At 67.7% G+C, this 115,343-nt stretch carries 105 protein-coding genes (2 of these 105 cut by a window edge); 39 read left to right on the top strand and 66 right to left on the bottom strand.

What is annotated here, in order from left to right; translation table 11 throughout:
• Nucleotides 1-280, bottom strand: partial view of a PPK2 family polyphosphate kinase gene (locus YM304_RS12675; protein ID WP_015442092.1) — the beginning only. Its footprint begins 533 nt before the window's first position; the window shows 280 of its 813 coding nt (coding positions 1-280); its start codon is at nucleotides 278-280; its stop codon lies off the left edge, out of view.
• Nucleotides 281-344: 64 nt separating this feature from the next.
• A complete protein-coding gene (locus YM304_RS25420) occupies nucleotides 345-578 on the bottom strand; it encodes a DUF5522 domain-containing protein (RefSeq protein WP_015442091.1) in 234 nt (77 codons plus the stop codon).
• 61 nt (nucleotides 579-639) lie between these two features.
• Here YM304_RS25420 and YM304_RS12665 point away from each other — a divergent pair, with 61 nt between their 5' ends.
• The 9 genes from YM304_RS12665 (at nucleotide 640) to YM304_RS12625 (ending at nucleotide 13,032) form a co-directional block, all read left to right on the top strand.
• Nucleotides 640-1,590, top strand: coding sequence for a DNA-3-methyladenine glycosylase family protein (locus YM304_RS12665; RefSeq protein ID WP_015442090.1), 951 nt, complete (start codon nucleotides 640-642; stop codon nucleotides 1,588-1,590).
• Between the two features lie 37 nt (nucleotides 1,591-1,627).
• Nucleotides 1,628-2,944, top strand: coding sequence for a glycosyltransferase family 39 protein (locus tag YM304_RS12660; protein ID WP_015442089.1), 1,317 nt, complete (start codon nucleotides 1,628-1,630; stop codon nucleotides 2,942-2,944).
• A complete protein-coding gene (locus YM304_RS12655) occupies nucleotides 2,944-3,684 on the top strand; it encodes a polyprenol monophosphomannose synthase (protein ID WP_015442088.1) in 741 nt (246 codons plus the stop codon). Before YM304_RS12660 ends, YM304_RS12655 begins: the two co-directional genes overlap by 1 nt.
• Nucleotides 3,685-3,732: 48 nt before the next feature.
• On the top strand, nucleotides 3,733-4,083 hold the full coding sequence (locus YM304_RS12650; protein WP_015442087.1) for a hypothetical protein: 351 nt from the start codon (nucleotides 3,733-3,735) through the stop codon (nucleotides 4,081-4,083).
• On the top strand, nucleotides 4,080-5,519 hold the full coding sequence (locus YM304_RS12645; protein ID WP_015442086.1) for a GMC family oxidoreductase: 1,440 nt from the start codon (nucleotides 4,080-4,082) through the stop codon (nucleotides 5,517-5,519). The genes YM304_RS12650 and YM304_RS12645 overlap by 4 nt, the downstream gene beginning before the upstream one ends.
• A complete protein-coding gene (locus YM304_RS12640; RefSeq protein ID WP_015442085.1) occupies nucleotides 5,516-6,550 on the top strand; it encodes an NAD-dependent epimerase/dehydratase family protein in 1,035 nt (344 codons plus the stop codon). The genes YM304_RS12645 and YM304_RS12640 overlap by 4 nt, the downstream gene beginning before the upstream one ends.
• Before the next feature lie 61 nt (nucleotides 6,551-6,611).
• Nucleotides 6,612-7,661, top strand: coding sequence for an NAD-dependent epimerase/dehydratase family protein (locus YM304_RS12635; RefSeq protein WP_015442084.1), 1,050 nt, complete (start codon nucleotides 6,612-6,614; stop codon nucleotides 7,659-7,661).
• Nucleotides 7,658-11,908 (top strand): alpha-(1->3)-arabinofuranosyltransferase domain-containing protein, encoded by a 4,251-nt coding sequence (locus tag YM304_RS12630; protein WP_015442083.1) that lies wholly within the window; start codon nucleotides 7,658-7,660, stop codon nucleotides 11,906-11,908. The genes YM304_RS12635 and YM304_RS12630 overlap by 4 nt, the downstream gene beginning before the upstream one ends.
• The gene (locus tag YM304_RS12625; protein ID WP_015442082.1) at nucleotides 11,905-13,032 is read left to right on the top strand and encodes an acyltransferase family protein; all 1,128 of its coding nucleotides are present in this window, start codon (nucleotides 11,905-11,907) and stop codon (nucleotides 13,030-13,032) included. Before YM304_RS12630 ends, YM304_RS12625 begins: the two co-directional genes overlap by 4 nt.
• 20 nt (nucleotides 13,033-13,052) lie before the next feature.
• On the opposite strand, the gene YM304_RS12620 is transcribed toward YM304_RS12625, so the two are convergent.
• The 9 genes from YM304_RS12620 to YM304_RS12580 all read right to left on the bottom strand — a co-directional run bounded on the left by YM304_RS12620 (nucleotide 13,053) and on the right by YM304_RS12580 (nucleotide 25,240).
• A complete protein-coding gene (locus YM304_RS12620) occupies nucleotides 13,053-13,604 on the bottom strand; it encodes a hypothetical protein (RefSeq protein WP_015442081.1) in 552 nt (183 codons plus the stop codon).
• A gap of 132 nt (nucleotides 13,605-13,736) precedes the next feature.
• A complete protein-coding gene (locus tag YM304_RS12615; protein WP_015442080.1) occupies nucleotides 13,737-15,188 on the bottom strand; it encodes a protein adenylyltransferase SelO in 1,452 nt (483 codons plus the stop codon).
• A gap of 20 nt (nucleotides 15,189-15,208) precedes the next feature.
• Nucleotides 15,209-17,179 (bottom strand): hypothetical protein, encoded by a 1,971-nt coding sequence (locus YM304_RS25415; RefSeq protein WP_015442079.1) that lies wholly within the window; start codon nucleotides 17,177-17,179, stop codon nucleotides 15,209-15,211.
• 10 nt (nucleotides 17,180-17,189) lie between these two features.
• On the bottom strand, nucleotides 17,190-18,641 hold the full coding sequence (locus YM304_RS12605) for a bifunctional glycosyltransferase/class I SAM-dependent methyltransferase (protein ID WP_015442078.1): 1,452 nt from the start codon (nucleotides 18,639-18,641) through the stop codon (nucleotides 17,190-17,192).
• Nucleotides 18,642-18,666: 25 nt separating this feature from the next.
• Nucleotides 18,667-19,803, bottom strand: a complete 1,137-nt coding sequence (locus YM304_RS25410; RefSeq protein ID WP_015442077.1) for a bifunctional glycosyltransferase family 2/GtrA family protein — start codon at nucleotides 19,801-19,803, stop codon at nucleotides 18,667-18,669.
• Nucleotides 19,803-21,551: a hypothetical protein gene (locus tag YM304_RS25405; protein ID WP_015442076.1), complete on the bottom strand. Its 1,749-nt coding sequence runs from the start codon at nucleotides 21,549-21,551 to the stop codon at nucleotides 19,803-19,805. Before YM304_RS25405 ends, YM304_RS25410 begins: the two co-directional genes overlap by 1 nt.
• Nucleotides 21,548-23,428, bottom strand: a complete 1,881-nt coding sequence (locus YM304_RS12590; RefSeq protein WP_015442075.1) for a hypothetical protein — start codon at nucleotides 23,426-23,428, stop codon at nucleotides 21,548-21,550. The genes YM304_RS25405 and YM304_RS12590 overlap by 4 nt, the downstream gene beginning before the upstream one ends.
• Nucleotides 23,425-24,162, bottom strand: coding sequence for a polyprenol monophosphomannose synthase (locus YM304_RS12585; protein ID WP_015442074.1), 738 nt, complete (start codon nucleotides 24,160-24,162; stop codon nucleotides 23,425-23,427). Before YM304_RS12585 ends, YM304_RS12590 begins: the two co-directional genes overlap by 4 nt.
• 103 nt (nucleotides 24,163-24,265) lie before the next feature.
• Entirely contained in the window at nucleotides 24,266-25,240 is a 975-nt protein-coding gene (locus YM304_RS12580; RefSeq protein WP_154723442.1) for a class I SAM-dependent methyltransferase, read from the bottom strand.
• Here YM304_RS12580 and YM304_RS12575 point away from each other — a divergent pair.
• Entirely contained in the window at nucleotides 25,239-25,589 is a 351-nt protein-coding gene (locus YM304_RS12575) for a hypothetical protein (protein WP_041299786.1), read from the top strand. The two genes, YM304_RS12580 and YM304_RS12575, sit on opposite strands and share 2 nt — an antisense overlap.
• Nucleotides 25,590-25,861: 272 nt before the next feature.
• Complete coding sequence (locus tag YM304_RS12570; RefSeq protein ID WP_041298274.1) at nucleotides 25,862-27,325, top strand: HNH endonuclease signature motif containing protein; 1,464 nt, start codon at nucleotides 25,862-25,864, stop codon at nucleotides 27,323-27,325.
• Between the two features lie 27 nt (nucleotides 27,326-27,352).
• On the opposite strand, the gene YM304_RS12565 is transcribed toward YM304_RS12570, so the two are convergent.
• Complete coding sequence (locus YM304_RS12565) at nucleotides 27,353-28,516, bottom strand: glycosyltransferase family 4 protein (RefSeq protein WP_154723441.1); 1,164 nt, start codon at nucleotides 28,514-28,516, stop codon at nucleotides 27,353-27,355.
• Nucleotides 28,517-28,569: 53 nt separating this feature from the next.
• Here YM304_RS12565 and YM304_RS12560 point away from each other — a divergent pair, with 53 nt between their 5' ends.
• Nucleotides 28,570-30,399 (top strand): glycosyltransferase family 39 protein, encoded by a 1,830-nt coding sequence (locus YM304_RS12560; protein ID WP_154723440.1) that lies wholly within the window; start codon nucleotides 28,570-28,572, stop codon nucleotides 30,397-30,399.
• A 30-nt stretch (nucleotides 30,400-30,429) separates the two neighbouring features.
• Here the strand turns inward: YM304_RS12560 and YM304_RS22575 are convergent, their stop codons facing one another.
• Genes YM304_RS22575 through YM304_RS12545 form a run of 3 tightly spaced genes read right to left on the bottom strand, consistent with a single transcriptional unit; the run spans nucleotide 30,430 to nucleotide 34,558 of the window.
• Entirely contained in the window at nucleotides 30,430-32,382 is a 1,953-nt protein-coding gene (locus tag YM304_RS22575) for an acyltransferase family protein (RefSeq protein ID WP_015442068.1), read from the bottom strand.
• A gap of 11 nt (nucleotides 32,383-32,393) precedes the next feature.
• Entirely contained in the window at nucleotides 32,394-33,137 is a 744-nt protein-coding gene (locus YM304_RS12550; RefSeq protein WP_015442067.1) for an SDR family NAD(P)-dependent oxidoreductase, read from the bottom strand.
• Nucleotides 33,138-33,187: 50 nt separating this feature from the next.
• The gene (locus tag YM304_RS12545; protein WP_015442066.1) at nucleotides 33,188-34,558 is read right to left on the bottom strand and encodes an FAD-binding protein; all 1,371 of its coding nucleotides are present in this window, start codon (nucleotides 34,556-34,558) and stop codon (nucleotides 33,188-33,190) included.
• 100 nt (nucleotides 34,559-34,658) lie between these two features.
• Between YM304_RS12545 and YM304_RS12540 the strand changes: the two genes are divergently transcribed.
• A complete protein-coding gene (locus YM304_RS12540) occupies nucleotides 34,659-35,510 on the top strand; it encodes an SGNH/GDSL hydrolase family protein (RefSeq protein ID WP_015442065.1) in 852 nt (283 codons plus the stop codon).
• A 31-nt stretch (nucleotides 35,511-35,541) separates the two neighbouring features.
• Here the strand turns inward: YM304_RS12540 and YM304_RS12535 are convergent, their stop codons facing one another.
• The 8 genes from YM304_RS12535 to YM304_RS12500 are packed head-to-tail and all read right to left on the bottom strand — an operon-like array spanning nucleotide 35,542 to nucleotide 42,527.
• Entirely contained in the window at nucleotides 35,542-36,306 is a 765-nt protein-coding gene (locus tag YM304_RS12535) for a class I SAM-dependent methyltransferase (RefSeq protein ID WP_154723439.1), read from the bottom strand.
• A complete protein-coding gene (locus YM304_RS12530) occupies nucleotides 36,303-37,175 on the bottom strand; it encodes a decaprenyl-phosphate phosphoribosyltransferase (protein ID WP_162142071.1) in 873 nt (290 codons plus the stop codon). The genes YM304_RS12535 and YM304_RS12530 overlap by 4 nt, the downstream gene beginning before the upstream one ends.
• Before the next feature lie 8 nt (nucleotides 37,176-37,183).
• On the bottom strand, nucleotides 37,184-37,819 hold the full coding sequence (locus YM304_RS12525; protein ID WP_015442062.1) for an HAD-IB family hydrolase: 636 nt from the start codon (nucleotides 37,817-37,819) through the stop codon (nucleotides 37,184-37,186).
• A complete protein-coding gene (aroA, locus tag YM304_RS12520; RefSeq protein ID WP_015442061.1) occupies nucleotides 37,816-39,114 on the bottom strand; it encodes a 3-phosphoshikimate 1-carboxyvinyltransferase in 1,299 nt (432 codons plus the stop codon). Before aroA ends, YM304_RS12525 begins: the two co-directional genes overlap by 4 nt.
• The gene (locus YM304_RS12515; protein ID WP_015442060.1) at nucleotides 39,111-40,190 is read right to left on the bottom strand and encodes a prephenate dehydrogenase; all 1,080 of its coding nucleotides are present in this window, start codon (nucleotides 40,188-40,190) and stop codon (nucleotides 39,111-39,113) included. Before YM304_RS12515 ends, aroA begins: the two co-directional genes overlap by 4 nt.
• The gene (locus tag YM304_RS12510) at nucleotides 40,187-40,981 is read right to left on the bottom strand and encodes a pseudouridine synthase (protein ID WP_231897590.1); all 795 of its coding nucleotides are present in this window, start codon (nucleotides 40,979-40,981) and stop codon (nucleotides 40,187-40,189) included. Before YM304_RS12510 ends, YM304_RS12515 begins: the two co-directional genes overlap by 4 nt.
• Nucleotides 40,965-41,747 (bottom strand): SMC-Scp complex subunit ScpB, encoded by a 783-nt coding sequence (gene scpB, locus YM304_RS12505; protein ID WP_015442058.1) that lies wholly within the window; start codon nucleotides 41,745-41,747, stop codon nucleotides 40,965-40,967. The genes YM304_RS12510 and scpB overlap by 17 nt, the downstream gene beginning before the upstream one ends.
• Before the next feature lie 3 nt (nucleotides 41,748-41,750).
• Complete coding sequence (locus tag YM304_RS12500; protein ID WP_015442057.1) at nucleotides 41,751-42,527, bottom strand: segregation and condensation protein A; 777 nt, start codon at nucleotides 42,525-42,527, stop codon at nucleotides 41,751-41,753.
• 46 nt (nucleotides 42,528-42,573) lie between these two features.
• On the opposite strand from YM304_RS12500, the gene trpS reads away from it, so the two are divergent.
• Complete coding sequence (gene trpS / locus YM304_RS12495; RefSeq protein ID WP_015442056.1) at nucleotides 42,574-43,590, top strand: tryptophan--tRNA ligase; 1,017 nt, start codon at nucleotides 42,574-42,576, stop codon at nucleotides 43,588-43,590.
• A 31-nt stretch (nucleotides 43,591-43,621) separates the two neighbouring features.
• The gene (locus YM304_RS12490) at nucleotides 43,622-44,932 is read left to right on the top strand and encodes an MATE family efflux transporter (RefSeq protein WP_015442055.1); all 1,311 of its coding nucleotides are present in this window, start codon (nucleotides 43,622-43,624) and stop codon (nucleotides 44,930-44,932) included.
• A 7-nt stretch (nucleotides 44,933-44,939) separates the two neighbouring features.
• Here the strand turns inward: YM304_RS12490 and YM304_RS22570 are convergent, their stop codons facing one another.
• The 9 genes from YM304_RS22570 to YM304_RS12445 all read right to left on the bottom strand — a co-directional run bounded on the left by YM304_RS22570 (nucleotide 44,940) and on the right by YM304_RS12445 (nucleotide 53,307).
• A complete protein-coding gene (locus tag YM304_RS22570) occupies nucleotides 44,940-45,398 on the bottom strand; it encodes an HD domain-containing protein (protein WP_015442054.1) in 459 nt (152 codons plus the stop codon).
• Nucleotides 45,395-46,324, bottom strand: coding sequence for a site-specific tyrosine recombinase XerD (gene xerD, locus YM304_RS12480; protein ID WP_015442053.1), 930 nt, complete (start codon nucleotides 46,322-46,324; stop codon nucleotides 45,395-45,397). The genes YM304_RS22570 and xerD overlap by 4 nt, the downstream gene beginning before the upstream one ends.
• Nucleotides 46,325-46,335: 11 nt before the next feature.
• On the bottom strand, nucleotides 46,336-46,899 hold the full coding sequence (locus tag YM304_RS12475; protein ID WP_015442052.1) for an NUDIX hydrolase: 564 nt from the start codon (nucleotides 46,897-46,899) through the stop codon (nucleotides 46,336-46,338).
• On the bottom strand, nucleotides 46,896-48,548 hold the full coding sequence (locus YM304_RS12470) for a CTP synthase (protein ID WP_015442051.1): 1,653 nt from the start codon (nucleotides 48,546-48,548) through the stop codon (nucleotides 46,896-46,898). The genes YM304_RS12475 and YM304_RS12470 overlap by 4 nt, the downstream gene beginning before the upstream one ends.
• An 82-nt stretch (nucleotides 48,549-48,630) precedes the next feature.
• Nucleotides 48,631-50,223 carry a DNA repair protein RecN gene (gene recN, locus YM304_RS12465; protein ID WP_015442050.1) on the bottom strand — a complete coding sequence of 531 codons (1,593 nt, stop codon included), beginning with the start codon at nucleotides 50,221-50,223 and terminating at the stop codon, nucleotides 48,631-48,633.
• A 66-nt stretch (nucleotides 50,224-50,289) separates the two neighbouring features.
• The gene (locus tag YM304_RS12460) at nucleotides 50,290-51,153 is read right to left on the bottom strand and encodes an NAD(+)/NADH kinase (protein WP_154723438.1); all 864 of its coding nucleotides are present in this window, start codon (nucleotides 51,151-51,153) and stop codon (nucleotides 50,290-50,292) included.
• Nucleotides 51,150-51,914, bottom strand: a complete 765-nt coding sequence (locus YM304_RS12455; protein WP_015442048.1) for a TlyA family RNA methyltransferase — start codon at nucleotides 51,912-51,914, stop codon at nucleotides 51,150-51,152. The genes YM304_RS12460 and YM304_RS12455 overlap by 4 nt, the downstream gene beginning before the upstream one ends.
• A 16-nt stretch (nucleotides 51,915-51,930) precedes the next feature.
• On the bottom strand, nucleotides 51,931-52,488 hold the full coding sequence (locus YM304_RS25295; protein ID WP_015442047.1) for a hypothetical protein: 558 nt from the start codon (nucleotides 52,486-52,488) through the stop codon (nucleotides 51,931-51,933).
• A 9-nt stretch (nucleotides 52,489-52,497) separates the two neighbouring features.
• Nucleotides 52,498-53,307 carry an HAD-IIA family hydrolase gene (locus YM304_RS12445; RefSeq protein ID WP_015442046.1) on the bottom strand — a complete coding sequence of 270 codons (810 nt, stop codon included), beginning with the start codon at nucleotides 53,305-53,307 and terminating at the stop codon, nucleotides 52,498-52,500.
• A gap of 49 nt (nucleotides 53,308-53,356) precedes the next feature.
• Here YM304_RS12445 and YM304_RS12440 point away from each other — a divergent pair, with 49 nt between their 5' ends.
• Nucleotides 53,357-54,541, top strand: a complete 1,185-nt coding sequence (locus YM304_RS12440; RefSeq protein WP_015442045.1) for a DUF1015 family protein — start codon at nucleotides 53,357-53,359, stop codon at nucleotides 54,539-54,541.
• Here YM304_RS12440 and YM304_RS12435 read toward each other — a convergent pair.
• Nucleotides 54,522-54,893: a single-stranded DNA-binding protein gene (locus YM304_RS12435; RefSeq protein ID WP_041298269.1), complete on the bottom strand. Its 372-nt coding sequence runs from the start codon at nucleotides 54,891-54,893 to the stop codon at nucleotides 54,522-54,524. The two genes, YM304_RS12440 and YM304_RS12435, sit on opposite strands and share 20 nt — an antisense overlap.
• Before the next feature lie 198 nt (nucleotides 54,894-55,091).
• On the opposite strand from YM304_RS12435, the gene YM304_RS12430 reads away from it, so the two are divergent.
• The 4 genes from YM304_RS12430 to YM304_RS12415 are packed head-to-tail and all read left to right on the top strand — an operon-like array spanning nucleotide 55,092 to nucleotide 58,993.
• Nucleotides 55,092-55,679, top strand: a complete 588-nt coding sequence (locus tag YM304_RS12430) for a CDP-alcohol phosphatidyltransferase family protein (protein ID WP_162142070.1) — start codon at nucleotides 55,092-55,094, stop codon at nucleotides 55,677-55,679.
• Nucleotides 55,680-55,728: 49 nt separating this feature from the next.
• On the top strand, nucleotides 55,729-57,147 hold the full coding sequence (locus tag YM304_RS12425; protein WP_015442042.1) for a dihydrolipoyl dehydrogenase family protein: 1,419 nt from the start codon (nucleotides 55,729-55,731) through the stop codon (nucleotides 57,145-57,147).
• 49 nt (nucleotides 57,148-57,196) lie between these two features.
• Complete coding sequence (locus tag YM304_RS12420; RefSeq protein ID WP_162142069.1) at nucleotides 57,197-57,994, top strand: Cof-type HAD-IIB family hydrolase; 798 nt, start codon at nucleotides 57,197-57,199, stop codon at nucleotides 57,992-57,994.
• A 9-nt stretch (nucleotides 57,995-58,003) separates the two neighbouring features.
• Nucleotides 58,004-58,993: a Gfo/Idh/MocA family protein gene (locus tag YM304_RS12415; RefSeq protein ID WP_015442040.1), complete on the top strand. Its 990-nt coding sequence runs from the start codon at nucleotides 58,004-58,006 to the stop codon at nucleotides 58,991-58,993.
• A 4-nt stretch (nucleotides 58,994-58,997) separates the two neighbouring features.
• Here the strand turns inward: YM304_RS12415 and YM304_RS12410 are convergent, their stop codons facing one another.
• The 6 genes from YM304_RS12410 to YM304_RS12385 all read right to left on the bottom strand — a co-directional run bounded on the left by YM304_RS12410 (nucleotide 58,998) and on the right by YM304_RS12385 (nucleotide 65,162).
• Nucleotides 58,998-59,915, bottom strand: coding sequence for a hypothetical protein (locus YM304_RS12410; protein ID WP_051071585.1), 918 nt, complete (start codon nucleotides 59,913-59,915; stop codon nucleotides 58,998-59,000).
• A 68-nt stretch (nucleotides 59,916-59,983) separates the two neighbouring features.
• A complete protein-coding gene (locus tag YM304_RS12405) occupies nucleotides 59,984-60,733 on the bottom strand; it encodes an ABC transporter ATP-binding protein (RefSeq protein ID WP_015442038.1) in 750 nt (249 codons plus the stop codon).
• A complete protein-coding gene (locus YM304_RS12400) occupies nucleotides 60,733-61,683 on the bottom strand; it encodes an ABC transporter ATP-binding protein (protein WP_041298267.1) in 951 nt (316 codons plus the stop codon). Before YM304_RS12400 ends, YM304_RS12405 begins: the two co-directional genes overlap by 1 nt.
• Nucleotides 61,673-62,716: a branched-chain amino acid ABC transporter permease gene (locus tag YM304_RS12395; protein ID WP_015442036.1), complete on the bottom strand. Its 1,044-nt coding sequence runs from the start codon at nucleotides 62,714-62,716 to the stop codon at nucleotides 61,673-61,675. The genes YM304_RS12400 and YM304_RS12395 overlap by 11 nt, the downstream gene beginning before the upstream one ends.
• A gap of 11 nt (nucleotides 62,717-62,727) precedes the next feature.
• Nucleotides 62,728-64,071: a branched-chain amino acid ABC transporter permease gene (locus YM304_RS12390; protein ID WP_162142068.1), complete on the bottom strand. Its 1,344-nt coding sequence runs from the start codon at nucleotides 64,069-64,071 to the stop codon at nucleotides 62,728-62,730.
• A 137-nt stretch (nucleotides 64,072-64,208) separates the two neighbouring features.
• Nucleotides 64,209-65,162, bottom strand: a complete 954-nt coding sequence (locus YM304_RS12385) for a COX15/CtaA family protein (RefSeq protein WP_015442034.1) — start codon at nucleotides 65,160-65,162, stop codon at nucleotides 64,209-64,211.
• 32 nt (nucleotides 65,163-65,194) lie between these two features.
• On the opposite strand from YM304_RS12385, the gene YM304_RS12380 reads away from it, so the two are divergent.
• Nucleotides 65,195-66,334 carry a hypothetical protein gene (locus YM304_RS12380; protein ID WP_015442033.1) on the top strand — a complete coding sequence of 380 codons (1,140 nt, stop codon included), beginning with the start codon at nucleotides 65,195-65,197 and terminating at the stop codon, nucleotides 66,332-66,334.
• A 2-nt stretch (nucleotides 66,335-66,336) separates the two neighbouring features.
• On the opposite strand, the gene YM304_RS12375 is transcribed toward YM304_RS12380, so the two are convergent.
• Both YM304_RS12375 and YM304_RS12370 read right to left on the bottom strand, forming a co-directional pair.
• Nucleotides 66,337-67,128 carry an SDR family NAD(P)-dependent oxidoreductase gene (locus YM304_RS12375; protein WP_015442032.1) on the bottom strand — a complete coding sequence of 264 codons (792 nt, stop codon included), beginning with the start codon at nucleotides 67,126-67,128 and terminating at the stop codon, nucleotides 66,337-66,339.
• The gene (locus YM304_RS12370; RefSeq protein ID WP_041298264.1) at nucleotides 67,125-67,571 is read right to left on the bottom strand and encodes a pyridoxamine 5'-phosphate oxidase family protein; all 447 of its coding nucleotides are present in this window, start codon (nucleotides 67,569-67,571) and stop codon (nucleotides 67,125-67,127) included. The genes YM304_RS12375 and YM304_RS12370 overlap by 4 nt, the downstream gene beginning before the upstream one ends.
• Nucleotides 67,572-67,596: 25 nt before the next feature.
• On the opposite strand from YM304_RS12370, the gene YM304_RS12365 reads away from it, so the two are divergent.
• On the top strand, nucleotides 67,597-67,998 hold the full coding sequence (locus YM304_RS12365) for a nuclear transport factor 2 family protein (protein ID WP_015442030.1): 402 nt from the start codon (nucleotides 67,597-67,599) through the stop codon (nucleotides 67,996-67,998).
• A gap of 46 nt (nucleotides 67,999-68,044) precedes the next feature.
• Here YM304_RS12365 and YM304_RS12360 read toward each other — a convergent pair whose 3' ends face one another.
• Together YM304_RS12360 and YM304_RS22565 are read right to left on the bottom strand one after the other, a co-directional pair.
• Nucleotides 68,045-69,142, bottom strand: a complete 1,098-nt coding sequence (locus YM304_RS12360; RefSeq protein ID WP_015442029.1) for a class I SAM-dependent methyltransferase — start codon at nucleotides 69,140-69,142, stop codon at nucleotides 68,045-68,047.
• 17 nt (nucleotides 69,143-69,159) lie between these two features.
• The gene (locus YM304_RS22565; RefSeq protein ID WP_015442028.1) at nucleotides 69,160-69,837 is read right to left on the bottom strand and encodes a histidine phosphatase family protein; all 678 of its coding nucleotides are present in this window, start codon (nucleotides 69,835-69,837) and stop codon (nucleotides 69,160-69,162) included.
• Between the two features lie 24 nt (nucleotides 69,838-69,861).
• On the opposite strand from YM304_RS22565, the gene YM304_RS22560 reads away from it, so the two are divergent.
• Complete coding sequence (locus YM304_RS22560; RefSeq protein WP_015442027.1) at nucleotides 69,862-70,596, top strand: DUF2510 domain-containing protein; 735 nt, start codon at nucleotides 69,862-69,864, stop codon at nucleotides 70,594-70,596.
• 7 nt (nucleotides 70,597-70,603) lie between these two features.
• Here the strand turns inward: YM304_RS22560 and YM304_RS12345 are convergent, their stop codons facing one another.
• From YM304_RS12345 to YM304_RS12330, 4 genes are all read right to left on the bottom strand, one after another.
• On the bottom strand, nucleotides 70,604-71,140 hold the full coding sequence (locus YM304_RS12345) for a pyridoxamine 5'-phosphate oxidase family protein (protein ID WP_015442026.1): 537 nt from the start codon (nucleotides 71,138-71,140) through the stop codon (nucleotides 70,604-70,606).
• 53 nt (nucleotides 71,141-71,193) lie between these two features.
• Nucleotides 71,194-71,994 (bottom strand): SDR family NAD(P)-dependent oxidoreductase, encoded by an 801-nt coding sequence (locus YM304_RS12340; RefSeq protein WP_015442025.1) that lies wholly within the window; start codon nucleotides 71,992-71,994, stop codon nucleotides 71,194-71,196.
• A gap of 79 nt (nucleotides 71,995-72,073) precedes the next feature.
• Entirely contained in the window at nucleotides 72,074-73,885 is a 1,812-nt protein-coding gene (locus tag YM304_RS12335; protein ID WP_015442024.1) for an ABC transporter ATP-binding protein, read from the bottom strand.
• Complete coding sequence (locus YM304_RS12330) at nucleotides 73,882-75,693, bottom strand: ABC transporter ATP-binding protein (RefSeq protein ID WP_162142067.1); 1,812 nt, start codon at nucleotides 75,691-75,693, stop codon at nucleotides 73,882-73,884. The genes YM304_RS12335 and YM304_RS12330 overlap by 4 nt, the downstream gene beginning before the upstream one ends.
• Between YM304_RS12330 and YM304_RS12325 the strand changes: the two genes are divergently transcribed.
• Nucleotides 75,687-76,247 carry a hypothetical protein gene (locus tag YM304_RS12325; RefSeq protein ID WP_154723437.1) on the top strand — a complete coding sequence of 187 codons (561 nt, stop codon included), beginning with the start codon at nucleotides 75,687-75,689 and terminating at the stop codon, nucleotides 76,245-76,247. The genes YM304_RS12330 and YM304_RS12325 overlap by 7 nt on opposite strands.
• A gap of 159 nt (nucleotides 76,248-76,406) precedes the next feature.
• On the opposite strand, the gene YM304_RS12320 is transcribed toward YM304_RS12325, so the two are convergent.
• Nucleotides 76,407-77,048: an acyltransferase gene (locus YM304_RS12320; protein WP_154723436.1), complete on the bottom strand. Its 642-nt coding sequence runs from the start codon at nucleotides 77,046-77,048 to the stop codon at nucleotides 76,407-76,409.
• A 45-nt stretch (nucleotides 77,049-77,093) separates the two neighbouring features.
• Between YM304_RS12320 and YM304_RS12315 the strand changes: the two genes are divergently transcribed.
• Nucleotides 77,094-78,554, top strand: a complete 1,461-nt coding sequence (locus tag YM304_RS12315; RefSeq protein WP_015442020.1) for a carboxylesterase/lipase family protein — start codon at nucleotides 77,094-77,096, stop codon at nucleotides 78,552-78,554.
• A 63-nt stretch (nucleotides 78,555-78,617) separates the two neighbouring features.
• Here the strand turns inward: YM304_RS12315 and YM304_RS22555 are convergent, their stop codons facing one another.
• Nucleotides 78,618-79,709 (bottom strand): LLM class flavin-dependent oxidoreductase, encoded by a 1,092-nt coding sequence (locus YM304_RS22555; RefSeq protein WP_015442019.1) that lies wholly within the window; start codon nucleotides 79,707-79,709, stop codon nucleotides 78,618-78,620.
• A gap of 42 nt (nucleotides 79,710-79,751) precedes the next feature.
• Here YM304_RS22555 and YM304_RS12305 point away from each other — a divergent pair, with 42 nt between their 5' ends.
• Entirely contained in the window at nucleotides 79,752-80,807 is a 1,056-nt protein-coding gene (locus YM304_RS12305) for a P1 family peptidase (RefSeq protein WP_015442018.1), read from the top strand.
• 41 nt (nucleotides 80,808-80,848) lie between these two features.
• Nucleotides 80,849-81,712 (top strand): pantoate--beta-alanine ligase, encoded by an 864-nt coding sequence (gene panC / locus YM304_RS12300; protein ID WP_015442017.1) that lies wholly within the window; start codon nucleotides 80,849-80,851, stop codon nucleotides 81,710-81,712.
• Here the strand turns inward: panC and YM304_RS12295 are convergent.
• The gene (locus YM304_RS12295) at nucleotides 81,635-82,576 is read right to left on the bottom strand and encodes a type II CAAX endopeptidase family protein (protein WP_083908344.1); all 942 of its coding nucleotides are present in this window, start codon (nucleotides 82,574-82,576) and stop codon (nucleotides 81,635-81,637) included. The two genes, panC and YM304_RS12295, sit on opposite strands and share 78 nt — an antisense overlap.
• A gap of 68 nt (nucleotides 82,577-82,644) precedes the next feature.
• Here YM304_RS12295 and YM304_RS12285 point away from each other — a divergent pair, with 68 nt between their 5' ends.
• The gene (locus YM304_RS12285) at nucleotides 82,645-83,364 is read left to right on the top strand and encodes a maleylpyruvate isomerase family mycothiol-dependent enzyme (protein WP_015442014.1); all 720 of its coding nucleotides are present in this window, start codon (nucleotides 82,645-82,647) and stop codon (nucleotides 83,362-83,364) included.
• 28 nt (nucleotides 83,365-83,392) lie between these two features.
• Here YM304_RS12285 and YM304_RS12280 read toward each other — a convergent pair whose 3' ends face one another.
• The 3 genes from YM304_RS12280 to YM304_RS12270 are packed head-to-tail and all read right to left on the bottom strand — an operon-like array spanning nucleotide 83,393 to nucleotide 87,740.
• Nucleotides 83,393-84,976 (bottom strand): M1 family metallopeptidase, encoded by a 1,584-nt coding sequence (locus YM304_RS12280; RefSeq protein WP_015442013.1) that lies wholly within the window; start codon nucleotides 84,974-84,976, stop codon nucleotides 83,393-83,395.
• Nucleotides 84,977-85,020: 44 nt separating this feature from the next.
• A complete protein-coding gene (locus YM304_RS12275; RefSeq protein WP_015442012.1) occupies nucleotides 85,021-86,523 on the bottom strand; it encodes an aldehyde dehydrogenase family protein in 1,503 nt (500 codons plus the stop codon).
• Entirely contained in the window at nucleotides 86,520-87,740 is a 1,221-nt protein-coding gene (locus tag YM304_RS12270; RefSeq protein WP_083908343.1) for a Gfo/Idh/MocA family protein, read from the bottom strand. Before YM304_RS12270 ends, YM304_RS12275 begins: the two co-directional genes overlap by 4 nt.
• Nucleotides 87,741-87,793: 53 nt before the next feature.
• Between YM304_RS12270 and YM304_RS12265 the strand changes: the two genes are divergently transcribed.
• Nucleotides 87,794-88,474 (top strand): MBL fold metallo-hydrolase, encoded by a 681-nt coding sequence (locus YM304_RS12265; RefSeq protein WP_015442010.1) that lies wholly within the window; start codon nucleotides 87,794-87,796, stop codon nucleotides 88,472-88,474.
• A 342-nt stretch (nucleotides 88,475-88,816) separates the two neighbouring features.
• Here the strand turns inward: YM304_RS12265 and YM304_RS12260 are convergent, their stop codons facing one another.
• The 5 genes from YM304_RS12260 to YM304_RS12240 form a co-directional block, all read right to left on the bottom strand.
• On the bottom strand, nucleotides 88,817-89,467 hold the full coding sequence (locus tag YM304_RS12260; protein WP_083908342.1) for a LysM peptidoglycan-binding domain-containing protein: 651 nt from the start codon (nucleotides 89,465-89,467) through the stop codon (nucleotides 88,817-88,819).
• 43 nt (nucleotides 89,468-89,510) lie between these two features.
• Complete coding sequence (locus YM304_RS12255; protein ID WP_015442008.1) at nucleotides 89,511-90,965, bottom strand: glutamate synthase subunit beta; 1,455 nt, start codon at nucleotides 90,963-90,965, stop codon at nucleotides 89,511-89,513.
• A gap of 189 nt (nucleotides 90,966-91,154) precedes the next feature.
• A complete protein-coding gene (gltB, locus tag YM304_RS12250; RefSeq protein ID WP_015442007.1) occupies nucleotides 91,155-95,711 on the bottom strand; it encodes a glutamate synthase large subunit in 4,557 nt (1,518 codons plus the stop codon).
• A gap of 260 nt (nucleotides 95,712-95,971) precedes the next feature.
• Entirely contained in the window at nucleotides 95,972-96,418 is a 447-nt protein-coding gene (locus YM304_RS12245; RefSeq protein ID WP_015442006.1) for a GatB/YqeY domain-containing protein, read from the bottom strand.
• 30 nt (nucleotides 96,419-96,448) lie between these two features.
• Nucleotides 96,449-97,255, bottom strand: coding sequence for a crotonase/enoyl-CoA hydratase family protein (locus YM304_RS12240; protein ID WP_015442005.1), 807 nt, complete (start codon nucleotides 97,253-97,255; stop codon nucleotides 96,449-96,451).
• A gap of 63 nt (nucleotides 97,256-97,318) precedes the next feature.
• Between YM304_RS12240 and YM304_RS12235 the strand changes: the two genes are divergently transcribed.
• Together YM304_RS12235 and YM304_RS12230 are read left to right on the top strand one after the other, a co-directional pair.
• Nucleotides 97,319-97,969: a nitroreductase family protein gene (locus tag YM304_RS12235; RefSeq protein WP_015442004.1), complete on the top strand. Its 651-nt coding sequence runs from the start codon at nucleotides 97,319-97,321 to the stop codon at nucleotides 97,967-97,969.
• 79 nt (nucleotides 97,970-98,048) lie between these two features.
• Complete coding sequence (locus tag YM304_RS12230) at nucleotides 98,049-99,197, top strand: hypothetical protein (protein WP_154723435.1); 1,149 nt, start codon at nucleotides 98,049-98,051, stop codon at nucleotides 99,195-99,197.
• Here the strand turns inward: YM304_RS12230 and YM304_RS12225 are convergent.
• Both YM304_RS12225 and YM304_RS12220 read right to left on the bottom strand, forming a co-directional pair.
• Entirely contained in the window at nucleotides 99,153-100,382 is a 1,230-nt protein-coding gene (locus tag YM304_RS12225) for an alpha-hydroxy acid oxidase (protein ID WP_041298255.1), read from the bottom strand. The two genes, YM304_RS12230 and YM304_RS12225, sit on opposite strands and share 45 nt — an antisense overlap.
• A 61-nt stretch (nucleotides 100,383-100,443) precedes the next feature.
• Entirely contained in the window at nucleotides 100,444-101,169 is a 726-nt protein-coding gene (locus tag YM304_RS12220; RefSeq protein WP_015442001.1) for a GntR family transcriptional regulator, read from the bottom strand.
• A 61-nt stretch (nucleotides 101,170-101,230) separates the two neighbouring features.
• On the opposite strand from YM304_RS12220, the gene YM304_RS12215 reads away from it, so the two are divergent.
• From YM304_RS12215 to YM304_RS12190, 6 genes are all read left to right on the top strand, one after another.
• Nucleotides 101,231-103,507, top strand: coding sequence for an aconitate hydratase (locus tag YM304_RS12215; RefSeq protein ID WP_015442000.1), 2,277 nt, complete (start codon nucleotides 101,231-101,233; stop codon nucleotides 103,505-103,507).
• 3 nt (nucleotides 103,508-103,510) lie between these two features.
• Complete coding sequence (locus tag YM304_RS12210) at nucleotides 103,511-103,936, top strand: hypothetical protein (protein ID WP_015441999.1); 426 nt, start codon at nucleotides 103,511-103,513, stop codon at nucleotides 103,934-103,936.
• 241 nt (nucleotides 103,937-104,177) lie between these two features.
• Nucleotides 104,178-104,807 carry a hypothetical protein gene (locus YM304_RS12205; RefSeq protein WP_041298252.1) on the top strand — a complete coding sequence of 210 codons (630 nt, stop codon included), beginning with the start codon at nucleotides 104,178-104,180 and terminating at the stop codon, nucleotides 104,805-104,807.
• Nucleotides 104,777-105,490 carry a signal peptidase I gene (locus YM304_RS22550; RefSeq protein ID WP_051071419.1) on the top strand — a complete coding sequence of 238 codons (714 nt, stop codon included), beginning with the start codon at nucleotides 104,777-104,779 and terminating at the stop codon, nucleotides 105,488-105,490. Before YM304_RS12205 ends, YM304_RS22550 begins: the two co-directional genes overlap by 31 nt.
• Complete coding sequence (locus tag YM304_RS12195; protein ID WP_015441996.1) at nucleotides 105,487-106,899, top strand: diguanylate cyclase domain-containing protein; 1,413 nt, start codon at nucleotides 105,487-105,489, stop codon at nucleotides 106,897-106,899. Before YM304_RS22550 ends, YM304_RS12195 begins: the two co-directional genes overlap by 4 nt.
• Nucleotides 106,896-107,351 (top strand): hypothetical protein, encoded by a 456-nt coding sequence (locus tag YM304_RS12190; protein WP_015441995.1) that lies wholly within the window; start codon nucleotides 106,896-106,898, stop codon nucleotides 107,349-107,351. Before YM304_RS12195 ends, YM304_RS12190 begins: the two co-directional genes overlap by 4 nt.
• Before the next feature lie 21 nt (nucleotides 107,352-107,372).
• On the opposite strand, the gene betA is transcribed toward YM304_RS12190, so the two are convergent.
• The 4 genes from betA to YM304_RS12170 all read right to left on the bottom strand — a co-directional run bounded on the left by betA (nucleotide 107,373) and on the right by YM304_RS12170 (nucleotide 111,837).
• Entirely contained in the window at nucleotides 107,373-109,058 is a 1,686-nt protein-coding gene (gene betA, locus YM304_RS12185; protein WP_015441994.1) for a choline dehydrogenase, read from the bottom strand.
• Between the two features lie 75 nt (nucleotides 109,059-109,133).
• Nucleotides 109,134-109,904, bottom strand: a complete 771-nt coding sequence (gene trpA / locus YM304_RS12180) for a tryptophan synthase subunit alpha (RefSeq protein WP_015441993.1) — start codon at nucleotides 109,902-109,904, stop codon at nucleotides 109,134-109,136.
• Nucleotides 109,904-111,100, bottom strand: a complete 1,197-nt coding sequence (trpB, locus tag YM304_RS12175; RefSeq protein WP_015441992.1) for a tryptophan synthase subunit beta — start codon at nucleotides 111,098-111,100, stop codon at nucleotides 109,904-109,906. Before trpB ends, trpA begins: the two co-directional genes overlap by 1 nt.
• 83 nt (nucleotides 111,101-111,183) lie before the next feature.
• Complete coding sequence (locus tag YM304_RS12170; protein WP_015441991.1) at nucleotides 111,184-111,837, bottom strand: phosphoribosylanthranilate isomerase; 654 nt, start codon at nucleotides 111,835-111,837, stop codon at nucleotides 111,184-111,186.
• Nucleotides 111,838-111,901: 64 nt separating this feature from the next.
• Between YM304_RS12170 and YM304_RS12165 the strand changes: the two genes are divergently transcribed.
• Together YM304_RS12165 and YM304_RS12160 are read left to right on the top strand one after the other, a co-directional pair.
• The gene (locus tag YM304_RS12165; RefSeq protein ID WP_015441990.1) at nucleotides 111,902-112,654 is read left to right on the top strand and encodes a polyphosphate kinase 2 family protein; all 753 of its coding nucleotides are present in this window, start codon (nucleotides 111,902-111,904) and stop codon (nucleotides 112,652-112,654) included.
• Nucleotides 112,651-113,493, top strand: coding sequence for an SDR family NAD(P)-dependent oxidoreductase (locus YM304_RS12160; protein ID WP_015441989.1), 843 nt, complete (start codon nucleotides 112,651-112,653; stop codon nucleotides 113,491-113,493). The genes YM304_RS12165 and YM304_RS12160 overlap by 4 nt, the downstream gene beginning before the upstream one ends.
• Here the strand turns inward: YM304_RS12160 and trpC are convergent, their stop codons facing one another.
• Both trpC and YM304_RS12150 read right to left on the bottom strand, forming a co-directional pair.
• On the bottom strand, nucleotides 113,494-114,270 hold the full coding sequence (gene trpC / locus YM304_RS12155) for an indole-3-glycerol phosphate synthase TrpC (protein ID WP_015441988.1): 777 nt from the start codon (nucleotides 114,268-114,270) through the stop codon (nucleotides 113,494-113,496).
• Between the two features lie 16 nt (nucleotides 114,271-114,286).
• Nucleotides 114,287-115,343, bottom strand: partial view of a glycine--tRNA ligase gene (locus tag YM304_RS12150; RefSeq protein WP_015441987.1) — the 3' portion only. Its footprint extends 254 nt past the window's final position; 1,057 of the gene's 1,311 nt are visible here — the last part of the coding sequence; its start codon lies off the right edge, out of view; it ends in the stop codon at nucleotides 114,287-114,289.

Below are 115,343 nucleotides of genomic sequence, written 5' to 3'. Positions count from 1 at the left end.
CGAACGGGTTGATGTCGACACCGGCCGGGTTGAGGCCGCTGAGCACCGCCCGGATCGTGCTGTCCTTGCCGGCAGCATCCATCGCCTGGAGCACGATGAGCAGCGACGCCGACTTGTCGGCGAACAGTTGCTTCTGGAGTTCGACGAGCGCCTCCATCTCCTCGGCGAAGAGTTCGTATGCCTCCTCCTTCTCCCAGCCGAACGTCTCGGCGGCATCACGATCGGCGATCTTCGGGTCACCGTCGACCCGGAGTTGTTCGAGAAGCTTCTTGTCGCTCATGGCGACGACCGTACCGACTCGGTGCAGGCCGGTGGGCGACCGATCACCTGGCCGCCGGCACTGGTCAGATCTCGTATGGGCAGTGTCGGCAGCCCGATTCGCAGCAGTAGTCGCGCTTGGCGAGGAAGGCTGCGGTGAACACGCTGAACCCGCTGACCGGATCGGGATACGTCGGGAGACGAGCATCGACGGCGGCCCGGTGGCGCGACATGATCTCGGCGGCTCGTGGATGATCGGGCGACAGCCTCGCCGGATGCGGCGTGTCACACCAGTCGTCACGCAGGGCCGGGTCGGTCACGCCGCAGACGATAGGCGGCAACACGCTGTGAGCCGCATGGCAACGAGTATGGTCCTCGTCGATGGCGGTTCTCGATCGACGTTCGACTTCGGCGGCCACCGATGCACGCCCCGTCGACGTCGGAGCCACGCTCGCCCCGTACCGTCGCGGCGCCAGTGACCCGACCACCTGGATCGATTGCATCGGCAACGGCTCGGCCGGGGCCGGACGATTCACGCGAGCCACGTTCACGCCCGACGGTCCCGCCACGGTCAACATCCGGTGGGACGGCAACGGTCTGCTCGATGCCGAGACGTGGGGTCCGGGCGCCGACTGGTTGCTGGCCCGCGTGCCGTTCATGATCGGCGACGGCGACGAGGGTGCGCCCGATCTCGAATCCGACGAGCACCCGGCGGTGGCTCGCGCCGCCCGATCGCAACGCGCGCTGCGGCTCGGTGCCAGCGGCGGCTTCTATCACGAGCTGTTGCCCACGATCATCGAGCAGCGGATCACGGGCCTCGAAGCCAAACGCCAGTGGGCCGCGCTGTGCCACGAACTGAGCGGGCCCGCTCCCGGGCCGTTCGCTCGCCTCCTGCTCCCGCCCGCGCCCGACGTGCTGCGCCGCCAACCGAGCTGGTGGTTCCACCCGCTCGGCATCGAGCGCAAACGCGCCCAGCCGCTCATCGAGGTGGCCCGGCACGCGTCGAAGCTGTGGGAGTGGGCCGAACTCGACCCTCGCGAGGCCGAGCGGTTGCTCCACCTCATTCCTGGTGTCGGCGTCTGGACCACGGGCATGACGCTCGGTCCGGTCATGGGCGATCCCGACGCGGTTCCGGTCGGCGATTATCACGTCAAGAACATCATCGGATTCGCGCTGGCCAACGAGGCCCGCGCCACCGACGAACGTATGCTCCAACTCCTTGCGCCGTATGCCGGACAGCGGGGGCGAGTCGTTCGAATCGTCATGGCCGACGGCAACGGCGCCCCCAAGTTCGGACCGCGTCAGCGCATCTTGCCGATGGCTCGATGGTGAACGTTTCCCGACCTCTCAGAAGCAGTACCGAACCTCGATGAGCGACATGATCGACGACCACGCGGACTCCGAGGGGGCGGTCGCCGACGACCTGCCGACGCCGTCGGGAGCGTCGTTCGACGTGCCTGACGCACATGCAGCGACGGAGCGCGCCGAACGGGCGGCGCTCGACGAAGACCGCTGGCGCCGTGCGCTCGGCGTGGGACTCGCCGCGTACGTCGTCTCGCGCCTCTGCGTCCTCGTCGGTGCGGCGGTGCGAGCCTCGCAACTCACCATCGACGCACGCCGTGACGGCGAACAGGAACTCGGCGCCGTCCGCCTCATCACCGAGGTGCTGACCTCGTGGGACGGTCGCTGGTACCTCGAGATCGTCCGCGGCGGGTACCCCGACAGCATCCCCGCCAATGTCACCTTCGACGATCTCGAAGCGCGAGCCGCCTTCTTCCCGATGTATCCCGGAGCGGTCAGTGTCGTCGACTCGTTCCTGCCGGGCGGTGACACGTTCGCCGCGCTGTTCCTCAACATCGTGCTCGGTGCGGTCGGCGTCGTGCTCGTCGGTCTGCTCGCTCGCCGCATGTTCACCACGGCCGTCGCATCACGGTCGATGGTGATCTTCTCGTTCTTCCCCGGCTCGTTCGTGCTGTCGTTCGCCTACTCCGAGGCGCTGCTCATCGTGTTCGCCGCGTCGTGTCTGCTCCTGCTGCTCGACGAGCAATGGCTGCTCGCCGGTCTCGCAGCCGCGTTGGCGACGGCGACCAGACCCAACGGCATCGCCATCGTGTTCGCGTGCTTGGTCGCCGCCGCGATCGCCGTGAAGACGAAGCGCCAGTGGAGCGCGCTGATCTCGGTCGCGCTGGCGCCGCTCGGGTTCATCGGGTTCATGCTCTACGTCGACGACACCGCCGGCGAGAGCCGCGCCTGGTTCCGCGTGCAGAACGAGGCCTGGCAGGAAGGCACCAGCTTCGGTGCCACGGCGGTGAAGAACACGTTCACGTTCATCACCGACCCGTTCGAATCGCCGGCCGGCGCCCTCACAGCGCTCTCGATCGTGGCGCTCGCCGGCATGTGCTGGTGTGCGTGGAAGAAGCGCCTGCCACTCCCCTGGATCGCCTACAGCGCCGTCATCATCGGCCTCATGCTCATCCCCGAAACGGTCACCGCTCGGCCCCGTTTCGTGTTCACCGCGTTCCCCTTGTTCATCGCCGTCGCCGCCTGGTGGCCCGACCCCGACGACGACCCCGATCACCACCGAGCCAGCTGGGATCGGAGCGGGTGGGACTTCGCCCTCGTGCTGTGCGGCGCCGGCCTCACCGGCCTCACCGGTCTGTACGCCGTGTTCGGTGCGATTCCGTGATGCGCACGCTCATCGTGGTGCCGACCCACAACGAGGAGGCCAACATCGTGGCGCTCCTCGATGCGGTGGTCGAGCACGTCCCATCGGCCGACGTGCTGGTCATCGACGACGCCTCGACCGATGCCACTCGCCGGTTGGTCCGCGAACACCCGGCACCACGTCTGCGCCTCGTCGAACGCGACGAGAAGCGTGGGCTCGGTGATGCGTACGTGCACGCGTTCAAGCTGGGGCTCGCCGACGGCTACGAAGCGATCGTCCAACTCGACGCCGATCTCTCGCACGACCCGGCGGTGCTGCCGACGATGCTCGGACTCGTCGAGCACGGCATCGATGCCGTCATCGGCTCGCGCTACATCCCAGGCGGCGCGGTCGTCGGGTGGCCTCGCCGCCGCACCTGGCTGTCACGGTGGGGCAACCGGTACGCAGCGCTCGCGCTGGGGCTGGCGATCAACGACGCCACGGCGGGCTACCGGGCGTATCGGGCCGACGCACTGCGTCGCATCGACCTCGACGCGATCACCGCCGAGGGGTACGGGTTCCAGATCGAGATGACGTATCGAGCGGTCGTCGGTGGGTGCAGCATCGTCGAGGTGCCGATCACGTTCCAGGACCGCGTCGCCGGTGCGTCGAAGATGAGTGGCAACATCGTCACCGAGGCGTTTCTGTTGGTCACGAAGTGGGCCATCACCGATGCGTTCACCTTCCGTCGCCGACGCCGTGCGTACCGCGCTCACGACTGATCGACCGTCGCCGTCTGGCCGGTGGCCAGTCGGTAGCATCACCTGTTCATGTCCGGCTCCGCCAACGATGCTGCGCCCGCCACTCCGGTCGGACGATTCGCCGACGGGTTGCTCGCTCACGACCTTCCAGCACTGCCCGCCGACCGCCGTTCCGACACGGTCCGGTTCATCGAGCGTCGCGTCGCCGTGCTGCCGTCGGTCACCCGGTTCGGTGTGCGCCTCATCGGCCTCGTCGTCGACCTGGCCGCCAAGGTGATCGGCCGAGACCGTGTGCGCGCTGTGGTGTTGAAGCTGCCGTTGCCGCTGCTGAGCGAGTACCCGCGCCTGGTGCGATCGTTGGGCTATGCGTTCGTGTGGGAGACGTGGCCCGACACGCAGTTCGACGGAGCGGTGGCATGACGCGGCACGAGTGCGATGTGTTGATCATCGGGTCGGGCGCGGGCGGTGCCACCACCGCAGCCACGCTCGCCGAGGCGGGCCATGACGTCCTGATCGTCGAAGAAGGGCCATGGGTCGAGCAGGGTGAGGTCGTCCCGTTCTCGCTCGATCAGATGGATCGCCAGTACCGCTCGGGAGGCGTGACGGTGGCGCTCGGCCTGCCGTCGATCGCCTACACCGAGGGTCGATGCGCCGGCGGCGGCACCGAGGTGAACAGCGGCCTGTACCGCCGGCCGCCCGAGGAGACGCTCGAACGTTGGCGCTCGCGCTATCGGATCGCCGACTTCGACAGCGCGTCGCTGTTCGACATCTGCGAAGAGGTCGAGTCGGCGCTGTCGGTCCAGACGGTTCCGGGCGAACACACCGATGCGAGCAAGATCCTGCAGCGCGGCGCCGAGCGGTTGGGCTGGCAGAACGACGAGATCCCCCGCTGGATGACGTACCCAGACGGCAACGACGCCACGCAGGGCAAGCGCCAGAGCATGACGCAGACCTTCCTTCCGCGTGCGCTCGCCGCCGGGGCTCGGATCCTGTGCGAGCACCGTCTCGACAAGATCCATCGCAATGGGGCCAAGGCGGTGAGCGCCGAACTGACGCCCCTCTCGCCCGGGGCCGATGCCGATGGCGTGACGGTGTCGTTCCGCGACCTCATCATCTGTGGCGGGGCGATCCAGACACCGGCCATCCTGCAGCGTGCCGGATTCCGTCACCGCGTGGGTCGCACGCTCGCCGTGCACCCCACGGTGAAGCTGTCGGCGCGCTTCGATTCGCCGGTCAACACTCCCGACGACGTGTCGGTGTACCAGGTGAAGGAATTCGCCCCCAACATCTCCTTCGGTGGCTCCGCGAGCCATCCCGGTCTGGTGGCGTTGGCGCTCACCGACAACTGGCGCGAGTTCGGTACGGCCGTCACCGCCTGGCCCGAACTGGCCGTGTACTACGCAGCCATCACGAGCCAGGGGCGCGGGTGGGTGCAGGCCATCCCTGGGGTGCGCGATCCGCTCGTCACCTACCGCCTCACCCGCCGTGATCGTGACCTGCTCGGCCAGGGGCTGTCGCGCCTGGCGCTGGTGATGCTCGAAGCCGGAGCGCTCGAGGTGTATCCCGCGTTCAAGGACGCTCCCCTGGTTCGAACCCGACGCGACCTGGCGGACATGTCGGGAGCGTTCGCCGCCACGAAGGCCAGTGTGATGACGGTGCACCTGTGCTCGACCGCTCCGATGGGCGACGACGAGAAGCGCTGCGCGGTCCACAGCCACGGCAAGGTGCGCGGCGCCGACAACGTGTACGTCAACGACGCGTCGTTGCTGCCCGAGGCCCCTGGAGTCAACCCGCAGGCCTCGGTGATGGCCGTCGCCATCCGTAACGCCCGCCGCTACTGCGATGAACGAGCATGATGATCGAAACACCTGACTACACCCTGGTCACCGGCGCTGCCGGTTGGCTCGGCACCGGCGTCGTGTCGGAACTCACCGGCGGCACCGCCTGGCAACGGCCGGGCGTGGTGCGCGGGTTGGTCCGACCCGGCGAGAGCACGGCGCACCTTCCCGAATCGGTGGAGATCGTCACCGGCGACGTGACCGACCCGTCATCGCTCGACGCCCTGTTCGACAGAACCAGCGGCACGGTCGATCTGATCCACACCGCTGGCGTGATCCACCCGGAGTCGTCGATCGACGAGTTCGACGCGGTCAACCACGTGGGCACCCGCAACGTGATGCAGGCCGCGCTCGCGGCAGACGTGCGTCGCGTGGTGCACGTGTCGTCGAACAGCCCGTTCGGCACCAACGGTGCGCGCAACGACGTGTTCCGCAACGACGAGCCGTATCACCCGTACCTGGGCTACGGGGAGTCGAAGAAAGACGCCGAGTTGGCGGTGCTCGACGCGGTCGAGGCCGGCCTGAACGCGGTGATGGTCCGACCGCCGTGGTTCTACGGGCCGCATCAACCGGCTCGGCAGACGACGTTCTTCACGATGGTCAAGAAGGGCCGCTTCCCGATTCTCGGCGATGGCGGCCAGATGCGATCGATGACCTACATCGGCAACCTCGTCGAGGGCATCGTGCGCGCTGAGCTGACGCCGACCGACGCCGGGCTCGGCTGGTGGATCGCCGACGAACGCCCGTACAGCGTCCGCGAGATCGTCGACACGGTCGGCGAGGCCCTCGCCGCCGAAGGGTTCGACGTGAAGCCGAACAGGTTCCGCCTGCCCAACGTGGCCGGAACCGTTGCCGAGAAGATCGACACGTTCCTGCAGGGCCGCGGCAAGTACCACCAGCAGTTCCACGTGCTCGGTGAGATGAACAAGACGATCGCCGTCGACATCTCGGCGGCCCGCCGTGACCTGGGCTACGACCCGCAGTTCGGTCTGCTCGACGGCATGCGCAACAGCATCCGCTGGTGCCGAGACCAAGGAATCGAACTGTGAAGCAAGCAGAGAGCCGGGTGCCTTCCATGTCGACGACGTGGCCGAGCAAGCAGTTGCAGAAATGACCCGGTACTTGGTCACGGGTGGTTCGGGGTACTTCGGGGCGCTGGTGGCGCACCGGTTGCACGCGGCTGGGCACGACGTTCGGGTGCTCGATCTGAACGATGCCGACGATCGTCCGGCGAGCGTGGAGTTCGTGCAGGGCGATGTGCGCGATCGGGCGGTCGTGCGCGACGCCGTCGACGGTGTCGACGTGGTGCTCAACAACGTGGCGCAGGTGCCGTTGGCGAAGGACGAGGAACTGCTGCGCACGGTCAACGTGAACGGCACGGTCAACCTGCTGCGGGCGTCGGCCGATGCCGGCGTGGCCAAGGTGATCCATACCTCGTCGAGCGCGGTGTTCGGTGTGCCGAAGGCGAATCCGGTGTTGCCGACCACGATCCCGTCGCCGATGGAGGCGTACGGTCACGCCAAGCTGGCTGCCGAATGGGCGTGTCTGGCAGCGGCGCAGGATGGACTCGACGTGTCGATCGTTCGACCGCGCACGATTCTCGGGCACGGCCGGCTCGGCATCTTCGGGATCCTGTTCGATTGGATCGCCGACGGTCGTGATCCGATCGTGCTCGGCGATGGCAGCAACCGGTATCAGTTCGTGCACAGCGACGATCTCGCGGACGTGTGCGTGCTGGCTGCCCAGTCGGAAGGTCCCGACGTGTTCAACGTGGGCACCGATCGGTTCGGCACGATGCGCGAGACGCTGGAGGCGCTGTGTCGGCATGCCGGCACCGACGCCGTGGTGCGGTCGCTGCCGATCGGCCCGGCGTCGCTGGGTATGCGGCTCACGGCTGGTCTGGGCATCGCCCCGTTCGCGCCGTATCACTGGATGATGTATTCGAAGTCGATGTGGTTCGACCTCGACCATCTGCAGGAACGGCTCGATTGGGCGCCGACGTGGTCGACCGACGACATGTTCGCGCAGAGCTACGACTGGTTCTTGGAGCATCGGGCGCAGACCGACGACGCCTCGGCATCGCATCATCGTCGCAACGCGAAACAGGGTGTGCTCGGGCTCGTGAAGCGGGTCTCCGGCGTGCTGCCCAAGGCCCGATGAGCGAGTTCGTCGCCTGGGTGCGTCGTCGGCAGACGGCGATCTCGGTGGCGATGCTCGCAGCGCTCGCGTACCTGCCGGCGCTCACGGCGGCGCCGGGACGCATGCCGACCGACTCGAAGCTGTACGTCTACCTCGACCCCGGCCGCTTCATCTCCGACACGACCACCACGTTCGACGCCCGCCAGTTCGCCGGCTGGGTGCCGCATCAGCACATCGCGTATCTGTGGCCGACGGGGCCGTGGTACTGGTTGTTCGAGTCGCTCGGATTCCCCGACTGGATCGCACATCGCCTCTGGATCGGCACGTTGCTGTTCGTGGCCGGCCTGGGCGTGCGCTGGATGTGTCGGGTGTTGGGATTCGCTCCGCTGGCAGCGCTGGTCGGCGCGCTGGTGTACCAACTGTCGCCGTACATCCTCCCCTATGTGTCGCGTACGTCGGTGCTGCTGTTGCCCTTTGCCGGTCTCGGTTGGATCGTCGGGTGCACGATCCTGGCCGGTCAGCGCGGGCGCTGGCGCCACCCAGCGGCGATCGCGCTGATCGTCCTGACGGTCGGCGCGGTCAACGCCACCGCGCTCGCGATGGTGATTCCGGCGCCGGCCCTGTGGCTGGTTCACGCGACGTGGAACCGATCGATCTCGTGGCGTCGAGCCGCGGCGACCGCCGGACGCGTGGCGCTGTTGTCGACCGGCGTGTCGTTGTGGTGGATGGTGATGCTCGTCATCCAGGGCCGGTACGGCGCCGACGTCTTGGCGTATTCGGAGTCGCTCGAGTCGGTGTCGTTCACGTCGACGTCGACCGAAGTGACGCGAGGGCTCGGCTACTGGCTGTTCTACGTACGCGATGCCTTCGCCGCCACCACGACCGCTTCGATCGATCACCTCGTGTCGGTGAAGGTGATCCTGGCCGGGTTCGTGCTGCTGTCGGTCTGTCTCGCCGGCGTGGTCTTCGTCCGATCACCACATCGCCGATTCGCCGGGCTGCTGGTCAGCGCCGGGGTGATCCTCGGCGTGGGCGTGCACCCGATCGACGACCCGTCGCCGTTCATGGACGTGCTCGTCGGCGACGGCGAGACGGGTCTGGCGTTGGCGCTGCGCAGTTCCACCCGAGCCGTGCCGGTGTTGCTGATCGGCCTGGCGATCGGTGCAGCGTCGCTGGTGACAGCAGCCGGGACGCGCCGCTTGTTTCTTTTCGACCCGGTCGAAAAGAAACAAGCCGTGGCGCGCGTGGGGGTGGCGGCGCTGGTCGGCGTGCTGGCGGTCGTGAACCTGCCGGCGTTGCGGACGGGCGGGTTCGTCGACCCGGCGCTCGAACGTGATCAGTCACCGCCCGACCACTGGTTGGCGGCAGCCGACGCGCTCGACGAGAAGCCCGATGGCTACCGCGTGCTGCAGGTGCCGGGCACCGAGTTCGGAGCGTTCGAGTGGGGGTACACCGTCGATCAACCGCTGCCTGGCCTCACCGAGCGACCACTCGTCACACGTGACCTGCTCCCGCTCGGGAGCCCCGCCGCCATGGATCTGGCCTTCGCGCTCGACGATCGGATCCAGGAGGGCACGCTCGACCCGCAGTCGGTCGCGCCGATCGCTCGGCTGCTCGGTGTCGACACGGTGTGGGTGTCGGGTGACGTCAGTTTCGATCGATTCGGCCTCGCTCGACCGGAGGTCGTGACCGACGTGCTCACCTCGGCACCGGCCGCACTCGGAGGGCTGAGCGAGTCGACGTCGTACGGCGAGCCCACCGCGATGCCCGGAACGATCCCGACCCTCGATGCCGAGGCCTTGAGCGATCCGCGGATCGGGCAACCCATTGCGCCCGTGACGCTCGTCGATGTCGACGACCCCGTCCCCACCGTCCGCGTCAAGGACGAGGTCGTGCTGCTGTTCGGCAGTGGCGACGGTCTGTTCGATGCCGCTGCAGCCGGCGTGATCGACGGCTCGGAGGCGATCATCTACGCAGCGAGCGACGTCGACGGCGTCGACCCGACCCGATTGATCCTCACCGACTCGAACCGCGACCGGGCCCACCAATGGCGGAGTTCGCAAGACGTGCAGGGCTACACGGAGTCGGCCGATCCCGACGATGGTGTGCTGCGCTACGAGCCGGCTGATCAACGGCTTCCGGTGTTCGGCGACGCTCCTGCCGCTCCAGGTTCACAGACGGTGTCGGTGCAGCGAGGGCCGGTCACCGCACGGGCGAGCGCGTACGGTGAACCGTTCGCGTACCGTCCCGAAGATCGCCCGGTGATGGCGATCGACGGCGATCTCTCGACCGCCTGGTTGGTCGCCGATCGGGCTCCTGCCATCGGCGAGTTCATCGAACTCGAGACGCAGGAGCTCATCGATCATCTCGATCTCCGCCAGCCCGATCTCGTCGCCGGGTCGCGCACCATCTCCGAGGTCGCTGTTCGTCTCGACGGCGTGGAAGTTGCTCGCGTGCCGCTCGACGACCGCTCGTTCGTCGGCGCGGGCCAGCGCATCGACCTCGACGTCACCCGGTTCGACCAGTCCGCCGACATGCACCGGGTCACCATCGAGATCACCGGCACGAACACCCCGCAACCGCCGATCGCCGAGGCGATCGGCGCCGTCGGCTTCGCCGAGATCGGCACCGGCCTCGACCCGACGATCGAATGGATCCAGGTGCCGACGCTCACAGCCGTCGAGGCTGGCGCTGACGTGCCCATCGACATCGTGTTCACGCGGCTCCGCACCGAGGCCACCGACCCGTGGCGCTCCGACCCGGAACCCGCGCTCCGCCGTATCTTCGACACGGGTCGCAGCATCGACACCGATGCCGAGATCGACGTCACCCTGCGGTTCGACCAGCGCTCGGGTGGGAGCTTCCTCGCTGCGGTGCTCGACGAGTCGGTGTCCGACAATCGCCACCTGACCGGCGCCCCGACCGCACGAGGCGCGTCGGCATTCGACGGCGACCGGTCGACGTCGTGGATCACACCGTTCGACGCGGCCGTCGGGAGTTCGGTCACGATCACTGCGAGCGGAACCGCCACCGAGTTGGGGATCACCCAGCCCGAAGGTTCGTACAGCCCGATCACGCGCGTGCGACTCGATGATGGTGCCGGCCCGATCGAGGTCGACGTGGTCGGGTCGGTCGTGCCGCTCCCCCGCCCGGTCGATCTCGCTGCGCTCACGATCGAGATCGTCAGCGTCGACGAACAGATCACCATCGACCGCCGCTACGCCGAGCCGTTCGTGTTGCCGGCGGCGGTCGCCGAGTTCACGTTCGACTATGTAGGGCTCGGCGTCGAACCGGTGCAGCAGCTCGCCGCCACCTGCAGGACCGACCTCCTCACGGTCGACGGCGCACCCGTCGGCCTCAGCTTCGAGGCAACCCTCGGCGAACTCCTCGGTGCAGCTCCGATCTCGGCCACCGTCTGCGGCGACGTCGAGTTCGGCTCGGGGGTGCACGAACTGGCCAGCACGCCCGGCGCGCTCACCGGCTTCCACGTCGATCGCATCATGATCACCGAGTCCGGCCGTCTGGATCGTCTTACCGAGCCGGCCACCGCCGCCGAGGCGGTCACCGACTCCGGCATCGACCCGACGGCGACCGTGCTCGTCGACTCGTCACGCCGATCGCGCTCGATCGAGGTGCCGGCGTGCCCGAGCGGTTGCTGGGTGATCGTCGGCGAAGGCTTCAACGAGGCGTGGTCGGCGAGTGCCGAGGGGCGTGATCTCGGTGTGCCGACGCTGATCGACGGCAACGCGAACGGCTGGTGGCTCGACGCGACCGACACGCCGACACGAGTCGAGGTCGAGTGGACGGCGCAGCAACCGTTGAACATCGCCTTTCTGCTCAGTGCGCTGTTCGCGCTCGCGTGCATCGGCCTGATCGTGTGGGATCGTCGACGTGACGACGACCCGGCACCGGTGGTGCCGAAGCTCGCGATCGCCGGTGCCTCGAACTCCGGGTTCGACCGCCCGGTCGTCGTCGGTGGCCTCGCCGCACTGCTCGGCGGCGGCTTGTTCATCGGCTGGGCCTGGGGCGTGGCGGCAGGCGCGGTCTGGGTCGCCGCAGCCGCGGCGCGCCGTGTTTGCCTGGTCGGATGGTTGGGCTGGGCGATCGTGACCGGATCGGGTCTGGTGGTGACCTGGGTGGTCCGTGCCGACCGGCCGTTCCCCAACGCCGGATGGCCGGTGCGGTTCGAGTGGCTGCACGGCTGGACGCTGCTCGGCATCGTGCTCATCACGTGCGCGGCGCTCGTTCCCGATCGCGACGAGACGTGAGCGACCGGACGATCGCCTATCAACCGGCGCTCGACGGGCTGCGAGCACTGGCCGTCATCGCCGTCGTGCTCTATCACGCCGGAGCGACATCGGGTCTCCCCGGACTCGCCCCGGGCGGGTTCCTCGGCGTGTCGGTCTTCTTCACGCTGTCGGGCTTCCTGGTGACCACGCTGCTGATCCGGCTGTCGTCGTCGCCGTCGGGCCTCGACATCCAGCGCTTCTGGACCCGACGCGTGAAGCGCCTCGTCCCCGTGTCGCTGACCATGGTCGTGCTGGCGGTGCTGCTCTCCTCGCGGTACTGGGCGGGGATGCAGGCCGGCGATGCAGCCGCTGGCATCTTCGGCTACACGAACTGGCACGTGATCGGCTCCGGCGAGGATGCGCTGTTGCGTACGATCGTCGGCCCGCTGGGCCCGTTCTGGTCGCTGGCGGTTGAAGAGCAGTTCTACGTGCTCCTCACCGTCGCCGTGCTGCTCGCTTGGCGCACGGCCCGCCCCATCCGCACGTTGACGATCGTCGTGGTGAGCGGCTGGTTGGTGTCGGTCGCGGTGCAGATCGTCACCGCGGGTCCGCAGTTCCGGTTGGAGTTCGGCACCGACGCACGGGGAGCCGAACTGCTGGCCGGCTGTGGTCTGGCACTACTGCTCCACGTCCGCCCGACGGTCCTGATCGACCGGGCCAAACTGCTGGCACCGGCCGGTGCGGCGAGCCTCGGCATCCTCGTCGTGCTGGCGGCGACCACCGACTACGACCCGCCATGGTTGCTCCGCGGCGGATACGGGGCGGTGTCGCTCGTGTCGGCGGTGCTGGTCGCCTCGTTGATGATCCCCGGCCCGCTCACCCGAGCGCTCTCCACGCCGCCCGTCGTCGCGGTCGGGCGGCTGAGCTACTCGTGGTACGTGATCCACTGGCCGGTCATCTTGATCGTCAACCGCGAGATCGACACGCTCGACCGATGGGCACTCGTCGGCGTGAAGGTGGCCGCGTCGCTCGCGGCGGCGTTCGTGCTGCACCACGCCGTCGAGCAACCGCTGCGCCGTGTCGACGCTGCCCCGTCGAAGGTCGGCGCCGTGTGGGCGGGATCGACCGTCGCGGCGCTGCTGCTCGCCCTCGCGATGCTCTGAGCACCCGGCCGGAACGACGCTCAGGCCGGAACGGCTGGTCGGCCGGCGTGCGGAAGCGTCCAGGCGGCGAGGGCCGACAGGTGTCGACCGTCGACCGTGAGTGCGTTCACGTGGGTCGGTGAGACCCAGAGCGCCTGGAGTGCAGTCCAGTCTCCGGGACGCACGAAGTACGGGTCGATCGCCTCGTCGGAGCGGTACATCCGGCCGTTGTCGAGATCGAGGGTCCAGACCACGTCGCGAGCAGCAAGTCGCACCATGCCGGCACCGATGACGACCACGGCGCCTCCGTCGTCGCCGATGCATGGCGGAACGGTCGTGCTCAGTGGCCGGCGGGCGATGAGTTCGTCGCTCGCGGTGTCGGGGTCGAGATCGATCATCACCGTCGACCCGGCGGCCACGGCCGAGGCTGCGGCGACCACGAGGACCTCGGTGGTCTCGAGGTCGAGTCGTTCGGGTGGACAGATGACGAGATGTTCGCCGAACATCGACACCGTCAGGTCATCGTCGACCGTTCGGTCGTCGACGCCTGGTCGGCTCGTCGTGGAGTCACTGGGGTCGGGGAATGGGCGCATCGTTGACACCTCCTCAGGTCCCAACAGAGCTTGGCAAGCTTGCTTGACGAGATCGCAACAGGTCTGTGCGATTCGTGCGCGTTCGGTCTCGTCGACGATCTTGGACGAACGGGGAGCCGCTGACCTGGGTGTTCAGGTCCCGCAGAACGTGCGGTAGCGGCCGAAATCGGCAGGAGCCGGTTGGGCGTAGCGTTCCATGCCGGGCTGCAGCACGTACGGCTCCCCGAGCACCTCGGTGAGCTGCTCGGCGGCCGTGAGATCGCCGTCGACCGCTGCGGTGAGAGCCTCTTCGACCAGGTGATTTCGCGGGATGTAGACCGGGTTGACGGCATCCATCGCGGTGGCGGCGTCGGTATCGACGTGTGGTTCCCACCGGTCGAGCCAAGCGTCGATGCCGGCGAGGTCGACGAACTGCAAGCGCACCGGTTCGCGATCGCCGCGGGCGGCCGACGACAGCGAGCGCCAGCAGGTGGTCCAGTCGACGTGGTCGGCAGCCATCAGCGCCAGCAGACCGTCGAGGAGTTCGGGCACGTCCGGCACGTCGGCGGTGTCGGCGTTGAGCCCCAGCTTTGCGCGCATGCGCTCGCTGTAGCGGCGCTCGTACACGTCGGGGAACGTGCGCAGCGCGTCGGTGGCCGCCTCGATCGCCGCGTCCTGATCGGGGTCGATGAACGGGAGCAGCGGTTCGGCCAGGCGGGCCAGGTTCCACTGGGTGATCTGGGGTTGGTTGCCGTATGCGTAGCGACCGCCGTGGTCGATCGAACTGAACACCGTGGCGGGGTCGTAGGCGTCCATGAAGGCGCAGGGCCCGTAGTCGATGGTCTCGCCCGAAATCGTGACGTTGTCGGTGTTCATCACGCCGTGGACGAAGCCGAGCGACATCCAGGTGGCGACGAGCGACGCCTGCGCGTCGAGCACGGCGTGCAGGAAGGCGAGCGCCGGGTTGTCGGCGTCGGCTGCGTGGGGGTGGTGACGAGCGATGGCGTAGTCGAGGAGCCGTTGCAGCAGCGACGGATCTTCGTGCGTGGCGGCGTACTGGAACGAGCCGACGCGCAGGTGACTCGACGCGGTGCGGACGAAGATCGCGCCGGGCAGCAACGTCTCGCGGGCGACCTGTTCGCCCGTCGCAACGGTTGCCAGTGCGCGGGTGGTGGGCACGCCGAGCGCATGCATCGCTTCGCACATCAACTGCTCGCGCAGCATCGGCCCGAGGGTGGCCTTGCCGTCGCCGCCGCGGGCGAATGGGGTGCGACCCGATCCCTTGAGGTGGATGTCGTGCCGCTTGCCCGACGGGTCGATGTGTTCGCCGAGCAGGAGGGCGCGGCCGTCGCCCAGCCGTGGTGAGAAGCCGCCGAACTGGTGCCCGGCGTACGCCTGGGCGACCGGTTCGGCGCCGTCGGGGACCGCGTTGCCGCACAGGATCGCGATGCCGTCGGGAGTCCGCAGGAAGGCGGGCTCGAGCCCGAGCGATTCGGCGTGCGCGTCGTTCAGCGCGACGAGCGAGGGGTCGGGGGCGGTGTCGGCGTTCCAGCGCTCGTAGAGCCCGGGCAGGTCGCGGACGAACGAGTTGTCGAAGTGGAACACGCTCTCGACGCTAACGGTGGTCAGCCGTCGACGAGAACGTCGATCGCTGCGGACTTCAGCAGCGTGTCGCACAGCGGCGTGTGGCGCGACGCAGCGGCGTCGAGCGCCGGGGCGATCCCGGCATCTACCGACTCGGTCGCATCGCCGGGCAGGAGGTGGCCGGAGCCGGCGACCTCGATGAACGTTTCGCCGGTGATCGGGTCGGTGAGGATGCGGTAGTCCACCGGGAGCCCCGACTCGACAGGGATCGTGAGCACGTCGGGGTCTGCCGGCGTCGAGTACACCGCTGCGAAGCCACCGACGCTCAACGAGAGCAGGTCGATGGTCCAGGCCGAGGTCTGAGCGAGTCGGACGGGTCCGTCGGCCACGTCGGTGACCGTTCCCGACGTCTCGAAGATGCCTGGCGCACGTTCGAGGGCGACCCAGTTGCCCTGCTCGGCGATGTAGACACCCGCGCATCCGTCGGCGATGCCGACCCGACCGTCGCGCGGGACGGGCGAGCCGGGCGCGGTCGGCTCGATACCGACGTCGCCGCCACCGAACACCGCTCGGTCGATGTCGGACCGCAGCTCGGTGAAGCCGGGAGTTTTCGACTCGAGGGTCCAGGTGGCGAGCGCAGCGTTGACCCAGGCACCCCACACGACCAGCACGACGCCGATCGCCTTCACGGCACGTGTCCGGTCGAGCCTCGCCACGATCCACACGCCGACGGCTCCGGCGGCGATGAGCGGCGGGAGCATGTCGATCAGGTAGCGGTTGGCGATGAAGCCGATCATGAACGTCGGGATCGCACCGATCGTTGCGCCGGCGACGAGCGTGAGCCAGGTCATGGCGCGGTGGCGGAGCATCCAGATCGCGCCGACGATCGCGAGGGCGAGGAGGAGGGTGGCGCTGACGATCAGCGACGAGGCGGGCGTGACCGTCTCGACGTCGATGGAGCCGTAGTTCTCGGCGAGCGGACCGAACCGGATGCCGGGCACGAGGCGTTCGAAGCGGATCGTGTCGGGCCGTAGGTACTGAGCGAGCGTGGTCGGCAGGAAGTGCGGGCTGAAGAAGCTGCCACCGGTCGTCTCGAAGAAGGCGGCGCGAGTCGGGTCGGTGAGCGACAGGAGTTGGCGGTCACCGGGCACCGAGAGGAGCGTGCCGAACTTGGCGACGTTGACGACCGCGTAGGCCGCGAGCGGTGCGATGCCGCCTGCGATCGGCAGCCAGGTGTCGTGGCGTCGAGCCGAGTCGCTGGCTCGGGACCGGCTGCGCCAGGCGAGGATCAGGCCGATCAGGCCGAGCGACATGGCCAGGCCGAGACCGATCGGCGCACGTGTCATGGTGGTGGCGAGCACGGCGCCACTCCCCCACAGCAACGTCCGTCGGTCGGTGAAATTATCGGCTGCCCATTCGGCGAGCAGGGTGATCGAGACGACGGCGAGCGCCAGCGCCCAGATCTCGGTCTCGTGGTACACGCTGATCCAACCCGACGCGAACAGTGCGGGCGAGAAGAGCACGGCGCCGACGAACAGCGGAATCACCCAGGTGTCGCGGTCGGCGTCGTGTGCGTCGGAGGCGGTGTCGGCGTCGTGAGTGGTGGCGGAGCGGACGACACGGCGGCCCGCTACGGCGAGGCGCGCCGACCAGCGACCGAGCACGACGAGCGCGATGAGCATCGACAGTCGCACCATCCGTCCGACGAAGAGGTCACCGAACAGCGCCAGCGGGACGCGCACGATGGCGAGGAACGGGCCGTAGTACAGGTACGTGTTGCCGTCGATCAGGAAGCCCTCGGGTCCGGGAACCTCCGGGCGGACGGCCAGCCGGCCGCGGATGAACGAGCGGGCCTGCTCGTCGTAGAAGTCGGCGCTGAACCCGGCCTCGGCGAACAGGTTCCACGGTCGCCACGAGGTGGAGATCAGCCAGAACAGGGCGACGGCAAGCGCGATGACCGTCCAGACCGCCCGGTCGGCACGGGAACGCTGGGAGTCGACCGCCTCGGTCACGAGCGGCCCATCAGGACGAGACGATCGGACCGTCCACGGCGTGCGGCGCCGCTTCGAGGCGGACGACGAACTGGTAGGCGAACATCGTCGGCCAGACGCGGGTGATCACCTTGTCGACCACACCGGCGGTACGCCCCACGGCTCCGTCGACGCCCAGCACGTCGAGCGGCAGCCCGGCGTAGCGCTCGGCGGTGGTGACGAGACCGGTGTGGGCGACGGTGCGGCGGAAGCTGCGACGGGTGAAGAAGCGCATGTGTGTGCGATCGAGAATGCCGCGCTGGTCGTAGTCGAACAGGCCGGCGGCGGTACGGGCGCGCGGGTACCAGTGGCCGAAGTTCGGCACGCTCGCCAGAATCATGCCGGTCGGGGCCATGCGTCCCGCCAGGTCGGCGAGCAACACGTCGGGGTCGCGGACGTGTTCGATCACGTCGGCGGCGATCACGACGTCGTAGTCGGTGCCGACCTCGTCGGGGAGGCCGCCCTCGACGTCGGCTTCGAAGAACGCGTCGGTGCGTTCGGTGACACCCTCGGTGGTGGTGATGTCGACGCCGGTGACGTGATGGCCGCGGTGACGCAGTTCGGCGGCGACCCAACCGGGGCCGCAGCCCACGTCGAGGATGCGCAGCGGTCGGTCTGTGGCACCGGGGACGAGTTCGAGCACGATGCCGTGTGAGCTGTTGGTCGACGGCTTGTACTCGTACGCCTCCCGCTTCTGACCGAGTTCCCCGCGTCCGAACCCCGCTTCGCCCAGACGGTGGCGGACGGTGTCGATCATGATGTTCTTGGCGTAGGCGATGCCGTTGACGCGAGAGATCTCGTCGCCGTAGTAGGTGGGGATCGGTACTTCGGCGATCTTCTTGTCGGCGCCGAGGAGTTGCAGGATGATCTCGGTGTCGAAGTCGAAGTCGTCGCTGTTGCCGACGAAGTCGAGTTCGGCGAGCGCCGACGTGCGGTACGCCCGGTACCCGGAGTGCCACTCGCTGAGTCCGGCACCCGTGATGGCGTTCTGCGCGGTGGTGAGGATGCGGTTGCCGACGAACTTGTACATCGGCATGCCGCCGCGGCGGGCGCCGCCGCGATCGAGCATGCGCGAGCCGAACACGGCGTCGGCGTCACCGTCGACGATGGGTGCGATGATGTCGGGCATCTTCTCGGGGGCGTACTGCCCGTCGCCGTGCAGCAGCACGACCACGTCCCAGCCGTGGTCGATCGCGTAGCGGTAGCCCGCCTTCTGGTTGCCGCCGTAGCCGAGGTTCTTGTCGTGGCGGATGATCGTGAGCGGCAGGTCGTCGTCGATCGAGGCGTGGTAGTCGTGAGCGACGTCGAACGTGGCATCGGTCGAGTGGTCGTCCATCACCAGCACTTCGGCGAGGTCACGCCGCAGATCGGCGGGGATGCGATCGAGCACCCACTGCAGGGTCGATTCGGCGTTGTACGCGACGACGAGCACGCCGACCTTCACGACATCCTCCTTGCCGGTGTGCTCCTCATCGGTAGACCCATCGCCGCAAGAATACAAAGCGCAGCAGCGCCGCGGCGGCCCACGTGATGCCGAGTACGAGGAGTTCGGCACCTCGGTTGCCCGACACCGCCGCGAGCGCGAGGCTCGTGCCGAGCAGCGAGAGCGCGAAGACGACGAGGGTGGAGGCGAGTCGCCAGGTGCGGTCTTGGTCGCTGCGTCGTCGGAAGGTCCAACGCCGGTTGGCCCAGTTGTTGCCCAGCGCGGTGGCGGTGACGCCGATGACGTTGGCCCACACCGCACCGATCTCGTCGCGGAGGGCGAGGAAGATGCCGAGGCTGATCAGGGTCGACACGACGCCGATCACGCCGAACGTGACGGTCTGGCGGCCGAAGTCGTCGGCGAGCGGTTGGCGTTGGAGCGTGCCCAACTCGACGTTGGCCTTTCCCCGGATGAAACGGCCGACCATCCGCCGGACGCCGCGGAGGTCGTCGAGCGCGGTCGACGTGATCGCCACGCGGCTGTCGGGGTCGTCGATCCAGTCGACCGGCACCTCGTGGACTCGCAGCCCGTTGTGTTCGGCGATCAGCAGCAGTTCGGTGTCGAAGAACCAGGCTTCGTCTTCGATCGCCGGCAGGAGTAGGCGGGCCACGTCGGTGCGCACGGCCTTGAAGCCACACTGTGCGTCACGGAAGCGCACGGCGAAGATGAGCCGCAGGATCAGGTTGTAGCAGCGCGAGATCAGCTCACGCTTGGGGCCTCGGGCCACCACCGAGGCCGACGAGAGGCGCGACCCGACGGCCACGTCGGAGTGGCCGCTGATGAGCGGTGCCACGAGCGGTAGGAGCCCGGTGAGCCCGGTCGAGAGGTCGACGTCGGTGTAGGCCACCACGTCGGCGTCGGATGCCTGCCACGCCGCTCGGAGCGCGCGGCCGCGGCCCTTCTGATCGAGGTGGAGGTGAGCGATGCGTGAGTCGTCGGCGGCGAGCGAGTCGGCGATCTCGGCGGTGCGATCGGTGGAGGCGTTGTTGGCGATGACGATGCGCCACTCGAACGGGAACGAGGTCTCGAGGTGATCGACGAGCCGGGCGATGCTGCTCGCCAGGATCTGTTCTTCGTTGTAGACCGGCACGACGATGTCGACCGTTGCGAGGGAGGCGGGCATCAGATGTCGAGGCCTTCGACGATGGCGCCGGAGCCGGCGGGAAGGAGGAACACCGCGACGGCGCGGTCGGTGATGTCGTCGACCGTGTACGGGCTCACGTCGCCGTCGTGGAAGGCGATCCGTTCGACGCCGTCGATCTCCTCCACCGCTGCGGCGCCCGCTCTCACGAAGATGATCGTACGAGTTCCGCCATCGGTCGGATCGGATGGGTCGGCTCGACGATCCGGGCCGAGTTGACGCGACAGCGAGGTGTTGTCGACGACGAGATCGATGCCGTGCTCGAGCAACTCCGCCATGACCGGAGCGGTGTACGGCTCCGCGAAACCGATGCCTTCGGCATCGAACAGGACCGGGCCGAGATCCTGCTCGTCGAGGTGGTCGTCGAGTTGTTCTCGCAGATCGGCGACGGAGTCGTAGGTGGCTTCGAAGTACACGGGCCCCGAGCGGTTGGCGTGGACCGGCAGGGTCGCGAGCAGTGCGACGACGGCCACGACGCCGAGTCCGGCGAGCGTCTGGTGGCGGCGGGCTGTGGTGAGCCCGGCGAGCACGGCCATGGCGAGCATGTAGGTGGCGAACGCGCCGATGACCCAGAGCCAGCGGACCTTGTGCGGCGAGAGGCCGAGGATGTCGATCGGGGTGATGACGATCGTGATCGAGGCGACCACGAGTGCCGTCGTGAGCGTGGCGAAGCCGGCGACGACGTGCTGGGCCCCGGCGCGACGGGCGATACGCCAGGCGAGGACGAGGAGGGTGACCATCACGGCGAGCCCGATCATCGAGGGCAGCAGTGTGCGCAGACCCGGCGCATCGATCTGGAGACCGTCGGCGGTCACGGTCTGGGTCGAGCCGGGGATCGAGTCGTCGTAGCCCGGTCTCCCCCACCACGGCGGCAGGGCGAGTACGGAGCCGAGCAGCCGGATGCCGAGGGCGAGGCCGGTGCCGGTGTTCTCGACGGGTTCGAAGTCGTCTCCCCCGCTGGTGCCCGCCGTGATGACGCGGCCGAGGTTGCCTCGACCCGGCCCGAAGAACTGTTCGTAGAGCGGCTGTGCCCAGAGCACCGCGATCACGGCGACCGACAGCAACGCTGGGCGGCGAAGCTCGTCGATGCGCTCGCGGTGCGCCCGCACCGTCACGACGGCGGCGAAGCCGAGCAGGACGGGGACGATGATGATGTAGCCCATGTGCGTCTGCATGGCGAACGAGCCGACGCCACAGGCGAGCGGAAAGAGGCCGATCTCGCCCGACACGATGGCCCACACCGTGCACATGACGACCCAGAACGGGAGCACCAGCACGTTCGGCTGCCACGGGTCGTAGAGCAGTTCGCTCCCCAGTGTCCAGACGATGCCCGCCGTGACGGTGAGCGCTGTGATCGCTGCGGTCATGCCGCCGGCGCGGTGCGTGACGTGGCCGACGAGCCACACCATCGCGATGTGCAGCAGGGCCACGGCGATGGCGATCCCCGCAGCTCCACCGAAGAGTCGGAGTGGCAGTGCCACGAGATCGAAGATCAGCGGACCGGGATGGTTGACGTCGATCCCCGAGCTGATCGATGCCGACGACCACGTGCCGAGGAACGGGTGGTCGCCGGTGAACACGTCGCGGGCGCGCAACTCGATCAGCGCGTTGTCGCCGACCGGTTCGTACCCGCGGGCGATGCCACGGATCGCAGAGAACGCGATGACGAGGCTGGTCGCGGCGGCCAGCGAGTGCCATGCCCACCGACGGAGGAAGTCGGCCGGGCTCACTGCGTCACGCCGGGCGGGCCGATGAACACGGCGGTCTGCTGGCCGAGGCGGATCATCTGACCGCTGATGGTTCGTGCCTCGTTCGAGATGCGCAGGTCGACGTTGAGTCCGAACAGGTTGGTGTCGATGAGCGGCACGAGGTCGTCGAGTCCGTCGGCTTCGAGCGCAGCGATGAGTTGGTTGGTGAGGTCGTCGTAGTCGGCTTGCTCGGCGTCGCTTCGAGGCTCGCTGAACGCGACCTCGACGACGCGGTCGTCGGCACGCCACTGGTCGACGAAGCCGCCGGTGGCGAAGATCACCTCGGCGGTGATCGGATCGCCGGCGATCGCCCGGGTCGGGGTGATCGGCACGGTCCAGTAGTCGTAGGTGCGCGCATCGAGCCCGGCTCGTTCGAGTTCGCTGACGAGGCCGAACGCCTGGCTCCCGAAGAAGTAGGCGTCGTCCCATTCCACGACGTACGTGCCGTCGGGGCCGGTCGCCTCGCCGACGCCAGCCGTGAGTGCGGCGATGGTCGGTTCGACGAGTTCGCCGAGCGTGTCGCTCAGGTGTTCTTCGGGGTGTTCGGTCGACGGAGCGAGCGCGACCATGCTCACGGTGCAGATCACCGCGGTCGCCGACGCCACGCCGACGAGATGGCGTTGCGACACGATCGTCGCGTGCTCGGGGCGATGCGCCCTCCACCAGGCCACTGCGGTCCAGGCGATGGCGACGAGGAGCACGGCGGTCGTGGTCCACGCCCAGAGCGTGAGATAGAACCAGCGCAGGCCGAAGATGCGTGACATCGACGCCAGCGACAGCAGCAGGGTGATGCCGACGACGAGGTGGAGTTGTTGGAGCGGGCGGTGCCCGATCCGGCGCGACACGACGGCAGAACCGACCCACAGGACGAGCACGATGGCGCCGGCCCAGATCGGACCGTCGGGGTCGAATCCGGCCTGCAGGAAGCGGCTGTTGCCGGTGAGCAGTTTGCCGAAGCCATTGACGACGTCGAGGTGGCGCAGCAGGAGCCGGAACCCGGCGGCGGTGCCGATCGGTTCTTCCGACGGTGAGCCGAAGTGGTCGAGCAGCCGCTTGATGTTGCCGGGATCGCGCCGGATCTGGTCGACGAGCGGTGCCAGCCACAGCAGAACGAACACGCCGACGGTGGCGAGCACCGCGGTCGGAGGCCGAGCCGGGTTGGGGCCTGCGTCGGCGTCGGTATCTGAGTCGGTGCGGCCTCGCCACCAGCGCACCAGCACGACGCCGATGGCGATGAGGCCGAGGCCACCGGCCATCAGGAGATACGGGATGTGGGTCTGAGCGGCGAACGAGGCGGCGATCACCAGTGGCACGAGCATGGCGTGGTCGCCGCAGAACACCGCCCAGGTGGCGAGCAGGATGACGAGCCAGGCGAGCAGCGGCATGTACGGGTTCCACGGCTGGATCAGCGTGGTGAGGCCGTAGCCGCGAATCAGGATGGCGATCGTCGCCGCCACGGTGGCGAGGCCGACCATGCCGAGGCGCCGGTGGCCGATCCAGAGTGCCATCGACACCCACACGAGCTGGACGGTGACCGTGGCCGCCTCCATCGCCCAAGCGGAGCTGCCGAAGAGGCGGTAGCCGGGTGTGAGCGCCCAGAAGCTGAGCGGGCCGGGGTGACTCCCCTGCTCGGGGAGCTCGCCGATGCGTCCGGGTAGCCCGATCAGCGGGGTCTGGCGGGTGCCGACGTCACGGATGCGGAACTCGGTCATCGCCAGGTCGAGCACGGGGTACCAGCGACGTCCGGCGAGCGCGATGACGGCGACGATCATCGGCAAGGCCACGCCCACGACGGTCAGGGCGATCACGGCAGGCGACGGGAGGCGGCGGTTCGCCACCTCCTCGCCGGTGGTGGTCATTGCTGCTTGCGGCGGCCGGTGAGCCGACGGAACCGGTCGCCCACGCCCCACCCGGTGACCAGGATCATCGATTCGACGATGATCCGACCCGACATCTTCGACTTGCCCGCCGTGCGGTCACGGAAGATGATCGGGGTCTCCTCGATCACCGCACCGTGCTCGGTGAGCCGGCGCACGAGTTCGGTCATGAAGGCGTAGCCCTCGGCCTCGGTCGACGTCGGGTCGATGGCGGCGAGCTTGTCGGCTCGGTACGCCCGGTAGCCCCCGGTGCAGTCGCGCGGCGCCACACCGAGAATCGTTCGGGTGTAGGCGTTGCCCCACTTCGACAGCAGCTGGCGGCGGACCGGCCAGTCGGTCGTGCCACCACCCGTGACATAGCGCGAGCCGATCGCGAGGTCGGCTCCGTTGGCGATCAACTCGAGCAGATCGGGGATCCGATCGGGATCGTGCGAGAGGTCGGCGTCCATCGTGATGATGACGTCGTAGTCGTCGGCGAGGACCTTCGCGAACCCATCGCGGTAGGCGCTGCCGAGCCCGCGCTTGCCCGGTCGGGGCAGCAGCGAGATCCGTCCGAGTTCGTCGGCGAGCTCCTCGGTGAGCGCGCCGGTGCCATCGGGGCTGTCGTCGTCGACGACGAGGATGTCGGTGGTCGGCGCGGCCTTGCGGACCTTGCGGAGGAACCGATCGATGTTTGCTGCTTCGTTGTATGTCGGAAGCACGACCACGCTGCGCATTCGGATCCAGATCCTAGCTCCGCCGACCTCCCCGTCCCGCGACCTCCTGGCAGACCGCCCGCAGGGAGCCGCACCCTCGGTATCTGCGCCACGACGGGCGTGTTCAGGCCTCCGGCCGGCCGAGGATGAAAGTGAACGCTGTGTCGTGGGTTGTCGCTGGGCTGCCGTCCGCCTGGTGGACCGAGCGCGTGACGAGCCCGGCATCGGCGGCCATGGCGGCAAACCGATCCTGCTCGAACCAGTGCAGTTTCCACGACCGGTCCACGACCTCATGATCGGTGCCGTGCAGGCGTTCGTAGCGAAGTGCGGTCGTCTGGACCCGGGTTGCCTCGTCCCGAACGATGGCGACGACCGTCAAGCGCATCACGACCCCGTCGTCGGTGACGTGCTCGCGAATCTGACCGACATCGGATTCGGCCGGCGACACCGGAACGAAGAGCGGGACCAGTGCTGATCCGCCAGGGCGGAGGTGTTCGGCCATCCGACCGAGGGCGGCTTGCGCTGTTTCGTCATCGGGCAGGAGATTGAACGTGGCGCCGGCGAAGTAGATCGATCCGAACCGTCGATCGAGCTTCATGCCCTCGAACGTGGCGTGATGCAGCGTGACATCGATGCCTCTGTCGCTCGCCGCGGCGCGGCATCGTTCGAGCATGTCGAGCGAGGAGTCGAGACCCTCGACCTCCAGGCCACGCGCCCGCAGATCGAGCAGCGGATCGCCGTCGCCGCACCCGAGTTCGAGCGCCGGTTGACCTGAACGCTCGACGAACCTCGCGTAAGGCTCAGGATCGAACGTCTCGGCACGGAGATACCGGTACAGCTCGGCCACGAGACCCGTGTAGAAGTCGGACGCCGCCGGCGGACCAGAAGTCACCGCTGCAGTCTGCACGATCCGCTGGCGCCATGCCCGCTGGTTTACAGGATCGAGGCAAGCCTTCGAGGCAACCACTCCCGAGCGGACCTGGTCGATCGCATGCGCGACACGACGTGCCGATCTCCAGCGGGGGCGTGCGGCGCAAGTTGGCGCGTTGTGCGTGCCTGTGAGCGGACGGCGTGCCGGTTTGGCCAGAATGCCGGGCATGTACGGAGTCCCGCAAGACCTTGACCTGTCAGCGGTTGCGGGTGAGTTCACCACCCAGGTCCGCGTCGGCCAGTACGACCTCCAGTTCACCTTTGGCTCCGTGAACTTCGCTGTTCAGTCTCAGGTCAGCGTGCTCGACGGCGAGCGAGTTGTTGCCCGCTGGAGCGAGGGAGTCTGGCCCGAAGCCGGATTTTTCGACGTCATGAATGCCGCGGTGGTGGGGTGGACAATCGGCCCCGACCGGATCGATCTTGACCTCGAGAACGGTCTCTCGCTGCGGTTCGTCGACGATTCGGAACAGTACGAGACGATGCAGATCAGGATTGGCGACGACCTCTGGGTGATCTGAGAACAGCCGGTGGGCCTGGGCCTTGACGTCGAGCGCGACGCAAGCTCGCGCCTGCCGATCAGGACGACCGATGGGCGATCGTCCAGACTCACCCGCTGTCCGGCAACCTGAGCGCGTTCAAACGTGGGACGCACCTTCGGGTGACGACTCACCACGCCACCCCGAGAGAGAGGCAGAGGACGGGCACGAGAGAGTCGCCGGACGCCAGACAGACGTGTACCTTCCCCTGCGCAGGTGTTGCTATCGAACACCTGTTCGACTACACTGGACTCATGTTCTCGGAGGTGGTCGAGTCGTTGGTCGGATTGTCCGACGACGACGTGGTCGCTCGGATCGAGGCGAATGAACTCGAGCGCCGTCGGCTCGACGCCGAGATGGCGGCGTTGCTGGCCATCGCCGATCGCCGCAACATCGCCGGTTCCGAAGGCCATCGATCGATGACCGGGTTCTGTCGGGCGCGGCTCAACTGGTCGACCGCTGAGGCGACCCGTCGGATCGGTCAGGCGAAGGCGGTCGATCACGTCGCTGATCTGGGCTCGCTGTGGTACGACGGCCGTTTCGGTGCCGCCCAAGCCACGAAGCTGTCGATGACGTACGGGAACCAGCGTGTGCGTGACCAACTCCCCGAGTTCGCTCCGATGCTGCTCGACAACGCAGAGCACCTGCCCTACTCCGACTTCGCTGCCATGGTCGACCATTTCGAATCGCGAGCCGATGCCGACGGCGCTCACGATGATCGAGATGCACAGATCGAGGGTCGCCGGGCGCGTGTCGTCGACGTCGGCGGCACCCTCGACATCCGTGCCTCGGGCGGCGACGGGCTCACCACCGCCGAGATGCTGGCGATTCACGATCACTTCACCGAACTCGAGTACCAGGCCGACCTCGAAGCCAGGCGGGCCGAGCACGGCGGGTTCGCCGACGGATTCGCGCTGGCACGTACCGACCGGCAACGCCGCTTCGACGCGCTCGTCAACCTGTTCCGCACGGCGATGAGCGCCAACGCCGCCGGCGTCGCCGCCGTACCGGCAGAGCCCGTGGTCAACATCGTGATCGACGCTCACACCTGGGGGCGCATGCTCGCCGATGCCGAACTCTCTGCTCGCACCGGCCTCGACGGACGGCCTGTCGACCCCTTCACCGGCCTCACCGCCGACGCCAGCCGCGAACTCCTCGCCGACGCCACCGCACTGTCGGGCAGCGTCTGCGAGACCGTGAGCGGCGTGCCGTTGCACGGGCACGACGTGTTGCGTGCCGCACTCGCCGGACACATTCGCCGCACCGTGGTCGATGCCCGACGTGTGGTGATCGATCAGGGACGCAAGCAGCGCCTGTTCACCGGGAGCGCTCGACGTGCCGCGAAGATGCTGATCCGGCACTGCGAGCACGCCGGGTGCGAACTCCCCGCCGACTGGTGCGACGTCGACCACATCGACGAGTGGGACCGTGACGGCGGAGCGACCGACCAACGCAACGCCGCCGTGTTGTGCGGCCATCACAACACCGACAAGCACCGGCGACGATGGCGAACTCGGCGAGCCACCAACGGCCACGGCTACACGATCCGGGCGGACGGCACCATCGTCCTGCCCGTCGGCGCCAGACCGCCCGACTTTCCCGTCGATCACGACCATGACGAAGACGACGATGACGACGCCATCGATCCGGCAGAAACCGCTCGACTCACCTCGCTCGCCCGCTACCGCATCGACGCCCTCGCCCGAGCCACGGCCTGACGACCGCCCGCTCCGATGGGTGGGGCGTCAGACGGCGACGCGGTGGAGTTGACGGAGCACGCCGGCGGCGGTGGCGTCCCAGGTCATCGCCTCGACTCGCTGCTGAGCAGCCGTGGCGAGCGTCGCCCGCAGGTCGTGGTCGGTGAGTACCCGGGCGATCGCTGCGCCGAGGTCGTCGGGAACGGCGAGGATGCCGGTCACCCCGTCGACCACGCTGCTGCGGTGGCCACGGATGTCGGTCGCCACGGCGGGGGTGCCGCACCCAGCGGCTTCGGTCAGGCTGAGGCCCCACCCTTCGGCGAGCGATGCGCTGGCCACAATCCAGGCCGAGCGATACATGTCGACGAGGTCGTCGTGATCGACGCGGCCGGCGAGGGTGACCCACGATGCGGCGCCCATCTCGGCGACCTTCCGGCGGAGTTCGTCGGCCGACGGCCCGTCACCGACGATGGTCAACGTCAGGTCGGGTACCGAACGGCGCGCTGCTGCGACCGCATCGAGCAGCAGACCGAACCGCTTCACCGGCGCGAGCCGCGCCACCGCGATGATCGACGGCTGCTCGGTCTTCGAGCCGCCCGGTGAGAAACGTGGGTCGGTGCCGTTGGGAACCGCAACGACCTTCTCCGGTCGGAAGCCGATCTCGATCAACTCTTCGCGCGTCGCGTCCGACGGCGTCACGGTGAGGGCGCGCTTGTAGAACGGCGGGGCGAGCTTGGTTTCGAGCGCTCGTCCGAATGCTGCCAGCGGACCCGGCAGGATCTGATCCCACATCGGCCCGTGGACGTGGTGCAGGAACGTGATGCGTGGCTTGCGGCACCACACCGGCGACATCCACGGCACGCCGTTCCAGATCTCGACGAGGGCGTCGTACGGGCCCATCCGCCGCGTCATCTCGGACACGATCGTGCGAGGAAACACGCTGTATCGGCTGCCGCGACGGATCACCCGGTAGCCATTGCGCTCCGACTCCGCGGGTTGGCCGAGCGCTGCGGACGTGCGGTGGAGCACGTCGAGGCCGGCGTCGGACCAGCGTCGCATGAACTCGTCGGCGTGCACTTCGGAGCCGCCGGCGTCGGGGTCGTCGAGGTCTCGCCAGGCGAGCGTGTGGATGCGCCGCACTCCCCTGCTGATCAGGTCGCCGGCCAGTTGCTGGATCTCATCGAGCGGATCGATCGCTTCCACGCCAGACATCGCCACGACGATAGGCCCTTCGTCGCCGTGTCGTCTGAGTAACCTCGGAACGCTTGCAGGACTTGACCGACATGCTCGACGCCGAGCCCGACCATTCGTCGTCCGCCGAGGGCGTCGACGACACGTCCGCCCGGCAGCGCTCTGCCCGCCAACCCTTCGTCCTGGGCGGCGGTCTGGTGCTCGACCCGCGGGCCTGGAACCGCACCAATGTCGTGGCCTTCCTCCTGGTGTTCGCGTTCTCGATGTTGCCCGTCCGTGGTCTGTATCGAGCGCCGGGCTCGTCGATGGAGGAGGCGTTCATGATCGTCTTCCCACGCATGCTGCTCGACGGCAAGGTGCCCAACGTCGACTTCCTCCACCTGTACGGACCCGGATCGCTCCACGCCCTCGCCGGTTGGTACACGGTGTTCGGCGAGACGCTCGAATCGCAGCGCACGTTCGGGCTGCTGCAGAACCTGGCGATCATCATCGCCCTCTACGTGCTCGTACGGCCATGGGGACGCATCGCCTCGGTGGCGGCGGGTTGCGTCGCCGCACTGCTCGTCATGACGCCGATCGGCCTCGCCGCGCTGGCCTGGCACGGCGCCGTCGCACTGGCGCTCTGGTCGGTGGTGTTCGCCATCCGCGCTCGCATCACCGGCTCGATCCGCAGCTGGGCGACGTCGGGCTTGCTCGCCGGGCTGGCGCTGGCGTTCCGCCCCGACATCATCATCGCCATCACGATCGCCGTGCTCGCCGCCGGTTGGGTGCACCGATCGGTCGCCCTCAAACCCTTTCTCGTCGGATCGGTCGTCGGCCTCGTGCCGATGTGGATCCACCTGGCCATCGCCGGGCCGGTCGCCACGTTCGAAGGCATCGTCATCGACCCAGTGGTCACACTGCGCCCCGGACGCGAACTGCCCTCTCCCCCATCGTTCAGCGAGATCGACGGCGCGCTGCAGGCCATCGCCGAGGCAGTGCCGCCCTGGTACCCGCTGCCGGCGCCCGCTGCCAACCACCAATTGTTCTTCTGGTTCTTCGCCGTCATCATCGTCGCCATCGCCGTGCCGGTACTCGCCTGGCGACTGCGCCGCCGCCGACCGAGCGCAGCCAACGACCTGCTGTTCATCGCCGGGCTGTTCGGACTCGGCATCCTCCCGCAGGCGATGCAGCGACCCGACTCGACCCACCTCGCGTGGGTGTCGATGGTGTCGTGGCCGTTGCTGATCGCCGTGATCGCCCAACTGGTGCGAGAGCGACGCAGCGAGGCGGGCCCGTCACGACGCCCGGCGCTCACCGGTGCGGCGGCGGTCATCGCGCTGATGCTGGTGGTCACGCCGTTCTACACGTTCCGCTACTACGCGCTCCACACCCGTGTGGCGGTCGGTGACCTGCCGCTGCCGTTCCTCGTCGAGCGGGGTGACAAGAAGTTCTGGTACGGCAACCCCGAGGTCGCCAACTCGCTCATCGCGATGATGCCGGTGCTCGACGAACTGAGCGACCCCGGCGACACGCTCATCGTCGGCACCGCCGATCTCAGCCGCACGGTCTACAGCGACGTGTCGATCTACTTCCTCTTCCCCGAACTCGAACCCGGCACCTACTACGTCGAGATGGATCCTGGTCTCGCCGACGCCGAGGGCTCGGGGCTCGCCGAAGACATCGCGCAGGCCGACTTCCTCGTGCTGACCAACTTCTGGTCGGGCTGGCTCGAGCCGAACACGTCGACGCGTCGTCAATCGCAGGAACACAACCAAGCGGTCCGCGACAATTTCTGCCTCGTCGACACGTACGAGGACAACCTGCTGATGCTCTTCGAACGCTGCGAAGGTGGCGGCGGCATCAGCGGCGCCGACATCGACGGCATCTACCCGGTCGTGCCGGTTCCCGAAGAACTGTCGTAGCCGCCCGAACATCGAGCGGCCACCTGCGTGTCAGGCGTTGGCGATCGCGTCGAGTTGCGGAGCGAGCCAGGCGGCCACCGACGCGGCCCCTTCGGTCGTGTAGTGCAGCCCGTCGTAGCGCGTCTCGGTGTCGCTGCCGACGAACGAGCCCAGGTCGATGAACTCGACGCCGGGATTCGCTTGGGAGAACACGTCGAAGATCTCGGCGACACGCGCCTCGCGAACGCCTTCGGCCTGCGACCAGTTGGGGTCGATGCGCGGCGGCGGCGCGAGCAGCACGACGGTCGAGCCACCCGCCTGGGCGATCCCGGTGACCTCCCCCATCCAGTCGAACAGCAGGTCTTCCCACTCGGGAGTTCCGAACGCGACGATCGTCCCGTCTATCTGGCGATCCTCGAGGTCGTTCGTCGGCATCACCAACGTGATCGCCGCCGGCACCTCGCGAGACACGGCGGCGGCGAGATCGCCACGCCAGTCGCGGCACGGCGCCGAGAGATCGGCCGTCTCGTAGGCCCCACCAGGGTTTTCGAACGCCACCTCGCCGGGCAGGAACGAGCACGCAGGGCGAGCGATCGTCGTCACGGCGATCGCCGACCGGTCGAACGACGACTGCTCCTGGTTCCACGGCACCGACGTGAGCGCGCTCTCCAGGCGCCCGCCGATCAGCGTGTGCATGACCGAATCGCCGAGCACCGCCACCTGCAACAGGCTCGGGTCGGCCAGCGCCGGGTCGTCGGCGGTCTGGGCCACGACGTCGTCGGGGACGACATCGCCGCCCCCATCATCGCTCGGCACCGTCGCGAAGACCACGGCGGCAGCAACCGCCACCGCACCGACCGGAGCCGCGAGCACGCCGACACGGCCGACCGAGCGACCGATCGCTCCCCTGCGGATCGGCTGCTCGATCACCGCGTACGACACGGTGGCCACCGCGAGCGAGATGCCGACCTGGGCCCCGGTGAGCGCCCACCCGCTGATGCCGAGGCGATCCTCGTCGAGAACGATCAGCACCGGCCAGTGCCACAGGTACACCCCGTACGAGATCTCACCGAGGCTGGTCAGCGGGGTGAGGCTCAGCACGCGTTCGACCGGCACGAACGTGAGCGCCCCGACGATGGCCACGGCGGCGGCGATGGCGACCACCGTGAACCCGCCGCGAAACATGAAGCGGGCATCTTCGGCAGCGAACACGCTGAACATGGCGAGCAGGCTCAGAGCAGCGATGGCCGTCGCCCCGGCGGTGACCGGAGCGACGAGTGCGCCGCGATCGTGACCGAGCAGCCGGTCGCCCCAGAGCGCGCCGACCGCCACGCCGAGGAGCATCGCCTGCACTCGCGTGTCGGAGCCGAAGTACATGCGTGACGTGTCGGTGTTGCTCACTTCCAGCACCAGCATCCAGCTCGCGCTGAAGCCGGCGAGCACCAGCGATCCGTAGCCGAGCCGCCGACGCATGGCGCCGGGTTCGTTCCGACTCATCGCAGCCAGCGCGGCCACCAGGAGCGCCAGCACGATGTAGAACTGCTCTTCGATCGCCAGCGACCACATGTGGCGCAGCGGAGAAGCTCCCAGCACCACATCGGTGTAGGTGGTCCCGTCGGCGATGAACAGCCAGTTGGTGGTGTAGGTCAACGCCCCGATCGAGTGCTCACGCAGCCGGTCGAGTTCGGTCTCGTTGGCCCACACCAGCGCATAGACCGCGACGGCGAGCAGGAGCAGCAGCGTCGCCGGAAGGAGTCGGCGGAGCCGGCGGATGAAGAACCGGCCGAGGTCGAGTCGTCCGGTCGTTTCGACCTCGCGCACCAGCAGCGCCGACAGGAGGAACCCCGACAGCACGAAGAACACGTCGACCCCGACGAAGCCGCCCGGCAGCAGGTCGGAGCGGAAGTGGTAGACGACCACCGCGGCCACGGCCAGTCCGCGCAGCCCGTCGAGCGCGGGTGCGTGGTCGAACGTCGTCGACGTGGCGGCCGGGGTCGGCTGCACGAGTCAGCGCCTCAGCGGTCGAGTCGTCGCCAGACGAAACCGGGCACCACTCGCAGCACGGAGAACACGTAGCGGAGCACGCCGGGTGCCCACACCACCGACTTCTTCTTGCGGAGGCCGGCGACCGTCGCCTCGGCGACGTCATCGGGATCGCACGCGAACGGGGCTTCGTCGAGCCCTTCGGTCATCGCCGACCGCACGAAGCCGGGCCGCACGGTCAGCACGCGTGCGCCGCTCCCGTGCAGGGCGTGACCGAGGCCGGTGGCGAACGCGTCCTGTCCGGCCTTGGTGGCGCCGTAGACGAAGTTCGACGGCCGGGTACGCACGCCCGCGACGCTCGAGATGACCACGAGCACGCCGTGGCCCTGCGCCTTCAGGTGGTTGGCAACGGCGATTCCCGAGCTGATCGCTCCCCCGACGTTGACGTCGGCGAGAGCGCCAGCAGCAACCGGGTCGTCGTTGACCCCGTCGCCGAGTTGACCGAACGCCTGGATGACGACGTCGAGGTCGCCGTGCTCGGCCGCTACACGGGCCACGAAGTCGGCGTGCGTGGCGTGATCGGTCGCGTCGAAGGCGGCGCCGACCACAGTGACGTCGTCGCCGAGTCCGTCGATCCGGGCTTCGCCGCCCGATCGCTGCGCCAGGATCACCGTCTTGAGGTTCGGCGACGCCAGCTTGCGCACGATGGCGTGGGCGATGTCGCTGCGCCCGCCGAGGACGAGGACGGTCTGTGGTTGGTCGAATGCGTTCATCATCGGTCGTGTCGTCTCTGTCGGTGTGGCCCGGTGGGCGTGGGGGAGATCGGTCAGATCAGTTGGAGTCGTCGAGCCTGGTCGCTGGCCCAGGCGCCGTGCGGGTCGACGCGGTTGCGGATGCGTTTCCACTCGTCGAGGCGTGGATAGCCCGCCGCCACGACGGCGGGTGTGGCGAAGGCGTCCTTGGCGAGATAGTGACGGCCGCCGACACCCAGCACGAGATCGTCGAGTTCGCTGAGCAGCAGGCCGAGCCCGTCGACGCCGGCGGGAAGGTCGAGGGTGAGCGTCCAGCCGGGCTTCGGGAAGCTGAGCAACCCGCCGCTCTCGGCTCCCAATCGCTTCAACACGGCGAGGAACGATGCGTGTCCCTCGTCGGAGATGCGTGCCACGATCGTGCGCATCGTGTCGACCGCGTCGAACGGCACGACGAACTGGTACTGCAGGAAGCCGTGAGCGCCGTAGAGGCGCGTCCACTGGCCGACCATGTCGAGCGGGTGGAAGAACTGCGTGATCGACTCGGTGCCGTGATGATGCTTCGGCGTCTTGCGATACCAGAGTTCGTTGAACGCCCGCACCGCCGGCCGCGTGAGCACGTTGGGCACGCCACTGGGGATGTCGGGGAACACGCGAGGATCGAAGTCGAGCGGCGAACGCGCCGCCTTCGGGTTCATCTCCTGCAATTCGGCGAGCGAGGCGTGGTTGCCCATCGACAGCACCGAGCGCCCCAGATGCTTGCCCGTGGCGACGAGGTCGATCCACGCCACCGAGTAGCGGTAGCTGCGGTCGCCCTGCTCCATGGCGTCGACGAGGGCGTCGAAGTTCGGTACCCGCCGCGTCTCGACGACGAAGTGACGCGTCTCGACCGGGATCACTCGGAACGACACGTCGGTGATGATGCCGGTGAGGCCCATGCCGCCGATGGTCGCCCAGAACAGGTCGGGGTCGGACTCGGGGGTGATCGATCGGGTCGACCCGTCGGCGAGCAGCATCCCGAGGCGGGTGACGTGCGCCCCGAACGACCCGTCGGAGTGATGCCCCTTGCCGTGGATGTCGCTGGCGACCGCGCCTCCGACGGTGACGAAGCGCGTGCCGGGCGTGACCGGTACGAACCAGCCCTTCGGAACGATCTCGCGCAGCAACGTGTCGAGGCTCACCCCGGCATCGACGTGCGCGGTCGCCGTGGCCTCGTCGAGCCGGATCGGCTGGGCTCCCGGCTGCACCTCGATGACCGTGCCGCCACCGTTCTGCGCCGGATCGCCGTACGAACGGCCGAGGCCGCGAGCGATCGCTCCCCGCCCGTTGCCGAGCAGGTCGGCGAGTGCTCCGTCTTCGGTGAGCTCGTCGGCGGTCGCGGTGACCACGGAGGCAGCGCTGGGCGAGGTGCGGCCCCAGCCGGCGAGGATGCGTTCGGCGATTTCCACGAAACGACGAGGCTACTGCCGAGCGCCCGCCGACCGATGGAGCCTCGGCAGTCTGCGCGCGAATCCGTGCGAGCGAGCCGCCCAGATAGCTTCTGTCGAGATGTTGGGCAGATCCGGACCACCGTTGCTGGTCGCCTGCGCCGGTGTCATGGCGGTTGCCGCCGCCGGGTTCGCCCAGGCGTTGCCGTCGGGGTCGGTCACCGATCTCGCGGTGGCCGGCGAGCTGGCGAGTCGAGACCCGCACGACGTGATCGAGTACGACGTGTTCGGCGACTCCATCTCGGCCGGATTCGGCGTTCCGGCACACCGCACCTGGGTGGCCGGCGTGTCGTACCACCTGTTCGTCACCAAGCCGTCCGACGAAGAACACCACTTCTACAACCACGCCATCGCCGGCCAGGCCATCGCCACACCGAGCTTTCTGGCCACCGATCAGGGCAACTCCTCGCTGCTCATCCACCTCCGGAACTTCGTCCAGTCACCGCCGCGGCCCACACCCCTCGCCGAGCGCACCGTCGTGCTCACACCGAGCGTCAACGAACTGATCGTCTCCGATCAGGGCACGTCGGGACGGGATCGCGTCGCCAAGGCCGTGTACGGCGTCCGGGCGGCGATCGGAGTGCTCCGTGACGCCGGCGTGCCGTCGAGCAACATCATCGTGCTGCCGATGCCGCCGATCGGCCTGCAGTTCGCCGCCGAGTACGAGGCGACCTCAGAGATCGACCAGACGCTCGCCTCGATGATCGTCGACGTCAACGCCGGACTCACCGATGTGCTCGACGTTCGGTGGTATCCCTCACTCGACGGGAACAACAACGGGCTCGCGGTCGACCAGTTCTACGACGGGTTGTACGACACCGCCTCGCGCCGTGGCGCCGACGGGCTCCACCTCGACGCCGACGGACACGCGGCACTCGCCGCCGACGTCGACGACTACTTCCGCGACCGCTGACACGCTGGCCGGCGAAGGTGCACGGCCTCGATCAGTACGGCCACTCGGGCGACTCGCGCCCGGTGCGCTCGAGCAGCTTGCCGAGCTTGAGGGTGAGCAGCACCTTGAGCGCCACGTTCTTCGCGAACCACGGAAGTTGCGCGAGTTGACGCAGCGCGTTGCCGACTCGCGAGCCGAGCCCGCCGTCGAGGTCGGCGACGTAGATCGTCATCGACCGCGACCGGCCCACGTAGCGGAACCGTGAGCCGAACACCAGCGAGCGGAGGATGGCGAGGGTGACGCCGATCGACGAGAACGAGTCGTGGATGAGCATCGTGCCGCCGTCGCCGACGCGGTCGCCCCACGCTCGGATGTCGGCCAGCGCCGGCGCATAGCGGTGGGCGCCGTCGATGTAGAGCACGTCGACGCTGCCGTCGACCTCGGTGAGTGCATCGTCGGAGAACGTGCGGAGATGCGTGACCCGGTCGGCCACCCCCGCCGCGGCGAGGTTGGCGTTGAACGCCGCATGGTCGTCGGCTGCCTCGTCGGCGAACCCGTCGATCTCCTGTGGGCCGCGGTCGTTTCCGGCGTGCGGGTCGATCGCGATCACCGCGACCGACGGATCGGACGCCGTGGCGAGGACGATGGTCGACCGGCCGCGGAAGCTGCCGATCTCGACGATGGTCCCATCGGGCGGGCACCGGTCGGCGGCGTCGTAGAGCGTTGCTCCCTGGCCGGGGCTCATCCATCCTTCGACATCGGCGACCAGTTGCATCGTCGATGCGAGGTCTGGCTTGGTTGCTCCGTTGTCGGTCATGCCGTGTACACCGCCACTCCGTAGATGACGACCCAGGCCACACCTGCGAGTTGCAGAACCCGGTCGCTCGCGAACACTTCTTCGGGCGCCGATCCCTCTCCCCGCTCGAGCACGAGCAGGTAGCGGAACAACGCTGCGATCATCGGGACGATCGACAGTTCGTAGAACGGGAGATCGATCCCCTCGTCGGTGAGGCTCGCCAACGCGCTCGTCTCGAATGCCCACACGCAGTAGCTGATCAGCGCGCCACCGAGGCTCACCGACAGCAGCATGCGGAGGAATCCCGGTGTGTACGTCTCGAGCGTGGCCCGTGTGCCCGCCTGGTTGCCGACCTCGTTGAGTTCGGCGTAGCGCTTGCCGACCACGATGAACAGCGAGCCGAACGTGACGCACAGGACGAACCAGCGCGACATCGGCACGTCGACGGCCACCGCTCCGGCCGCAGCTCGCAGCACGAACCCCGACGCGACGGCGAGCAGGTCGATGATCGGCTCCTCCTTGAGCCAGAACGTGTAGCTCAGCGTGAGGGCGATGTAGACGGCGACGACCGCAACCGTCTGCCAACGACCGGTGGCAGCGGCCAGTGCGAGCGCGCCGAGTGGGAGCACCACGCCCATCGCACGTGCGACGGGCATCGACACGAGACCGGCAGCGAACGGCCGGTTGCGTTTGGTCGGGTGTACTCGGTCGGCTTCGACGTCGGCGATGTCGTTCCAGACGTAGATGCCACTCGCCGCGAGACAGAACGACACGAAGGCGATGATCGTGATGCCGAGGTCGCCGGGCTCGTCGAGCACGCCCGCCGCTCCCGGCGCGGCGAACACCAGCACGTTCTTCAGATACTGCTTCGGGCGCATCGCCCGGATCATCGGGCCGATCATGCCGCCCGCCCGCGGTTGACCCAGTGAGCCACGTCGGCATCGGCGAGCATTTCGCGGTCACCCGGCGAGTCGCCGTACGCCTCGACTCGCAGCCCACTGCGGCCGCCGTGGTGCTGGTCGAGCCAGGCATGCAGTCGACGGACCTTCTCGGGGCCGCGACAGTTCGGGCCGTCGAGCGCACCGGTGAGCACGTCGTCGCTGGCGGCCAACTTCGTGGCGAGCACGCCGTGTGCGCCGAGCAGTTCGGCCAGCGGCTGCAGGTAGACCTCGAACGACGCCGACACCAGCACGATGGTGTGCCCGGCCGTGCGGTGCTCGGCGAAGCGCTCCATCGTGTCGGATCGCAGCCAGTGATCGTGCACGAACTGGGCGAACTCGGCCCCACGGCGCCGCACCTCCGACTCACGGTGCCCGCGGAACGCGGCGGCCGAGGCCAGCGCCTTCAGTCGGTCGCGGTCGCGCCGGAGCAGCGTGGGAAGTGTCTGATGCGCGCGGACACCGAGCCGTGGCACGATCCGTCGAGCACCGGTGATGCGTCGCATGAACGGCACCACACAGTCACGCGTGGTGATCGTCCCGTCGACGTCGAATGCGGCAACGGTGCCGCGACCTTCGGCCGGTGCCTCGCTCATGCGCGTCTCGCCGGGATCGCGTCGAGCGCGTCCCAGAAGGCGGGCCAGCTCTTCGAGACCACGTCCGGGTCGGCGACTTCCACACCGCTCACGACCAGCCCCAACACGCCGAACGCCATCGCGAGTCGGTGGTCGTGGTGCGTCTCGAGCCGGCTGCCGTGCAGCGTGTCGGTCGGGGTGATGAGCAGTCCGTCGTCTTCGACCACCACGTCGGCACCGGTCTTGTTCAGCTCCGCAGCGAGGTCGCCGAGACGGTCGCTCTCCTTGGCCCGGATGAATCCCACGCCGGTGATGCGGGTCGGTGTGGTGGCCTGCGTGGCGACGACGGCCATCGTCGGAACGAGATCGGAGATGTCGGCCATGTCGACGTCGATGCCGCGCAGCGGGGTGTCGCGCCGGCGCATCACGACCGTCGTGTTGTCGCTGACGGTGACGAGGCAGCCCATGCGTTCGAGCACGTCGACGAAGGCAGCGTCGCCCTGCAACGATGCTCGGCCGAGGCCCCGCACGCTCACCGCTCCCCCGACCATCGCCGCCGCAGCCAGCGGATAGCTCGCCGACGAGGCATCGGGCTCGACCTCGTAGACCGTGGGCGCATAGCGACCCTCACCGACGTGGATGCGGCGCTCGGCGACGTCGACGTCGGTGACACCGAACGAGGCCATGACCGATTTCGTGATCTCGACGTACGGGCGGCTCACCAGCTCGGTCGACAGGCCGAGGCGCATGCCGCTGCGGATCATCGGCGCGATGAGCATCAGGGCGGTGACGTACTGGCTCGACACGTCGCCCGGCATCATCAACGCGTCGGCGCCGCCGACCGGCCCCGACACGGTGACGGGCAGATGCCCCCACGTCTCCCCCGGTTCGAGCACGGCGCCCAGCGAGTGCAGCGAATCGTGCAGCGGCCCCATCGGCCGACCGCGCAACGGTGCCTCGCCGTCGATCAGGTACGGCCCCGGGCCCAGCGCCGCCAACGCGGTGATGAACCGCGACGTGGTGCCGGCGAGGCGGGTGTGCAGCGTGATCGGGCCGACCGGCAGTCGACCACCGGTGCCGAGTACCCGCGCCGTGGTGCGCTCGGCGCTCTGTTCGACGCCGACCGGAATCCCGAGTGCGTCGAGGCATGCGATCATGGCCTGCGTGTCGTCGCCCGGCGCCAGGCCGACGAGTTCGCTCTCGCCGTCGGCGAGCGCGGCGCAGATCAATGCCCGGTTCGCAATGCTCTTCGACGGCGGCACGACGACGTCGGCGATCACCGGGCCTTCGGCGGTCCGAACCTGCTTGACCGTCACGTGAGCGCCTGCACCGACGGACGGAACCCGCGAGCGATGAGCCCGCCACGAAAGACCTCGGCATGGGTCAGGTCGACCAGGACGACCGCGATGCCGCGGTTGCTCTCGGCGACGTGCACCACTTCGAAGTTGGCGATGTTGACGCTGAGTTCGGCGGCGAGCGTGAACACTTCGGCAGCAGCACCCATGCGGTCGGGAATCGGAATCCGCACTTCGGCGAGGCTCTCGGGGTCGACGACCCGGCTCGGCAGGTTCTGGCGAGCGGTACGCGCGCGCGACAGCCGATCGAGCAGTCGCTCCTGGTCGCCGTCGTCGATCGCCGAGCGGACCTGGCCGAGTTCGTCGATCAGGTGCGTCAGCGCGGCGACGATCGCCGACCGGTTCTCGGTGCAGATGTCGAGCCAGATGTCGGGACGTCCGCTGGCAACACGCGTCATGTCGCGGAAACCGCCGGCGGCGAGCCGCAGCATCGCTGCGTGCTGGATCGAGCGATCGGCGGCGACGCCCATGAGCGACGCGGCGGTGAGGTGCGGCACGTGCGACACCACGGCCACGACCTCGTCGTGACGGGCCGGGTCGATCGCCACGACTTCGGAGCCGAGCGATGTGATGATCGCGGTGAGGTCGGTGAAGACGAGGTCGTCGGCGTCGTCGTCGGGTGTGAGCACCCAGATCGCCGAGTTGAACAACTCGGGGTCGGCGCCGTCGAGGCCGTCGCGTTCGCTGCCCGCCATGGGGTGACCGCCGACGAAGCGCGGATCGGTGATCGCCGCGCAGATCGGCGCCTTGACGCTGCCCACGTCGGTGACGATGCCGTTGGTGTCGTGGAGTGCCGCCTTGACCGCATCGACGCCGGCCAGCACCGGCACGGCGACGAACGTGATCTCGGCGTCGGGGTCGGTGCCGACCGCGTCGGTGAACGAGCGCGCCACCGCATCGGCGGCGATGGCCTCGTCTTCGTCGGAGCCGGTGACGTGCCAGCCACGGTCGTGGAGCGCCCGGGCGATCGATCCGCCGATGAGGCCCAGACCCACGACGTTGGCACGGCGCACCGTTGGGTTGACTTCGTTGCTCACTCGCTGCCCCGCAGTCGGGTGGCGGCAACGGCTTCGATCATCGCGTTGCGCTCGTCGGTGGTCCAGTGACGCCACTCCCCCGGTTGAAGGGTCTTGTCGGCGAGGGGCCCGATCCGCGTGCGAACCAGTCGTCGCACCGGATTGCCGACGGCCTCGCACATGCGTCGCACCTGGCGGTTGCGGCCTTCGTGGATCGTGATGCGCAGGATGCCCGGCTCGGGTTGCGACACCTTTGCCGGAGCGGTGATGCCGTCGTCGAGTTCGACGCCATCTCGCAGACGCCGCAGCCCGCCGGGCGACACGGCCCCGTTGTCGACCTCGACCAGGTACTCCTTGTCGACACCGTTGCTCGGATGCGCGATGCGGTTGGCGAGTTGCCCGTCGTTGGTGATCAGCAGCAGGCCTTCGGTCTCGGCGTCGAGACGCCCGACCGAGAACACCCGCGGTTCGGTCGGCACGATGTCCATGATCGTCCGACGATCGTGCGTGTCCTTGCTGGTGACGACCACCCCGGCCGGCTTGTTGAGCATGTAGTAGACCAGATCGGGCTTGACGCCGATCGGTGCACCGTCGACCTCGATCAGGTCGTTGTCGGGGTCGACACGGCGTCCGAGGATGGCGACGTCGCCGTTGACCGTGACGCGACCGGCCGAGATCAGGTCTTCGGCGGTCCGCCGACTGCCGAACCCGACGGCGGCCAGGACCTTCTGCAGGCGTTCACCGGTGGGGAGTTGCGCGTTGCGGGCCGCCATCTGCTCCCACAGCGGACGATCGTCACCCGTCGCGGTCATCGCTCGCAGGTTCCTCGTCGACGGGCGCAGCCGCTGGTTCGCCGAACGACGATTCGTCGTCCACCGCGTCGGCGGGCGCATCATCTGGTTCGTTGTCGGGCACGTCGGCGGCGACCGCGGCGATGGTGCCCGGCGCCGTGACGTCGATCTCGGGGGTGACCCGCAGCCCGTGTTCGAGCGCTTCGACCACGTCGGGGCCGGGGATGAACTTGGCGATCGGAGGCAGGTCGTCGAGCGACTCGAGCCCCAGCTTCTCGAGGAACGACTGCGTCGTGCCGAACAGGATCGCCTGGCCCGGCCCGTCGTCGCGCCCCACTTCGTCGATGTAGCCACGCGCCTGCAGCGTGCGCAGCACACCGTCGGGGTCGACACCCCGGATGGCGGCGACCTGGGCTCGCGAGATCGGCTGCTTGTAAGCCACGATGGCCAGCGTGTCGAGCGCCGCGCCCGACAGACGCGCCCGCTGATCGTGCAGCAGGAAGCGCTCGACGTACGGGGCGAGGTCGGCGGCCGTCTGGAACCGGACGCCACCCGCCACGCGGACGAGTTCGAAACCTCGGTTGTCGGCCTGGTACTCGCGCGCCAACTCGTCGCACCACTGCTCGACGAGCGCCGTGGGCTGCTCGATGAGTTGGGCGAGCAGTTCGTGCGGGACCGGGTCGTGCGAGACGAGGGCGATCGCCTCGATGGCACGCTTGAACTCGGCGACACGCTCGGCGCGATCGGATTCGTTCGCCTCGACGGCGTCAGGGTCTTCAAGAGTCATGGCTCAGCCTTCGTAGGCGTCGATCAGGATGGCGTCGGTGTCGAGCCCCTCGTCGGGGGCCCAGATCACTTCGATGTCGCCGAAACGTTCGGGTTGTTCGATGTCGACGGCGCCCTGCTTGAACAGTTCGAGCACGGCGAGGAATCGCACGATCACCTCGATGCGGTCGCCGAGATCGGCGGTGAGCCGCCGGAACGAGATCCGTCCGACCCGAGGCAACTCGTCGAGCAGCTCCGACACGGCGTCGGCGACCGTGATCTTGATCGGGTTGACGTGGAACAGGTCGACGACCGGCACCGGTCGCGGTGTGAGCGCCCGGATGGCCGCTCGTTGCAGGCTCTTGACGCTCGTGCCCTCGAGCAGGTCGGGCATGACCGCGGCAAAGCGCTCGTCGGGGCCGACCGCACGCGCGAACGACTGGTCGGCGTCTTCAGCCAACTGAGCGAACACGCCGGCGACGTCTTTGAAGGTCTTCGCTTCGAGCAGCCGAGCGAGCAGCATGTCGCGCTCCTCCCAGAGCGCGAACTCCTCGTCGAGGTCCATGTCGGCCATGTTCGGCAGCAGGCGCCGCGCCTTCAACTCGACGAGCGTGGCGGCGATGAGCAGGAACCCGGTCGCCACGTCGAGGTCGAGCTGCTGCAGCTTCTCCAGCTCGACGAGGTACGCATCGACGATGGTCGACAGGTTGACCTCGTAGATGTCGACCTGTTCTTTGAGAATCAGCTGCAGCAGGAGATCGAACGGCCCCTCGTACACGGGGGTGGTGACCTCTACTGCCATGAATCGACCATTCTACCGAGGCACTTGCTCCTGTAGCTTCATTTCCGTGAACACGAAAGCGTCCCATCCGCCCCGCGTGCTGTCATGTATCCAGCCGACGGGCGACCTGCACCTCGGCAACTACCTCGGAGCGCTTCGCAACTGGGTGAACGGTCAGCACGGATGTGACGCCTTCCACGGTGTGGTCGACCTCCACGCCCTCACCGTCACCGAGCAACCCGGCGTGGTGGGCGATGCCACGCTGCGCACGGCAGCGATGCTCTTCGCCGTCGGCCTCGACCCCGAGGTGGCGACCGTGTTCGCTCAGAGCCACGTGCCCGAGCACAGCCAACTCGCGTGGGTCATGCAGTGCCAGATCAGCTTCGGCGAGCTCTCACGCATGACGCAGTTCAAAGACAAGTCCGCCAAGCGCGAAGGAAGCTTCGTGTCGGCAGGGTTGTTCACCTACCCGACGCTCCAGGCTGCCGACATCCTGCTGTACGACACCAACGAGGTGCCGGTCGGCGACGACCAGCGTCAGCACATCGAGATCACGCGCGACGCCGCGATCCGCTTCAATCACCGGTTCGGCGACACGCTCGTCATCCCCGAGGCGGTCACCCCTGCCGCCGGCGCACGCGTGATGAGCCTGCAGGATCCGACGTCGAAGATGTCGAAGTCCGACGAGTCGGGCGCCGGCTGCATCTACCTGGTCGACGAATCGGCGGCGATCATGAAGAAGTTCAAGCGGGCGGTCACCGACTCCGAGACCGGGCCCGATTCGGTTCGCTTCGACCGCGAGAACAAGCCGGGCGTGTCGAACCTCCTCGAGATCAATGCCGCCGTCACCGGCCGCACACCGCAGCAGGTCGCCGAAGGCCTCGACATGTACGGCAAGCTCAAGGTCGAGACCGGTGAGGCGGTCGTGGCCGCGATCGAGCCGATCCGCGAGCGCTACAACGAACTCATGGGCGACCCGGGCGAACTCGCCCGGTTGCTCCGTGTCGGCGCCGAGAAGGCCCGTCACGTGGCGTCGGCGACCGTCGAGCGTGTGCACGACGCCATCGGCATGGTTCCGGCCTGACCGGTCACCACCCCATCGGCGGGGCGGCCGCATGCAACTGATCGAGACCGACGTCGACCGACGAATCCTGAAGCTGGCCGTGCCGGCGTTCGGGGCGCTCGCCGCCGAGCCCCTGTACCGACTCGTCGACACCGCGATCGTCGGCAGACTCGGCAAGGAACAACTCGGTGGTGTCGCCGTGGCGGTGTCGGTGCTGTCGCTCGTGATCGCCGGTTCGAACTTCCTCGCCTACGGCACCACCCAACGCGTGGCCAATCGCCTCGGTGCCGACGACCGCCGCGGCGCGGCCGACGTGGGCGTGCAGGCGTTCTGGCTCGCGTTGCTCATCGGCGTGGTCGCCACGCCGCTCCTCGTCCTGCTCGCCGAACCGCTCACACGACTGCTTGGCGCCGACGACGACGTACTCGCCTTCGCCACCACCTACCTGCGCATCTCCGCACTCGGTGTGCCCTTCGTGGTGGCCGGGCTGGCCGCACAGGGAACCCAGCGAGGCGCCAGCGACTACCGCACGTCGCTGGTCGTGTTGGTGGCGGCCAACGTGCTCAACGCCGGCATCGAGGTCGTGCTGGTGTTCGGATTCGATCTCGGTGTGGCCGGCGCCGCGTGGTCGACGGTCGTCGCTCAGGTGTTCGCCGGACTGGCGCTCTGGTGGCGCACCCGACCGCACACCGCGAGCGCCGGCACCCGTCGGCCGCTGTGGAGCGAGATGTTGCCCCTCCTCGCGGCGGGGCGCCACCTCCTGCTACGTGTGGGAGCGATGCTCATGGTGTTCACCGGGGCCACCTCGTTGGCCGCCCGGATCGACGATGCCACGCTCGCCGCGCACTCGATCGCGGTCACGATGTTCCTCTTCCTGGCGTTGACGCTCGACGCGCTCGCGGTGCCCGCTCAGACGCTCGTGGCCGAAGAACTCGGCAAGGGAGGCCCCGGCGCCGACGAGGTGTCGCGGCGCGCCGTGCGCCTCTCGGTCTTCATCGGCATCGGCCTGGCGATCGTGCTCGCCGCCGCGTCTCCCCTGGTCAGCCGGATCTTCTCGAACGAGGGCGACGTGACGAGCCGGGCAACGGTCGCGCTGCTGTTCCTCGCGGTCATGATGATCCCCGGGTCGGTCGCCTTCGCGACCGACGGCTCGCTGATCGGTGCGGGCGACTACGAGTTCCTCGGCCGCGCGGCCCTGGGCTATCTGCTGGCCGTGATTCCGATCGCCGCGGCGGTGGTCGTGGTCGACGGTCTCGGCATCGCCGGCATCTGGCTCGGCCTGCTGGTCTGGATGACGCTGCGCGCCGCCGTCAACCATCGGCGTGCCGGCCTCGTGCTGCCGGCACCTGCCGTGGCTCAGTAGTCGAGGCTCAGTAGTCGGCGCGTTCGAGGTCGGCGTAGGCCGGGCCGGACTCCGAGACGAGTTCGATCGTCACCGGGTCGGATCCCGCCGCCGTCACCAGATCGGCACCGATCTGCTCGTGGTCGTGGTACAGCCAAAAACGTTCGGTCCGCGGCCCGACGAGCGTGGCGACCACGCGGCCGAACGTGCCGAGTCGGCACTCGATCTTGCCGATGTCGTGCAGGAGCGCACCGGCGATCTCGGCTCGCGTCGCCGTGGGGCGAGCCTCGATGAAACGGCGGGCGACACCGATGCTGTGCCGACGATCCTGGTTGCTCAGACGGGTCCACAGGCGCCGCTCGGCCGGGGTGAGGTGGTCGTCGGCCCAACACTCGTCGTCGACCGACGGCGGCGTGGGCGGCAGCGACCGGAAGAACCGGGCGACGAGATGCCAGGGCTGGGTGACGACCTCGCCGAGCGTGCTCACGAAGTCATTCTGGCGCGCGGATGCGCCGAGCGGTACACGTCGAACAAGCGCTCCTGGCTCACTCGTGTGTACACCTGGGTGGTCGAGATCGAGACGTGCCCGAGCATCTCCTGCACCACGCGCAGGTCTGCCCCGTGGTCGAGCAGGTGCGTTGCGCACGAGTGTCGCAGGACGTGGGGTGACAGGTCGTCGGAGATGCCCGACCGTTGCCCGTACTTCTTCACGACCAGCCAAGCCGCCTGTCGCGTCAACCGGCCGCCGCGCGTGTTCAAGAACACCGCCTCGGCGTCGCCGCGCCGCTGCCACACGTCGGGGACGAGGCGGGCACGCCCTCGCGGCGAGAACCAGTCGTCGAGCGCGCCTGCGGCGGCCGACCCGAACGGCACGATGCGTTCCTTGGAGCCCTTGCCGTAGAGCCGGACGAGTCGGCCATCGAGGTCGAGGTCGCCGATCGACAGCCCGGTCGCCTCGGAGATACGCGCCCCGGTCGCGTAGAGCAGTTCGAGCAGCGCCCGGTCGCGGTGATCGATCGGCGTGTGGCCCACGACCGAGGCCAGCAGGCTGTTGATCTGTGTCTCGGTCAACGGCTTCGGGATTCCCGACGGCACCTTGACGCCTTCGAGATCGGCCGTTGGATCATCGCCACGTTCACCTTCGACGAGGAGATATCGGTGCAGCATGCGTATCGCCGCGAGTTGCCGAGCGACCGTCGACGTCGCGGAGTCGCTCGCCTTCCGCTCGGTCGTGAACGCCACCAGCGTCGTGTGATCGACATCGAGCACGGTGTGCCCGCGCTCTTCGAGCCAGGTGCAGTACGAGCGAAGATCGCGCCGGTAGGCGGCGAGGGTGTTGGCCGACCGGCCCTTCTCCGAGAGCATCCACGCCAAGAACTCCTCGGCTTCGAGCGGGAGTGGCGCCGTGGCCATGAGGCAGTCGATCAGTCGCCGGTCGAGCGCAGTCGCCGATCGGTCATCAGCAGCCCCGTGACCGTCTTGGCGTCGAGGATGCGTCCGGCATCGATCATCGCCAGCGCCTCCGACAGCGGCACGTGAAGCAGTTCCATGAACGCTTCCTCGGGGCCCTGCCGGTCGGTCGCCACCTCGGTGCAGTCGGTGGCGAGACAGATCGACGTGACCGAATCGGTCATGCCCGGCGACGGGTAGATCTCGCCGAGCAACTCGATCGAACCGGCCTCGAGACCGGCCTCCTCGATCAGCTCGCGCCGCCCGACCTCGATGACATCCTCGCCCTCGATGTCACGCATGCCGGCGGGAATCTCGACGACGTAGTCGTCGTACGGCGGGCGGTACTGCGACACGAGCACGACCGACGCGACGCCATCGTCGTCGACCGTCAGTGGGACGACACCCACGGCACCCGGCGACCGGACGATGTCACGGTGGAAGCGTTCGCCGTCGGGTGATTCGAACTCGGCGGTGGCGAGATGCCAGACGTAGCCCTGGTGGACCTTCGATTCGTCGACCCGTCGAAACCCGGTCACGTCAGCGACGGCTCGACGGTGGCCGACGCATCGGCGGCGGCGACGTCCGGCGCATCGCCACGATGTTCGAGCGCGGCGCCGATCAGCTCGCGGAACAGCGGGTGCGGACGATCGGGACGGCTCTTGAACTCGGGATGCGCCTGCGTGGCGACCCAGAACGGATGGCCCGGCAACTCGATGAACTCGACCAGCTTGTTGTCGGGCGATGTTCCCGAACACCACAGGCCCTCGGCTTCGAGCTGGGCGCGGTAGCGGTCGTTGAACTCGTAGCGGTGGCGGTGCCGCTCCGAGACCACGGGCTCCCCGTAGGCCTTGGCGACCTGGGAGTCGTTGGCCAACACGGCGTAGTGCGCCCCGAGGCGCATCGTGCCGCCCTTGTCTTCGATGCCGCGCTGTTCGAGCATGAGGTCGATGATCGGGTGCTTGGTGGTGGCGTCGAATTCGGTGGAGTTGGCTTCGGTGAGCCCGACCACGTGTCGTGCGAAGTCGATGGCCATCGCCTGCAAGCCGAGGCAGATACCGAGGCACGGGAGCCGTTGCTCGCGGGCGTACTTCGCTGCCGCGATCTTGCCTTCGACACCTCGATAGCCGAAGCCGCCCGGGATGACGATGCCGTCGAGTTCGCCGAGTTCACCGTCGGCGAGCAGCCCTTCGACGTTCTCGGACTGGATCCACTCGATCTCGACCTTCGCACCGTGATGGAAGCCGGCGTGCTTGAGGCTCTCGACGACCGACAGGTAGGCGTCGGGCAGTTCGATGTACTTGCCGATCAGCCCGATCTTGACGGGCTTGACCGCAGCTTCGACCTTTTCGACCACACGCTGCCACGACGACAGATCGACCTCGTCGTCGATGCGCAACACGTCGCACACGAAGGTGTCGAGGCCTTCGTCGTGGAAGATCAGGGGGAGTTCGTAGATGTTGCCCGCGTCGGCAGCGTTGATGACCGCCCGCTCGTCGACGTCGCACATCTGCGAGATCTTTCGCTTCAGCTCGTGCGACAGCGGTTCCTCGCTCCGGCACACGATTACGTCGGGCTGGATGCCGCGACTGCGCAGCTCGGTGACCGAGTGCTGCGTGGGCTTCGTCTTCTGCTCACCGGCGGGGCCGATGTAGGGCACCAGCGTGACGTGGAGATAGCAGACGTTGTCTCGGCCGACCTTGTTGCGGAACTGGCGGATCGACTCGAGGAAGGGCAGGATCTCGATGTCGCCGACGGTGCCACCGACTTCGGTGATGACCACGTCGACGTCGTCGTGGGCGACGCGTTCGATGCGACGCTTGATCTCGTCGGTGATGTGCGGGATGACCTGCACGGTCTTGCCGAGGTAGTCACCGCGCCGCTCGGCAGCGAGCACCGACTGGTAGATCGAGCCGGTCGTGGCGTTCGAGTTGCGCGACAGGTTCTCGTCGATGAAGCGCTCGTAGTGGCCGAGGTCGAGATCGGTCTCGCCGCCGTCGTCGGTGACGAAGACCTCACCGTGCTCGAACGGGTTCATCGTGCCCGGGTCGATGTTGATGTACGGATCGAGCTTCTGCATGGTGACACGGAGGCCACGCATCTTCAGAAGTCGCCCGAGCGACGAGGCCGTCAGGCCTTTGCCCAATGCGCTGGCGACGCCACCTGTCACGAAAATGTGCTTGGGCATGTGAACCTCCGTCTCGATACCACGACGGGAAATCACCTTAACCCGTCGCGCAGCCTGCTCGTCGCGAACTGGCCAACTAATGTCATCGAAGTAGTTCGCGTGCGTGCTGCAACGCGGACTCCGACGTGCTTCCTGACAACATGCGGGCCAACTCGTCGACCCGCTCGTCGTCGGAGAGACGCTTCGCAGCGGCAAAGGTCGCGCCCTTCACGACCTTCTTCGACACCGACACCTGTGCATCGGCGGCCGCGGCGACCTGCGCGAGGTGGGTCACCACCAGCACCTGGTGATGCTGGGCCAGCCCCGCCAACGCGGCGCCGACCGCTTGCGCGGCCTCTCCCCCGATGCCTGCATCGACTTCGTCGAACACCAGCGTGTCGGCACCGTTGCCGTCGCCCACGCTCGCCGACAGCACGAGTCGCAGCGCCAGCATCGCTCGGGCGAGTTCGCCACCCGAGGCCACGCGGGTGAGCGGCAGCACCGGCGCTCCGGGGTTGGCGGCCAGCAGGAACTGGACGCGATCGCCCGGATCGTCGTTGGCGTGCTCGCCCACCTCGACCGCGATCGCGGCATTGGGCATGGCGAGTTCTCGCAGGTGCGCCTCGACCTGCTCGGCCAACCGTGGCGCAGCCGCACGGCGCTGCTTGCCGACCACCTTGGCGGCCTGCTTCTCCGCATCGAGCGCCGCCACACGTTCGGCATCGAGTTCGGCGGCGCGCTGCTCGTACGACTCCAACTCGCGCAACCGGTCTTCGGTCTCGGCGTGGAATGCCATGACGTCGGCGAGCGTGTCGCCGTACTTGCGCCGGAGATCGACGAGGAGTTGGCGACGGAGGCGCACCTCTTCGAGGCGGTCGGGCGACTCGTCGATGCCGTCGGCGGTGTCTCGCAGCGCGGCGACCAGATCATCGACCTCGGCGACCACCTCGTGGAGTCGGCTCGCGATCTCGAGATACGGACGTCGCCCGTCGATCGCTGCGAGCGCCGCGCCGATCGCATCGCGCGCACCGCTCTCGCCGCCGAGTGATTCGTACGCCAGGGCCCCGGCCTCGCGGTGGGCGACCGCATCGGCCAGCACCGACTCCTCGGCATCGAGGTCGACGTCTTCGTCGGGGTCGACGATGTCGGCAGCGTCGAGTTCCTCGACCTGGAACTTCAAGAGGTCGATCTCGCGAGCCCGGACTCGTTCGTCGCCGCCGAGGGCCGCGAGCGCCGCGTCGATCTCGGTCAACCGTGCTCTGGCCTCACGTAGCGGCGACAGGTCGACACCGCCGAACTGATCGAGCGCCGCTCGCTGCGTCGCGACCGACAGCAGGCTCTGATGGGCGTGCTGCCCGTGGAGATCGACCATGTGCGCGGCCGTCTCGGCGAGCGACGTGACCGTGGCCAGCCGGCCGTCGACGTACGCCCGCGACCGCCCGGAGGTGGGAATCACCCGGCTGAGCACGCGTTCGACCCCGTCGGCGTCGATGAAGCGTCCGTCGACACGGGCCTCGTCGGCGCCGTGGCGAATGATCGTGGTGTCGGCTCGGCCACCCACGAGCAGCTCGATCGCTTCGACCAGCATCGTCTTGCCCGCGCCCGTCTCGCCGGTGAGCGCGGTGAGACCAGCTCCGAGGACGAGATCGAGTTGTTCGATGACGCCGAGGTTCTCGATATGCAGTTCTGTCAGCACACCACCAGTGAACACCACGGGTGTCACAGAGTTGCACGGCGAGCGAGGTGACGCCGCTGTCGGACGTCAGCGGTCGGTGAGACCGAACTTCGACTTGAGGATCTGGTGGTAGCGGTAAGCGCCGAAGCGCACGAACTTGGCGGTGGCCTTCGACGGGCTGCAACGCACGACGTCGCCGGGTTCGAGCACCCCGCCCGGTTGACCGTCGACGGCGACGTCGGCTCGCCGATGACCTGCGACCTCGATCTCGACGACCTCGCTCGGGCTGAGCACCAGCGACCGGTCGAAGAGCATGTGCGGCGACACCGGCGTGAGCAGGATCGCACGGTGCTGCGGCGACACGATCGGCCCGCGAGCCGACAGCGAGTACGCGGTCGACCCGGTCGGCGTCGACACGATCAACCCGTCGGCTTCGTAGTGGGTGAACGGGTCTCCGTCGATCCGGGCGAGCAGTCGCACGGTGTGGCCCGACTGGTTCTTCTCGACCACGGCCTCGTTGAGCGAGCGTCCGATGACCTCACCGTTGACGGCCACATCGAGCATCATGCGCTCGTCGAGGTGCCACTCCCCCTCCTCGGCGCCGAGCGCGAAACGATCGAAGGCGCTGGTCATCGACTCGGGCTCGACCTCGGTGAGATAGCCCAGCGAGCCGAGGTTGACGCCGATGAGCGGAACGTCGGCCCCTTCGAGCAACTCGACGCTGCGCAACATCGTGCCGTCGCCGCCGAGGCTCACCACCGCGTCGGCGTCCGACGCCGGACGATCGCTGCCGTGCTGCGGCAACGCCAGCTCGGTCGCGTCGATCGGCGGCATCCAGAACTCGACGTCGTTGGCAGCACACCATGCTGCGATCGCCGTGGCATGGACCTCCGCTTCGGCGCGCTCGTGGTGTGCGACGAGCATCAGACGACGGGGCATGGCAGAACTCACGACGCTGATCCTGCCACCTCGACGGGGGTGGTGGCATGGACCAAGAACTCGACGTTGCCGTCGGCACCGGTGATCGGCGACGTGGTCCAGTCGACGACCGTGCAGCCGGCGTCGGCGAGTGCGTCGCCGATCTCGCCGCGCACCCGCTCGTGGATCGCCGGGTCGGTGACGATGCCGCGCCCTCTGCTCACCTCGGTGCGCCCGGCCTCGAACTGTGGCTTGACGAGCAGCACCAGAAAACCGCCGGGCACGCAGACCGACACGATCGGGTCGATCACCAACCGCAGCGAGATGAACGACAGATCGCCGACGACGCCGTCGACGAGGCCGCCGACGATCTCGGGCGTGACCGCTCGGATGTTCTGGCGCTCGAGGTTGGTGACCCGCTCGTCGGCGCGGAGGCGTTCGTGGAGTTGGCCGTGCCCGACGTCGACGGCGACGACGTGGCGAGCACCGCGTTGCAGCACGGAGTCGGTGAACCCTCCGGTCGATGCACCGGCATCGAGCAGACGGAGTCCGGTCACGTCGATGTCGAACTCGGTGAGCGCGTGTTCGAGCTTCTCGGCGCCGCGACCGACGAAACGCGCCGGAGGTCCCTCCACGACGACGGCATCGCCGGGAGCGACCTGGCGCGATGCTTTTGCGGCGATCGCCCCGTTGACCAGCACACGGTCGGCCTCAATGAGTTGTTGGGCGACGGCGCGGCTCGGAACGAGCTCACGTCGCACCAGTTCGGCGTCGAGCCGACGTCGTGGCGCCATCGATCGACGGTCGTGGTCAGCTGGCGTCGCGCTTGGCGCGGCTGGTCTTTACCGGTGCGACGCCCGACGAGCCGACCGCCTTCTTGGCCGCGCTCTTCTTGCGTGGCGCCGCCTTCTTCTTCGGTGCGGCCTTCTTCTTTGCTGCGGTCTTCTTCGGTGCAGCCTTCTTCTTCTTTGCTGCGGCCTTCTTCTTCGGCGCGGCCTTCTTCTTTGCTGCGGTCTTCTTCTTCGGCGCAGTCTTCTTCCTGGCTGCCGGCTGTTTCTCGGCTGGGGCCTCGTTGCCGACGCGGGCGGCGAGCGACTCGGCGAGGTCTTCGAAGCGGTCTTCGAGTTCGTCGAAGCGCTCCGACATCCAGCTGACCTGCTTGGACACCTCGCGTTGGATGGCCTCGCTCACCTTCTCGGAGGTGTCACGGCCACGCTCGACGAGGCTGCTGACGAGGTGCTCGGTGTCGCGCTTCTGCACTTCGCCGGCTTTGACCAGCTGGCGCACGATCGACTCGGCTTGCTTCTTCGACATCTCACCGAACTGGACACCGGCGTCGAGCAGGCGTTGGAGCGTGGAGTTGGCCATGGGCGAAGACTACCCAAGCGCAGCGGCCACCGCCGCGAGATCGGACACGTCGAGGGCCACCGGCACCGACGGGTCGATCGCTGCTCCCGGCTCGATCACGCCCGAACGAACGAGCGCGAACGGCGAGCCGAGTTCGCGGCCGAACAGACCGTCGGTGTCGAGTCGGTCGCCGACCATGAGCGCGTGTTGCGGATCGAAACGGTCGGCAGCGGTCGAGAGCACGTCGAGGATCACGTCGGCCATCGGACGATGTGGTTTGCCACCGATCACGGCGTCGACGCCCGCGACCGTCGCTACCGCGGCGACGAGGGCACCGCCACCGGGCTCGAGACCGCTGGGTGTCGGGAAGGTGGTGTCGCCGTTGGTGCCGATGAGACGGGCACCGTTCATCACCGCTTTGGCGGCGGTGGCGAGGCGCCAGTAGTCGAACTCACGATGCAGCCCGACCACGACCGCGTCGACGGGACCGTGGTCGGTCTCGCCGTCGTTGAGCAGTGCGGTGGCGCCGCGGCGCTCGACCGCTTCCACCACGCCCGGTCCGCCGGCGACGAGGACCCGTTCGCCGGGTGCGACCAGAGCCGCACCGGCCATCGCCGAGCTGACCACGTCACCGATCGCCGGTATGCCGATCGCTCCGAGGGCCGATTCCTGCTCGGCGACGAGTTTCGACGAGTTGTTGGTGACGAACATGACCCGGCGTCCCGATGCACGGAGGCGTGCGATCGCCTCCACCGAGCCCGGTATCGGCTGGTGCGCGAGCCAGACGACCCCGTCGAGATCGCAGAGCACGGTCGAGATCTGGTCGGGTTCGAACGACATCGTCGGCAATGGTGCCACCAAGCGGCGTGTTGGCTGGCATCCTGTTCGGGTGCCCAGGTTCACCCCGTTCCCTGCCCTCCGCTACTGCGACTCGCAGATCGACGATCTGATCGCGCCGCCCTACGACGTGCTGTCGCCGGCCGACCTCGATGCGCTCAACGCGCGGAGCCCGTTCAACATCACCCACGTCGACGTGCCGCGCGAAGCAGACGGTGCCGATCGCTACGACGCGGCGGCCCGAGTGCTCGCCGAGTGGATCGATGCGCGCGTCATGTCGTACGACGACACGCCGACGTACACGCTGTACCGCCTGCGCTTCGTCGACGCCAGCGGTGCCGACCGCAACATCGTCGGCGTGCTCGGCGGATTGGAAGTCGGCCCGTACGGCGAATGCGGCGTGCTCCCCCACGAGCGCATCACCCCCAAGGCCTCGACCGACCGACTCGATCTCACGCGGGCGACCAACGCCAACATGTCGCCGGTGTGGGGGCTTTCGCTCGCTGGTGGCCTCACCGAACTCCTGATGGAGCCCGGTGAGCAGATCGCCTCGGTCACCCTCGACGGCGTCGAACACACCGTGGAGCGCGTGAGCGACCCGGCACGCATCGAGGCGATCTCGGCCAAGATCGCCACCGACGACGTACTCATCGCCGACGGGCATCACCGCTATGGCGTCGCTCAGCAGTTCCGCGACGAGGTGCGAGCAGCGTCGGGCAGCGACTCGACGCCGGCCGAAGACACGCTCGTGTTCGTCAGCGAACTCGTCGGCGATCAGCTCAGCGTGGAGGCCATCCACCGTCTGTACAGCGACATCTCGCTCGACGATCTCGTCGCCGCGCTCGACGTGGGCTTCGAGCGCTCACCAGCCGGGGCTGCCTCGGCATCGACGCTCGCCGAGATGAACGAGCGCGGCGCGCTGTGCCTGGTGCACGCCGACGGCAACGCCGAATGGCTCACTCCCCGACCCGGTGCGTTCGACGACGTCCGCGCCCTCGACGGCGTGTGGCTCGAGCATCTCCTCGCCGACGTCGATCACTCGGTCACCTACCAGCACGGAGTCGACCGCGTGGCCGACGCCGTTGCGTCGGGCGACGCCGTCGCCGGTGTGCTGATCCGGCCCGTGAGCATCGAAGAGATCGAACGCACCGCCCGTGAAGGCATCGTCATGCCGCCGAAATCGACGTTCTTCACCCCGAAGCTGCTCACCGGTTTGGTCATCCGCAGTCTTGCGTGAGATCGGCGGCCACCGCGGCGAGGAGTGACCTCACCGACTTCGTGCGCCTCGACGGCACGAGACGATCGACCACCACCTCGGTGCGACTCTGGGTCTGCCCGCCCGCACGGAAGAAGCGTCGCCGCACCGTGCCGGTGACGACCACGTCGGCACCGTCGACCGCTGCGGCACGGCCCGCCGCAGTCGGATCGCTCCACGACAGTGGGACGGTGATCGTGTCGGACCGGTCGGCGCCGGTGACGATGGTGCGCAGATCGAACTGCACCACGGTGACGCCGGACGGCAGCTGACGATCGGTCGGTTCGTTGGCGATCGTGCCACGCAGCACGACCGTGTTGGACGGAATGTTCATGGGGTCTCCCGGATGTGAACGTTGCATTCGGGGAGAGTCGGCAACGATCAACATAGAGACGCCCTGTCACAGAGATGCCCGAGCGGCTGCGATGTGGTCGCCGAACCGTGACCAAACACGAAACACGCACGTGGTGCGGACTGATCGTGAGGTGTGCAAGGTTTGACCTCCACGATGCTCGATTCGACCTTGCGCCCGGTGAAGGACAGGTTGCTCTCCCCGCTCGCCCGCGGTCCGGTCGTACGCATGCCGCCGCTCGCCGTCTCGGCGGGCGGTCTCGCCCTCACGCTGACCGCTGCGGTCGCCGCATCTCGACGCCTCGTAGCGCTCGCCGTCGTGCTGTTCCTGGCCGGTCGCATCGCCGACGGACTCGACGGACTCGTCGCCCGGCGCAGCGGACGGGACAGCGATCTCGGCGGCCTCGTCGACATCGTGTTCGACGTGACCGGGTACGCCGCCATCCCACTCGGCATCGCCGTGGCCGTCGACGATCGAGCCACCTGGATCGCCACCGCCGTGCTGCTCGCCACGTTCTACGTCAACGTCACCACCTGGGCCTATCTGTCGTCGATTCTCGCGAAGCGCTCACTCGGCGCCGGTCGGAACGCGTCGGCGACCGCGGTGGAGATTCCTCGCGGACTCGTCGAAGGCACCGAGACGATCGTGTTCTTCGTCGTCGCCCTCGCGCTCCCCGACGCAGCTTCCACGATCTGGTGGATCATGGCGGCCGCCGTCGCCATCACCGCCGCCGAACGTGTGCGCTGGGCCGCCGGAGCACTGCGATGAACTTCGAACCCCCATCTCTTCCCCCTCGTCCTCGACTCACGGAGATCACATGATCGGACACGACCCAACTCGCACCTACAAGGCCGTCGTCATCGGCGCCGGCTCGGGCGGTCTCACGCTCGCCATCGGCCTCGCAGGATTCGGGCACGACACGGTGCTCGTCGAAGCCGGTCGGGTGGGCGGCGACTGCACGAACGTCGGCTGCATCCCGTCGAAGGCACTGCTCCACGCCGCCGTGTCGGGTGAGCGCGACCCGTTCGGGTACGTGCGCCGCAAGCGCGACGATCTCGCCACCCGCGAAGACCACGAGATGGAGGAGCACGAACAGATCCACCTGGTGCGAGGGCGAGCCCGACTCACGTCCGAGCGTGATCCGCACGTCGTCGAGGTCGATGCTCCCGACGGCACCGTGCACCGTGTGCTCGCCGACAACGTGGTGATCTGCGCCGGGTCGCAGCCGGTCGAGTTCGCCATCGAGGGGATGTCCGACGACACGCTCGTCACCAACGAGACGCTGTTCGAACTGCACGACGTCCCCGGCACCATCGTGCTGGTCGGTGGTGGGGCGATCTCGTTGGAGATGGCCACGGCGTTCCGCGACCTCGGCTCCGCGGTCCACATCGTGGAGTTGGCCGATCGGCTGATCGGCAACGACGACCCGTTGGTGTCGTCGACGATCCGGGCGGCGCTCGAGCGACGGGGCGTGGTGATGCACATCGGCACCTCGATCGAACGGTTCGACGAACCGACGCGCACCGCACACCTCGCGAACGGCGACACGATCCCTGGTGTCGACACCGTGCTCTTGGCGGTCGGACGGCGGCCACGTCTCGACGGGTTGGGGCTGAAGGAGGCCGGAGTCGAGACGAGCGACCAGGGAGTCGTCGCCGACGGGTGGGGGCGAACCAACGTCGATGGGATCTTCGCGGTCGGCGACATCACCGGCAACACGCTCACCACGCACGGGGCGAACGCGATCGGGCGTCGGGCGGTTCGCGCCATCGCGCTCCCCTACCTCCCCAAGACCGGCGACCCTCGGGCCATGGCCAACGCCGTCTACTCGCGTCCCGAGATCGCGTCGGTCGGTCTGTCGCCGAGCGAGGTCGAGGCGATGAGCCCAGCCGGGCGGCGTCGCTACGAGATCCAGATGCCGGGCATCGACCGCGGGTACACCGACGATCTCGAACACGGCGTGGCCATGGTCGACGTCGAGCGATTCAGCGGAAAGATCCTGCGTGCGGCCATCGTCGGCCCCAGTGCGGCGGAGATCATCGGGATGTTCACCCTCGCCATCGACCAGGGGATCGGGCTTCGCAAGATGTTCGCCATGGTCCATCCGTATCCGTCGTACTCGCAGGTGGTGGGGCAACTCGCCGACGACTTCGCTCGCGACACGTACCCCGCCCTCCCCAAGGAGTGGTGGGGCATGATGCGCGGCCGCGTCAAGAACCGCCTCGCTCGTCGGTGACCACGAGTCGGTGGTCGCAGTCGCCCCACGCACACGCCAGGATGGTGCGGTGACCACAGTGCGCGTCGTTGCCAGCGATCTCGACGGAACCCTGCTCGGGGCCGACCACCGACTCGCCGAGCGCACGATCGACGTGTTGCGGGCGGTCCGTCGCGCCGGGGTGAAGGTCGTCGCGGCCACCGGGCGTGCGCCCACCTCCGCGTGGAAGCTCCTGCGGTCGCACGACGTGATCGATGCGCTCGTCTGCTCCAACGGTTCGATCGTGTTCGACATCGCCACCGAGACGGTCGCGCACCGCTTCCCGATCGACGCTGCCCAACTCCAGCGGCTGTTCAGCGATCTCGACCGAGCGGTTCCGGGCTTGTCGTACTGTTGGGAACTCGACGACCACTGCGGTTGGGATGCCGAGTTCGACGACATCGCCCAGCAGCACGCCGACCTCCACATGTACGCATCGGGTCCGAGACCGGAGCCCGGCGTCACCGCCACCAAGGTCATGGTGCGCCACCCGACCGTCCACCGACAAGACCTCGCCGACCTCATCGCACCGCATCTCAGCGACCCGCTCTCGATCGGTTGCTCGGGTGTGGAGTTCGCCGAGGTCACCGGCGCCGGGGTCGACAAGTCACACGCGCTGCGTCACGTCCTCACGGCGTGGGGCCACGACGCCGCCGAGGTCATGGCCTTCGGCGACAACCACAACGACATCGCCATGCTCCGTTGGGCGGGCACGGGCGTCGCGGTCGCCAACGCGGTCGACGATGCGCACGACGCCGCCGATCTCTCGATCGGCCACCATGCCGACCACTCGGTCGCCGAGCACCTCGCCGCCACCGTCCTTGGCTAGTTTCGGCACATGACCGCACCGATTCGCTGGGGTATCGCGTCCACCGGCAAGATCTCGTCGTCGATGGCCACCGCGCTCGGCACGATCGACGACGCCGAGATCGTGGCCGTCGGTTCACGCTCTCAGGCCCAGGCCGACGAGTTCGCCGCACGATTCGACATTCCGCACGCACACGGATCGTACGACGCCCTGTGGGCCGACGACGACGTCGATGTCGTCTACATCGGCTCACCGCACAGCGAGCACCGCTCGATGACCGTTGCCGCGCTGGAGGCCGGCCGCCACGTGCTCTGCGAGAAGGCGTTCGCCCGCAACGCGGCGGAAGCCGACGAGATGATCGCTGCCGCCGAACGCAACGACCGCTTCCTCATGGAGGCGATGTGGAGTTGGTTCATGCCGAGTTGGCACGAACTCAAGCGGCGCATCCACGGCGGAGCGATCGGTGACGTCGTCACGGTCGATGCCAGCTTCTGTCTCGCCATCGCCGACCCGAACGGACGCCATCGGCGTGCCGACCTCGCCGGCGGCGCACTGCTCGACCTCGGCATCTACCCGCTCTCGATCGGTCGGTTCCTCCTCGGCGAGCCCGCCGACGTGCAGCGCGACGTGCGCGCCCTCGCCACCCTCACCGACGAGGGCGTCGACGGGACGCTCGCCGGTGTGATGCGCCACGACTCAGGTGCGCTCACCACGTTTCGCACCTCGCTCGACGGCCTCTCCGATCTCGCCGCCCGCATCGTCGGCACCACCGGCACGATCACGGTCGACGCTCCGTTCTGGTTCCCGACCCGGTTCACGATCACCCGAAGCGCCGACGGCGACACCGAGGTGGTCGACGTCCCTAACCGTGGCCTCGCCCACGAAGCCGAACACGTCATGGAGCGAATTCGCGGCGGGCATCGTCAGAGTGACATCCAGACGTGGAGCGCCACCCGAGCGAACATGGCGCTCATGGACGAGATCCGACGACAGGTCGGCGTCGTCTATCCCGGAGAGTGACCGGTCAGGCGGGATAGTCGGCGTAGCTCGCCTTGAACACGCCCTGGTGGAGCAACACGGTGGCGGCGTGGACGCCCGAGTCGGCGTGCGTCACGGTCGACTCGGTCCAGTACGACTCGACCGCCCGGCTCTGGCCGATGCCGACGAGCGTGTGCACCACCTCGTAGGGCTGATCGACGAACACGGGCCCGTCGACGAAGCGGACCTCGAGGTCGATGAACAACCCGACCGCGGGACCCCGAACCGGGAAGTGCGCTCCCGCTTGATGGGCGAGCACGCTCAGCATCTCGGTCGGCACGATCGGCGATCCCCACGGCGAGTCGCCACCCGACGCCGCCGCTTCGTACCAACTCGACGACTCGGTGATCTTGTCGAGTTTCTGGCGCAGCGTGAACGGATAGAGCTTGCCGTTGTGGCTGTCGAAGCCCATCGTCACCGTGACCGGATCCGACGTCATCCCGATCTCGAGTTGGTCGACGATGAACAGCTCACCAGGGTCCTGCAGTCCTCGCTGGCGCCGCTCGTCGAGTTCGGTCGGTGCGTCGCCGAGCGTGGCGGTACCGGCCAAGACGGGCGTGCCATCGCGCTTGACTGCGCCGATCGTGGCGGTGCGCTCCCCCGTCGGAGTGAGCGTCGCCTGCACTTCCTCGCCGTCGACGACCATGTTGAAAAAGTGCGAGCTGATGCACCCCTGCTCGAACCACGACTGGCCCCACTGCTCCACCGCGAGGGCGTCGAACTGGCTGAAGTGGGTCGGTCCTTCGATCGGTGCGCCGGCGAGCCCCAGCTTGGCCGCCTCGGCATCGTCGTGAACGCTCGCGTGGCCGCCGTACTCCTGGTCGGCCAGCATCTGTGCCGGTGCCCGGAACGGGCCGGTCAGCGAGCCGTCGTCGCCGGTCGTGATCTCGGTGTCGAAACTCATCGCGGCCATCGTGCCACGCCGCACGGCCACCTGGATATTTCCATCCGGGATGGAAATAACCAGGTCGATCAGTCTTGGTGGTCTTTGACGAGGGTGCCGAGATAGAGCTCGATGACCTTGGGGTCGGTGAGCAGCTCGCGGCCGGTTCCGGTGTAGGCGTTGGCGCCCTGGTCGAGCACGTACCCGCGGTCGCAGATCTGCAGGCAGCGGCTGGCGTTCTGCTCGACCATCACGATCGACACGCCCGCCTTGTTGATGCGGTGACAGCGGATGAACACCTCGTCCTGCAGCGCCGGTGAGAGGCCGGCCGACGGTTCGTCGAGCAACAGCACCGACGGATCCATCATGAGGGCACGCCCCATGGCGAGCATCTGGCGTTCGCCGCCCGACAGGGCGCCGGCCCGCTGGTCGGCACGCTCGACGAGACGCGGGAACATGTCGCCGACGACCTCGTAGCGGTCCTTGAACATCTTCGGCTTCAGGAAGCAGCCCATCTCGAGGTTCTCGAGGATCGTGAGCGCCGGGAAGACGTTGTTGGTCTGCGGCACGTAACCGACGCCGCGATCGACGAGCGAGTGCGCCTTCATGTTCGTGATGTCTTCACCGCGGAGACGCACCTGGCCGTCGCGGATGTTGACCAGGCCGAACATCGACTTGACCAGCGTCGACTTGCCGGCGCCGTTCGGGCCGATGATGCCGACCAGTTCGCCTTCGGCGAGGGTGAGCGAGCAGTCGTTCAAGATGTTGACGCCGGGGATGTAGCCCGCGGTGAGCCGGTCGGCGATCAACAGCGGTTCGGGTGTCGTGTCGTTGCTCATCACAGTTCCTGGTCGAGGTCGAGGGCCGAGTCGTGCGACGAGCCGAGGTAGGCGTCGACCACGGCCTGGTTCTGGCCGATCGAGGCCGGCGGGCCTTCGGCGATGATCTTGCCCTCGGCCATGACGATGACCCAGTCGCTGATCTCCTGCACCATGTCCATGTCGTGCTCGACGAAGAGCACGGTCATGCCCTGGTCGCGCAGGCCGGTCACATGGCCGAGCAGCGACTGCGTGAGCGCCGGGTTGACGCCGGCCATCGGCTCGTCGAGCATCACCATCTCGGGCTCGACCATGAGGGCGCGAGCCATCTCGAGGAGCTTGCGCTGGCCGCCTGACAGCGTGCCGGCGAACTCGTCACGCATGTGGTCCATCTTGAAGTGGACCAGCAGGGCGTCGGCGCGCTGCTCGATCTCCTTCTCCTGCGCCGACCACGTGAACGGCAACAGCGAACGCCAGAGCTTCTCGCCCTTCTGACCGGTGGCACCGAGCTTCATGTTCTCGATGACCGTCATCTTCGACAACGCCTTGGTCAACTGGAACGTGCGAACCATGCCGTGGTTGGCGATGCGGTGCGCGGGGACCTTGTCGATGACCTCACCGTTGAAGGTTCGGCGACCTTCGTCGGGAGTGTCGAAGTTGGTGAGCAGGTTGAACAGCGTGGTCTTGCCCGCACCGTTCGGGCCGATCAGCGCGGTGATGACACCACGCTGCACCTCGACGTGATCGACGTCGACCGCGGTGAGACCACCGAAGCGACGCACGACGTGATCGGCGATGAGGATCGGATCGGGCTTGGGAGCACCGGGCTCCCATGGCACGTCGGCGAGCGCCGCTCGGGCAGCGCTGACGTCGACATCGAGCGGTACGAGGCGTTCGGGCGTTTCGGGAGGGCTCGACTTCGGACCCGCCTCGGGGATCAACTCGTCGCCTTCTGTGAACTCAGCGGTCATCGAGCGCCATCTCTTCCTTGTTGCCGAAGATGCCTTGCGGTCTGAATGCGGCGAGCAGTGCGAGGCCGAGACCGATCAGCATGAAGCGGACCTGGCCGACCTGAGTACCCGTCATGATCGAGTCGGGGATCTTGTCGTTCTCGACGGCCTCGCGGAGGAACACGTCGGTGAAACCGAGGATGGCGTACAGCAGGGCTGCGCCGACGAGCGGGGCGAACACCTTGCCGGCACCGCCGAGGATCAGCGCGACCCAGACGAAGAACGTCACGTCGGTGATGAAGTTGTCGGGCTGCGCCAGCGAGAAGCCGATCGAGCGCAGCATGCCGCCCATCGCGCCGAACATGCCGCCGAGCATCAGCGCCTGCATCTTGTACGAGTAGGCGTTCTTGCCGAGGCTGCGCACGGCGTCTTCGTCTTCACGAATGGCCTTGAGCACACGTCCCCACGGGCTGCGGATGATCAACCAGCACAGCACCGCCGAGATCGCGAGCACGATCCAGCCGACGATGACCAGGAACATCTGGTTGCCGATGAAGAGGTTGAAGAAGTAGCGCCCCTGCGGTTCGAACGGACTCAGGTCGTAGAACGTGCCGGAGAATCCACTCAGGCCGTCGGAGGCGCCGGTGAACCAGTCCCAACGAGGCGAGCGCATCGCGATACGGATGATCTCGGCCACGGCGATCGTGACGATCGCGAGATAGTCGGCGCGCAATCGCAGCGTCGGAATACCCATCAGGAACGACAGGAACAACGGCACGATGACCACGCCGAAGAACATGCCGATGATGAACATCCACCCGTCGGAGATGTTGAACTGGAACATCCCCTCGTCGTCGTTGATGCGAGGCGACAGGGTCGTGACGATGATCGCCAGACCGTAGGCACCGGCAGCCATGTACGCCGCCTGACCGAAGTTGAGCAGTCCGGTGTAGCCGAAGTGCAGGTTGAGGCCGATCGCGGCCAACCCGAAGTAGATGAACTGTTCACCGATCAGACCACGAAACGTGGTCTCGATGATTGCTCCCCAATCCATGATGCTCTCCCCTATCCGATGCGTTCACTACGGCCGAGCAAGCCCTGGGGCCGCACGAGCAAGATCAATACGAGTGCCAGCAGTGCGCCGACGTTCTTCATGTCGTTCGGGAACCAGTCGGGCAGCGTGATCATCTGGATGAAGATGCCGACCAGGAGGCTGCCGAACAGGGCGCCGTAGGCCGTGCCGAGGCCGCCGAGCGTGACGCCGGCGAACATGAGCAGGAGGAGGCGGAAGCCCATCTCCCAGTTGATGCTCTCGGTCATGCCGAACAGCACACCGCCGAGACCGGCGAGGCCCGACCCGGTGATCCACACCCACTTGATGACCGATTCGACGTCGATACCCGATGATTCGGCGAGGTCACGGTTGTCGGCCACCGCTCGCATCGCCTTGCCGGCACGAGTCTTCTGGAGTGCCAATCCGACGCAGACGAGCACGAAGATCGAGAAGACGATGATGAAGATGTCTTTCGGCGCCAGCGAGAACACGCCGAAGTCGATCTTCTCCTGGATCTGGTAGTCACGGTAGAAGCGGGCACGACCGCCGTACTGGTACAGGAAGATGTAGCGGATGAAGATCGACAGACCGATCGACACCACCAGCGCCGAGATGAGGCTGGCGCCCTTGTTGCGCAGTCGCTTCCACACGAACTCGTTGAACGCCCAGCCCGACAGACCGGAAATGACCACGGCGACGAGCGCTGCGAAGATCAGCGAACTGGTGCCCGGGATGCCGAAGATCCGTCCCGGGTAGACCATGTGGACGATGAAGGCGATCATGGCGCCGAAGGTGACCGACTCGCCGTGAGCGAAGTTGGTGAGGCCGGTCGTGCCGAAGATGAGCGACAGACCGATCGAGCACATCGCGATGATGAGGCCGAGCTTGATGCCGTCGACGAAGAGCTGAACGGCCTCGATGGTGTTGTCGGTGTTCTCGACTGCCTCGCCGAGCGGGAACAGCGTGTTCTTCGTCTCGTTGATGTCGACTTCGATGCCTTCGAGGACGTTGCGTCCCTCGTTGCGCAGCGGCACTTCCTCGGGAAGCGTCGCCTCGACGAGTTCGACGTCGAATGCGGCGGTCGGCGTGTTGCTGTTGCCGGTGATGACGAACTCGTCGGTCGGCAGTGCGACACGCCACACGCCTTCGGCGTCGGTGACGGCCTGGCCGACCTCGGTGCCGGCGTTGGGCGAATCGGACGCGACGCTCAGGCGAACGATCATCGTCACGCCTTCGACGAACACGTCTTCGCCCTCGGCGTCACGCGTCTTGAGCGTGCCGCCGATGGTGGTCTCCTCGACCTCTTCGTCGCTGACGGGTGAATCACCCTCCTGCGCCGCGGCAGGATTTCCCATGGACAGCACGGTCAGCACGACGGTGAACATCGCGAACAGAACCCGGAGCCACTGTGTGGATCTCGAGGTCGCCCGTACGTCCGCCGCCTGCTGCGGTGCAGCAGATCTCATCTTCGTTGGTGACACGGGGCGCAACTCTAGACCTCGACGGCGGGTGAAGCGACACATGTCTCATCACGGGCGTGTGAATCGTCGAGGTCGGCCTGGTCAACGGTGTCGGACGCGGCGTCGATGACGAGCAGACACGTGAGCACCCAGAGTCCGGTGGCCAACGCGATGTGCGCGCCGACGAGCAATTCGGGGACACCGTTGAAGTACTGGGTGTAGCCCACGCCGCCCTGGAGCAGCGCGACGAAGATCCATGCCGACAGCAGTTGCATGCTGTCGTCGCTGCGCTGCCCGTGGCGGGGAGTGTGGCTCGTGGCACGGCGGCGCAGGTCCCAGGCCAGCCACAGCGCGGCGGCGATCGCCAGCAGCACGGTGACGCTGTGGATGCGCGCCACGTTCGAGATGTCGAAGCCGAAACGGCGGACGTCTTCCTCACCCGCATGCGGCCCGGTGCCGGTGACGACCGTGCCGGTGACCAGCGCGGCGAGGGTCAGCGCGCCGACGAGGAGCGACGGCGGGTGCGTCCGAGCGAACGACGTGGGGCGATCACCGGCCCGGCGGAAGGCGACGATGCCGAACGCGATCGACAGCATGGCCAGCAGGAAGTGCGACTGGACCAACGCTGGATGCAGGTCGCCGCGCACCGCGATGCCGCCGACGACACCGTTGGCCAGGACGGTGACCAGCACACCGATCGCCGGCCACCGCAGGCCGCGGCGACCACGAACGAAGAACGAACCGACGGCGAGCAACAGGGTCGGCACACCGATCAGTCCGCTGAGCAGTCGGTTGATCTGCTCGACGGCCGTGTGTCCGGACGAGACGTCGATGAACCTCGTGTCGTTGCAGTTCGGCCAGTCGTCGCAACCCAGACCGCTCCCGGTGAGTCGAACGACGCCGCCGGCCACCACCAGCACACAGATGCCGACCGTCGTGACGAGCGCGAGACGACGATATTGGCGAACGGACATCTGGCGTGCCATACGTGCTGAACGATACGACTACCTTCGAGCAGGTGCTGACCTCGTTCGACGACTTTCCGATCCACCAGACGTCACAGCCGGTGGCGCAGACCGGATCCAGCGATCTGAACCACTACGACCGCTACTTCTTCAACGGCTACACCCGTGACACCCGGCTGTACTTCGCCGCGGCGATGGGCCTGTACCCCAATCGCCACATCGCCGACGCGGCGTTCAGCGTCGTGGTCGACGGCGGCACCGCCGACGCCCGACAGATCAACGTGCACGCATCGCGCCGGGCTCCTGCCGACCGGTCGGAGGCCAACCAGGTCGGGCCGATCGAGGTCGAGGTGATCGAGCCGCTCAACGCGCTGCGGGTCACGGTCGAGGCTCCCGAACACGGCATTCGCGCCGACCTGACCTTCGTGCGGCGTTCGGCCCCGATCCAGGAACCGCACTTCTTCCATCAGGTCGGGAGTCGCACGATCATGGACTCCACGCGCATGACGCAGTTCGGCGGGTGGGAAGGATGGATCGAGGTCGACGGCGAACTGACCGATCTCGAACCGGGCGAAACGCTCGGCTCCCGCGACCGGTCGTGGGGAGTGCGGCCCGTCGGCGAACGAGCACCGGTGGGCGCGCCGGTGGCCGACCCGCAGTACTACTGGCTGTGGGCGCCGATCAACTTCGAAGGGTTCTCGACCCACTTCGACGTCAACGAACTGTCCGACGGCAAACGGTGGCACGAGACGGGTGTCGTCGCACTCGTCCCCGGAGCGAACGGCGTCGAACCGGCGGAGGCGATGCGCGATGTCGACTACCGGGTCGAGTGGCGTCGTGGAACGCGCGCCGCAGCGTCGTTCGAGATCGATCTCGTGCCGTGGGTCGGTGAGCCGTCGACCATCACCCTCGAGCCGCTCTTCGACTTTCACATGCTCGGCATCGGCTACACCCATCCCGAATGGAGCCACGGTGTGTGGAAGGGCGAACTCGAAGTCGGCGGCGACCGCTGGGATCTTCCCGTCGAGTCGATGACGGCACCGCACCACGTCCACATCCAGACGATCGTCAAGGCCACCACGTCGGGCGGGCTCGGCAACCACGAAGGCCTCGGCATCCTCGAGCAACTCGCGATCGGGCGGCACAAGCCGACCGGGTTGCAGGGCATCTTCGACGGGTACGTGCCGGGCTGACGCTAGGTGTGGCGGATCGACATCCCGCCGTCGACGGGGATGATCGCACCGTTGACGAAGCTGCTCGCCGGGAGACACAGGTTGAGCGTCATCTGAGCGACCTCCTCGGGTGCACCGTAGCGACGGAGCGGCACCCGTCGACGGGCGTACGTGGCCTTCGCCTCGGCGTCGATCTGCTCGGTCATGCCGGTGTTGATCGGCCCGGGGCACACGCAGTTGACCGTCACGCCGTGGCGACCGAGTTCGACCGCGAACGACTTGGTGAGGCCGACCACGCCCGCCTTCGTGGCGGCGTAGGCGGCGAGCCTAGCGGTGGTGACGATCGCTTCGGTGGAGGCGATGTTGACGATGCGCCCCGCTCCGCTCGCCGACAGGTGCGGCAGAGCGAGTCGGATCAGGCGAGCGTGTGCGGTGAGGTTGATGTCGAGCGTGCGCGCCCAGTTCTCCTCGAACTCGTCGTGAGGTTGGAACGCCGAGTTGATCAGCGACACGCCGGCGTTGTTGACGATGATGTCGAGGGCGCCCGCCCACTCGACCGTCGCGTCGACGAGTCGTTCGAGCTGGTCGTGGCTCGACACGTCGGTCACCACGCCGAGGGCGGCATCGGCGCCGTGCACGGCGACGATCTCGTCGACGACCGCCTGCACTCGTTCGCCACCGAGATCGGCGACGACCACGCGAGCGCCCTCGTCGGCGAAGAGGTGAGCGGTGGCGCGTCCCATGCCGCTGGCGGCGCCCGTGACGATCGCGACCTTGCCGTCGATCGACCGCGAGAGTTCGCTGAGGCGCGTCATGCGGTCCAACGCTGCACGCCACCCATGCCGTACTGCTTCAAGATGAGCGCACGGGTGGGAGTGACCGCGAGGAAGGCGGTGTCGGGCGAGTTCTCCGGCCCGCCCGGAGCGAACGCGTTCAGGTCGTAGTCGAACACGCCGTCCCACAGCCGCTTCTTGGTCTCGACATCGGTGAAGAGTTCGGAGGTGCCCCACACTTCGACGCCGTCGCCGTTCTCGGTCACCTGCCAGTGGAACGCGACCTTCGGGTTGTCGGCGGTGTTGCGCGCCTTGACCGACGTGGTGCCGACCATCGTCCACAGCGTGTCGCCTTCCCAGCACGGGTGTACGGGCACGACGTCGGGTTCGCCGTCGGCACCGACGGTCGCGAGATGCGCCCACGGGCTCAACCCTGTTGCGAAGGCTTTGACCTCGTCCAATGTGCAGTCCAACTCTGATCCCATGGGTCACGACCGTAACAATGCAGAGATGAGCGTTTCGCAGCAGGACCACTTTGAACTCTCCCGGCTCGTCGAGCAGTACTGCGATGGCGTCATCCAGTGCGATGTCGACATCTGGGCCCCCACGTGGGCCGACGAGTCGGAATGGCAGATGCGCGGCGACCCCATCGTCGGCAAGGAAGCGATCGTCGCGTACTGGCTCGAGGCCATGGACCGCTTCGAGTGGGTCGTGCAGACCGCACCGCATTCGGTGTTCCACGTCGCCGAGGGCGCCGACACCGGCACCGGTCGGGTCATCGCTCAGGAGACGTTCAAGCGAGCCGACGGCGTGCTCGGCAACCTGGTCGCCGTGTACGAAGACGAGTACGTCCGCACCGCCGACGGCTGGAAGTTCGCCGTCCGCCGCCTCGACATCAAGCACTTCGGCTGAGCGGGCGCGCACACGGTGTCGTCACCGTGTGCGCGCCGCGCCGGCGTCAGACCCTGATCTCGTAGAAGGCGTTGACGCTGTGGTCGATCGGGAGTTTCTCGAAGCGACTGAACCCTGCGGCGTTCGACATCGATTCGGCCTTGCTCGCCGGGAGGCCGAGCGTGCCGAGCCCGGCGCCGCCCTCTTCCGAGAGCGCAGAACTCATGCACGAGAGCACGCTGATGCCGTACATCAGCGCGGCCACCGGGTTCTTCTCGACGTTCTCGGCGAACGTGTCACGACCCTTGATGTCGACCAGCAGCCACGTGCCGTCGTCGGCGATCGCCTCGCGGATGCTGTTCATCATCTCCTGCGGATGGGTCATGTCGTGGATGCAGTCGAAGGTGGTGACGAAGTCGCACGAGTGATCGGCCGGCATCGGCTCGACACGCGGATCGCGGAATCGGGCATTGGTCACGCTGGAGGCGGCGAGCCGCTCGTTGGCTCGATCGAGCGCGTGCGCGGAGATGTCGTACCCGACGAACGTGCTGTTGGGGAAGGCCTCGGCCATCATCAAGACCGCTCCCCCGGCGCCGCAGCCGATGTCGATGACCTTGGCCCCGACCTCGAGGCGTTCGACCACACCGTCGAGCGCCGGCAGGACGGTGGGGAGCAGATGCGCCTTGTTCCAGGGTTCGAAGCTGCGCTCGATGCCGACCGCTCCTTCGCACCCGTGGCTGTCGTAGTCGTGGCCGATGCCGGTCGTGAAGCTCTCGGGCATGTGGTCGAGCGCGCTCATCGTCTGCGGGAACCGGTGGAACATGCCCATCCCGTACGCCGGATGCTCCGGCGAGGCGAGCACCGCCACCGCTTCGGGGCTGAGTGAGAACCGTTCGGGCTGCACGCTCGTGTCGACGTCGATCAGCTTGGCGGCGGCCTGGTTGTACGCCCACTCCCGCACCCACCGCTCGTCGAGGCCGGCAGCGTCGGCGAGTTGCTGCGTGGTCGCCGGCCGGTCGAACGACGCGAGCGCCGTGAACAGACCGAGGCGATCTCCGAGGTGGAGCATGCCGGCGGTGACGGCTCCACTGAGCTGTGTGAACAGCCCGAAGGAGTACATCTTCAACTTGTCGGGGTCGATCTCGCGGTCGGTGGCGTCGCTCATACCCCCGACGGTAGACCTCAGCGGGTTCGCTGTTCTGGTTCGAGGTGTTCGACGTCGCTCAGCTTGGTGAGGCTGAACGTGAAGCCGTCGCCGAGCGCGAGGGCCTCGAGTCGGGTGATCGAGGTGTGGCCGAGCACGAAACGATCCCACTCCCACGGCGTCGGCGCCATGCCGAGCATGTGCGCGATGGTGGTCGAGTTCGTCCCGGCGTGAGCGACGAGCGCGATGCGCTTGCCCGGTTCGGCGATCTGCCAGACGGGCAGCTCGACCTGCGAACGCACGACGCCGCGATCGGCGAAGAACTCGGTGGCGCCCCGATGAATCCGAGCGGTGAAGTCACGGACGGTTTCGGCTTCCTGCAGCCCTTCCCATCGGTCTTCGGCCGCGCGGCTGCGAAGCTCGTCGTAGGCGTGCTGCGCCTTCTCGGCGGGTGTTCCGTGCCAGGCCGGATCCCCGATCTCCTCCAACCAGGGAGCGATCTGCTCGGTGCGGCCCAGCGCGTCGAACAGGGGCGCTGCGGTCTGCCTGGCCCGAAGCAGCGGCGAGGCGTAGACCTCGTCGAAGGTCTCGTGCTGCAGGGTCGCGGCCATGCGTTCGGCCTGCACGTGGCCGAGGTCGGTCAACGGCGGATTCTCGACGTTCAAGTCGTCTCTGACCCACTCGGGTTGTCCATGTCGAATCAGCACGATCTCCATGGTGCGGGACCATACTTGGCGTCCATGTCGGAACCCCGCGCGGATACTCACCCTGCCGACTGGTATCCCGATCCGGGTGGGCGTTACGACCTGCGGTACTTCAACGGCACGTCGTGGACCGCCGACGTGTCGACGTCGGGGCAGCGCTACGTCGACCCGGTGATCGGGGCTCCCGGTGGCGATGGCGGCCCGACGGGCCGCAACGGACGGGCGATCGCGGCGCTCGTGCTCGGCATCGTCGGGCTGCTCACGGCGTGGATGCCGTTCTTCTTCGTCGTCGGCGCCGTCGCCTCGGTGCTCGCCGTGGTGTTCGCCACGGTTGCGCTGCGCCGGATGGACGCAGCAGGCTCGGGGCGCGGACCTGCCGTCGCCGGCCTGGTCACCGGGGGCATCGGCTGCGTTGCAGCCATCGGCGGGTTCTTCTTCACGGTCGCCCTGTCGAACGCCATCGACGCGTACGAGAATCCGGGTCCTCACGAGGTGGCCATCACGAACTGCGTCGAGACCGGGTCATCGATCTGGAGCGCCGAGGGCACGATCACGAATCTCGACGACGAACCCCACGACTACGTGATCGACGTGAGGTTCGCTCGCAGCGGCACCGACAACGCGCAGCGCACCGCTCGCGTCGAGGTCGAGTCGCTGGAGCCAGGAACGTCGACGACGTTCGAGGTCCAGCGCTCGACCGCGATCGACGACATCTCCTGTTCGGTCGCCGACGTGCACGGGCCGATGCCGTTCGGCATCGACTTCGACTGACGCGGCGTCAGTCGTCCCAGGTCAGGTCGCCGGCGGCACGGGCCTTGGCGGTGGCGGCAGCCATCTTCGCTCCGTCGTAGCCGACGCGCAGGCCCGGCTCGATCTTGATGATGACGCGCCGCGGGGAGTTGAGCATGTTGGCGAATTCGTCGACGCGCGACTGGTCGCCACGATCTCCGTAGAGGCGCTCGGCGAGTGCGGGGTAGAACCACTTCTTCGTCTCGTCGTCGTCGAGGACGGTCGCCTGCCCCTTGTAGGTGACGGTCTTGCCCGGTCCGAGCGACGTGCCCGGCGAGGTGATGAGGATGGCGACGCGGCCGTCGCGGCGAATGGCCGGGATGCGCTTGCGCTGTCCGGACGCGGTCATCCAGAAGTTGCCCTCGTCGTCTTGCAGGTAGCTCATGATGACGCCCATCGGCGAGCCGTCCTTGGTGACCCAGCAGAAGCTGCATTCCTTCTGCTCGGCGATGAGCTGCTGCTCCATCTCGGGGTCGAGGCCGTAGACGGTGACGTCTTCGTAGTCTTTGATGTTCTTCTCGGTCATGAGGGGTCTCTTTTCTGTTGGTTTGGGCGATCGCTGCGACGGTGTCGTGACGATCAGGACGGGTCGGCGGATGTGCCTGGCAGGTCGGGGATGTCGGGCAGGTCGGGAAGGTCGAAATGGCCGGCGTTCGACGACAGGCCACCGTCGACGGGGAGGGTCACGCCGGTGATGAACGAGGCCGCTGGCGAGGCCAGGAACCAGAAGGCTTCGGCGAGTTCACGCGGCTTCCCCCAGCGCTGCAACACGATGCGACGACGCATGGCGTCGTGCAGTTCGGGCATCTCGAGCAGGCGGGTGGTCATGCCGGTCTCGACCGGACCGGGGGCCACCGCGTTGACGCGGATGTTCTGCGTGCCGTAGTCGATCGCCGCCGAACGGACCATGTTGATGACGCCGGCCTTGGTGGCGTTGTAGGCCCAGTTGCCGGGGTCGCCGCCGAGACCGGACGTGGATGCGGTGGCGACGACCGCCCCGCCGCCTGCCGTGGTGCGGATCGCCGGGGCCGCGTGGCGGATGCCGAGGGCGACGCCGCGCAGGTTGATCGCCGACACGGCATCGAAGCGTTCCATCGCCCCGTCGGCCTCGAAGGCGAGGCTCCCGGCGACGCCGGCGTTGAGGATCGCGGCATCGAGGCGTCCGAATCGGTCGATCGCCGCTTCGACCATGGCGGCGTTGTCGGCCTCCGACGACATGTCGCCCTGCATGGCGATCGTGGCGTCACCGTCGCACCACTCGGGCTCGACCAGATCGACGGCGATCACACGGTGTCCACGCTCGGCGAACAGCTCCGCTGTTGCTCGGCCGATGCCGGATGCTGCGCCGGTGACGACGGCGACTGGCTGGTGCTCGCTCATGAGGCGAGCGTAGGAAACCGATGCCTCGCGGATCGGCTCGGAGCGTCGGAATTCGCGTCTGCGACCTGCGACGACGTGCCTAGACCGACGTCGCCGACACCCAGGCGTCGTAGAGGTCGGAATAGGTTCCGCCCGCGGCGACGAGATCGGCGTGCACGCCGTCTTCGACGAGCACGCCATCGGCGAGCACCAGCACCCGGTCGGCGCGCGCCGCCGTCGACAGACGGTGTGCGATCGCGATCGTCGTGCGCGTCGAGGCCAGCCGTTCGAGCGCTCTCGCGATCGTCACCTCGGTGAGTGCGTCGACGCTCGACGTCGCCTCGTCGAGGATCAGCACGTCGGGGTCGGCGAGTCCGGCTCGGAGGAGTGCGACGAGTTGGCGTTCGCCGGCCGACAGCTGTTCACCGCGTTCACCGACGCGGGTGTCGAGGCCGCCGTCGAGTGCGGCGACCCACTCCCCCACGTCGAGGTCGGCCACGATCTGCTCGACGTGATCACGCGTGGCGTCGGCGCGGGCGAACGCCACGTTGGCGGCAATGGTGTCGTCGAACAGGAACGGTTCCTGCGACACGACGATGAGTCGTGAGCGCAGTTCGGCCCGACTCGTGTCGGTGAGGTCGACGCCGCCCACACGGATGGCGCCCGAACCCGGGTCGGCGAACCGTGCGATGAGCTTGCCGAGCGTCGACTTGCCCGAGCCGGTCTCGCCGACCATCGCCACTTGCTGACCGGCCGGGATCGTGAGCGTCACGTTGCGCAGCACCGGCACGTCGGGCGCAGCTTCGCCGTCGACGCGACCGTCGGCATCTCGCGCCGCGTAGGCGAAGGTGACGTCGTCGATCTCGATCTCCATCGGACCGCTCGGGAGCGGCGTGGTCGACGACGCCTCCGGTGGGCCGACGGGCATGTCGAGCACGGTCAGGATGCGGCGCAGACCGGCCACTGCGGTCTGGGTCTGGTCGATGATCTCGGTGAACTCGGCGATCGGTTCGAGGAACCGGTACGTGAGGAAGACGAAGCCGATCAGCGCGCCGGCGGTGAGCCCGTCGCCTGGTCCGCGCCACACGCCGACCCCCACCACGGCCGACACGGTGAACACCGAGAACACCTCGCCCGACGGGAACAGGAACGCGCCGATCAATGCAGCACGAACCTGAGCGCGAGCCTTCTCGCGGGTCGCGTCCGACACCGTCTCGGCGACGTGCTCGCCGGCGCCGTACGCCCGGATGGTCGCAGCGCCCGACACGACCTCGGCGAGTGCGCCGAGCATCTCGCCGTTGCGTTCGCGGGCCGCTCCGTGCGCTTCGATCAGGCGCTTCTGCACGGCGCGCAACACGAGCGCCAACGGCAGCGCGATGGCGAAGGCGACCATGGCCAACTGCCAGTCGTACACCAGCATCACGACGGCGACGATGACCATCAAGGTCGTGCTGCGCAACCAGGCCATGCCTCCCCACTGGAAGAACTGCGCCAGGGTCTCGATGTCGCTGGTGACCCGAGCGACGAGTCCACCGCGGCGCTCCTCGCCGTGGTCGGCGAGGCTCAACTGGTGGATGTGGCCGATGAGGCGCTCGCGAAAGTCGAACAGGGCGCGCTCGCTGCGCTCCCCCAGCCGAATCGACGCCTGACGGAACGCGATCCCCGAGATCAGCACCGCCACGACACCGATGGCCGACAGCTTCGCCACGAAGTCGATGCGCACCTCCGGCTGGTCGACGATGCCGTTGTCGATCGCCTGCTGGATCAGGATCGGCACCACGACGCGCCCGAGCGCGCCGATCGCCGCGAACACCACGGTGAGCCACAGTCCGTGGCGCAGCACGGCGGCTTCGCGCAGCCCTCGCCGAATCGTCGCCGTCGCCGTGTAGGTGTCGTTGGTCGCGAAGGTCATGCCGCCCCCGCTCGGTCGGACTCGAACGCCTCGACGAGTCGGCGGTAGCTCGGCGACGAGGCCATCAGATCGGCGTGGACGCCGTGCGCGCTCACCCGTCCGGCCTCGACGAACACCACCTCGTCGGCGAGTGCGATCGTCGACGGTCGAGATGCGACGAGCAGCACGGTGGCCTCCGACAGGCTGGAGCGCAACCGTTCGAGCACGGTCGCCTCGGTGGCCGGGTCGAGCGCCGAGGTCGTGTCGTCGAGGATCAGCAGTGAGGGGCGCCGAATCAGCGCTCGCGCGAGCGCCACGCGTTGCCGCTGACCGCCGCTCAGGCTCACGCCTCGTTCGCCGACCACCGTCTCGAGGCGCTGCGGCAACGCCGCCACGAACTCCGCGGCCGCGGCGATCTCGAGTGCCGCCCAGATCTCGTCGTCGGTGAAGTCGTGACCGAGCACGATGTTGTCGCGCACGGTGCCCGCGAGCAGGAACGCCTCCTGGAAGACGATCGAACGACTCCCCGGCGCGAGCGACACCTGTCCCTGCTGCGGCGCGACGATGCCGAGCGCGAGATCGGCCATGGTCGATTTGCCGGCCCCGGTCGGGCCGACGATGGCGGCGATCGTGCCGGCGGGGATGTCGAGGTCGACGTCGACCAGCGCCGGTGCGAGGTCGTTGCGATGAGCGAACGTGACGTGGTCGAAGCGCACGCCGACGCCCTCCGGGGCGATGCCCAGGTCGAGCGACGGGTCGGGCTCGATCGGTTCGGTCGTCACCTCCTGGATGCGCAGCCAGGCCGCCATCGAACGCGGGAGTTCCGACAGGGCGTAGCCGATCAGTCGCAACGGCAGGACGAGCAGCGTGAACAGGAAGATCACGCTCGTGAACTCACCGACCGTCACGTCGCCCGAGCGCACTCGCACCGCACCCAGGAGCACCAGCCCGATGTTGGTCACCGCCGGGATCACGTCCTGCAATGCCTCGAACCAGGTACGCAACCGGATCGCCTTGACGCGCGACGCCCGCACCCGGTCGGCCAGTTCGGCGAGACGCTCCGTCTCGCGGGCCTCGGCGCCGTACGACTTGACGAGCTGCACGCCTTCGAAACTCTCGTGGACCGCCGCCGAGAACTCACCGAGCTGCCCCTGGGCGGTCGTGTAGTGCACCGACACCGACCGCTCGTAGACCACGTTGGTCATCACGACCAGCGGGAACACGACGAGCGCGACGACGCCCAGCGGAATGTCGATCACGAACAGCCAGATGGTCGAGATGAAGATCATCAGGACCGTGCTCGTGGCGAACGGAATCGGTGCGATGACGCTCACCGTCGTCTCGGTGTCGACACCGCCGCGAGCGACGAGATCGCCGTCGGCGTGCCGCCGGTGCCAGCCGACCGGCTGCTCCACCAGCCGGCCCAACACCTGGTTCGTGTACGTCTCGGCGACCCGCCACATGCCGGCCGAGGCCGCGGCTCGACGGAACACCACGCCGACCGCGCGCACGAGACCGATACCGATCACCAGGCCGAGACCGGTCGCCACCGTCGCACCGCTCACGTCACCCGACTCGAACCGCTCGAGGATCACGTTGTCGATCACCCAGCGGATGGCGAAGCTCGACGCCACCGTGCCGAGCGCGAACACCGCGGCGCCCAGGAACGCCAGTGAGAACTCCCGCGGATGCAACGCCAGCATCGACCGGATGAGCAACCAGTTCTTCCTCAGGCGTGCGAATTTGACGGTGTCGTTCTCGTCACGGCTCAGCACGCCTGCGTTTCTAGCAGCGTCGGTTGGCCATATCGTCGGAGGTTGTGGTGACACCTGACGAGCAGCTCGAGACAGCATCCGATCGCTACGGACTCGAACCGCGGGTGAAAGGCATCACGCCGTTCCGCGTGCTCTTCCCCATCGGGGCGATCCTCTTCATCAGCTTCTGGACGTGGGCGCTCTTCTTCGCCTCCAAGACCGCCGTCAACAAGGTCGACGACGAGACCTGGGGGCCGCGTGCCGAGGCGATCTGCGCACCGGTCAAGCAGCAGCTCCGCGAACTCGAACTGCAAGCGTCATCCGACCTCGACGTCCGCGCCGACCTCGTCATGGAGTCGACCGGGCTCCTCGAGCAGATGATCGACGAGGTCACCGCCGTCATGCCGAGCGACGAGAAGGGCCAGTCGATCGTGCCCGACTGGGAAGCCGACTACCGCACCCTCATCGCCGACCGGTACGCCTACGCCGAACAACTCCGCGCGGGCGACGACGGCCCGTTCACCGAGACCGCCGTCAACAACATCCCGATCACCGAGCGCATCGAGACCTTCGCCGGCGACAACGACATGCCGAGTTGCTCCCCACCCCGCAAGGGCGTTCTCAACTAGTTCTCGTCATCGGCGGCTCACTGCCATGTCGGCGCCGGTCATGTCTCATCGCCGCCGACGCCAGGCTTGCTCGCTGGCGCTCGCGGCGCCGGCACCCGCTCTCGTCAGTGCTGGGTTCGACCTGGCCATCTCCGTCCCGAATGGAGATCTTCGCCCCGTTCAGAGTTGTCTGATCACTCGGGCGGGGACGCCGGCGGCGACCGAGTTGTCGGGGATCTCGCCGGTGACGACGCTGTTGGCGCCGATCACGACGTGACGACCGATCCGGGCTCCCGGGAGCACCACGGTGCCGTGACCCAGCCACGAACCGTCACCGATCGACACCGGACGTTCGGGCATCACCTGCATCGAGATCGGCAGATCCAGATCGTCGTACCCGTGGTTCTGATCGGTGATGTACACGTGGTGACCGGTCCACACGTCGTCGCCGATGCGGATCTCGAGGTGACCGACGATGCCGCTGCCCTTGCCGAGCAGGCACCGATCGCCCACCGAGATGACCGGGTCGGTGACCATGCGCTGGCCGGGGATCATCCCGGCCGACAGCGTGATCTGCGGACCGAACAGCGTGCCCTCGCCGATGTGGATGTACTGCTCGTTGAACAGCGTGTTGGGCGGAAAGCAGATGACGCTGTTGCGGCCGAAACGCCCGAACCGCTTGCCGCGCCTCGTGTCGGGGCCGATCGCACCCAACTCGACGGCGAGGTCCCACGCTCGATGCACGCCCTCCCCCGCTGCACGTTTGAGACCCGTGAGCCCTCGCCGGATCAGCGTGTCCGGCACCGCGTCTCGCTCCAACACGGTCGACACCCTAGGCCCGCACACGCCTCGGCATAGGGTTGCCGGATGACCAGCGGGCAGGCCGACGACAGCATCGACGAATTGATCGACGAACGAATCGTCGAGACCACGTGTCGCTCGGGAGCGCTGCGCGGGCTCGACCACGACGCGACGCAGGAGTTCAGAGGTATCCGATTCGCTCGCGCCGACCGGTTCGCCGCACCCGTCGACATCGAATCATGGGACGGCATGCACGACGGCCTCGGCTTCGGGGCCCAGGCCCCACAGGTCGGCGGTGCGCTCGAGCAGATGCTCGGCGGCGACGAACTCCCGAGCGACGACGACTGTCTGTTCCTCAACGTCTGGACGCCCGGGTGCGACGACCGGCGACGTCCGGTGCTGTTCTGGATCCACGGCGGTGCCTTCCTCACGGGCACTGGGGCGATGCCCTGGTACGACGGCAACGCCCTCGCCGAACGCGGCGACGTCGTCGTGGTGTCGATCAACTACCGCCTGGGCGCGCTCGGCTTCCTCGGCACGCGCAACCTCGGCACGCTCGACATGATCTCGGCCCTGCGCTGGGTGCAACGCAACATCGCCGACTTCGGTGGTGACCCCGGCGACGTCACAGCGTTCGGCGAATCGGCCGGTGGCGCTGCCGTGGTGTCGCTGCTCGCCGCGCCGGCTGCCGACGGACTGTTCCACAAGGCATGGGCGCTCAGTCCGTCGCTGTTGCAGTTCCGGTCGACGTCGACCGCCGACGAGATGGAGCAGATCTACCTCGATCTGGTCGGTGCCGACACCGTCGACGAGCTCACCGCAGCATCGCTCGATCGTCTGCTCGACGCACAGGCGAGGTTCCCGGCCGACACCGGTGGGATGCAGGACTTCACACCCACCCACGGCACCAATGTGTTCCCCGAACCGATCCTTCGCGTCGCCGCGCACGATCCGCGCCCGCTCGTCATCGGCACCACTCGCGACGAGATGCTGCTGTTCACGGCGTTCGACCCGTCACGTTCCGAGTGGGGCGACGACGACGTGCGCACCCAGTTCGAACGACGGTTCGCCGACCCCGAGGCGGCGATCGATGCGTACCGCCGCCACCGTCCGGATGCGAACGCGAGCCAGTTGGTGTCGGCGATGCAGACCGACGAGGTGTTCCGCTGGCCGGCGCAACGACTCGCCACCGCTCGCGCCGACGACGGACGGCCGACATGGACGTACGAGTTCCACCAGTCGTCGACGGCCTTCGACGGTGTGCTGGGCAGTTGCCACGGCCTCGACCTTCCCTTCGCGTTCCACAACCTCACGCGGCAGGGTGCCGAGATGTTCACCGGTGGTGGCGACACGCTCGAAGCGATCGCCGACGACTTCTCGGGAGCGATCATCTCATTCGCCCGCACCGGCGCGCCCGGCTGGGATGCCTACGACACGTCGACGAGAACCACTCGAATCATCGACGCCGACCCACGCACCGTCGACGACCCCGAGCCCGACCTCCGTCACCTCTGGGCCACTCGCTGACCCACCCCTGTTTTGCCCCTGGAATCCGTCATCCGTGACGGATTGCAGGGGCAAAACGAGTCGTCACATGGCGGTGAGGAGGGCGTTGAGTTCGAACATGCCGGCGCCGTTCTTCTCGATCTCCTCCATGCCGCCGACCACGCCGGTCATGTTGGCGAGCACCACGTGTTCGAGGCCGTGATCGGCGTAGCCCTGGAGCCGGCCGGCGATGTCGGCTGCCGACCCCATGAAGATCACTTCCTCGACCAACTCGAACGGCATCTCGGGAGCGAGCGAGCGCAACTCCTCGGCGTCGAGGTCGTGGACGATGATGTCGACGAAGCCCTTCGAATCGTCGCCGAACGGATGCGTGAATCCGCGCTCCTTCCAGATGTAGCCGGGGCAGAACAGGGCGAACAGTTTGCCGAGCGGGTCCTGCTCCATCAGGTCGGCGATGTACTCCTTGCTCTCGCCGAGCATCATGAACGGCAGCAACGAACACGTCGGATTCGGACGGCCCGCGGCGGCAGCGGCATCGAAGATCGTCTGGCGGCGTTCGCCGTAGATCTCGGGCGTCATGGGCCACGCCGGGATCCATCCGTCGCCGTACTGGCCGGTCAGTCGCAACATGCGCGGGCCGTGACCGGCGACCCAGATCTCGGGCTTGCCCTTGTCGGACTCGAGCGGCACGCCCATGCGTCCGCTCAATCCCGACTCGGGCGGCATCAGCCCGGTGTCGATCAGCGAACGCAACTCGTGGAGGACTTCTTCGAGGGCGGCGACCGGCTTCTCGAACGGGTACCCGAACGGCGTGAGGCTCTCGGCCTCACCCGAACCGATGCCGAGAATGAAGCCGCCGGGCACCAGATGCTGCAGCGTGAGCGCGGTGCGAGCCAGGTCGGCCGCCTTGCGACGCGTCGAGTCGGTGACCGAGATGCCGACCGCCTTGTCGGTCATCCGGCCGAGCACCCCGGCCACGACGAACGGGTCGTAGAAGGCGTCGGGGTCCGCGGCCATCTTCGAGTACGCCATGTCGGGCCAGAGGTCCGGGTGGAACACGCCGAGGATGTGGTCGGGCATCCACACCGACTCGGCACCCATGCCATCGGCGACCTGGAGCATCAGCTCGGTGCCGTCGATCGGGTGTTGGCCTGGAACGGTGATACCTACTCGCATGCGAAGGCAACGTAGTTGACGCCGATCAGGCATGATCGAGTCGTGAGCACGCTCCCCATCGGTTCGATCCTCGACGTCGACGGCATCGGTGTCGGCCATCATCAGCGCACCGGCAAGGGCTGGCAGACGGGCACGACCGTCGTCAGCTGCCGGTCGGGCGCGACGCCTGGTGTCGACGTGCGCGGCGGCGGGCCCGGCACGCGCGAAACCGACGCACTCCGACCCGAGAACCTCGTCCAGCACGTCCACGCGATCTGCCTGACCGGCGGGAGCGCGTACGGACTGGCGGCAGCCGACGGCGTGATGGCCGAGATGGAAGCAGCCGGGCTGGGGTTCCCCATCGGCGACGGCGTCGTCCCCGTGGTGCCAGGAGCGGTCATCTTCGATCTCGGCAGATCCGGTGTGTTCGGCAATCGACCCGACGCGTCGTTCGGCAGCCGAGCCGCACGGGCCTCGCTGCGTCGCAACGCTGCTCCCGCGTGGGGCGCCGTCGGAGCCGGCACGGGTGCTCGGTCGGGCGGCCTGCAGGGTGGCGTCGGCACAGCCAGTCGACGCGTCACGATCGCCGGCCGGCCCGCCGTCAGCTCGATCGTCCCGGGAGCGTCGACCGAGGCCGAACCCGAGGTGGAGGTCACCGTCGGGGCCCTCGCCGTCGTCAACTCCAACGGACGCACCATCGACCCGGCCACGGGGCGACCCTGGGAGGCTGGCGGACACCGGCTCCCCCGCCCGTCGGCTGCGCAGCGGGCGGCGGTCGTCGCCGCGATGAACGCTCCACCGGCGGCCAGTCTCAACACCACCATCGGCGTCGTGGCGGTGTCGGCCGAACTCACCAAGGCCGAGGCGTCGAAGATGGCGACGGTCGCCCACGACGGTCTCGCCCGAGCCATCCGACCCGCGCATTCGATGACCGACGGCGACACGATCTTCGCCCTCGCGACCGGAGCGACCGACCTCGGCGATCACCCGATGCGCATCGCCGCACTCAACGCGATCTTCGAGGCCGCAGCCGACGCCTTCGCATCCGCGTGCACGCACGCCGTCGTCGCGGCGCACACGATCGGCGACGTTCCGGCCTGGTCCGATCTCGTCTCGTGACCGATGCTGCCCACGCGGCCGAGTCCCGTACGCTCGGCGCCATGAAGGTCCTGAGTACACCTGACGAGATGCGTTGCTGGTCCGACGCACGGCGTCGAGCCGGCCACTCGATCGGGTTCGTCCCGACGATGGGCGCGTTGCACAGCGGTCACATGGCGCTCGTCGCCGACGCCTCACGCCGCTGCGACGACGTGGTGGTGTCGATCTTCGTCAACCCGTTGCAGTTCAACGAAGCGGCCGACTTCGACAGCTATCCGCGACCGATCGACGACGACGTCGCCATGTGTGAGGCCGTGGGCGTCGATGCCGTCTACGCCCCGACCGCCGCCACGATGTACCCGTCCGGGCACCAGACACGCGTCGTGCCCGGCGAGCTCGCCGAGGTGATGGAGGGAGCGATGCGACCGGGGCATTTCGAAGGTGTCGTCACGGTCGTGGCGAAGCTGTTCGGTGCGGTCCGACCCGACACGGCCGTGTTCGGTCAGAAGGACTACCAGCAGCTGGCGATCATCAAGCGCTTGGCGGCCGACCTCGACATGGGCATCGAGATCATCGGTCATCCGATCGTGCGCGAAACCGACGGGCTGGCGCAATCGAGCCGGAACGTGCGCCTCAGCGCCGACGATCGCCGTCGTGCGGTCGCGGTGCCCCGGTCGCTCGACGCGGCGGTCGCCGCCACCGCGGCCGGAGCAACGCCCGCCGAGGCCGTGGCCGCTGCGGAGCAGGTCGTGGCGGCCGAACCTCGGGCGCGCCACGAGTACACCGTGGTCTTCGACGCCTCCACCCTCCGCCCGCTCGACTCCTTCGACGAGCACTCGGAGCCCGGGTCAGCTCGCGTCGCCACCGCCGTGTGGTTCGACGACGTTCGCCTCATCGACAACCGCGATCTGTTTCCCGACGACTGACCCGAACGGGTCGGGGTTCTCCTCGCGCACCCGATCGGCCACGCCGGTGAGCACGAGGATCATCGCCACGCCGTTGAAGATCGAGTGAGCGACCATCGCCGGCCCGATACGACGCAGCAGGTAGGCGAATCCGCCGAGGGCGCATCCGACGCCGCTCAGCACCAGCGCCAGGCCGATGTTCCCCGCACCGCGCACGGGGTCGACGTGTGCGAGCCCGAAGAGCACGCCCTGGATCCCGACCGCCACGACCGGCCCGAACCTGCCGAGCAGGCTGCGCATCATCAAGCCGCGGAACACGATCTCCTCCACGAGCGGTGCGGCGATCACCGCGGTGATCACGATTGCGACGACGTAGCTCCGATCGGCTTGCAGTTCGGAGATGCCGTCGGTGTTGTTGGAGATCGGGATGTCGAAGCCGATCACCGCGATGGCGATCACGACCTGTGTGCCGATCGCCGCCAACCAGATCAGCGGGCCCCACCCGAGGTCGGACCAGCGCGGTGTGGCGCCGACATCGCGGATCGGCTGCCCGGTCCCCCATCGTTTCGATGCGACCAGCCACCACGCCACCGACGGGCCGTACCCGACGAGTCCGAGGATGACCACGTAGACCACGATCGGCCAATCGAACTCGACCAGCGCGTCGAGGAGGAACTTGGAGGCGATCAGCGAGACGATCAGCACCGTCACCGCGCCCACTCCCGGCTGCCAGGGCAGCGTCTCGTGCGGCGGCTTGGGCGGGGCGAACCCGGGGACCGGCGGTGCGCTCCAGACCGGACCGGCCTGCGGCCACGGCGGATTCGGCGGCCCCGATCGCGGCGGCGGAACGGGTGCCGGAACGGACGGTGGTGGCAGATCGCTCATCGCTGCCCCGCAGGGTACGCGACGCACCGGCTCCGAGACACCGAATCGACTCTGACACACTCGACGAGATGAACGAGTTGCTGGACTGGGCCGAATGCGCCGACGAATACGATGCGTGCCGCCGACGAATCGCCGAACTCGTGTCGACGCTGGGCGACGACGACGCGGAGCGCGTGGTGCCTGCGTGTCCGGACTGGACCGTGCACGACGCCTGTGCTCACCTGGCAGCGATCCCGGCGTCGATTCTCGCCGGTGACCTTCCCGGAGCAGACGCCGACGCCTGGGTGGCGCGCACGATCGCCGATCGGGCCGGCCACGACGTCGAGCAGATCATGGCCGAGTGGGCGTCGGTCACGCCGCCATTCAAGGAGTTGATGGTCAGCGGCGGTGGCCAGATGGCCGGCATGGTTCTCGATGCGGTCGCACACGAACACGACATTCGACATGCGGTCGGCCGACCGGGCGGGCGCGACAGCCGCGGCGTGGCATTGACCCTCGGGTTCACCAAGCTGATCATGGACCGAGACCTGCGCACCAGCGGCTCGGGCGACGTCGTGCGGTTCGCCTGCGACGCCGGCGTCTGGCAGGCGGGCGGCCCCGCCGACGCCGAGCCCACCATCACCCTCGACCTCTCCGGTGCGCCCGACGGATCGTTCGAACTGATGCGGGCGCTCGGCAGTCGTCGCAGCGCTGCACAGCTCGATGCACTCGACTGGGTCGGAGACTGGCGCTCCGCGCAGGCGGGCATCTTCCACATGCCGCTGCCCGAGACCGACATCGTCGAGTAGCACGGCCTGGTCGACGAGCGGCCCGCGGTCAGCTCGGGTACTCGTCGGGAAGATCGCCGGCGAAGAGCCAGGCGTCGAAGAAGGCGGTGAGGTCGCTGCGGTGAACCTCGGTGGCCAGGTCGATGAAGTCGTCGGTCGTGCGCGAGGTGTCGGCGTTGTCGGCGACCCAGTCGCTCAACAGCTCGAAGAACGGGTCGTCGCCCATCGTGAGACGGAGCGCGTGGACGATCGGTGCGCCGCCGTCGTAGCGGAGAAAGCCGAACAGTTCGGAGACGCTCGGGTCGCCGGTCGACTCGCCGTCGACCTGTCGCCGGGCGAGCATCTCCGCGGCGAAGTCGTCGAGGGGTTGCAGGCCGGCCTCGTCGAGCCACAGCCACTGGGCGTACGTGGCCAGGCTCTCGTTGAGCCAGATGTCGCCCCAGGTCGCCGGGCTCACCGCGTTGCCGAACCACTGGTGGGCCAGCTCGTGGGAGAGCAACAGTTCCTGCAGGAACTCGGGCGCCTCCGGGGCGAAGTCGTCGGCGCCGAACATCGAGCGCCCCTGCGTCTCCATCGCCAGCCCCGAGAGATCGTTGACGAAGGCGAGTCCGTAGCGTTCGAGCGGGTACGGGCCGAAGCGAGCCTCGAAGAAGTCCATCTGCGGACCGATCGACTCGAACGCCGCCTCGAACACGGTGCGCTCTCCCGCCGGCACCACGTGGGTGAGCGGCACCTCTCTGCCCGAAGCGAGTTCGACCGGGTCGGCCACGACGACTTCGTAGCTCCCGACGATCAGCTGCACCAGGTAGGTCGGCATCGGTTCGAACTCGGCCCAGATCCACACGTCGTCGCCGTCGACCGACGTGCGTGCGATGAGCTCGCCGTTCGCCGCCGCCGTGGTTCCCGGCGGCACGGTCACCTCGAACGTCCACTTCGCCTTGTCGGACGGGTGATCGTTGCTCGGCATCCACGATCGGGCGCCGTCGGGCTCGTTGAGCACGTACGAGTCATCGGTCGCCGCGTTGACGAACCAACCCGACGGGAGTCCCACCGCCGAGGTCGCACCGTTGGGGACGAACGAGTACTCGATGCGCACCGTCACGACGCTGGCGACGTCGGGCGGCAACTCGACGAGCAACTCCGTGTCGGTGAGTTCGAACTCGGCCTCGTCGCCGTCGACGGCGACCTGATCGACATCGAGTCCGATCTGATCGAGCGGCATCACGGCGATGTCGTCGGCGATCTCCGCCTCGATGGTGACGATCCCGTCGATCTCGTCGCGGCTCGGGTCGACGGTGAGTCGCACGAGGTACGACTGGACGTCGACGTCGGAGGAACCGAGATCGGGAAAGAGGTCGTCGCCGACGCCGAGGTCGGGCTCTCGCGTCCGTTCGGGATCTGGCACCGCCGTGTCGGTCGTCGGCGCCGTGTCGGTCGTCGCCGGTGTGTCGGGCGGTGCGCTGGCGGTCGTTTCGGTGTCCGCCGATTCGGTCGACGTGGCGGGCGGCCCGGGGATCGTCGGTACCGGCCCGACAGCCACGTCGGCCCGCTCGGTCTCGACCGGCACACTCGAGCATGCGGCGAGCACGACCGCGGCGGCCAACAGCACACGGGGCGGTGTCAACGTCGCCATACGATCACCGCGTCACCGTAGCGACAGCAGCGCCTCCGGTCCGGTCAGCGGTGGGTGCCGTGATCGGCGATGTGGGCGCGATAGCGGACGGTGTGGATGCTGTCGCCCGACAACACGCCGCCGCGGCCGAGCATCCGCCCGCCTTCCCAGTTCGACAGACCCAGTTCGGGCTTGTTCAGTGCGTACTGGCCGTCGACCCAGCGGGTGAAGCCGTCGGTGACGAACGGAGCGTCGACCGCCGCGTAGAACGCATCGTGCTCGGCGGTGTCGTCGGTGACGAGCGACGCCACGAAGTGCGGGCTGTAGCGGTTGCACAGCGACACGGCGTGCGCCACGTCGTCGACGACGACGAGCGTGATCTCGGGCGAGTTCTCCCACTCCCACTCGGTGGCGAGGCCCGATTCGGCGATGGGCGACGCCGCTGTCTCTGCCGACGGACCGTCGGCTCGATCGATGGTGACCTGCCGCACGAAGCGCTCGGCGGGGACGACGTGTTCGCCGCCTTCGACCACGTGGAGCCGTCCGACGGTGCCGCGCGCTGCGGCGGCTGCGTCGAGCCCGGCGAGCACGGCAGGAACGATCGTCTCCGCGATTTCCTGGGGCACCGCCACGACGTTGAGCGTGTTGCACACCTTGCGGTCGAGTGAGTGCGTGACCGCCGCGGTCACCGTGTCGGAGTCGGCGCCGAGGCCCGTGACCATCCAGGCGCCGCCGGTGCCGTGCAAGCTCACCGGCACGCCGGCCTGCGCGGCGACGGCGCCGAGCTGCGACACGGCAGCGCCGGAGCCACGGGCGACAGCCAGCGAGAGTCGAGCGTCGCTGAACAGCGCGTGCCCGGCCGAGCGACTGGCCGAATCGACCAACTGGACGATGCCGGTCGGGAGGCTGGCCGCTTCGAGTGCGGGCCGCAGCGCCGACGAGACGATCGCGCGTGCGGTGCCGAGCGCATCGGAGCCGATGCGGAACACGACCGCGTTGCCGGTGCGGACGACCCCACACGCATCGGCGAACACGTTGGGGCGTCCCTCGAACACGAACCCGACGACGCCGAGCGGTGCACGGCGGGATTCCAGCGTCCAGCCCGGATGTTCGATCACGTCGATGATCGCGTCGCGACCGGCGTCAGCCTTCGCCCACTCGCGAAGACCGGCGATCATGTCGTCGCGCATCGTGGCGCCGAGTTCGAGTCGGGTGGTCGAGCGGCCCCTCGCTGCTGCCGCCGCGACGTCGGCGTCGTTCGCCGACGCGATGACAGCGAACACCTCGTCGTCGGCGAGCAGATCGGCGAAGCGCTCGAAGAACGCGGTGATCTGCTCGTCGGACGAACGGGCGAGTTCGGCGAAACCGTCGAGTGCGGCGGTGACCGCAGACTCGACGATGTGATGCTCCGACTGCGGAACGTGTAGAAGATCGCCGGTCTGCTGCACCACGACGAGATGGTCGCCGGGCTCAAACGCCGCAGCGAGGTCGTCGTCGACGTGCGTGACACGGTCGCCGCCGTACACGATCGGTTGTCCGGCTGTGAGCGACTCGAGGCGTCCTGTCACGAGACGAACTCCAGGTCGGACAACTCGTCGAGGGTCCACAGGTCGACCGGAGCGCCGGTGTCGATCGAACGGTGCGCGGCGAACCCGATCGCCGCCGACCACAGGCCGTCGCGCAGCGTGACCGCCGCGGGCCGGCCCGACACGATGGCGTCGAGGAAGTCGACGTGCTCGAGGTAGCTGGCGCCGTGGTGGAGGCCGACGTGCTTGACGTCGGGGGCACTCACGCGCTCCTCGCTGACGATGTTGATACCGCTCACGATGTCGTCGGTGCGACGGCCGACGCGGATGAGGCTCTCGGTGTCGAGGGCTTCGAGCTTGCCCTTCGGGCCGACGACGCTGATCTCACGTTCGTTCTTGCTCGCCTCGGCGAACATGCAGAGGTCGAGCATCGCCCGGGCCCCGTTCTCGAAGTCGACGATCACGTACGCGTTGTCGAGGATGTCGGGTACCTCGCCGTCGTAGGTCTCGTCGAGGTGGTTGACGTCCTGACCGCCCGACGCCATGACACGCGTCGGCTTCGACCCGATGATGTTGATCATCAGGTCGAAGAAGTGGCAGCACTTCTCGACGAGCGTGCCACCGGTGTTGCGGCTGAAGCGGTTCCAGTTGTCGACCTTGACGAGGAACGGGAACCGGTGCTCGCGGATGGCGACCATGCGCGGCGCACCGATCGTGCCGCCGTCGACCTCGGCGATCAGGCGGCGGATCGGTGGCATGTAGCGATACTCGAGACCCATCCATACGACACGGTCGGGGAAGCGTTCCTTCGAGGCGTCGGCCGCTTCGATGACGCGGCGACAGTCTTCGAGCGTGGTGCACAGCGGCTTCTCGACGAGCACGTGGATCGGCCGGTCGAGGACGTCGAGCAGCACGTCGACGTGCGTGTGGTTCGGGGAGGCGACGACGACGGCGTCGACGAGGCCGGAGTCGAGCAGCGCGACGTGGTCGTCGAACACGGCCAGTTCGGCGGGTGCGACCGGACCGTCGGACCCGGCGCTCACCAGGCCGTGCTGGTACGGCTTCTGGTCGAACCACGTGCGTACCGCGATTCGCGCCCACTCCTGCGACTCGGGGTGCGGGTCGGCGACTGCGGTGACCACCGCGCCTTCCATCGCGAGGATGTTCTGGATGTGCTCGACACCCATCATGCCGGTACCGATCACGCCATACCGGACTGGCGCACCCGTGTCGGGTGAGGAGGTCGCGTTGTCACTCATACGGTGCCAAGCGTAGGACGTCAATCGCGCAACCGAGCTGCCACACTGTCGTGATGAGCGACGATCGTCTGTACTTCCGCCAACTGCTCTCCGGGCAGGACTTCGCCGTGGGCGACCCGCTCGCTCAGCAGATGGTCAACTTCGTCTACGCCATCGGTGATCGACAGACCGGCGAGTGCGTCCTGGTCGACCCGGCGTACGCCGTGAACGACCTCGTCGACGCGGTCGCCGTCGACGACATGACGGTGACCGGTGTCCTCGCCACGCACTATCACCCCGATCACGTCGGCGGGTCGATGATGGGCCACACGATCGAAGGCATCGCTGCGCTCCTCGACCGGGTCGACTGTCCGATCCACATCCAGGCCGATGAGCACGAGTGGGTCCAGAAGACCACCGAGGTCCGCGACGATCACCTCGTCACCCACTCGTCGGGTGACGTTCTCCGCGTCGGCGAGATCGACATCACGCTGTTGCACACGCCGGGCCACACGCCGGGGAGTCAGTGCTTCCTGGTCGATGGTCGACTCGTGGCCGGCGACACGCTGTTCCTCGAAGGCTGCGGCCGGACCGATCTTCCCGGTTCGAACGCGCAGCAGATGCTCCAGAGCCTGCAACGTCTGGCCGAGGTTCCCGACGACACGATTCTGTACCCGGGACACCGCTATTCGGCAGCGTCGAGCGCGTCGATGGAGACCGTGAAGCAGATCAACTTCGTCTTCGACCAGATCTAGGGGCCGTTCTGCCTTTTTTCGCCCGCCGAGACGTGCGACAGCAGACCTCAGGTGCGAGCGAAACGCCAGGTTTGCTCGCTGGCGCTCACTGCACCGGCAAGAAAGTCAATGACAGCGCTCCGGGAGCGATGTAACGGCGGGCACCAACATGGTCAACGGCCGCCGCCGCGAGCGCCAGCGAGCAAGGCTGGCGTCGGTGCTCGCACCAGAGACATGCGGTCGCACGTCCCTGCGGGCACCGACATCGTGACGGCCGCCGCCGCGAGCGCCAGCGAGCAAGGCTGGCGTCGGTGCTCGCACCTGAGACATGCGGTCGCACGTCCCTGCGGGCACCAACAAGTGTTAACAGTCGGATTTGGCGGGGATGACGATCTGGAGGCCGGGGTAGAACGCGCTGTAGCCGTTGGTCTGGGCGTTGGCGGCGTCCATGGCTTCGACGGTGACGTCGAACTTGTTCGCGACGGCGAGGCGGGTCGTGTCGCCTTCTTCGATCGTGTAGCTGCCCGGGGCACAGTTGTCGCCGGCTTCGGGGATGGTGTCGCCGACCGGTTGTTCGGCTTCGCCGCCGGTGACGACTTCGACGCCGGGATCGACGGGCGTCGAGACGTTGAGGTTGGTGGCGCCCGGCGGGATCTTGATGATCGAGCCGATGCCAGGGAACTGCGGGCAGTTCAGCGACGTGCAGCCGGCCCAGCCGTTGTAGGCACCGATGTCTTCGACGGACACGCCGAACAGGTCGGCGACGCGCAGCGGGAAGTCGCCGCTCTGGATCGTGTATTCCTGTTCGCCGGCCGCGATCGAATCGTCGACGACGCCGGCGATCGTGGTGGAGGTGGTCTCGGGAGGCCGGGTGACGAACGCGGTCGAACTGAGATCGACGGTACTCACCGACGGACCGGCGGCGTCGCTGCCTCCGCAGGCGCCGAGGACGAGTCCGGCCAGGGCGACCGGCCACACGGCCACGGCGAAACGACGTCGATCTTTCAGAACCATGCGTCCCAGGCTATTCCCTCGCTGCACGCGCTCGGTGTCACCCTCACATCAGTGGCCGGGCGGTGGGCGGAATCGGCGCCGGGAGCAGCGTCTCGCCCATCAGGTACTCGTCGACGCCGGCCGCGGCGGCGCGGCCTTCGGCGATCGCCCAGACGATGAGACTCTGGCCGCGGCCCATGTCGCCGGCCACGAACACGCCGGGCTGGTTGGTCATGTAGTTGTCGTCGCGCATGACGTTGCCGCGGGCGTCGTATTCGAGCGACATCTCGTCGAGCCACGAGCCGCGCTCGGGGCCGACGAAGCCCAGCGCGAGGAACACGTAGTCGGCGGGGATCTCGCGGTCGGTGCCGTCGATCTTGGTGAATTTGCCGTCGATCATCTCGACCTCGTGGAGGCGCAGCGCCTTCACCCGGCCGTCGTCGCCACCGATGAACTCCTCGGTGTTGACGCTGTACAGACGCTCGCCGCCCTCTTCGTGCGCCGAGGTGACCTTGTAGACCATGGCGAACTGCGGCCACGGGTTGCGATCGGCGGCCCGGGTCTCGGGCGGCATCGGCATGATCTCGAGTTGCGTCACCGACGCAGCGCCCTGACGGTGCGCTGTGCCGAGGCAGTCGGCGCCGGTGTCGCCGCCGCCGATGATCACGACGTGCTTGCCGTTGACGTCGATCGGGGCCTGATCGAAGTCACCGAGCTGCACTCGGTTCGAACCCGGCAGGTACTCCATCGCCTGATGGATGCCGTCGAGGTCGCGTCCGGGGATCGGTAGGTCACGCCACTTCGTGGCTCCGCACGCGAGCACGACCGCATCGTGGGAGGCGCGGAGCACTTCCATGTCGACGGTCTCACCGACCGCGGCGTTGACGCGGAACTCGGTGCCTTCCGCCTTCATCTGTTCGAGGCGTCGATCGATGTGGCGCTTCTCCATCTTGAACTCGGGGATGCCGTAGCGGAGCAGACCGCCGATGCGGTCGGCGCGTTCGAGCACGACCACTTCGTGGCCGGCGCGGGTGAGCTGCTGGGCGGCGGCCAGTCCGGCCGGACCCGACCCGATGACGGCGATGCGCTTGCCGGTTCGCACCGACGGCACCTGCGGCACGACCCAGCCCTCGTCGAAGGCGCGGTCGATGATCTCGACCTCGACCTGCTTGATGGCCACGGGGTCCTGGTTGATGCCGACGACGCACGCCGACTCACAGGGTGCCGGGCACAGCCGCCCGGTGAACTCCGGGAAGTTGTTGGTGGCGTGCAGGCGCTCGATCGCGTCCTGCCACTGGTTGCGGAAGACGAGGTCGTTCCAGTCGGGAATGAGGTTGCCGAGCGGGCACCCGTTGTTGCAGAACGGGATGCCGCAGTCCATGCAGCGCCCGGCCTGCCGGTTCAGCTCGTCCTGGTCGAACGGCTCGTACACCTCGTTCCAGTCGCGCAATCGCACCGGCACCGGCCGATGCGCCGGCGTCGCCCGTCCCCATTCCAAGAACCCAGTCGGCTTACCCATGGTGAATGCCTTTCAGAAGTGTGCACGCCACACGGTGCGGAGCGGAGGGCCTTGCCCCGACTCCCGAGCCGAGTCGACTTGTCGTGAGGCGATGTGGTGAGCGCGGCGAAGCCGCTCGATTCGAGTGAGCGCAGCGAACGAGCCGTTCGGACCGAACGGAGCGAAGCGAGTGAGGCCGAGTGCCGTGATTCATGCTCGGGCTGCTTCCATGATCTTCTCGACGGTGGCTTCCTCGTCGAGTCCGGCGGCCTTGGAAGCGTCGATCACTTCGAGGACCCGCTTGTAGTCGGTCGGCATGACCTTGCGGAAGTGGCTGTTCTCGACCGACCACGACGTGAGGATGCGGTCGGCGATCGCCGAACCGGTGAGCTCACGGTGACGTTCGATCGTGGTCTGCAAGAACTCGCGGTCGCTGTCTTCGAGGGGTTCGAGCTGCACCATGTCGTAGTTGACCCGTTCGCCGAACGTGCCGAGCGGGTCATAGACGTAGGCGATGCCGCCCGACATGCCGGCACCGAAGTTGCGGCCGGTCTCGCCGAGCACGACGACTCGACCGCCGGTCATGTACTCACAACCGTGGTCGCCGATGCCTTCGCTCACGACGGTGGCACCGGAGTTGCGGACACAGAACCGTTCGCCGACGATGCCGCGCAGATAGATCTCGCCGGTGGTGGCGCCGTACCCGATGACGTTGCCGGCGATCACCTGTTCTTCGGCGGTGAACGTGGCGTCGGGATGCGGGTGGACGATGAGTCGCCCGCCCGAGAGGCCCTTGCCGAGGTAGTCGTTGGTGTCGCCGATCAAGCGCATCTGGATGCCTGCCGGGAGGAACGCACCGAAGCTCTGGCCGGCCGAACCGGTGAGCGTGATGTCGATCGTGCCGTCGGGCAGCCCAGCGCCCTTCCACTTCTTGGTCACCTCGTGGCCGAGCAGTGTGCCGGTCGTGCGGTTGATGTTGCGGATCGGCAACTCGATCGAGACGTGTTCGCCGTCGTTGATCGCCGGTTGGGCGAGTTCGATGAACTGCTGATCGAGCGCCACGTCGAGTTCGTGGTCTTGGGCGACGCTCTGGTGCATCGTCTGCCCGTACGGGTTCTCGGGCACTTTGAGAATCGGGCTGATGTCGAGCCCCGACGCCTTCCAGTGGTCGACGGCCGAGCGGGTGTCGAGACATTCGACGTGACCGACCATCTCCTCGATGGTGCGGAACCCGAGCTCCGCCATGATCTCACGGGCTTCCTCGGCGATGAACTGCATGAAGTTGACGACGAAGTCGGCCTTGCCCGAGTAGCGGTCACGCAGGACCGGGTTCTGGGTGGCGATGCCGACCGGGCACGTGTCGAGGTGACACACCCGCATCATGATGCAGCCCGAGACGACGAGGGGCGCCGTGGCGAAGCCGAATTCCTCGGCGCCGAGCAGTGCGGCGATGACGACGTCGCGGCCGGTCTTCATCTGACCGTCGGCCTGGACGACGACCCGGTCGCGCAGACCGTTGAGCATCAGCGTCTGCTGTGTCTCGGCGAGGCCGAGTTCCCACGGACCACCGGCGTGCTTGAGCGAGGTGAGCGGGCTGGCGCCGGTACCACCGTCGTGGCCGGAGATCAGCACCACGTCGGCCTTGGCCTTCGACACACCGGCGGCGACCGTACCCACGCCGGTCTCGGCGACGAGCTTGACGTGCACGCGAGCCGACGGGTTGGCGTTCTTGAGGTCGTGGATGAGCTGCTTGAGGTCTTCGATCGAGTAGATGTCGTGGTGCGGCGGCGGGCTGATGAGGCCGACACCAGGCGTCGAGTGACGGGTCTTCGCGATCCACGGGTACACCTTGTGCCCGGGAAGTTGGCCGCCCTCGCCGGGCTTGGCGCCCTGCGCCATCTTGATCTGGATGTCGTCGGAGTTGGTGAGGTACTCGGAGGTGACGCCGAACCGGCCCGAGGCGACCTGCTTGATCGACGAGCGACGCTCGGGGTCGTACAACCGCTCGGCGTCTTCGCCGCCTTCACCGGTGTTCGACTTGGCACCGAGACGGTTCATGGCGATCGCCAACGTCTCGTGGGCTTCGGCCGAGATCGAGCCGTAGCTCATCGCGCCGGTCGAGAAGCGCTTGACGATCTCGCTGACCGGCTCGACCTCGTCGATGGGGATGCTCTGGCGTCCCTCGGTCGCGAACTCGAACAGGCCGCGCAGCGTCATCAGGTGTTTCGACTGGTCGTCGACCGACGCCGTGTACTCCTTGAAGATGTCGTAGCGACCCGAGCGGGTCGAGTGCTGCAGCTTGTAGACCGTCTCCGGGTTGAAGAGGTGGCGTTCGCCTTCACGACGCCACTGGTACTCGCCGCCCAGTTCGAGCTTGCGGTGCGCACGCTCTTCGGGCCGCTTCGGGTTCGCCATCTCGTGGCGAGCGGCGACCTCGGCGGCGATCTCGTCGATGCCGATGCCGCCGAGCTGGCTGATCGTGCCGGTGAAGTGCCGATCGACGAGCTCCTGGCTCAGACCGATCGCTTCGAAGATCTGGGCACCGGTGTACGACGCCACGGTCGACACGCCCATCTTCGACATCACCTTCACGACGCCCTTGTTGCACGCCTTGATGTAGCGGTGGATCGACTCCTGCGGGTCGAGGCCGCCCATGCTGTGCATGCCTTCGGCGATGAGGTCTTCGATCGACTCGAAGGCGAGGTACGGGTTGATCGCGCCGGCGCCGTATCCGATGAGCAGCGCCATGTGGTGGACTTCGCGGGCGTCGCCGGCTTCGACGACGAGGCCGGTCATCGTGCGCTGCTTGGTGCGCACGAGGTGATGGTGGACCGTGGCCGTGAGCAGCAGCGACGGGATCGGTGCGTCGACCGAGTCGGCGTTCCGGTCGGACAGCACCAGCATGCGGGCACCGTTCTCGATCGCCGACGACGCTTCCTGGCAGATGCGGTCGAGCGCCGCCGAGAGGCCGGGCCCTCCGTCTTCGACGCGGTAGAGACCCGACAGCACCTTCGCTTCGAGCCCCGGGTGATCGCCGTCGTCGTTGGCGTGGATGATCTTGGCGAGTTCGTCGTTGTCGATGATGGCGTACGGCAGCGCCAGCTGCTTGCAGCTGTCGGGACCGGGATCGAGCAGGTTGGCCTCGGGGCCGACCGTCGACGACACGGCGGTCACCACTTCCTCGCGGATCGCGTCGAGCGGCGGGTTCGTCACCTGGGCGAACAGTTGCTTGAAGTAGTCGAAGATCAACCGGGGACGCTCCGACAACACCGCGAGCGGCGTGTCGGTACCCATCGAGCCGAGCGCTTCCATGCCCTTGATCGCCATGGGCGCCAGGAGGATCTTGAGTTCCTCGTGGGTGTAGCCGAACATCTGCTGGCGACGCAGCACGCTGTCGTGACTGAACACGACGTGCTCGCGTGCCGTCAGGTTCTCGAGGCTGACGAGTCCGTCTTCGAGCCACTTGCCGTACGGGTGCTCGGCAGCGAGGGTGGCCTTGATCTCTTCGTCGTCGACGATGCGCCCCTCGTTGGTGTCGATCAGGAACATCTTGCCGGGCTGCAGACGGCCCTTCGCGACGACCTTCGACGGATCGATGTCGATCACGCCGACCTCCGACGCCATCACCACGAGGTCGTCGTCGGTCACCCAGTAGCGGCTCGGGCGGAGTCCGTTGCGGTCGAGCGTGGCGCCGATGACGTCACCGTCGGTGAAGGTGACGCTCGCCGGGCCGTCCCACGGCTCCATCATCGTCGCGTGGAAGCGGAAGAAGTCGCGCAGCTCGGGCGACATCGTCGTGTCGTTCTCCCACGCCGACGGGATCATCATCATCACGGCGTGGTGGATCGGGTAGCCGCCGAGGTGCAGGAGTTCGAGCACCTCGTCGAAACGGGCCGTGTCGGACGAGCCAGGCGTGCAGATCGGGAACGCCCGGTCGATGCCCGGCAGGTGCGGGCTCTCGAGCATCGCCTCGCGCGCCCGCATCCAGTTCTGGTTGCCCTGCACCGTGTTGATCTCGCCGTTGTGGGCGACGAAGCGGTACGGGTGTGCGAGCGGCCACGACGGGAACGTGTTGGTCGAGAACCGCGAGTGCACGAGCAGCAACGCCGACTCGATGCGCTCGTCGGTCAGGTCGGGGAAGAACTCGCTCAGCTGCGGCGTGGTGAGCATGCCCTTGTACACGATCGTGCGCGACGACAGTGACGAGAAGTACGTGTCGAGATCGCCGACCAGCTCACGGCGGCTGCGCTTGCGAGCGACGAACGCCTTGCGATCGAGTTCGAGGCCGGTGGCTCCGGCGGGATCGGACACGAACAACTGCTTGAACGTCGGCATCGCCGCCCGAGCGGTCTTGCCGAGACAGTCGGGGTTGGTCGGAAGGTCACGCCAGCCGAGCACGGTGAGTCCGACCTCGGCGACGGTGGCGTCGATCGCCGCCTGGGCTCGTTCGCAGGCGTCGGCGTCGGCAGGGAGGAATGCGATGCCGGTGGCGTACGCGCCGGCCGCCGGGAGGTCGAAGTCGGTGACCGCCCGGAAGAGGGCGTCGGGCACCTGCAGCAGGATGCCGGCGCCGTCGCCGGTGTCGGGTTCGGCACCGGTCGCACCGCGGTGTTCGAGGTTGGTGAGCGCCTTGAGGCCGGTCTGCACCAGCTCGTTCGAGCGGACGCCCTTCAGGTTTGCGACGAACGAGACGCCACACGAATCGTGTTCGTTGCGCGGGTCGTACAGACCTGTCTTGCTGGGCGCGTGCTGAAGCGGCTGCTGCATGTCACATCCTGAAATGGTCGAGGGCGGGCGACGACGCCCGACGGTGGAAATCAATCGACACCGAAGATCGACACTGATCTCCTGGCGGAACCTCAACGCTGAGGATGCTGGCGACAACTCTGTGACCAGCGGATTTCCGATCCTAGTGGTCAACCCGCAGCCAGCGACACCTCGTTCGGTCGTGAAAGGAATCACAAGCGATGGTGTTGACGGGGTCACACACGGCGGCCACCCGGACGCTGCCGGGCGCCGCGCCCGGCTCAGGCGAGGCGTGACTTGACGAGATCGGCCACCACACGCCCGTCGGCGCGACCGGCCACTTCGGCGTTGACCGCCTTCATCGCCTTGCCCATGTCGGCCTTGGTGGCAAAGCCGTTCGCCTCGAACACCGACGACACGATGGCATCGAGCTCGTCGTCGGTGAGGGCGGCCGGGAGGTACACCTCGAGCATCGCGAGTTCGGCGCGCTCGGCTGCGGCGCGATCGTCGGCACCGCCGGCTTCGAACGCTTCGGCGGCGTCGATGCGGCGCTTGACCTGCGCCTTGATGACCGCTTGCACGCCGTCGTCGTCGAGCGTCGATGCGGCGTCACCCGACACTTCGGCCTCCTGGACGGCAGCGATCACCGAGCGCAGCGTGCGCTGACGATCGGTCTCACGCGCCTTGGTGGCGGCGATCAGGTCGGCTCGGATCTGCTCGATCAGCATGACGACAGTGTGGTGGCTGGCCCGACCGAATCAGTCAACGAATTCGGGGGTGCGCTTCTCGAAGCTGGCCATCACGGCCTCGACCTGGTTCTTCGACCCGATCTGGTCACCGATCACCCGACGCTCCGCCGCGAAGGCGTCGGCAGCACCGTCGTGCTGGAGCGCGTTGAACAGTTCCTTGGCGCCGCGTACGGCCCCAGGGCTGCAACCGGCGATCTCGCGCGCCATCTCGTGCGCATCGTCGTACGGCGTGTCGCTCAGCCGCGTGACCAACCCGAGTTCGGCGCCTTCGGTTCCGGAGAAGATCCGAGCGGTGTAGGTGAGCTCGCGGGCGATGTCGGGGCGGACGAGCTTCGACAACATGAACGTTCCGGTCATGTCGGGAACGAGGCCCCAGTAGACCTCGCGCACCGACAGCTTCGTGTCGGGATGCACGATGCGGATGTCGGCACCGAGCGCGATCTGCAACCCGCCGCCGAGGGCGTGGCCGTGCACGGCGGCGATCACCGGCATGGGCAGTTCCTGCCACACCCAGCACACCTGCTGACCGAGGTGGGTGATGCGGCCGTCCTTCATCGCCCCCGGGTTGCCCTCGTCGTCAGCGGCCGCCTTGGTACCGCCGATCGCCTGCATGCTCGCCATGTCGAGACCGGCGCAGAACGACGCCCCGTCGCCCGACAGCACCACGACGCGCACGCCGCTCTCGGACTTGAGCCGCTCCCCCGCCTCGGCGAGTGCGGAGAACATGGCCCCGTCGAGCGCGTTGCGCTTGTCGGCGCGGGTGAGCTTGACGTCGGCGATGCCGTCGTTGATGGTGATGGTGACGCGATCGGACATGACGCCGATCATAGGAAGTCGGCCCGTTCGAAACATCGTCCGGCAAGGTGCCATGCTGCCGGGATGGAACTCGGACTCACTGCTGACGAAGTGCTCACGACCACCCGATCGGTGCGCAAACGACTCGACTTCGACCGCCCGGTCGACCGTGCCGAGGTCGAACGGTGCCTCGAGATCGCGCTGCAGGCTCCGACCGGCTCCAACAAGCAGGGCTGGCACTTCGTCGTCGTCGAAGACGCCGCCAAGAAGCAGGCGCTCGCCGACATCTACGCACGCAACTTCCAGAAGTACGCCGCCATGGCAGCCTCGAACGAGTACGAGCCGGGCGACCTCCGCTACGAACAGAAGGACAAGGTCACCGCGTCGGCGGTGCACCTCGTCGAGAACTTCCACCGCTCGCCGCTGATGCTGATTCCGTGCATCGACGGGCAACTCGATCGGGCTCCCGGCTTCCAGGCGGCATCGGCGTGGGGTTCGCTGCTTCCGGCGGTGTGGAGCTTCATGATGGCACTGCGCGAGCGCGGCATGGGCTCGGCGTGGACCACGATCCACCTGATGGACGGCGGCGACGCCGAAGCGGCCGAACTGCTCGGCATCCCCCACGACAAGGTGACGCAAGCCGGACTGTTCCCCATCGCCCACACGATCGGCACCGACTTCAAGCTGGCCAAGCGTCTCCCGCTCGACGACGTGATGCACTGGGATGGCTGGTGAGCGCACCTGCTCGGTGAGCGCACCTGCTTCGTGACGATCGAGAATTCAAGGTCGTCTCAAGTCACGCCGATGTATTGGCGTGGCAACTGAATTCTCCTCCTTCGACAGCTCGACACTGCCGGCACCTGGCCCTGCCACGCCGTCGGTTCCGTTGCCCCCGCCGACCGGTGCCGCGCCCGCAACACCGCCGTCGCTGCCCGTGCTGCCGCCGCCCGGTGCCCCACAGGCCGCGCCCGCAACCGCCGATGTGGCAACCGATTCCGCCGAACCGCTCACCGCGATCCCACCGGTCGCACCTCCCGGCGACACCGACCCCGACGCGCCGTCGAACGACGAGAAGCGCCGACCGCCCGTCGGACTGCTCATCGCACTGTTCGCCGCCATCGTCGTCGGCATCGCCGGCTTCTTCGTGCTCAGCGGTGATTCGTCGTCCGACGGTGCCGACGCTCCCCCGGTCACGCGCCCTCGGCCCGCCGCCGACGGCAACGTCGCCGCCGACGTCGACTCCGAACCCGAGACCGCCATCGGCGAGATCCTCGACGACGCCAACGACGTCGTCGCCGACATCAATGCGAACGGCCAGGAGGAGGAGTTGCTCGCCGAACTCGGACTCGATGCCACGGGGAACCCGATCGAAGTCGCAGACGCCGGGTATCGCTTCACCTGGGAAGACCCCTCGGGACAAGACCTCGACATCGTCGTCGATTCGGAGTCGAACGACTACGCGGTCGTCGCCAGCGACGGCATCAGCTTCCGCCACATCGGCGACGCCTACTACGGCCAGTCGGGCGACGATGGCGAATGGTACGAACTCGCCGGCGACCCGTTCGGTGCGATCCCGGTCGTCGGTCTCGACGGCATCCCGTCGGTCGACGAGGTCGTCCCTGCCGCCGTGACTCCGTACGTCGTGTCCGACACCGTCGACGGCCCGTCGCGAGTCGTCATGATCGACGACGCCGCCTTCGCCGCCGCCGACCTCGACGCTCGCAACGCCTGGCTCGCCCCCTGGGGGCTGATCGACGAGACGGTCGACTCGGCGTCGAGCGTGGTGGTCCGACTGACGTTCGATCCGAGCGGCGACAACGTCGTCGGCGCCCACATCGAGACGCCGGCGATCGGAGGGTTCGCGGCCTTCTCGATCACCGAGACCTACGAGGTCGCACCGGTCATCGAGAACCCGATGTCAACGCTTCCAGTCGACGAGGCTGCGGTCGATCTCGGCGAGTGACCGGCAGCCGGTGAGTGCCATGGTGCGTTCGAGCCCGGTTCGGAGGAAGTCGAGCAGCCAGTCGACGCCTGCTTCGCCGCCCGCGCCGAGCGCGAGGAAGTACGGCCGTCCGAGCGACACCGCATCGGCACCCAGCGCCAACGCCTTCACGATGTCGCTGCCGCGTCGGATGCCACCGTCACAGATCACCGTGGCCTGATCTCCGACCGCCTGCTTGACCGGCTCGATCAACGACACCGGGCTGGGCGCGTCGTCGAGTTGACGTCCGCCGTGGTTCGACAGCCCGATCCCCTCGACCCCCATCGCCACGGCCTGCTCGGCATCGGCCACGGTCTGGATCCCCTTGAGCACGATCGGTCCGTCCCAGAACGACCGCAGCCACTCGATGTCGTCCCACGACAGCGCCTGATCGAACTGGCGAGCGACGTGGTCGGCGAGCGTGATCGCCGTCGAACCGTCTTCCGCGTGCTGACCGACGATGTTCGCGAACGTGATGGGCTCGGCGCGCAGGAAGTCCCACGTCCAGGCCGGATGGATCGCTCCGTCGATCAGCGTCTTCGGGCCGAGTTTGGGCGGCAGTGTCATGCCTCGACGGACGTCGCGCTCGCGACGGCCGAGCACCGCGGTGTCGACGGTGAGCCACACCGCTCCGTAGCCGGCCTCCTTCGCACGACCCACCAGGTCTTCGACCAGCTTGCGGTCTTTCCAGGTGTAGATCTGGAACCACTTCTCACCGTCGGGATTGGCGGCGGCACATTCCTCGATCGATCGCGTCCCCATCGTCGACAGCGACCACGGCACGCCGGCGCGACCGGCCGCCCGCGTGACGGCGAGTTCTCCCTGGCTGTGTGCGATCCGCGTGAACCCAGTGGGCGAGAGCACCACCGGCATCGACGCGGGTTTGCCGAAGATCGTCGTCGACGTGTCGAGGTCGGACACGTCGCGCATCACACGGGGCCGGAACTCGAGGTCACCGAAGTGCGTGGAGTTCGTCGCGAGCGACCGTTCGTCTTCGGCACCGCCGTCGATGTAGTCGAACACGCCGGCCGGGAGATTGCGCTTGGCGAGGCGCCGCAGGTCGTCGACCGAAGCGACCCGCTTCAGCCGCCGGGTCGTGCGATCGAACTCGAAGGAGTCGAACTGTGCGACCGATCGAAACGTCTTCCACATCTGAGCGACACCCATACCGCGACCCTACGGCGGGCTCCACCGCTCGCCGCAAACCGACGAGCGCGGCGCGACTCGCTCAGTCGACGAGCCGGAGCCCGCTCGGCGTGAGGCTCGGCCCGGCCTGTGGGAGTTCGACGACGAACTCGGTGCGATGCGCCGAGAACAGGTGCTCGCTCACCAGCACCGGATGACCTTCCCGATCGGTCGTGACCCGCTGGCACCGCAGCAGCGGCGCACCGACGGGGATGTTGAGCAGTTTCGAGATCGCCGCGTCGGCGGCGTCGGCACCGATGGTCTGGGTCGCGCCGCGCAGTTCGACGTCGATGAGTTCGTAGAACGGAAACTGCTCGACGTCGCGACGAGACAGGTTGGCGCCCAGGTCGGCCGGGCACCACACGGTCACCACCGCGAACGGCTCGCCGTCGGCCAGGTTGACGCGCTTGACGCGCAGCACCTGATCGGTCTGCAGCAGCGCGCGTACTCGGGCGGGCGGCTGGACGAATGCGAACTCTTCGACCTTGCGTTCGGAGATCTTGCCGACGCCCTCGACCTGACTCTCGATCGTGCCGAGCGACTCGAGCGACTGCCGGACCGGTTCGCCGGCGACATACCAGCCGAAGCCTTGGCGGGCAGCGATGAGGCCGTCTTCGCGCACGAGTTCGAGCGCTCGACGGATCGTGACACGCGAGACCTCGAACTCCGCCGACATGTCGGACTCCGACGGCAGCACGGAGCCGACCGGAGCATCGCGGAACCGCTGACGAAGCTCGTCAGCGATATCCTTGTATCGGATTCGTCTCATTCGCTGTCCTTCCTAGCACGCTGGCTTGAAGATGGCTGCAACTTGTATTATAGTTGTCTACATGCCAGTCAGCGCCAGCACCCCCATCGAACTCGTCGACGCCGTCTACGCGAACCTCCCGGGCAACGTCCAGATCGCCCGTGACCGTCTCCAGCGTCCGCTCACCCTCACCGAGAAGATCCTCGTCAACCATCTGAGCGACCCCGAGAACCAATCGCTCGAACGCGGCGAGAGCTACGCCGACTTCCACCCCGACCGCGTCGCCATGCAAGACGCCACCGCGCAGATGGCGCTCCTGCAGTTCATGACCGCCGGGCTCGACGAAGCCGCCGTGCCGTCGACCGTGCACTGCGACCACCTCATCCAGGCCAAGGTCGGCGCACAGATCGACCTCGGCGTCGCCGTCGACACCAACAAGGAGGTCTACGACTTCCTGCGCAGCGTGTCGGCCAAGTACGGCATCGGCTTCTGGGGCCCGGGCTCGGGCATCATCCACCAGGTCGTCCTGGAGAACTACGCGTTCCCGGGCGGCATGATGATCGGCACCGACAGCCACACGCCCAACGCCGGCGGTCTCGGCATGGTCGCCATCGGTGTCGGCGGCGCCGACGCCGTCGACGTCATGACCGGCTTCGCCTGGAACGTCAAGTGGCCCAAGGTCATCGGCGTCAAGCTCACCGGCACACTCTCCGACTGGAGCGCTCCGAAAGACGTCATCCTCGAAGTCGCCCGCCAGCTCACCGTCAAGGGCGGCACCGGCGCCATCGTCGAGTACTACGGCCCCGGCGCCGACTCGATCTCGGCCACCGGCAAGGGCACGATCTGCAACATGGGTGCCGAGATCGGCGCCACCACCTCGCTGTTCGGCTACGACACCAACATGAGCGAGTACCTCAAGGCCACCGGCCGTGAGGCCATCGCCGACGCCGCCGACAAGGTCGCCGATCACCTGCGCCCCGACGACGGCGCCATGTACGACCAGATCATCGAGATCGATCTCGACGAACTCAAACCGCTGATCAACGGCCCGCACACCCCCGACCTCGCGCACAAGGTCGGAGCCGGCGTCGGCGAAGCCGCTCGCGCCAACGACTGGCCGCTCGTGCCGTCGGCCGCGCTCATCGGTTCGTGCACCAACTCGTCGTACGAAGACATCACCCGCGCTGCATCGATCGCGCGTCAGGCCGCAGCGAAGGGCCTCACCTCGAAGATCGACCTGATGATCACCCCCGGTTCCGAACAGACCCGTGCCACGATCGAACGAGACGGCCTCCTCGCCGACCTCGAAGCGATCGGTGCGACCGTGCTCGCCAACGCGTGCGGCCCGTGCATCGGTCAGTGGAGCCGCCCCGAAGCGGTCACCGGGCAGATCAACACGATCGTCACCTCGTACAACCGCAACTTCCCCAAGCGCAACGACGGCTCGGCCAACACCCTCGCGTTCGTCACCTCGCCCGACACGGTCATGGCCATCGCACTGTCCGGCCGGCTCGACTTCGACCCGACCACCGACACGATCACGGCGCCCGACGGCACCGAGGTCAGCCTCGACGCACCGGTCGGCCAGATCCTCCCCGACGCCGGCTACGACCCGGGCGAAGACACCTTCACCGCTCCCCCGGCCGACGGCAGCACCGTCGAGGTGCAGGTCAGCCCCACGAGCGACCGCCTGCAGCTCCTCGAGCCGTTCGAGCCCGCACCGCGCGACGCCTACAACGGCCTCCCGGTGCTGGTGAAGGCACAGGGCAAGTTCACCACCGACCACATCTCGATGGCCGGCCCCTGGCTGAAGTTCCGCGGTCACCTCGAGAACATCTCGGGCAACCTCTACCTCGGAGCGGTCAACGCCTTCTCGAAGGGTGATGGCTCCGGCTACGAGGTCGGGTACGGCAAGAACCAGCTCACGGGTGAGACCCAGACCTTCCCCGAGATCGCCAAGGAGTACCACGAGGCAGGCCAGCCGTGGGTCGTCATCGGTGACGAGAACATGGGTGAGGGTTCGAGCCGCGAGCACGCCGCGATGGAGCCCCGCTTCCGCCTCGGGCTCGTGGCGATCGCCCGCAGCTTCGCTCGCATCCACGAGACCAACCTCAAGAAGCAGGGCATGGTCCCGCTCACGTTCGCCGACGCGGCCGACTACGACAAGATCGACGAAGACGATCGCATCAACGTGCTCACCCTGCCGCCGGTGCCCGGAGAGAACGTGAAGTGCCAGATCGTCAAGCCCGGCGGCACCACGATCGACTTCGAGGCCAAGCACACGTTCAGCCCCGAACAGGTCGAATGGTTCGAGGCGGGCTCGGCGCTCAACATCATCCGCCAGAAGTCGGCCAACTGATCGATGGCTCGCCGTCGACGTCCGGGGTCGCGCACCTCGGTCGTCGACGGCCGGGCACGCCTGATCATCCCCGCCGAGGCATTCCAGACCGCCGATGACGAGGCGCTGAGCTTCGGCGCAGCGAAGAACTGGTTCGCGTCGTCGCCGTCGTTTCCACACGAACTGTCCGAGGCGCGACCAGCCGTCGCGCTCGTGGTCGATGCGTTCGCGTACGACCTGCATCTCGGCGACGTCGCCTTTGCGACCGACGTCCACGACGGCGAGGCGTTTCGCGACGCGGCGACCGCACACGGCGTCGACGTGTACGTGGCCGGCGGCGACATCGACCCGCGACGCTCCGCCGACGACGATCTGAGCGACGCAGCGTCGTCGAAACTGCTGCTCGGAGCGCGCGTGACGGCGTACGCCGTCGACCGGCTGAGCGACTGACGCGGTCCGACACTACCCCCGACAAAACGCACGCTCGGCGTTCAACCCCTGCTCAGCGTGGGCGCGCTTCTTCCCGACATCGTCAAATCTTCTCAAGGTGTGTCACATCTCTCCCGATGGACGCAGCACGGACATGTCGACCGACATGTCGTGACGCACAGGAGATGTGATGAATCAATCAATGGCGGGCGGCCCGACGGAGCGATCGAGTCTGCATGCAACAACCGGACGGATCGCAGCGGTGGGTACCGCCCTGCTGCTGGTGCTGTTCCTCGTTCTGTCGGTGTCTCGAGCAGCCTTCACGGCCTCGACGAGCAACGACAACAACTCGGCGAGCTCGGCGGCCGGCATCACGCTGACCGACAACGACGCGGGCTTCGCGCTCTTCACGACCGCGGTCGACCCGCTCAACCCCTTGGCGAGCGGCAATGCCGCCGACCTGACCCCGGCGACCCCGGTCGAGCAGTGCATCCGCGTGCAATACGACGGTGACTTCACCTCGGGCGACGTGATGATGTACGTCACGGGCATCGACGCCGCCGACACGCTCGCCGACTACCTGAACGTCCGGGTCGACCGCCTCGCGACTCCCGGCGACCCGGTCGCCTTCACGGAGACCCCGGGCAACCAACTGCACGACTGCGCCTACATGAACGCGCAGGATCCGCCCGAGGCGCTGCCGAACGCGAACAACGACAACATCTACAACGGCACCCTCGCCGACTTCCCGGCAACTCACGCTGACAACCTCAGCTCGATGCCCGGCAGCGACGGCGTCTACACCTTCCGCATCACGATCGCCGTCCAAGACGATCCGGAAGCCGCCGCCAAGGACGCCACATGGAACTTCGTGTGGGAGACCCAGAGCTGAAGAACCCGATGACCCGAACCGGAGCGATCGACTGGCCCCGCCTCCAGCGATCGTTCCGGTTCGGTTTCGGGCTCACCGGACTCTTCTTGAGCACTGTCGCGCTCACCCTCGCCGTGTTGGCGATGGTGGCGATGGTCGTTCCGAGGTGGCATTCGACCGTCGTTGCGTCGGAGTCGATGGAACCCGCGCTCCAGCGCGGCGACACCGTGCTGTACAGCGAGCAGGACCTCGACGAGGTCGGAGTGGGCACCGTGGTGGTGTTCGACTCCAACGACGTGTCGGTCATCCACCGGGTCGTCGACGTCAACCCCGACGGCACACTCGTCACCCGCGGCGACGCCAACCAGAGCAACGACAGCTCTCCGGTCACCGCCTCCGAACTCTTCGGTGCCGGCCGTGTGGTCGTGCCCTGGGTCGGCATGGTGCGCCTCTGGTGGCTCGACGGCCGCCACGAACTCGTGGTGGCCACGTTGATGGTCTTCCTCATCGCACTTCGCGGTGCAGGTCTCAGCAGCGAACGCGAGAACGATCCGTGGGACGGCACCGAATCGACGTCTCCCTCGCACTCGTGGCTCTGGTCCGGCGACCTCGACGACGAATCGGCCGACAACCGCCTCCTCGGCGAACCGCAACAGACCGAGGTCGTGGCCGCCCTGACCCTCGTGGGAGGTGACACCACATGACACGACGAACGAAACGGATCGACGACGCGGTCGTGCGATCGCTCTCACACATGCGTGTGGTGCTCGCACTCGCGCTCGCGCTCTTCGGCGCGGTGCATCTCGTCCGCGGCGAGCGACTCGGGAGCGTCGCCGTCGCTGCCGCCGTACTCGTCGGCGTGTCGGCGCTCGCCGAACCGCGGCTGCGGCGCCGTGTCGATCCGGTCCGGCTGTCGATCGGCGTGGTCGTCCTCGACCTCGTGGTCACGATCGCTGCACTCGGCGTGAACGGCGTGGAGCCGGGCGACCCGACATCGCTCGCACTGGCAATTCCCCTCGTGCTCGCCGGCATTCGGCACGGTCTGCTCGGCGCGATCGCAACCGGTATCAGCACCGCACTGGCGCTGTTCGCACAACTCGCGCTCACCTGGGACGGCACCCCCGGTCAGGCCGACGATCCACTCGTCCTCGCCGCCGTGCTCATGGCCGTCGCCGTTCCCACCGCTCGTCTCGCCGAACACGTCACCGCGCGGTTGCGTCTCGCCGAAACGACACGGGCACGAGCACAGCGCCGGTCGCATGCGCTCGAACTCGTGACGCATGCGGGCGCGCAGCTGCTCGCCGCCGATCCGGTCGAGCACGACCGCCTGTTGGTCGCCGCCGCCGAGAAGTTCGTCGGCGTGTCGGCGACGATCGAACACAGCGACGGCAACCGAGCCGACGAGAGCGACACGGCGGCGGACGACGACGCGACGATCGTTCGCCTCGACCTCGACGAAGCCTCCGGCGGTCGCCTCGTGCTGACAGGAGCAGAGCATGCGCTCGACGACCTCACGGTCGATGCGCTCGAACTCCTCGTCGCCATGAGCCGGGCGCAGGCGGGTGCCACCCGTCGGGCAGCACCCGCCGAGCAGACGGCCGAGCGCCATTCGCGTCATCTCTCCACTCGCTCGGAGACGTTGAGCTGGCTCGACGACCGGCTCCGCCGTGACCCCGCCGAACTCACCCTCGGCATCGTGAGCCTCGACAACCTGAAGCTGCTCAACGATCTTCACGGCCACGACGCCGGCGATGCCCTCATCGAGGCAACGATCGAGCGACTCCTGCAGATCGACCCGTCGGCAACGGTCGGACGTCTCGTCGGCGGCGACTTCGTCGTCGCCATCGACACCCTCGACGTCGACCGGCCGACCATCGCCGAGGCGCTCGCAGGAGACGTGTCACTCGGCCGCTCCGGCTCGACGCGGATCTACTGCGGCGTCGGACTCGCGGCCGCCGGAACCGACCGGTCGGAGTCGGGCGAGCAACTACTGCGGCGAGCGATGTCGGACATGTACGCCGACAAGCGGGCACAGAACGCTGCGTTCCTCGCTGCGGCTGCCAGCGAACTCGACGACACGGCGACGGACACGACGACGGACGCGGTGCGATGAGGTTGCGGCGGCTGGTCGGAGCGGTCGCAGTCGGCGCGCTGTGCCTCGGCGTCGGGACGCTCGACACCGGTTCGGCAGCGTTCGTCGAATCGACTTCGAACGTCGCCAACGTGGCGTCGAGTCATGCGGTCTTCCCGCCGTCGGACGTGTTCGCCGACGTCCGACTCAACGTCCTCCCGCTGCTCACGTGCCGTGCGAACGTCACCTGGCAGCCCTCGACGACCGCTGGCGTGACCGCATACGAGGTGCGGCGGGTCATCACCGGCACCAACGCCGTCTCGGGCGGACCCTGGACCGTCACGGCCCCCGGCACCAGCTACAACGACAGCGCCGCGCCGCTGCTCGGTGCTGGACTCGGCGTGTACGAGTGGCAGGTTCGAGCGGTCACCGGTGCAGGTCTCCGGTCGGACTGGATCGCAGCCGACGCCCCGGGCTTCCTGCTCTGTCTCTGATGTGGTCGTCGCGCCGCCGACTCAGCGTCGGCCGCCACCGGTGACATCGCCTCGGTAGACCTCGGAGTGATCGGGTGCGAGTGGGGTGTTGCCGAGGATGAGATCCGCTGCCTTCTCGGCGATCATCATCGTCGGTGCGTAGGTGTTGCCGTTGCTCACGTTCGGCATGCAACCGGCGTCGACGACGCTCAGCCCCGTCGTGCCGCGCACGCCCATCGTCTCGGGGTCGAGCACCGCCATGTCGTCGATGCCGATCTTCGTCGTGCACGACGGGTGCAACGCCGTTTCGGAGTCACGGGCCACCCAGTCCATGATCTCTTCGTCGGTCTCGACCGCCGGGCCCGGTGAGATCTCACCGGCGTTGAACTCGTCGAACGCCGGCTGCGTCAGGATTTTGCGTGCGGTGCGGACCGCTTCGATCCACTCACGACGGTCCTGCTCGGTCGACAGGTAGTTGAACTGCACGGCGGGGTGCTTGCGAGGGTCGGTCGACGTGATCTTCACCGTGCCGCGAGCGTCGGAGTACATCGGCCCGACGTGCACCTGGTAGCCGTGCTCGATCTTCGCGTTGGAGCCGTCGGGCTTGCGAGGCGACGACCCGTCGTAGCGGATTGCGATCGGGAGGAAGTGGAACATCAGGTTCGGGTACGACTCGTCGGGATTGCTCTTGACGAACGCTCCGGCCTCGAAGTGGTTGGAGGCGCCCGGCCCCTTGCGGAACAGCCATTGCAACCCGATCCACGGCTTCTTCCAGTGAGCGAGGTGAGGTTGGATCGAGACCGGCTGCTTCGACTCGTACTGGATGTAGACCTCGAGGTGATCTTGCAGGTTCTCGCCGACGCCCGGCACGTCGGCCACGACGTCGATACCCAGACCGCCGAGATGCTCGGGGTCGCCCACGCCCGACAACTGCAGGAGCTGCGGACTGTTGAACGCCCCGCCGCACAGGACCACTTCACCGGCGAGGATCGTCTCGGTCGACCGGCCCTTCGCGATCTCGACGCCGGTCACGCGGGTCCCGTCGAAGAGCACACGATTGACGTGCGTGCTCGTCATCAGGTCGAGGTTCGGTCGGTCGAGCACCGGGTGGAGATAGGCCCGGGCGGCGCTCAGGCGACGACCGCGCAGCACGTTCTTGTCGAACGCTGCGAAGCCTTCCTGGCGATAGCCGTTGACGTCGGCGGTGCGGTTGAAGCCGGCTTCGACACCCGCTCGCAGCCACGCGTCGAACAGTGGGTTGGTCGCCGGTCCGCGTTCGAGGGTGAGCGGACCGTCGGTGCCACGCAGATCCGACGTGTCGGACTCCTGGCCCTCCAGACAGTTCTCCATCCGCTTGAAGTACGGCAGGCAGTGCGCCCAGTCCCAGTGTTCGAGGCCGGGGATGGCACCCCACTTGTCGTAGTCCATCGGGTTGCCCCGCTGGAAGATCATGCCGTTGATGCTCGACGACCCGCCGAGCACCTTGCCGCGAGCGTGGTAGACCCGCCGACCGTTCATGTAGGGCTCGGGTTCGCTCTCGTACTTCCAGTCGTAGAAGCGACTCCCGATCGGGAAGGCCAGCGCCGCCGGCATGTGGATGAAGACGTCCCACTTCCAGTCGCGTCGACCCGCCTCGATGACGAGCACTCGGTTGGAGGGGTCGGCGCTGAGCCGGTTGGCCATGGCGCATCCGGCCGAGCCGCCGCCGACGATCACGAAGTCATACACCCGCCGAGTCTGCCAGGGGACCAGAAATCTCCACCCTCGACCGGTTGCAGGCCGCCCTCGTCGGTGGGCTGCGCGTCAGTCGGCGTCGATGGCGGCGCGGACCTCGGCGACGTAGTCGCCGACCGCGTCGGGGCCGGACTCCATCAGGCGTCGCACCATGCTCGCCCCTTGGATCACGCCATCGGCGACACGGGTCGCCTGATGGGCCTGCTCGGCGTTCGACACGCCGACGCCGACGAGCACCGGCACGTCGGTGATCGCCTTCAGGCGCGCTGCGAGGGCGGTCGCCGTGTCGGCCAGCGAGGCTCGTTCGCCGGTCACGCCGAGGAGACCCACCGAGTACAGGAACCCACGGGCACGCGCTGCGACCAGCGGGAGTCGCTCGTCGGGAGCGGTCGGCGCGGCCAACATGATCGTCTCGATGCCGTTGGCGTCGGCGGCCTCGCACCACGGTCCCGACTCTTCGAGCGGGAGGTCGGGCAGAATCGCCCCGCTGATCCCCGCGCGAGCGAGGTTGGCGGCGAACCGCTCCGGCCCGGGATGGTGCACGAGGTTGTAGTAGGTCATCACGGCGAGCGGGATGTCGACGTCGAGGTTCGGCACCTCGTCGAGAACCGACGTGGGTGTCACGCCGGCTTCGAGCGCCGCCTGCGACGCCGCTTGGATCACCGGGCCGTCCATGACGGGGTCGGAGAACGGAATGCCGATCTCGACCGCGTCGGCACCGTTGGCAGCACACGCTCGGATGGCGTCTTGCCAACCCGGGTAGCCACCGGTGATGTACGGCACGAGCAGCTTGCGACCGGCGGCTCGCTTCGCCCGGAACTCTTCGTCGATGCGTCCCATCAGCTCTCCACTCCGAATTCGTCGGCGAGGATGTCCATCATCTGCGCCACGTCCTTGTCGCCACGGCCCGAGAGGTTGAGCAGCACCGTCTGGCTCTGCATCGTGTGCGCCTCACGGCTGAGCCAGGCGATGGCGTGGGCGCTCTCGAGCGCCGGGATGATGCCCTCGGTCTCGGACAGGAGTCGGAACGCGTCGATCACCTCTGCGTCGGTGACGTTGGGGTACTCGGCGCGCCCGATCGCTGCGAGATGCGCATGCTCGGGGCCGACACCCGGGTAGTCGAGCCCTGCCGAGATCGACAGCGCCTCTTCGACCTGGCCGACCTCGTCCTGCATGAGATAGGAGCGCGAACCGTGGACGACGCCCGGGGTGCCGCGACCGACCGCCGCTCCCCCGGCCGGCTCGACGCCGACCAGGCGGGTCGACGGCTCGTCGACGAATCCGGCGAACAGGCCCATCGCGTTCGACCCACCGCCGACGCACGCCACGACGACGTCGGGCATCGCTCCGGTCATCTCGACGATCTGTTCGTGTGCCTCGTCGCCGATGATCGACTGGAACTGGCGGACCATGTACGGGTACGGATGCGGCCCGACGACCGATCCGAGACAGAAGTAGGTGTCGGAGACGTTGGCCACCCAGTGGCGCATCGCCTCGTTGACCGCGTCTTTGAGCGTGCGACTCCCCGATTCGACCGACTCGACCTCGGCCCCCAGCAGCTTCATCCGGAAGACGTTGAGCGCCTGACGTTCGACGTCGACGGCACCCATGTAGACCTTGCACTCGAGGCCCATCAGGGCGGCAGCGGTGGCGCTGGCGACGCCGTGCTGTCCGGCACCGGTGTCGGCGACGATGCGCTTCTTGCCCATCCGCTTCGCCAACAGCGCCTGACCGATCACGTTGTTGATCTTGTGCGACCCGGTGTGGTTGAGGTCTTCACGCTTCAGGATCAGCCGGACGCCGAGCTGCTCGCCGAGGTTGTGGCACTCGGTGAGGATCGACGGACGACCCGAATACTGGACGTGCACGTCGTGGAGTTCCTGGCGGAACCCCGGATCGTTCCAGGCATCGTTGAACGCCGCTTCGAGTTCTTGACACGCCGGAACCAGCGTCTCGGGAACGAAGCGGCCACCGAACTCGCCGAAGCGACCGGTCTGATCAGGTGGCGCCGACAGCGTGGCGGGAGGAGGGTTCATCGTGATCGAAGGGTACCCATCGAGCGGAAGCGACGCTCAACCGGTTTACGACGTCGTGGCGGCCGGTCGGCGATCGCCCGACGTCATTCGAAGTCCCAGTTGTACGGGCCTTCGTCGTCGCCGCGGTACTGCTCGGGACCCGCGGCCTTGGCGTTCTCGATGAAGCGCATCACGGCGATCGCGTCCTTCTTGCCGGGGGCCTTCTCGACACCGCTCGACACGTCGACACCCCACGGCTCGACTTCGGTGATCGCGGCGGCCACGTTGTCGGGCGTGAGCCCGCCGGCGAGGATCAGCTTCATCTGCGAGGGGGCATCGCCCGCCAGGTTCCAGTCGAACACCTTGCCCGACCCCGGTTCTGGTGCGTCCATCAGGATCATGTCGGTGCCGTACTGGTCGGCGCGCGGGAGGTTGTCGTCGCCGGCAGCGAACGCCTTGATGACCCACCGGAAGTGTCCGGCGACCTCCTTGGTCTGGTCGGGCGTTTCGCGACCGTGGAGCTGCACCGCCTTGACGCCGGCCTTGTGGCCGAGTTCGACGACACGCGACGGCAGTTCGTTGCGGAACACGCCGACCGTCAGGATCTCCGGCGGCAGGCGCCGCGTGATGTCGTACGCCTGCTGCGGGGCGATCTGGCGCGGCGACGGGGCGAAGATGAACCCGACGGCGTCCGCGCCCATCGCGACAGCGAGCAACGCGTCGTCTTCGTTGGTGATGCCGCAGATCTTGACGAACATGGTGAGCGCAACGGTACTCAGCATTGGGACCGCGGTGGTGTACCAGTTGTAACGTCGGCCAGGCATGGGGCGCATCGACGACATCGACCTGACACTCCGACTCGGCAAGGACGAGTACCTCGAACGCTTGAAGGCGGCGCAAGACCGCTTCCAGGAGCTTCGGCTCGGGCTGGGCGGCCACCTCGAAGGCCAAGACGTCGGCCCCGGCCTCCTCATCGTGGTCGAAGGCGTCGATGCAGCCGGCAAGGGTGGAGCGATCCGTCGAGCGGTGCAGGGGCTCGACCCACGGCACTACGAGGTGTACTCGTTCTCCAAGCCCACGCCGCGCGAATTCCGCCATCACCACCTCTGGCGGTTCTGGTCGAAGATCCCCGGACTCGGCGGGATGTGCGTGTTCGACCGCAGCTGGTACGGCCGACTGCTCGTCGAACGAGTCGAGGGTTTCGCCACCAACGCTCAGTGGAAGCGCGCCTACGACGAGATCGTCCACTTCGAGGAGAGCCTCGTGCTCGAAGGCGTGATCCTCGTCAAGTTCTGGTTGCAGGTGAGCCAGGAAGAACAGCTCCGTCGGTTCGAGAGCCGCAAGACCGACCCGCTGCGCAAATGGAAACTCAACGACGAAGACTGGCGCAACCGCGACAAGTGGCCGCAGTACGTCGAGGCGATCGAAGACATGTTCGCCAAGACCGACCACGAACTCGCGCCGTGGGACCTGATCTCCGGCGAGCAGAAGAAGTGGGCTCGAGTCGACTTCCTCGAAACGCTCAACCGTCGGATCGAAGAGGGGCGCAAGCGCTGGGAAGCCGGCCTGGAGTGAAGGACTTCGCCGGCCGGGTCGCGGCGATCACCGGCGCCGGGTCGGGCATCGGCCGGGCGCTCTCGATCGAACTCGCGCGCCGAGGCTGTCACCTCGCAGTGAGCGACGTCGACGAGACGGGCCTCGCCGAGACGGTGGCGCTGTGTGAGCGGCCAGGGCTGCGCGTCACACCGGCCACGCTCGACGTGTCGGACCGCGACGCCGTGTTCGCGTGGGCCGACTACGTCGTCGAACAGCACGGCTCGGTCGACCTGGTGGTCAACAACGCAGGGGTCGCGTTCGGAGCGAGCGCCATGGCCCAGTCGATCGACGATTTCGAGTGGCTGATGAACATCAACTTCTGGGGCGTGGTCCACGGAACCCAGGCGTTCCTGCCGCACCTCGATCACGCCGACCGTGGAGGCCACATCGTCAACATCTCGAGCGTGTTCGGGCTCGTGAGCATCCCGTCGCAGTCGGCGTACAACGCGTCGAAGTTCGGCGTGCGCGGTTTCACCGACGCGTTGCGCATGGAACTCGAGATCGACGGCTCGAAGGTGTCGTGTACGACGATCCACCCGGGCGGGATCAAGACCAACATCGCGCGCAACGCTCGGACCGACGAGAGCGTCGCCATCGGCGGTGGGACCCAGGCCGACTTCGCCGCAGATTTCGACAAGCTCGCGATGACCACGCCCGACAAGGCGGCCCGACAGATCCTCAAGGCGGTCGAACGAAACCGTCGTCGGGCACTGATCGGGCCCGACGCCAAGGTCTTCGACCTCGTGTCACGCCTCCCCGCCGGCCTCTACCAGCGGGTGCTGGTCAGGCAGGCGCGCCGCGACCGAGCGTCTCGCTGATCAACCGATCAGTTCGCGGATGGCCGCAGCGGGGTCACCGCTCGTCACGAGCGTCTCGCCCACCAGCACGGCGTCGTAACCGGCCGTTTCGAGCATGCGGGCGTCGGCAGCGTGACGGACACCCGACTCGGCGATCTTCACGGCGTGATCGGGGATCACGCCGGCCATGCGAACCGCACGTTCGTGATCGACCTGGAACGTGACGAGATCACGCTGGTTGACCCCGATGAGCGTCGCATCGGCATCGAGCGCGTGTTCGAGTTCGGCCTCGTCGTGGATCTCGACGAGCACGTCGAGCCCGATCTCGGTGGCCAGTCGGTGGAAGCTTGTGAGCTCCGCCGTGTCGAGCGCTGCGGCGATGAGCAGGACGCAGTCGGCCCCCATCAGCCGGGCGTCGATCACGTCGAGTTCGCTGACGGTGAAGTCCTTGCGGAGCACCGGGAGCGAGCAGGCCGCCCGCGCCGTCTGCAGGTCGGCGACCGAGCCGCCGAATCCCTCGACGTCGGTGAGCACCGAGAGACACGACGCTCCCCCCGCTTCGTACGTCGCCGCCAGCTCGGCCGGGTCGAGCCCGACGTTGAGGTCGCCTTTCGAGGGCGAGCGTCGCTTGATCTCGGAGATCACGCCCAGCGCATCGCTCCCTCGGAGCGCGTCGGCGAAGCCTCGGGTCGGCGGCAGCTGGTGCGCCTCGTCGAGCAGCGCGTCGAGCGAGCGCGTGTCGACCGCAGCCATCGAACGATGCCGGTCGAGGATCTTGTCGAGGTAGGTCGCTGCCATCGGCCCGAGCGAACGGTCAGAATCCGAGACGTTCGGACACCGTGGTGAGCAGCTCGTCGATCGGCACCCGCACCTGCTCGGTCGTGTCGCGGTCACGAATCGTGACCGCGTTGTCGTCGAGCGAGTCGAAGTCGACCGTGACCGCGAGCGGCGTGCCGATCTCGTCTTGTCGGCGGTAGCGCTTGCCGATGTTCTGCGTCTCGTCGTAGTCGACCATGTAGCGATCGGCGAGCAGCTTGCGGACCTCGTGTGCCAGCGGCGTGAGCGTGTCTTTCTTGCTCAGCGGAAGCACGGCGACCTTGTAGGGCGAGAGGCGCGGGTGCAGACGCAGCACGGTGCGCGTCTCGCCGTTGATCTCGTCTTCGTCGTACGCGGCGAGCAGGAAAGCGGCCATGGTGCGGGTCGCTCCGGCCGCGGGTTCGATCACGTAGGGGACGTACCGCTCGTTGGTCTGCGGGTCGAAGTAGTCGAGCCGCTCGCCCGACACGGCGGCGTGCGCCTTGAGGTCGAAGTCGGTTCGTTTGGCGATGCCTTCGAGTTCGTCGAAGCCCCACGGGAACTCGAACTCCACGTCGGACGTGCCGGTCGAATAGTGCGACAGTTCGTCGTCGTCGTGCGGGCGCAGCATGACCATCTCGGCCGGGATGCCGTGCTCGATGTACCAGTTGAGGCGCTCGTTGCACCAGTACTCGTACCACTTGTCGGAGTCTTCGGGCGGCACGAAGAACTCCATCTCCATCTGCTCGAATTCACGGGTGCGGAAGATCCAGTTCTGCGGGGTGATCTCGTTGCGGAACGACTTGCCGACCTGGGCGATGCCGAACGGCGGCTTCTTGCGCGAGGTCTGCAGCACCTGAGCGAAGTTGGTGAACATGCCCTGCGCGGTCTCGGGACGCAGGTACGCGTCGGCACCCGTGCCCTCGACGGGACCGGCCTGTGTCTTGAACATCAGGTTGAACTCGCGCGCTTCGGTGAAGCTGTTCTTCTCGCCACACGATGGGCACGTGTCGGGGTCGTCGAGCTTGTCGAGACGGAACCGGTTCTTGCAGTTGGTGCAGTCGACGAGGGGGTCG

Source organism: Ilumatobacter coccineus YM16-304 (genome assembly GCF_000348785.1).
In the GTDB taxonomy this organism is placed as follows: Bacteria; Actinomycetota; Acidimicrobiia; order Acidimicrobiales; family Ilumatobacteraceae; genus Ilumatobacter_A; species Ilumatobacter_A coccineus.
This window is presented reverse-complemented; position numbering and strand designations above follow the sequence as displayed.

Coding starts and splice junctions, on each gene's coding strand:
- YM304_RS12530 (WP_162142071.1), bottom strand. CDS start 37,175: ATGATCCGGGCGATGCGCCCGAAGCAGTATCTGAAGAACGTGCTGGTG.
- YM304_RS12270 (WP_083908343.1), bottom strand. CDS start 87,740: ATGAGTGACAACGCGACCTCCTCACCCGACACGGGTGCGCCAGTCCGG.
- YM304_RS12635 (WP_015442084.1), top strand. CDS start 6,612: ATGACCCGGTACTTGGTCACGGGTGGTTCGGGGTACTTCGGGGCGCTG.
- YM304_RS12585 (WP_015442074.1), bottom strand. CDS start 24,162: ATGCGCAGCGTGGTCGTGCTTCCGACATACAACGAAGCAGCAAACATC.
- YM304_RS12500 (WP_015442057.1), bottom strand. CDS start 42,527: ATGGCAGTAGAGGTCACCACCCCCGTGTACGAGGGGCCGTTCGATCTC.
- YM304_RS12365 (WP_015442030.1), top strand. CDS start 67,597: ATGAGCGTTTCGCAGCAGGACCACTTTGAACTCTCCCGGCTCGTCGAG.
- YM304_RS12575 (WP_041299786.1), top strand. CDS start 25,239: ATGTACGGAGTCCCGCAAGACCTTGACCTGTCAGCGGTTGCGGGTGAG.
- YM304_RS12630 (WP_015442083.1), top strand. CDS start 7,658: ATGAGCGAGTTCGTCGCCTGGGTGCGTCGTCGGCAGACGGCGATCTCG.
- YM304_RS12280 (WP_015442013.1), bottom strand. CDS start 84,976: ATGGCGACGTTGACACCGCCCCGTGTGCTGTTGGCCGCCGCGGTCGTG.
- YM304_RS12645 (WP_015442086.1), top strand. CDS start 4,080: ATGACGCGGCACGAGTGCGATGTGTTGATCATCGGGTCGGGCGCGGGC.
- YM304_RS12220 (WP_015442001.1), bottom strand. CDS start 101,169: ATGAGACGAATCCGATACAAGGATATCGCTGACGAGCTTCGTCAGCGG.
- YM304_RS12375 (WP_015442032.1), bottom strand. CDS start 67,128: ATGACGCGCCTCAGCGAACTCTCGCGGTCGATCGACGGCAAGGTCGCG.
- YM304_RS12390 (WP_162142068.1), bottom strand. CDS start 64,071: ATGGGAAATCCTGCCGCGGCGCAGGAGGGTGATTCACCCGTCAGCGAC.
- YM304_RS12215 (WP_015442000.1), top strand. CDS start 101,231: ATGCCAGTCAGCGCCAGCACCCCCATCGAACTCGTCGACGCCGTCTAC.
- YM304_RS12525 (WP_015442062.1), bottom strand. CDS start 37,819: ATGAGCGAGGCACCGGCCGAAGGTCGCGGCACCGTTGCCGCATTCGAC.
- YM304_RS12620 (WP_015442081.1), bottom strand. CDS start 13,604: ATGCGCCCATTCCCCGACCCCAGTGACTCCACGACGAGCCGACCAGGC.
- YM304_RS12195 (WP_015441996.1), top strand. CDS start 105,487: ATGACACGACGAACGAAACGGATCGACGACGCGGTCGTGCGATCGCTC.
- YM304_RS12405 (WP_015442038.1), bottom strand. CDS start 60,733: ATGAGCAACGACACGACACCCGAACCGCTGTTGATCGCCGACCGGCTC.
- YM304_RS12665 (WP_015442090.1), top strand. CDS start 640: ATGGCGGTTCTCGATCGACGTTCGACTTCGGCGGCCACCGATGCACGC.
- YM304_RS12510 (WP_231897590.1), bottom strand. CDS start 40,981: ATGACCGCGACGGGTGACGATCGTCCGCTGTGGGAGCAGATGGCGGCC.
- YM304_RS25410 (WP_015442077.1), bottom strand. CDS start 19,803: ATGCCCGCCTCCCTCGCAACGGTCGACATCGTCGTGCCGGTCTACAAC.
- YM304_RS12395 (WP_015442036.1), bottom strand. CDS start 62,716: ATGGATTGGGGAGCAATCATCGAGACCACGTTTCGTGGTCTGATCGGT.
- YM304_RS12260 (WP_083908342.1), bottom strand. CDS start 89,467: ATGGTTCTGAAAGATCGACGTCGTTTCGCCGTGGCCGTGTGGCCGGTC.
- YM304_RS12190 (WP_015441995.1), top strand. CDS start 106,896: ATGAGGTTGCGGCGGCTGGTCGGAGCGGTCGCAGTCGGCGCGCTGTGC.
- YM304_RS22565 (WP_015442028.1), bottom strand. CDS start 69,837: ATGGAGATCGTGCTGATTCGACATGGACAACCCGAGTGGGTCAGAGAC.
- YM304_RS12565 (WP_154723441.1), bottom strand. CDS start 28,516: ATGTCTGGCGTGGAAGCGATCGATCCGCTCGATGAGATCCAGCAACTG.
- trpC (WP_015441988.1), bottom strand. CDS start 114,270: ATGGCAGCGACCTACCTCGACAAGATCCTCGACCGGCATCGTTCGATG.
- YM304_RS12340 (WP_015442025.1), bottom strand. CDS start 71,994: ATGAGCGAGCACCAGCCAGTCGCCGTCGTCACCGGCGCAGCATCCGGC.
- YM304_RS12470 (WP_015442051.1), bottom strand. CDS start 48,548: ATGCCCAAGCACATTTTCGTGACAGGTGGCGTCGCCAGCGCATTGGGC.
- YM304_RS22560 (WP_015442027.1), top strand. CDS start 69,862: ATGTCGGAACCCCGCGCGGATACTCACCCTGCCGACTGGTATCCCGAT.
- YM304_RS12235 (WP_015442004.1), top strand. CDS start 97,319: ATGGAACTCGGACTCACTGCTGACGAAGTGCTCACGACCACCCGATCG.
- YM304_RS12255 (WP_015442008.1), bottom strand. CDS start 90,965: ATGGGTAAGCCGACTGGGTTCTTGGAATGGGGACGGGCGACGCCGGCG.
- YM304_RS12425 (WP_015442042.1), top strand. CDS start 55,729: ATGATCGGACACGACCCAACTCGCACCTACAAGGCCGTCGTCATCGGC.
- YM304_RS12435 (WP_041298269.1), bottom strand. CDS start 54,893: ATGAACATTCCGTCCAACACGGTCGTGCTGCGTGGCACGATCGCCAAC.
- YM304_RS12570 (WP_041298274.1), top strand. CDS start 25,862: ATGTTCTCGGAGGTGGTCGAGTCGTTGGTCGGATTGTCCGACGACGAC.
- YM304_RS12210 (WP_015441999.1), top strand. CDS start 103,511: ATGGCTCGCCGTCGACGTCCGGGGTCGCGCACCTCGGTCGTCGACGGC.
- YM304_RS25295 (WP_015442047.1), bottom strand. CDS start 52,488: ATGGCCAACTCCACGCTCCAACGCCTGCTCGACGCCGGTGTCCAGTTC.
- YM304_RS12535 (WP_154723439.1), bottom strand. CDS start 36,306: ATGACCGACAACGGAGCAACCAAGCCAGACCTCGCATCGACGATGCAA.
- YM304_RS12590 (WP_015442075.1), bottom strand. CDS start 23,428: ATGACCACCACCGGCGAGGAGGTGGCGAACCGCCGCCTCCCGTCGCCT.
- YM304_RS12345 (WP_015442026.1), bottom strand. CDS start 71,140: ATGACCGAGAAGAACATCAAAGACTACGAAGACGTCACCGTCTACGGC.
- YM304_RS12550 (WP_015442067.1), bottom strand. CDS start 33,137: ATGATGAACGCATTCGACCAACCACAGACCGTCCTCGTCCTCGGCGGG.
- YM304_RS12335 (WP_015442024.1), bottom strand. CDS start 73,885: ATGACCTTCGCGACCAACGACACCTACACGGCGACGGCGACGATTCGG.
- YM304_RS12400 (WP_041298267.1), bottom strand. CDS start 61,683: ATGACCGCTGAGTTCACAGAAGGCGACGAGTTGATCCCCGAGGCGGGT.
- YM304_RS12170 (WP_015441991.1), bottom strand. CDS start 111,837: ATGTTCGTCAAGATCTGCGGCATCACCAACGAAGACGACGCGTTGCTC.
- YM304_RS12360 (WP_015442029.1), bottom strand. CDS start 69,142: ATGAGCGACGCCACCGACCGCGAGATCGACCCCGACAAGTTGAAGATG.
- YM304_RS12415 (WP_015442040.1), top strand. CDS start 58,004: ATGACCGCACCGATTCGCTGGGGTATCGCGTCCACCGGCAAGATCTCG.
- YM304_RS12165 (WP_015441990.1), top strand. CDS start 111,902: ATGGGGCGCATCGACGACATCGACCTGACACTCCGACTCGGCAAGGAC.
- scpB (WP_015442058.1), bottom strand. CDS start 41,747: ATGACTCTTGAAGACCCTGACGCCGTCGAGGCGAACGAATCCGATCGC.
- YM304_RS12295 (WP_083908344.1), bottom strand. CDS start 82,576: ATGAGCGATCTGCCACCACCGTCCGTTCCGGCACCCGTTCCGCCGCCG.
- YM304_RS12315 (WP_015442020.1), top strand. CDS start 77,094: ATGACCAGCGGGCAGGCCGACGACAGCATCGACGAATTGATCGACGAA.
- YM304_RS12650 (WP_015442087.1), top strand. CDS start 3,733: ATGTCCGGCTCCGCCAACGATGCTGCGCCCGCCACTCCGGTCGGACGA.
- YM304_RS12640 (WP_015442085.1), top strand. CDS start 5,516: ATGATGATCGAAACACCTGACTACACCCTGGTCACCGGCGCTGCCGGT.
- trpA (WP_015441993.1), bottom strand. CDS start 109,904: ATGGGACGCATCGACGAAGAGTTCCGGGCGAAGCGAGCCGCCGGTCGC.
- YM304_RS12655 (WP_015442088.1), top strand. CDS start 2,944: ATGCGCACGCTCATCGTGGTGCCGACCCACAACGAGGAGGCCAACATC.
- YM304_RS12490 (WP_015442055.1), top strand. CDS start 43,622: ATGCAACTGATCGAGACCGACGTCGACCGACGAATCCTGAAGCTGGCC.
- YM304_RS12445 (WP_015442046.1), bottom strand. CDS start 53,307: ATGTCGTTCGAACCCGACCAGATCTCGACCGTGCTCTGCGATCTCGAC.
- YM304_RS12240 (WP_015442005.1), bottom strand. CDS start 97,255: ATGTCCGATCGCGTCACCATCACCATCAACGACGGCATCGCCGACGTC.
- YM304_RS12385 (WP_015442034.1), bottom strand. CDS start 65,162: ATGGCACGCCAGATGTCCGTTCGCCAATATCGTCGTCTCGCGCTCGTC.
- YM304_RS12580 (WP_154723442.1), bottom strand. CDS start 25,240: ATGCCCGGCATTCTGGCCAAACCGGCACGCCGTCCGCTCACAGGCACG.
- YM304_RS12285 (WP_015442014.1), top strand. CDS start 82,645: ATGAACGAGTTGCTGGACTGGGCCGAATGCGCCGACGAATACGATGCG.
- YM304_RS12455 (WP_015442048.1), bottom strand. CDS start 51,914: ATGGCGCCACGACGTCGGCTCGACGCCGAACTGGTGCGACGTGAGCTC.
- YM304_RS12370 (WP_041298264.1), bottom strand. CDS start 67,571: ATGGGATCAGAGTTGGACTGCACATTGGACGAGGTCAAAGCCTTCGCA.
- YM304_RS12660 (WP_015442089.1), top strand. CDS start 1,628: ATGAGCGACATGATCGACGACCACGCGGACTCCGAGGGGGCGGTCGCC.
- YM304_RS12410 (WP_051071585.1), bottom strand. CDS start 59,915: ATGAGTTTCGACACCGAGATCACGACCGGCGACGACGGCTCGCTGACC.
- trpB (WP_015441992.1), bottom strand. CDS start 111,100: ATGAACCCTCCTCCCGCCACGCTGTCGGCGCCACCTGATCAGACCGGT.
- YM304_RS12225 (WP_041298255.1), bottom strand. CDS start 100,382: ATGGGTGTCGCTCAGATGTGGAAGACGTTTCGATCGGTCGCACAGTTC.
- YM304_RS12540 (WP_015442065.1), top strand. CDS start 34,659: ATGTTGGGCAGATCCGGACCACCGTTGCTGGTCGCCTGCGCCGGTGTC.
- YM304_RS12265 (WP_015442010.1), top strand. CDS start 87,794: ATGAGCGACGATCGTCTGTACTTCCGCCAACTGCTCTCCGGGCAGGAC.
- gltB (WP_015442007.1), bottom strand. CDS start 95,711: ATGCAGCAGCCGCTTCAGCACGCGCCCAGCAAGACAGGTCTGTACGAC.
- xerD (WP_015442053.1), bottom strand. CDS start 46,324: ATGGCCACGGCGCCACTCCCGCTCGAAGCCGAGGAGTTCTTGGCGTGG.
- YM304_RS22555 (WP_015442019.1), bottom strand. CDS start 79,709: ATGCGAGTAGGTATCACCGTTCCAGGCCAACACCCGATCGACGGCACC.
- YM304_RS12245 (WP_015442006.1), bottom strand. CDS start 96,418: ATGCTGATCGAGCAGATCCGAGCCGACCTGATCGCCGCCACCAAGGCG.
- panC (WP_015442017.1), top strand. CDS start 80,849: ATGAAGGTCCTGAGTACACCTGACGAGATGCGTTGCTGGTCCGACGCA.
- YM304_RS22550 (WP_051071419.1), top strand. CDS start 104,777: ATGGAACTTCGTGTGGGAGACCCAGAGCTGAAGAACCCGATGACCCGA.